Source organism: Caulobacter sp. Root655 (assembly GCF_001427665.1).
Classification (GTDB): domain Bacteria; phylum Pseudomonadota; class Alphaproteobacteria; order Caulobacterales; family Caulobacteraceae; genus Caulobacter.
Genome location: NZ_LMHC01000022.1, coordinates 170376 through 282225, shown reverse-complemented (window position 1 = coordinate 282225; position 111850 = coordinate 170376). Strand labels below are relative to the sequence as shown.

Annotated in this window: 105 protein-coding genes and 4 pseudogenes (2 of these 109 only partly in view); 71 read left to right on the top strand and 38 right to left on the bottom strand. The window is 68.4% G+C overall.

Going from position 1 to position 111850, the window contains the following annotated elements:
* The 3 genes from ASD79_RS15090 to ASD79_RS15080 all read left to right on the top strand — a co-directional run.
* Positions 1 to 295 carry the end of a hypothetical protein gene (locus ASD79_RS15090; protein WP_056723006.1) on the top strand. 572 nt of this gene lie to the left of the window's left edge, so only the last 295 of its 867 coding nucleotides appear in the window; the start codon falls outside the window, past its left edge; it ends in the stop codon at positions 293 to 295.
* Between the two features lie 187 nt (positions 296 to 482).
* Positions 483 to 944, top strand: coding sequence for a hypothetical protein (locus tag ASD79_RS25180; protein WP_235524465.1), 462 nt, complete (start codon positions 483 to 485; stop codon positions 942 to 944).
* A complete protein-coding gene (locus tag ASD79_RS15080) occupies positions 883 to 2079 on the top strand; it encodes a DNA-packaging protein (RefSeq protein WP_235524464.1) in 1197 nt (398 codons plus the stop codon). Before ASD79_RS25180 ends, ASD79_RS15080 begins: the two co-directional genes overlap by 62 nt.
* A gap of 4 nt (positions 2080 to 2083) precedes the next feature.
* Here the strand turns inward: ASD79_RS15080 and ASD79_RS15075 are convergent, their stop codons facing one another.
* The gene (locus ASD79_RS15075; RefSeq protein ID WP_056723003.1) at positions 2084 to 2548 is read right to left on the bottom strand and encodes an endonuclease domain-containing protein; all 465 of its coding nucleotides are present in this window, start codon (positions 2546 to 2548) and stop codon (positions 2084 to 2086) included.
* Positions 2549 to 2669: 121 nt separating this feature from the next.
* Between ASD79_RS15075 and ASD79_RS15070 the strand changes: the two genes are divergently transcribed.
* From ASD79_RS15070 to ASD79_RS15030, 11 genes and pseudogenes are all read left to right on the top strand, one after another.
* A complete protein-coding gene (locus tag ASD79_RS15070; protein ID WP_056723002.1) occupies positions 2670 to 3812 on the top strand; it encodes a phage portal protein in 1143 nt (380 codons plus the stop codon).
* A 178-nt stretch (positions 3813 to 3990) separates the two neighbouring features.
* Positions 3991 to 4236 (top strand): hypothetical protein, encoded by a 246-nt coding sequence (locus ASD79_RS15065; RefSeq protein WP_056723001.1) that lies wholly within the window; start codon positions 3991 to 3993, stop codon positions 4234 to 4236.
* A 6-nt stretch (positions 4237 to 4242) separates the two neighbouring features.
* Positions 4243 to 4338: pseudogene (locus ASD79_RS25175) on the top strand (hypothetical protein); the annotation flags it as partial.
* 16 nt (positions 4339 to 4354) lie between these two features.
* A complete protein-coding gene (locus ASD79_RS15060; RefSeq protein WP_056723000.1) occupies positions 4355 to 4774 on the top strand; it encodes an HK97 family phage prohead protease in 420 nt (139 codons plus the stop codon).
* 139 nt (positions 4775 to 4913) lie between these two features.
* On the top strand, positions 4914 to 6140 hold the full coding sequence (locus tag ASD79_RS15055; RefSeq protein WP_056722999.1) for a phage major capsid protein: 1227 nt from the start codon (positions 4914 to 4916) through the stop codon (positions 6138 to 6140).
* Between the two features lie 152 nt (positions 6141 to 6292).
* Positions 6293 to 6577, top strand: coding sequence for a head-tail connector protein (locus ASD79_RS24705; RefSeq protein ID WP_156400525.1), 285 nt, complete (start codon positions 6293 to 6295; stop codon positions 6575 to 6577).
* Positions 6574 to 7002 (top strand): DUF3168 domain-containing protein, encoded by a 429-nt coding sequence (locus ASD79_RS24700; protein WP_156400524.1) that lies wholly within the window; start codon positions 6574 to 6576, stop codon positions 7000 to 7002. Before ASD79_RS24705 ends, ASD79_RS24700 begins: the two co-directional genes overlap by 4 nt.
* A 156-nt stretch (positions 7003 to 7158) precedes the next feature.
* Positions 7159 to 7575, top strand: coding sequence for a phage major tail protein, TP901-1 family (locus ASD79_RS15045; RefSeq protein WP_056722998.1), 417 nt, complete (start codon positions 7159 to 7161; stop codon positions 7573 to 7575).
* A 155-nt stretch (positions 7576 to 7730) separates the two neighbouring features.
* Positions 7731 to 8021 (top strand): GTA-gp10 family protein, encoded by a 291-nt coding sequence (locus tag ASD79_RS15040; RefSeq protein ID WP_056722996.1) that lies wholly within the window; start codon positions 7731 to 7733, stop codon positions 8019 to 8021.
* 13 nt (positions 8022 to 8034) lie between these two features.
* A complete protein-coding gene (locus tag ASD79_RS15035) occupies positions 8035 to 8217 on the top strand; it encodes a phage tail assembly chaperone (protein WP_056723062.1) in 183 nt (60 codons plus the stop codon).
* The gene (locus tag ASD79_RS15030) at positions 8214 to 8744 is read left to right on the top strand and encodes a hypothetical protein (protein ID WP_056722995.1); all 531 of its coding nucleotides are present in this window, start codon (positions 8214 to 8216) and stop codon (positions 8742 to 8744) included. The genes ASD79_RS15035 and ASD79_RS15030 overlap by 4 nt, the downstream gene beginning before the upstream one ends.
* Before the next feature lie 153 nt (positions 8745 to 8897).
* On the opposite strand, the gene ASD79_RS15025 is transcribed toward ASD79_RS15030, so the two are convergent.
* Together ASD79_RS15025 and ASD79_RS15020 are read right to left on the bottom strand one after the other, a co-directional pair.
* Positions 8898 to 9191 carry a GIY-YIG nuclease family protein gene (locus ASD79_RS15025; RefSeq protein ID WP_056722994.1) on the bottom strand — a complete coding sequence of 98 codons (294 nt, stop codon included), beginning with the start codon at positions 9189 to 9191 and terminating at the stop codon, positions 8898 to 8900.
* Positions 9192 to 9254: 63 nt separating this feature from the next.
* Positions 9255 to 9710, bottom strand: a complete 456-nt coding sequence (locus ASD79_RS15020; protein ID WP_056722992.1) for a DUF805 domain-containing protein — start codon at positions 9708 to 9710, stop codon at positions 9255 to 9257.
* A gap of 286 nt (positions 9711 to 9996) precedes the next feature.
* Here ASD79_RS15020 and ASD79_RS15015 point away from each other — a divergent pair, with 286 nt between their 5' ends.
* The 9 genes from ASD79_RS15015 (at position 9997) to ASD79_RS14975 (ending at position 21173) form a co-directional block, all read left to right on the top strand.
* A complete protein-coding gene (locus ASD79_RS15015) occupies positions 9997 to 10629 on the top strand; it encodes a DUF2460 domain-containing protein (RefSeq protein WP_056722990.1) in 633 nt (210 codons plus the stop codon).
* Positions 10629 to 11279, top strand: coding sequence for a DUF2163 domain-containing protein (locus ASD79_RS15010; protein WP_056722988.1), 651 nt, complete (start codon positions 10629 to 10631; stop codon positions 11277 to 11279). The genes ASD79_RS15015 and ASD79_RS15010 overlap by 1 nt, the downstream gene beginning before the upstream one ends.
* Positions 11162 to 11839, top strand: coding sequence for an NlpC/P60 family protein (locus ASD79_RS25350; RefSeq protein ID WP_368664866.1), 678 nt, complete (start codon positions 11162 to 11164; stop codon positions 11837 to 11839). The genes ASD79_RS15010 and ASD79_RS25350 overlap by 118 nt, the downstream gene beginning before the upstream one ends.
* Before the next feature lie 185 nt (positions 11840 to 12024).
* Positions 12025 to 15852, top strand: a complete 3828-nt coding sequence (locus ASD79_RS15000; RefSeq protein WP_056722986.1) for a glycoside hydrolase/phage tail family protein — start codon at positions 12025 to 12027, stop codon at positions 15850 to 15852.
* Between the two features lie 79 nt (positions 15853 to 15931).
* Positions 15932 to 16858: a DnaJ C-terminal domain-containing protein gene (locus ASD79_RS14995; protein ID WP_056722984.1), complete on the top strand. Its 927-nt coding sequence runs from the start codon at positions 15932 to 15934 to the stop codon at positions 16856 to 16858.
* A 100-nt stretch (positions 16859 to 16958) separates the two neighbouring features.
* The gene (locus ASD79_RS14990) at positions 16959 to 17276 is read left to right on the top strand and encodes a PepSY domain-containing protein (RefSeq protein ID WP_056722982.1); all 318 of its coding nucleotides are present in this window, start codon (positions 16959 to 16961) and stop codon (positions 17274 to 17276) included.
* Between the two features lie 19 nt (positions 17277 to 17295).
* Positions 17296 to 17976 carry a response regulator transcription factor gene (locus ASD79_RS14985; protein WP_056722980.1) on the top strand — a complete coding sequence of 227 codons (681 nt, stop codon included), beginning with the start codon at positions 17296 to 17298 and terminating at the stop codon, positions 17974 to 17976.
* 148 nt (positions 17977 to 18124) lie between these two features.
* Positions 18125 to 19510, top strand: a complete 1386-nt coding sequence (locus tag ASD79_RS14980; RefSeq protein WP_156400523.1) for an ATP-binding protein — start codon at positions 18125 to 18127, stop codon at positions 19508 to 19510.
* A 322-nt stretch (positions 19511 to 19832) separates the two neighbouring features.
* Complete coding sequence (locus ASD79_RS14975) at positions 19833 to 21173, top strand: hypothetical protein (protein WP_056722976.1); 1341 nt, start codon at positions 19833 to 19835, stop codon at positions 21171 to 21173.
* A 58-nt stretch (positions 21174 to 21231) separates the two neighbouring features.
* Here ASD79_RS14975 and ASD79_RS25165 read toward each other — a convergent pair.
* Positions 21232 to 21332, bottom strand: a pseudogene (locus ASD79_RS25165) (hypothetical protein); the annotation flags it as partial.
* A 140-nt stretch (positions 21333 to 21472) separates the two neighbouring features.
* Between ASD79_RS25165 and ccmI the strand changes: the two are divergent.
* The 9 genes from ccmI (at position 21473) to ASD79_RS14930 (ending at position 30102) form a co-directional block, all read left to right on the top strand.
* On the top strand, positions 21473 to 22645 hold the full coding sequence (gene ccmI, locus ASD79_RS14970) for a c-type cytochrome biogenesis protein CcmI (RefSeq protein WP_056722973.1): 1173 nt from the start codon (positions 21473 to 21475) through the stop codon (positions 22643 to 22645).
* Entirely contained in the window at positions 22642 to 23142 is a 501-nt protein-coding gene (gene ccmE, locus ASD79_RS14965; RefSeq protein ID WP_056722972.1) for a cytochrome c maturation protein CcmE, read from the top strand. The genes ccmI and ccmE overlap by 4 nt, the downstream gene beginning before the upstream one ends.
* Positions 23139 to 25115 (top strand): heme lyase CcmF/NrfE family subunit, encoded by a 1977-nt coding sequence (locus ASD79_RS14960; RefSeq protein ID WP_056722971.1) that lies wholly within the window; start codon positions 23139 to 23141, stop codon positions 25113 to 25115. The genes ccmE and ASD79_RS14960 overlap by 4 nt, the downstream gene beginning before the upstream one ends.
* A complete protein-coding gene (locus tag ASD79_RS14955; RefSeq protein WP_056722969.1) occupies positions 25112 to 25576 on the top strand; it encodes a cytochrome c-type biogenesis protein in 465 nt (154 codons plus the stop codon). The genes ASD79_RS14960 and ASD79_RS14955 overlap by 4 nt, the downstream gene beginning before the upstream one ends.
* Before the next feature lie 144 nt (positions 25577 to 25720).
* A complete protein-coding gene (locus tag ASD79_RS14950; RefSeq protein WP_056722967.1) occupies positions 25721 to 27298 on the top strand; it encodes a trypsin-like peptidase domain-containing protein in 1578 nt (525 codons plus the stop codon).
* Between the two features lie 154 nt (positions 27299 to 27452).
* A complete protein-coding gene (locus ASD79_RS14945; protein ID WP_056722965.1) occupies positions 27453 to 28124 on the top strand; it encodes a response regulator transcription factor in 672 nt (223 codons plus the stop codon).
* 42 nt (positions 28125 to 28166) lie between these two features.
* Positions 28167 to 28379, top strand: a complete 213-nt coding sequence (locus ASD79_RS14940) for a hypothetical protein (RefSeq protein WP_056722963.1) — start codon at positions 28167 to 28169, stop codon at positions 28377 to 28379.
* A gap of 7 nt (positions 28380 to 28386) precedes the next feature.
* On the top strand, positions 28387 to 28692 hold the full coding sequence (locus tag ASD79_RS14935) for a type II toxin-antitoxin system RelE/ParE family toxin (RefSeq protein ID WP_056722962.1): 306 nt from the start codon (positions 28387 to 28389) through the stop codon (positions 28690 to 28692).
* A 3-nt stretch (positions 28693 to 28695) separates the two neighbouring features.
* On the top strand, positions 28696 to 30102 hold the full coding sequence (locus ASD79_RS14930) for a HAMP domain-containing sensor histidine kinase (protein ID WP_056722961.1): 1407 nt from the start codon (positions 28696 to 28698) through the stop codon (positions 30100 to 30102).
* Between the two features lies 1 nt (position 30103).
* On the opposite strand, the gene ASD79_RS14925 is transcribed toward ASD79_RS14930, so the two are convergent.
* From ASD79_RS14925 to ASD79_RS14915, 3 genes are all read right to left on the bottom strand, one after another.
* Positions 30104 to 30661: a hypothetical protein gene (locus tag ASD79_RS14925; protein WP_056722960.1), complete on the bottom strand. Its 558-nt coding sequence runs from the start codon at positions 30659 to 30661 to the stop codon at positions 30104 to 30106.
* A gap of 116 nt (positions 30662 to 30777) precedes the next feature.
* Positions 30778 to 31677, bottom strand: coding sequence for a M56 family metallopeptidase (locus tag ASD79_RS14920; RefSeq protein WP_056722959.1), 900 nt, complete (start codon positions 31675 to 31677; stop codon positions 30778 to 30780).
* On the bottom strand, positions 31667 to 32035 hold the full coding sequence (locus tag ASD79_RS14915; RefSeq protein ID WP_056722957.1) for a BlaI/MecI/CopY family transcriptional regulator: 369 nt from the start codon (positions 32033 to 32035) through the stop codon (positions 31667 to 31669). The genes ASD79_RS14920 and ASD79_RS14915 overlap by 11 nt, the downstream gene beginning before the upstream one ends.
* A 160-nt stretch (positions 32036 to 32195) precedes the next feature.
* Here ASD79_RS14915 and ASD79_RS14910 point away from each other — a divergent pair, with 160 nt between their 5' ends.
* Together ASD79_RS14910 and ASD79_RS14905 are read left to right on the top strand one after the other, a co-directional pair.
* A complete protein-coding gene (locus tag ASD79_RS14910; protein ID WP_056722950.1) occupies positions 32196 to 33338 on the top strand; it encodes a low specificity L-threonine aldolase in 1143 nt (380 codons plus the stop codon).
* 167 nt (positions 33339 to 33505) lie between these two features.
* Positions 33506 to 36394 (top strand): bifunctional [glutamine synthetase] adenylyltransferase/[glutamine synthetase]-adenylyl-L-tyrosine phosphorylase, encoded by a 2889-nt coding sequence (locus ASD79_RS14905; protein WP_056722947.1) that lies wholly within the window; start codon positions 33506 to 33508, stop codon positions 36392 to 36394.
* A gap of 186 nt (positions 36395 to 36580) precedes the next feature.
* On the opposite strand, the gene ASD79_RS14900 is transcribed toward ASD79_RS14905, so the two are convergent.
* On the bottom strand, positions 36581 to 36952 hold the full coding sequence (locus tag ASD79_RS14900) for a hypothetical protein (RefSeq protein WP_056722945.1): 372 nt from the start codon (positions 36950 to 36952) through the stop codon (positions 36581 to 36583).
* A gap of 277 nt (positions 36953 to 37229) precedes the next feature.
* On the opposite strand from ASD79_RS14900, the gene msrP reads away from it, so the two are divergent.
* Complete coding sequence (gene msrP, locus ASD79_RS14895) at positions 37230 to 38150, top strand: protein-methionine-sulfoxide reductase catalytic subunit MsrP (protein ID WP_056722944.1); 921 nt, start codon at positions 37230 to 37232, stop codon at positions 38148 to 38150.
* Positions 38151 to 38196: 46 nt separating this feature from the next.
* On the top strand, positions 38197 to 38844 hold the full coding sequence (gene msrQ / locus ASD79_RS14890) for a protein-methionine-sulfoxide reductase heme-binding subunit MsrQ (protein WP_056722943.1): 648 nt from the start codon (positions 38197 to 38199) through the stop codon (positions 38842 to 38844).
* Positions 38845 to 38883: 39 nt separating this feature from the next.
* Here msrQ and ASD79_RS14885 read toward each other — a convergent pair whose 3' ends face one another.
* The 10 genes from ASD79_RS14885 to sfsA form a co-directional block, all read right to left on the bottom strand.
* A complete protein-coding gene (locus tag ASD79_RS14885) occupies positions 38884 to 39582 on the bottom strand; it encodes a lysozyme inhibitor LprI family protein (protein ID WP_056722942.1) in 699 nt (232 codons plus the stop codon).
* 3 nt (positions 39583 to 39585) lie between these two features.
* Complete coding sequence (locus tag ASD79_RS14880) at positions 39586 to 40248, bottom strand: lysozyme inhibitor LprI family protein (RefSeq protein ID WP_056722941.1); 663 nt, start codon at positions 40246 to 40248, stop codon at positions 39586 to 39588.
* 48 nt (positions 40249 to 40296) lie between these two features.
* Positions 40297 to 41553 (bottom strand): dipeptidase, encoded by a 1257-nt coding sequence (locus ASD79_RS14875; protein WP_056722939.1) that lies wholly within the window; start codon positions 41551 to 41553, stop codon positions 40297 to 40299.
* 152 nt (positions 41554 to 41705) lie between these two features.
* Positions 41706 to 42086 carry an RcnB family protein gene (locus tag ASD79_RS14870; protein ID WP_082584960.1) on the bottom strand — a complete coding sequence of 127 codons (381 nt, stop codon included), beginning with the start codon at positions 42084 to 42086 and terminating at the stop codon, positions 41706 to 41708.
* Between the two features lie 260 nt (positions 42087 to 42346).
* Positions 42347 to 43069 carry a DNA repair protein RadC gene (radC, locus tag ASD79_RS14865; protein WP_056722934.1) on the bottom strand — a complete coding sequence of 241 codons (723 nt, stop codon included), beginning with the start codon at positions 43067 to 43069 and terminating at the stop codon, positions 42347 to 42349.
* 251 nt (positions 43070 to 43320) lie between these two features.
* The gene (gene map / locus ASD79_RS14860; protein WP_056722932.1) at positions 43321 to 44151 is read right to left on the bottom strand and encodes a type I methionyl aminopeptidase; all 831 of its coding nucleotides are present in this window, start codon (positions 44149 to 44151) and stop codon (positions 43321 to 43323) included.
* A gap of 10 nt (positions 44152 to 44161) precedes the next feature.
* A complete protein-coding gene (locus ASD79_RS23465) occupies positions 44162 to 44344 on the bottom strand; it encodes a DNA/RNA nuclease SfsA (RefSeq protein ID WP_082584959.1) in 183 nt (60 codons plus the stop codon).
* 8 nt (positions 44345 to 44352) lie between these two features.
* Positions 44353 to 44907 (bottom strand): hypothetical protein, encoded by a 555-nt coding sequence (locus tag ASD79_RS14855; protein ID WP_056722930.1) that lies wholly within the window; start codon positions 44905 to 44907, stop codon positions 44353 to 44355.
* Positions 44908 to 44919: 12 nt separating this feature from the next.
* On the bottom strand, positions 44920 to 45426 hold the full coding sequence (locus tag ASD79_RS14850) for a hypothetical protein (protein WP_056723058.1): 507 nt from the start codon (positions 45424 to 45426) through the stop codon (positions 44920 to 44922).
* Positions 45427 to 45442: 16 nt separating this feature from the next.
* Complete coding sequence (gene sfsA / locus ASD79_RS14845) at positions 45443 to 46150, bottom strand: DNA/RNA nuclease SfsA (RefSeq protein WP_056722928.1); 708 nt, start codon at positions 46148 to 46150, stop codon at positions 45443 to 45445.
* Between the two features lie 51 nt (positions 46151 to 46201).
* On the opposite strand from sfsA, the gene ASD79_RS14840 reads away from it, so the two are divergent.
* Positions 46202 to 46981: a competence/damage-inducible protein A gene (locus tag ASD79_RS14840; RefSeq protein WP_056722926.1), complete on the top strand. Its 780-nt coding sequence runs from the start codon at positions 46202 to 46204 to the stop codon at positions 46979 to 46981.
* Positions 46982 to 47120: 139 nt separating this feature from the next.
* Here ASD79_RS14840 and ASD79_RS14835 read toward each other — a convergent pair whose 3' ends face one another.
* A complete protein-coding gene (locus ASD79_RS14835; protein WP_056722924.1) occupies positions 47121 to 47498 on the bottom strand; it encodes a helix-turn-helix domain-containing protein in 378 nt (125 codons plus the stop codon).
* A 122-nt stretch (positions 47499 to 47620) separates the two neighbouring features.
* Between ASD79_RS14835 and ASD79_RS25545 the strand changes: the two are divergent.
* The 4 genes and pseudogenes from ASD79_RS25545 to ASD79_RS14820 form a co-directional block, all read left to right on the top strand.
* Positions 47621 to 47806, top strand: a pseudogene (locus ASD79_RS25545) (LuxR C-terminal-related transcriptional regulator); the annotation flags it as partial.
* Between the two features lie 148 nt (positions 47807 to 47954).
* Positions 47955 to 48329, top strand: coding sequence for a hypothetical protein (locus ASD79_RS14830; RefSeq protein ID WP_082584958.1), 375 nt, complete (start codon positions 47955 to 47957; stop codon positions 48327 to 48329).
* A 214-nt stretch (positions 48330 to 48543) separates the two neighbouring features.
* Positions 48544 to 48897 carry a hypothetical protein gene (locus ASD79_RS14825; RefSeq protein ID WP_056722923.1) on the top strand — a complete coding sequence of 118 codons (354 nt, stop codon included), beginning with the start codon at positions 48544 to 48546 and terminating at the stop codon, positions 48895 to 48897.
* Positions 48898 to 49009: 112 nt separating this feature from the next.
* Positions 49010 to 49435, top strand: a complete 426-nt coding sequence (locus ASD79_RS14820) for a hypothetical protein (RefSeq protein ID WP_056722922.1) — start codon at positions 49010 to 49012, stop codon at positions 49433 to 49435.
* 450 nt (positions 49436 to 49885) lie between these two features.
* Here ASD79_RS14820 and ASD79_RS14815 read toward each other — a convergent pair whose 3' ends face one another.
* On the bottom strand, positions 49886 to 50092 hold the full coding sequence (locus tag ASD79_RS14815) for a hypothetical protein (protein WP_056722921.1): 207 nt from the start codon (positions 50090 to 50092) through the stop codon (positions 49886 to 49888).
* A 175-nt stretch (positions 50093 to 50267) separates the two neighbouring features.
* Complete coding sequence (locus ASD79_RS23970; protein WP_156400522.1) at positions 50268 to 50738, bottom strand: hypothetical protein; 471 nt, start codon at positions 50736 to 50738, stop codon at positions 50268 to 50270.
* Between the two features lie 373 nt (positions 50739 to 51111).
* On the opposite strand from ASD79_RS23970, the gene ASD79_RS14805 reads away from it, so the two are divergent.
* Complete coding sequence (locus tag ASD79_RS14805) at positions 51112 to 52965, top strand: HipA domain-containing protein (protein WP_056722918.1); 1854 nt, start codon at positions 51112 to 51114, stop codon at positions 52963 to 52965.
* A gap of 423 nt (positions 52966 to 53388) precedes the next feature.
* Here the strand turns inward: ASD79_RS14805 and ASD79_RS14800 are convergent, their stop codons facing one another.
* Positions 53389 to 54864 carry an alkaline phosphatase gene (locus ASD79_RS14800; protein ID WP_235524463.1) on the bottom strand — a complete coding sequence of 492 codons (1476 nt, stop codon included), beginning with the start codon at positions 54862 to 54864 and terminating at the stop codon, positions 53389 to 53391.
* 33 nt (positions 54865 to 54897) lie between these two features.
* Between ASD79_RS14800 and ASD79_RS25160 the strand changes: the two genes are divergently transcribed.
* Positions 54898 to 55038 carry a hypothetical protein gene (locus tag ASD79_RS25160; RefSeq protein ID WP_235524461.1) on the top strand — a complete coding sequence of 47 codons (141 nt, stop codon included), beginning with the start codon at positions 54898 to 54900 and terminating at the stop codon, positions 55036 to 55038.
* A gap of 69 nt (positions 55039 to 55107) precedes the next feature.
* Here ASD79_RS25160 and ASD79_RS14795 read toward each other — a convergent pair whose 3' ends face one another.
* The 3 genes from ASD79_RS14795 to ASD79_RS14785 form a co-directional block, all read right to left on the bottom strand.
* Entirely contained in the window at positions 55108 to 58296 is a 3189-nt protein-coding gene (locus tag ASD79_RS14795) for an outer membrane beta-barrel protein (RefSeq protein ID WP_235524459.1), read from the bottom strand.
* 132 nt (positions 58297 to 58428) lie between these two features.
* Complete coding sequence (locus tag ASD79_RS14790; RefSeq protein ID WP_056722911.1) at positions 58429 to 59454, bottom strand: FecR domain-containing protein; 1026 nt, start codon at positions 59452 to 59454, stop codon at positions 58429 to 58431.
* Positions 59423 to 60025: an RNA polymerase sigma factor gene (locus ASD79_RS14785; RefSeq protein WP_056722909.1), complete on the bottom strand. Its 603-nt coding sequence runs from the start codon at positions 60023 to 60025 to the stop codon at positions 59423 to 59425. Before ASD79_RS14785 ends, ASD79_RS14790 begins: the two co-directional genes overlap by 32 nt.
* A 302-nt stretch (positions 60026 to 60327) precedes the next feature.
* Here ASD79_RS14785 and ASD79_RS14780 point away from each other — a divergent pair, with 302 nt between their 5' ends.
* From ASD79_RS14780 to ASD79_RS14770, 3 genes are all read left to right on the top strand, one after another.
* Positions 60328 to 60654, top strand: coding sequence for a hypothetical protein (locus tag ASD79_RS14780; RefSeq protein ID WP_056722907.1), 327 nt, complete (start codon positions 60328 to 60330; stop codon positions 60652 to 60654).
* A gap of 355 nt (positions 60655 to 61009) precedes the next feature.
* Positions 61010 to 63307, top strand: a complete 2298-nt coding sequence (locus tag ASD79_RS14775) for a TonB-dependent siderophore receptor (RefSeq protein ID WP_156400521.1) — start codon at positions 61010 to 61012, stop codon at positions 63305 to 63307.
* The gene (locus tag ASD79_RS14770; protein ID WP_056722903.1) at positions 63307 to 64248 is read left to right on the top strand and encodes a S1/P1 nuclease; all 942 of its coding nucleotides are present in this window, start codon (positions 63307 to 63309) and stop codon (positions 64246 to 64248) included. Before ASD79_RS14775 ends, ASD79_RS14770 begins: the two co-directional genes overlap by 1 nt.
* Here the strand turns inward: ASD79_RS14770 and ASD79_RS14765 are convergent.
* The gene (locus ASD79_RS14765) at positions 64155 to 65132 is read right to left on the bottom strand and encodes a LysR family transcriptional regulator (protein WP_056722901.1); all 978 of its coding nucleotides are present in this window, start codon (positions 65130 to 65132) and stop codon (positions 64155 to 64157) included. The genes ASD79_RS14770 and ASD79_RS14765 overlap by 94 nt on opposite strands.
* A 519-nt stretch (positions 65133 to 65651) precedes the next feature.
* Here ASD79_RS14765 and ASD79_RS14760 point away from each other — a divergent pair.
* The 5 genes from ASD79_RS14760 (at position 65652) to ASD79_RS14740 (ending at position 75349) form a co-directional block, all read left to right on the top strand.
* Entirely contained in the window at positions 65652 to 68501 is a 2850-nt protein-coding gene (locus ASD79_RS14760; protein WP_156400520.1) for a TonB-dependent receptor plug domain-containing protein, read from the top strand.
* 94 nt (positions 68502 to 68595) lie between these two features.
* Positions 68596 to 70944, top strand: a complete 2349-nt coding sequence (locus tag ASD79_RS14755; protein ID WP_056722898.1) for a hypothetical protein — start codon at positions 68596 to 68598, stop codon at positions 70942 to 70944.
* A 19-nt stretch (positions 70945 to 70963) separates the two neighbouring features.
* On the top strand, positions 70964 to 71626 hold the full coding sequence (locus tag ASD79_RS14750; protein ID WP_056722896.1) for a putative 2OG-Fe(II) oxygenase: 663 nt from the start codon (positions 70964 to 70966) through the stop codon (positions 71624 to 71626).
* A gap of 101 nt (positions 71627 to 71727) precedes the next feature.
* On the top strand, positions 71728 to 74034 hold the full coding sequence (locus ASD79_RS14745; RefSeq protein ID WP_235524469.1) for a heparinase II/III family protein: 2307 nt from the start codon (positions 71728 to 71730) through the stop codon (positions 74032 to 74034).
* A 205-nt stretch (positions 74035 to 74239) separates the two neighbouring features.
* Positions 74240 to 75349 carry a LacI family DNA-binding transcriptional regulator gene (locus ASD79_RS14740; RefSeq protein ID WP_235524458.1) on the top strand — a complete coding sequence of 370 codons (1110 nt, stop codon included), beginning with the start codon at positions 74240 to 74242 and terminating at the stop codon, positions 75347 to 75349.
* A 136-nt stretch (positions 75350 to 75485) separates the two neighbouring features.
* Here ASD79_RS14740 and ASD79_RS14735 read toward each other — a convergent pair whose 3' ends face one another.
* From ASD79_RS14735 to ASD79_RS14725, 3 genes are read right to left on the bottom strand one after another with little or no spacing between them, the layout of a single operon-like run.
* A complete protein-coding gene (locus ASD79_RS14735; protein ID WP_056722893.1) occupies positions 75486 to 76442 on the bottom strand; it encodes an ROK family protein in 957 nt (318 codons plus the stop codon).
* Positions 76439 to 77650, bottom strand: coding sequence for a glycoside hydrolase family 88 protein (locus tag ASD79_RS14730; RefSeq protein WP_082584955.1), 1212 nt, complete (start codon positions 77648 to 77650; stop codon positions 76439 to 76441). Before ASD79_RS14730 ends, ASD79_RS14735 begins: the two co-directional genes overlap by 4 nt.
* A 3-nt stretch (positions 77651 to 77653) precedes the next feature.
* A complete protein-coding gene (locus tag ASD79_RS14725) occupies positions 77654 to 78913 on the bottom strand; it encodes an oligosaccharide MFS transporter (protein WP_056722891.1) in 1260 nt (419 codons plus the stop codon).
* A 357-nt stretch (positions 78914 to 79270) separates the two neighbouring features.
* Here ASD79_RS14725 and ASD79_RS14720 point away from each other — a divergent pair, with 357 nt between their 5' ends.
* The 6 genes from ASD79_RS14720 (at position 79271) to ASD79_RS14695 (ending at position 89455) form a co-directional block, all read left to right on the top strand.
* Positions 79271 to 80728 carry a glycosyl hydrolase family 28 protein gene (locus ASD79_RS14720; protein WP_056722889.1) on the top strand — a complete coding sequence of 486 codons (1458 nt, stop codon included), beginning with the start codon at positions 79271 to 79273 and terminating at the stop codon, positions 80726 to 80728.
* Between the two features lie 8 nt (positions 80729 to 80736).
* On the top strand, positions 80737 to 81150 hold the full coding sequence (locus tag ASD79_RS14715; RefSeq protein ID WP_056722887.1) for a GntR family transcriptional regulator: 414 nt from the start codon (positions 80737 to 80739) through the stop codon (positions 81148 to 81150).
* A 92-nt stretch (positions 81151 to 81242) separates the two neighbouring features.
* Positions 81243 to 82250, top strand: coding sequence for a LacI family DNA-binding transcriptional regulator (locus ASD79_RS14710; RefSeq protein ID WP_156400517.1), 1008 nt, complete (start codon positions 81243 to 81245; stop codon positions 82248 to 82250).
* A gap of 209 nt (positions 82251 to 82459) precedes the next feature.
* Positions 82460 to 84430 (top strand): glycoside hydrolase family 97 protein, encoded by a 1971-nt coding sequence (locus tag ASD79_RS14705; RefSeq protein ID WP_056722885.1) that lies wholly within the window; start codon positions 82460 to 82462, stop codon positions 84428 to 84430.
* Positions 84431 to 84441: 11 nt separating this feature from the next.
* Entirely contained in the window at positions 84442 to 86160 is a 1719-nt protein-coding gene (locus ASD79_RS14700; protein ID WP_056722884.1) for a glycoside hydrolase 43 family protein, read from the top strand.
* 337 nt (positions 86161 to 86497) lie between these two features.
* Complete coding sequence (locus ASD79_RS14695) at positions 86498 to 89455, top strand: TonB-dependent receptor (protein WP_082584951.1); 2958 nt, start codon at positions 86498 to 86500, stop codon at positions 89453 to 89455.
* A 70-nt stretch (positions 89456 to 89525) separates the two neighbouring features.
* On the opposite strand, the gene ASD79_RS14690 is transcribed toward ASD79_RS14695, so the two are convergent.
* On the bottom strand, positions 89526 to 89795 hold the full coding sequence (locus tag ASD79_RS14690) for a hypothetical protein (RefSeq protein WP_156400516.1): 270 nt from the start codon (positions 89793 to 89795) through the stop codon (positions 89526 to 89528).
* Positions 89796 to 90124: 329 nt separating this feature from the next.
* On the opposite strand from ASD79_RS14690, the gene ASD79_RS14685 reads away from it, so the two are divergent.
* Complete coding sequence (locus ASD79_RS14685; RefSeq protein ID WP_056722880.1) at positions 90125 to 90451, top strand: hypothetical protein; 327 nt, start codon at positions 90125 to 90127, stop codon at positions 90449 to 90451.
* A 581-nt stretch (positions 90452 to 91032) separates the two neighbouring features.
* Here ASD79_RS14685 and ASD79_RS14680 read toward each other — a convergent pair.
* Positions 91033 to 91785, bottom strand: coding sequence for an SDR family oxidoreductase (locus tag ASD79_RS14680; protein WP_056722879.1), 753 nt, complete (start codon positions 91783 to 91785; stop codon positions 91033 to 91035).
* 128 nt (positions 91786 to 91913) lie between these two features.
* On the opposite strand from ASD79_RS14680, the gene ASD79_RS14675 reads away from it, so the two are divergent.
* Complete coding sequence (locus ASD79_RS14675) at positions 91914 to 92837, top strand: LysR family transcriptional regulator (protein WP_056722878.1); 924 nt, start codon at positions 91914 to 91916, stop codon at positions 92835 to 92837.
* Positions 92838 to 93113: 276 nt separating this feature from the next.
* On the opposite strand, the gene ASD79_RS14670 is transcribed toward ASD79_RS14675, so the two are convergent.
* A complete protein-coding gene (locus ASD79_RS14670) occupies positions 93114 to 94001 on the bottom strand; it encodes an AraC family transcriptional regulator (protein WP_056723045.1) in 888 nt (295 codons plus the stop codon).
* A gap of 78 nt (positions 94002 to 94079) precedes the next feature.
* On the opposite strand from ASD79_RS14670, the gene ASD79_RS14665 reads away from it, so the two are divergent.
* Positions 94080 to 94547 (top strand): limonene-1,2-epoxide hydrolase, encoded by a 468-nt coding sequence (locus tag ASD79_RS14665; RefSeq protein WP_200952310.1) that lies wholly within the window; start codon positions 94080 to 94082, stop codon positions 94545 to 94547.
* 213 nt (positions 94548 to 94760) lie between these two features.
* Positions 94761 to 95087, top strand: a complete 327-nt coding sequence (locus tag ASD79_RS14660) for a limonene-1,2-epoxide hydrolase family protein (protein WP_056722876.1) — start codon at positions 94761 to 94763, stop codon at positions 95085 to 95087.
* 750 nt (positions 95088 to 95837) lie between these two features.
* Here the strand turns inward: ASD79_RS14660 and ASD79_RS14655 are convergent.
* Positions 95838 to 97037 (bottom strand): site-specific integrase, encoded by a 1200-nt coding sequence (locus tag ASD79_RS14655; protein ID WP_235524456.1) that lies wholly within the window; start codon positions 97035 to 97037, stop codon positions 95838 to 95840.
* A gap of 283 nt (positions 97038 to 97320) precedes the next feature.
* The gene (locus tag ASD79_RS25155) at positions 97321 to 98541 is read right to left on the bottom strand and encodes a site-specific integrase (RefSeq protein ID WP_056722875.1); all 1221 of its coding nucleotides are present in this window, start codon (positions 98539 to 98541) and stop codon (positions 97321 to 97323) included.
* Positions 98542 to 98863: 322 nt separating this feature from the next.
* Between ASD79_RS25155 and ASD79_RS14645 the strand changes: the two genes are divergently transcribed.
* From ASD79_RS14645 to ASD79_RS14630, 4 genes are all read left to right on the top strand, one after another.
* The gene (locus tag ASD79_RS14645; protein ID WP_056723043.1) at positions 98864 to 100153 is read left to right on the top strand and encodes an amidohydrolase family protein; all 1290 of its coding nucleotides are present in this window, start codon (positions 98864 to 98866) and stop codon (positions 100151 to 100153) included.
* A gap of 102 nt (positions 100154 to 100255) precedes the next feature.
* A complete protein-coding gene (locus ASD79_RS14640) occupies positions 100256 to 102382 on the top strand; it encodes an ATP-binding protein (protein ID WP_056722874.1) in 2127 nt (708 codons plus the stop codon).
* A 226-nt stretch (positions 102383 to 102608) separates the two neighbouring features.
* The gene (locus tag ASD79_RS14635) at positions 102609 to 103604 is read left to right on the top strand and encodes a methionine ABC transporter ATP-binding protein (protein WP_056723041.1); all 996 of its coding nucleotides are present in this window, start codon (positions 102609 to 102611) and stop codon (positions 103602 to 103604) included.
* Positions 103601 to 104266, top strand: a complete 666-nt coding sequence (locus ASD79_RS14630; RefSeq protein WP_056722873.1) for a methionine ABC transporter permease — start codon at positions 103601 to 103603, stop codon at positions 104264 to 104266. Before ASD79_RS14635 ends, ASD79_RS14630 begins: the two co-directional genes overlap by 4 nt.
* Here ASD79_RS14630 and ASD79_RS23965 read toward each other — a convergent pair.
* Positions 104261 to 104385, bottom strand: a pseudogene (locus ASD79_RS23965) (hypothetical protein); the annotation flags it as partial. The gene ASD79_RS14630 and the pseudogene ASD79_RS23965 overlap by 6 nt on opposite strands.
* 29 nt (positions 104386 to 104414) lie before the next feature.
* On the opposite strand from ASD79_RS23965, the gene ASD79_RS14625 reads away from it, so the two are divergent.
* Positions 104415 to 104780, top strand: coding sequence for a hypothetical protein (locus tag ASD79_RS14625; protein WP_056722872.1), 366 nt, complete (start codon positions 104415 to 104417; stop codon positions 104778 to 104780).
* Positions 104781 to 104955: 175 nt separating this feature from the next.
* On the opposite strand, the gene ASD79_RS14620 is transcribed toward ASD79_RS14625, so the two are convergent.
* Positions 104956 to 105204, bottom strand: coding sequence for a hypothetical protein (locus ASD79_RS14620; RefSeq protein WP_056722871.1), 249 nt, complete (start codon positions 105202 to 105204; stop codon positions 104956 to 104958).
* Between the two features lie 172 nt (positions 105205 to 105376).
* Between ASD79_RS14620 and ASD79_RS14615 the strand changes: the two genes are divergently transcribed.
* The gene (locus tag ASD79_RS14615; RefSeq protein WP_056722870.1) at positions 105377 to 106177 is read left to right on the top strand and encodes a MetQ/NlpA family ABC transporter substrate-binding protein; all 801 of its coding nucleotides are present in this window, start codon (positions 105377 to 105379) and stop codon (positions 106175 to 106177) included.
* Positions 106178 to 106190: 13 nt separating this feature from the next.
* On the opposite strand, the gene ASD79_RS14610 is transcribed toward ASD79_RS14615, so the two are convergent.
* Positions 106191 to 106676, bottom strand: a complete 486-nt coding sequence (locus ASD79_RS14610; RefSeq protein WP_056722869.1) for a pyridoxamine 5'-phosphate oxidase family protein — start codon at positions 106674 to 106676, stop codon at positions 106191 to 106193.
* Positions 106677 to 106840: 164 nt separating this feature from the next.
* On the opposite strand from ASD79_RS14610, the gene ASD79_RS14605 reads away from it, so the two are divergent.
* From ASD79_RS14605 to ASD79_RS14595, 4 genes are all read left to right on the top strand, one after another.
* On the top strand, positions 106841 to 107572 hold the full coding sequence (locus tag ASD79_RS14605; RefSeq protein ID WP_056722864.1) for a GntR family transcriptional regulator: 732 nt from the start codon (positions 106841 to 106843) through the stop codon (positions 107570 to 107572).
* A gap of 5 nt (positions 107573 to 107577) precedes the next feature.
* On the top strand, positions 107578 to 107751 hold the full coding sequence (locus tag ASD79_RS23960) for a hypothetical protein (protein ID WP_156400514.1): 174 nt from the start codon (positions 107578 to 107580) through the stop codon (positions 107749 to 107751).
* 136 nt (positions 107752 to 107887) lie between these two features.
* The gene (locus ASD79_RS14600; RefSeq protein ID WP_056722862.1) at positions 107888 to 110287 is read left to right on the top strand and encodes a TonB-dependent siderophore receptor; all 2400 of its coding nucleotides are present in this window, start codon (positions 107888 to 107890) and stop codon (positions 110285 to 110287) included.
* A 189-nt stretch (positions 110288 to 110476) separates the two neighbouring features.
* On the top strand, positions 110477 to 111733 hold the full coding sequence (locus ASD79_RS14595) for a CynX/NimT family MFS transporter (RefSeq protein ID WP_056722860.1): 1257 nt from the start codon (positions 110477 to 110479) through the stop codon (positions 111731 to 111733).
* 97 nt (positions 111734 to 111830) lie between these two features.
* Here ASD79_RS14595 and ASD79_RS14590 read toward each other — a convergent pair whose 3' ends face one another.
* Positions 111831 to 111850, bottom strand: the end of a protein-coding gene (locus ASD79_RS14590; RefSeq protein ID WP_056722858.1) for a TorF family putative porin. Its footprint extends 697 nt past the window's final position; 20 of the gene's 717 nt are visible here — the last part of the coding sequence; its start codon lies off the right edge, out of view; it ends in the stop codon at positions 111831 to 111833.

Sequence of the window (111850 nt, the reverse complement as noted above, 5' to 3'; positions counted from 1 at the left end):
GATCGGGGCAGTGGCGGATCGCGCCGTGGCCCTGAAGGCGGACCAGCGGTTCATGACTACCCTCTATGCCTTCACGAAGCTGGACAACGGCATGGCGGCCCTCAACCTGACCTGGATCAACGAGCCGGCCTCCGGCGCCGACCGCTACGCGATCATCGACGCGGCAAGGGTGAGCTATCAATCCAATGAAGGGCCGCGCGCCACGGCGGCCTGGTGCGGCGGGCCGGACGGCAAGCGCACGCCCGGCTTTTGCGCCACGGCCGCCAAGGAGACGGCGTTCTGGCTCAAAGACTGAGCCGCCGAGCCAAAATGATTGGTCCATTCGATGCCTGGCGGACCCCTTCACGGGGATAGAGCGCCGTCCGTCCTCGGCGGCTGGCGTGCGAACGCCAGCAAAATCAACGCCCTAAACTTTCTCGACCCAAACTTATCAGCGGCGCCCGCTGCTCCCGTATCTTTGTGTCATGGCCGGGAGAAGCGAGATGAGCCCCGAAGAGCGGATGCGAGCCAGCGACGTCGAGCTGGTCCAGGTGCATGTCGACAACGTGCGGCGGATCAAGACCGTCGCCGCCCAGCGCTCCGAGACCGAGGTCAACACGCTGGTCGCCGGCGCCGGCCTGGCCAGCCGTCGCCTCAGCGGCGCCCTAGCGATGAGCCGCAAGGGCGTGGCCGACCAGGTCAAGGTCGCCGACGCTTCGGCGTCGAAGGCTCCGGCCGCCAACGAGAACGACATCGACGCAAACCCGGAGATGGAAATGGATGACGACTCTGGTCGAACCCCCGAGCGGGTGGAAGAAGTTCGCGCCGAAATCCGCCGCCGACTGGCGCTGGTTGGCGACGCCCGAGAATCTAAATCTCTGGACCACGGAAGCGCCGTGGTCGGTGGTGGAGCGCTGCCTGGCGGCGTGGCGACCGCCGCAGACGCACCAGAAACCCCCGCCTGACCCCTGGACCACCTGGCTGTTCCTGGGCGGTCGCGGCGCGGGCAAGACCTTCGCCGGGGCGTCGTGGATCGCCGGGCTGGCGACGGGCCCTTGCAACCTGGCCCTGGTCGGTCCCACCTTCCACGACGTGCGCGAGGTGATGGTCGAGGGGCCTTCCGGCATCAAATCGCTGTTCCCGGCCGGCGAGCGGCCGCGCTGGGAAGCCACCCGCAAGCGTCTGGTCTGGAAGAGCGGCGCCGTCGCCCAGGCCTTCTCGGCCGAGGATCCCGACAGCCTGCGCGGTCCGCAGTTCCACGCCGCCTGGGCCGACGAGTTCTGCGCCTGGCCCAAACCCGCCGAGACCCTGGCCATGCTGCGGTTCGGCCTGCGCCTGGGCCAGGACCCTCGCCTGGTGGTCACCACCACGCCCCGGCCGATCCGCGCCCTGCGGGCCCTGATCGCCGAGCCGGGCACAGCCCAGACCCGCGCCCCGACCTCGGCCAACGCCGACCATCTGGCGCCGGCCTTCCTGAGCACCCTGCAGGGCTTGTACGGCGGCACGCGGCTGGCCGCCCAGGAGCTGGACGGCCTGATCGTCGAGGGCGAAGGCGGGCTGTTCCGGGCCGAGGACCTGGCCCGCTGCCGGGGCGCGCCGCCGGCCGCCTTTGACCGGGTGGTCGTGGCGGTCGACCCGCCGGCCACCGCCACGGGCGACGCCTGCGGCATCGTGGTCTGCGGCCGGTTCGACGGCCGGGCCTTCGTCCTGGCCGACCGCACGGCGCGCGGCCTGTCGCCCCACGGCTGGGCCCGGCGGGCGGTGGAGGCCGCCGTGGCCTGGAACGCCGACGCGCTGGTCGCCGAGGCCAACCAGGGCGGCGACATGGTCCGCGCCGTCCTGGCCCAGGCCGCGCCGCCCTGCGCGGTCAAGCTGGTCAAGGCCTCGATCGGCAAGCGGGCCAGGGCCGAACCGGTGGCGGCCTTGTACGAACAGGGCCGTGTCGTCCACTGCGGCGCGTTCCCGGCCCTGGAGGAGGAACTGATGGCGCTGGGGTCTGGGGACCTGGGCCACAGCCCGGACCGGGCGGACGCCCTGGTCTGGGCGCTGAGCGAGCTGATGCTGGGGGTGGGGAGGCGGCCGCGGTTGAGCGTGCTTTGAACGTTCACGACACTCCCCCCTCCGTCGGCTTCGCCGACACCTCCCCCACAGGGGGAGGCATGCCAGTACCGAACGCCTCCCCCTGTGGGGGAGGTGGCCCGAAGGGCCGGTGGGGGGAGTGTTCGGCAAGGTCCGACCGTATGGCGGCGACCGCGATGTCTACCGACTCCAATACCCACCCTGCCGGGATCCGAAGCGTGCGGATCCCACGGTCCGCCATCCAGGCGTCCCGCACCGCGTCGCGCTCCGGCTGATCGCCCATGTCGTGGGCGCAGTCGTCCACCTCGACCGCCAGGCGCGCCGCGCCGCAGAAGAAATCGAAGACGTAGGGACCCATCGGATGCTGTCGGCGGAATCTCAAACCGTCGAGCTGCGAGCTTCTGAGGGCTGACCACAGCAAGCGTTCGGGCAGAGACATATCTTTTCGAAGTTCGCGGGCCTTGGTGATGAAGGCCTTGGGTTCTCGCATCTTGTTTCACTCCCCCCACCGGCGCTTCGCGCCACCTCCCCCACAGGGGGAGGCGTTGGTTATGCCATTGCGCACCCATAGCATGTTCTCTATTTGTTCTCAACTTCCGCGAGGCCCTCCCATGCCCCTGTTTCGACCCCGCCGCCCGCCGGAGACCAAGGACTCCCGCGCCGCGCGGCTGATCGCCATCACCACCGCCGGCCGGCCGCGCTGGACGCCGCGCGACTATGCGGCCCTGGCGTCCGAGGGCTTCGCCAAGAACCCGATCGCCTATCGCTGCGTGCGGATGATCGCCGAGGCCGCGGCGGCCGTGCCGCTGGCCGTGTTCGTTGGCGGCAAGCGCGCCGACGACCATCCGCTGCGCCAACTGCTCCAGGCCCCCAACCCCGAACAGGGCGGGGCCGACCTGATGGAGGCGTTCTTCGGCCACTTGCAGGTGGCAGGGAACGGCTATCTGGAAGCCTCTGGCGACGCCGTCCCCACCGAGCTCTACGCCCTGCGGCCCGACCGGATGACCGTGGTGCCCGGCCCGCGCGGCTGGCCGCTGGCCTATGACTACCAGGCCGCCGGCCGCACGGCGCGGATCGGCCGCGACGCCGCCGGCTGGCTGCCGGTGCTGCACCTGAAACTGTTCAACCCCACCGACGACCACTATGGCTTTTCGCCGCTGGAGGCCGCGGCCTTCGCCATCGACGTCCACAACGCCTCGGGGGCCTGGAACAAGGCTCTGCTCGACAATTCGGCCCGACCGTCCGGGGCCCTGGTCTACGCCAACCGCGAGGCTGGCGACCGGCTCTCCGCCGAGCAGTTCGAGCGGCTGAAGGCCGAGCTGAGCGACGCCCACGCCGGCACGGCCAACGCCGGCCGGCCGCTGCTGCTGGAGGGCGGGCTGGACTGGCGGCCGATGTCGCTGACCCCGGCCGACATGGACTTCATCGCCGGCAAGCACGCCGCCGCCCGCGAGATCGCCCTGGCGTTCGGCGTGCCGCCGCAGCTCCTCGGTATCCCCGGCGACGCGACCTACGCCAACTATCGCGAGGCCAACGGGGCGTTCTGGCGGCACACCGTGGTCCCCCTGGCCGAGCGGGCGGCGCGGGCGCTGTCGGCGTGGCTGGCGCCGAAGTTCCCGGACGCGCGGGTGGGCTGTGATCTCGACGCTGTGCCGGCCTTGTCGGCCGAGCGGGATGCGCTGTGGGCGCGGCTGGAGGGGGCCAGTTTCCTGACCGACGACGAGCGGCGGCGGCTGGCGGGGCTGGAGGGGTAGCACGATCCAGATCCTCCCCCTGTGGGGGAGGTGTCGGCGAAGCCGACGGAGGGGGGCGTGATCGGCCGATGGCCGAATCCACGATCGACCTTCCGAAAACGCCCCCCACCGGCCTTCGGCCGCCTCCCCCACGGGGGGAGGACCTTGTCTCATCGGCCGACGGCCCAGGAGATCCCCCATGACGACAACCACCAACCGCTGGCGCTTCGACCGCCAGATCTCCGTCGCCCTGCTGGTGACCGTGGCCTTGCAGGCCGCCGCCGCCCTGATGTGGGCCGGGCGGGCCTCGGCGCGGATCGACGACCTGCGCCAGCGCCTCGACGCCCAGGCCCCGGTCGCCGAACGCCTGGCGCGGCTGGAGACCCAGGCCGACGCCACGCGGGCCTCGCTGGCCCGGATCGAGACCAAGCTGGACCGGCCGTAGAGCGAAATCCTCGTCCTTCGACAAGCTCAGGATGAGGACTTCGAATGCAATCGCCGCGCTGGAATTAGCCCTCATCCTGAGCTTGTCGAAGGACGAGGGCGGACCACGGAGCCCTTACATGTCCGAAGACCTCCCCATCGAAGGCCACGCCTCGCTGTTCTGGACGCGCGACCTCAACGACGACGTCACCGCCGCCGGCGCCTTTCAGGCCAGCCTGGCCCGCACCAGCCCGGCCGGCGTCAAGATGCTGCACCAGCACGACGACGCCGAGCCGGTCGGGGTCTGGGACGCGATCGTCGAGGACACCAAGGGCCTGTTCGTCCGTGGGCGGATCCTGCGCACGACCCCGAGAGGCCGCCTGGTCGCCGCCCTGGTCGAGGCCGGGGCGCTGGACGGCCTGTCGATCGGCTTCCGGGCCGTGAAGGCGAGACCCGACGACACCGGCCGCCTGCGGGTACTGCGCGAGGTCGAGCTGTGGGAGGTGTCGATCGTCACCTTCCCGATGCTGCCGGGCGCGCGGCTGAAGCGCGTCGGCTGATCCCATTCCTCCCCCTGTGGGGGAGGTGTCGGCGGAGCCGACGGAGGGGGGAGTGATCCCAGCCCTCCAAAACTCCCCCCACCGATCGCTTCGCGATCGCCTCCCCCACAGGGGGAGGACCTTTCAAACGGAGATTCCCATGAAGGAAACCAAACAGGCCGCGGCCTCGCCGGAGGCCCGCGCGGCCTTGCACGAGGTGCTGGCGGCGTTCGAGGGCTTCAAGGCCGCCAACGACCAGCGCCTGGCCGCGCTGGAGACCAAGCGGGCCGACGTCTTGCTGGAGGAGAAGGTCGCCCGCATCGACGTGGCCGTTTCCGAAGCGCAGGGCCGGCTGGACCGCGTGCTGGCCGACGCCCGGCGGCCTCTGGTTGGCGGTGACGCGCCGCTGGCGCGTGTCGACGAGCGCAAGGCCGCCTTCGACCGCTACATGAAGACCGGCGAGACCCCGTCCCTGCTGCTCGAGGCCAAGGGCCTGTCGGAAGGCGTGGCCAGCGCCGGCGGCTATGTCGCCCCGGCCGAGCTGGAACGGCAGATCCTGCGCCGCCTGCAGGCCACCTCGCCGATGCGCGACATCTGCCAGGTGCGCACCATCGGCTCGGGCACGTTCCGCAAGCCGGTGTCGACCGCCGGCCTGGCCGCCAGCTGGGTGGCCGAGACCGCCGTCCGGCCGGAGACCGCGGCGCCGACCCTGGACGTCATCGACTTCCCGGCCGGCGAGCTCTACGCCAGCCCGGCCGCCACCCAGGCCCTGCTCGACGACGCCTATGTCAATATCGACGAGTGGCTGGCCGAGGAGGTGCAGGACGCCTTCGCCGCCCAGGAGACCGCCGCCTTCGTCGCCGGCGATGGGGTCAACAAGCCCAAGGGCCTGCTGGCCTACACCGCCGCGGCCGACGCCGCCGCGACCTGGGGCCAGGTCGGCTACCTGGCCACCGGCGTGGCGGGCGCCTGGCCGGCGTCCAACCCGACCGACAAGCTGATCGACCTGATCTACGCGGCCAAGACCCAGTACCGCCAGAACGGCCGCTTCGTGATGAACCGCCGCACGGTCAGCGCCGTGCGCAAGTTCAAGGACGCCCAGGGCAACTACATCTGGAACGCGGCGCTGCAGCCGGGGCAGTCGGCGTCGCTGCTGGGCTATCCGGTCACCGAGATCGAGGCCATGCCCGACGTGGCCGCCAACGGCCTGGCCATCGCGTTCGGCGACTTCGAGAAGGGCTACCTGATCGTCGACCGGGCCGGGGTGCGGGTGCTGCGCGACCCCTATTCGGCCAAGCCGCACGTGCTGTTCTACACCACCAAGCGGGTCGGCGGCGGGGTGCAGAACTTCGACGCCATCAAGCTGCTGAAGTTCGCGGTTTCGTAGACGTGGCCTGACGCCTCAAACCTCCCCCCTCCGTCGGCTTCGCCGACACCTCCCCCACAGGGGGAGGACTTCGCGATCAAATCCTCCCCCTGTGGGGGAGGTGGTCCGAAGGACCAGAGGGGGGAGTCCCTTCCTTCCAGGAATCCCCCAACATGCCCCTCTCCACCACCCTGGCCGAGGCCAAGGGTTTCCTGCGCGTGGCCGACGCCGCCGAGGACGCCCTGGTCGGCCTGCTGATCGACGCCGCCGAGGCGCGGGTCGCCGCGGCCGTCGGCCTGGCCCTGAGCCCCGCCAGCCCCGCGCCCCTGCGCCTGGCGGTCCTGACCCTGGTCGCCCACGCCTACGAGCATCGCGGCCAGTCTTCCGAGCCGAGCGCCGAGCCGCCGCCGGGCCTGGTCGAGCCGTGGCTGGCCCCCTACCGGACGGCGCGGCTGTGAGCGGCCCCGGGAATTTGGGTCCCGAGGCGGCCCTGACCGCCGCCCTGGTCGAGGCCCTGAAAGGCGCCCCGGCCGTCGCCGTCCTGGTCGCCCAGCGGGTCCACGTCGATCCACCGCGCAAGCCCACCTATCCCTGCGTGATCGTCAGCCGCCAGGAGAGCCGGCCGTTCGGCCCGGACGACGCCCAGGCGAGCGGGGGTCTGGAGCACCTGGTCACCCTGACCTGCGCCTCGAAGTTCGGCGGGCCGGAGGAGGCGCGGGCCATCACCGCCGCCGTCCGCGCCGCCCTGCACAACGCCGCGCCTCCGGTCGAGGGCCGGCGGCTGGTTACGCTGAGAGTGACCTATGCCGACGTCTTCCGCGCCGCCGACCGCGAACTGTCGCTGGGCGTGCTGCGAGTGCGGGCGGTGACGGAAGCGATCTGACGATTGTCGTTCCCTCCCCCTGGAGGGGGGAGGGGCAGGGGTGGGGGTGGCGTCGGCGGCGGGCTTGAGCTCGGCCGAGCCACTTCCTGAACCTCTTCCACCCCCATCCCCAGCCCTTCCCCCCTCCAGGGGGAAGGGAGCAGACGGAGCACCCCCATGGCCGCCCAAGCCGGCAAAGACATCCTCCTGAAGATCGGCGACGGCGGGTCGCCCCAGGCCTTCGTCACCGTGGCCGGCCTGCGGGCCCGCGCCATCAGCCTCAACGCCGCGACCATCGACGCCACCGACGGCGACAGCGCCGGCCGCTGGCGCGAGCTGCTGGCCGGATCGGGCGTGCGCTCGGTCGCCGTCTCCGGCTCGGGAGTGTTTCGCGACGCGGCCTCCGACGCCGCCGTCCGCGACAGCTTCTTCGCCCAGACCGCCCGCACCTGGCGGCTGGTGATCCCCGACTTCGCGCAGCTGGAGGGGCCGTTCCTGGTGGCGGCCCTGGAATATGCCGGCGAGCACGACGGCGAGGCGGCGTTCGCCCTGTCGCTGGCCTCGGCCGGGGCGGTGACGTTCACGGCGATCTGAGTTTTCTCCTCCCCCGCGAAACGGGGGAGGGGGACCACGAAGTGGTGGAGAGGGCGTCCGCGCGCTCCGAGTCCTGTCCCTCGCCCCCTCCGTCACGATGCGTATTCGCATCGCGCCACCTCCTCCGTTTCACGGGGAGGAGAAGGATGACACCCATGCCCACACCCAACCCCGCCCGCGGCGAGGTCACCGTCCCTCTGGCCGGAACCCCGCGCCGCCTGTGCCTGACCCTGGGCGCCCTGGCCCGCATCGAGGCGGCGCTGCGGCTGGACGACTGGAGCCAGCTGCCGCAACGCTTCGGCCGCCTGTCGGCCACGGAGCTGACCGCCGTGCTGGCCGCCCTGCTCGAGGGCGGCGGCGAGGATCCGGCCGTGCTCTCCCAGCGTCCGGTCTCGGTTCCCGAGGCGGTGGCGGCGGTGGCGGCCGCCCTCTCCGCCTGTGCGTGAAGGCGGCCTGCGCGTGAACGCCGACTGGCGCGCGGCCCTGCGGCTGGCGCTGCGGCTGTCGATCCCGCCCGAGGCCTTCTGGCGGCTGTCCCTGGCCGAGTGGCGAGCCCTGACCGAGGCCCAGGCCGCGCCGGTCCTGAGCCGCGACGCCTTGGCGGCCCTGGTCGCCCGCTTTCCCGACGAGGAGGTTCCATGAGCGATTTCGATGAAGGCGGCCTCGACGCCGTCCCGGCCCGCGCCACCGAGGCCGCCGCCACCCTGTCGGCCCTCAAGGCCCCGGCCGAGCAGGCGGCGCGCGCCATCGACGAGGCGTTCGCCAAGGCCGGGACGGGCCTGGCCCGCTCGCTGGCCCACGCCGCCGCCGACGGCAAGATCAGCCTGGCCGAGCTGGCGCGAGCGGTGCTGGAGGCGGTCTCGGCGGGGGCGGGCGGAGCCGGAGGCGGCGGCCTGGTCCAGGCCCTGGCCGGCGCGGTCGGTTCGGCGTTTTCCGGAGCGAGGGCCGACGGCGGCGCGGTGACGGCGGGCGGCGCCTATCTGGTCGGCGAGCGCGGGCCTGAACTGTTCCGCCCGGCGACCGGCGGGGCGATCGAGCCGGTCGGAACCGGCGGGGTCAACGTCACCGTCAACGTCCAGGGTGGCGACACCGCCAGCCTGGCCCGCTCCGACGCCCAGCTGGCCCAGGCCCTGGCCCGGGCGGTGAGTTTGGGGGCGCGACGGCTGTAGGGTTCCCTTTTTTGCCCGCTCATCCCGGCGAATGCCGGGACCCAGATGGAATGGCGGCGGGGCTGACGCCATAGACTCAGAGCTTCTCCAAATCACCACACCGCTAAGGGATCTGGGTCCCGGCATTCGCCGGGATGAGCGGAGTTTTGGGAATTAGGCGTTTAGGTTCAGTTCGGCGAACAGATCCCGCCAAGTCGGGTTTTCGGCCTCGATCAGCATCAGCTTCCAGGACCGTCGCCATTCCTTGATCCGTCGTTCGCGTCGAAATGCTTCATCGCGCGACTCGAACACTTCATACCAGACGAGGATGGTGCAGCCGTATTTCGCCGTGAAGCCGTCATGGAGCCTGTCGCGATGCTCCTCGATCCGCCGTGGCAGATCATCGGTGGAGCCGACGTAGAGCGTGCCGTTCTGTCCACTGACGACAATGTAGGTGTAGAAAGCCATGCGGCATTTCCCCACCGCCGGAGCGGTGGGGAAAGTCTAAAAACCAGCGTTTCGGTTTTGCGGTTAAGCCAGCACGGTCGTCAGCGGCGGTTCGCCGTAGCGGTTCTCGCCCGGCTGGCCTTCGGCGGTCCCCACCCACAGGGTGAAGCCGATCATCACCACGAAGGCGATGGCCAGGCTGACGAACAGGCCGCCGACCCCGGCCAGGGCCCAGCCGTCGCCGATATTGGTCAGTTCGCCGAGCAACGCGCCGAAGCCGATCGTCATGGCCGAGCCGAGGATCAGCACCGGGCCCAGCACGATCGGCAGCACCTGCCACCAGCCGGTGCGGCCCATGTCGTGCAGGCGCTTGGTGTAGAGGCAGACCGAGGCGAACAGCGCCGCCAGCCCCAGGGCCCAGCCGATCAGCGGGACCCAACCGGCCACCACGTGAACGCCCAGCAGCATCAACCAGCCGATCCAGAACGCCTGGCGGCCGATGCGGCCGTCGGCGGTGAAGAACAGCGATTTCCAGTCCATGAGAAGTCTCCAATCTTGAGAAGAGACTAGGGCCGGCGAACTCGCGGTTTAAGTGAATTGCGGGTCATGACGCAGGTTTAACCCGGCGCCCAAAACCCTCTCCCAGCGGGAGAGGGAGGGGCCCGCCGCGTAGCGGTGGGAGGGTGAGGGATCACGCTCTCTCCGTTTTCCCTTAGCGCCCTGCCGGCACGCCGTCGGACGCCTTACCCCCTCACCCTCCCATGCTTCGCATGGGCCCCTCCCTCTCCCCATGGGAGAGGGTTTTTACAGGCAAGGAGACGTCGCCATGAGCGCGTTCCACGAGGCGCGCCTGCCCGCGCGCCTGGCTTTCGGCTGCACCGGCGGGGTCGAGCGGCGGACCCAGGTGGTGACCCTCGGCTCGGGCTTCGAGCGGCGGTCCAGCCCCTGGGCCCAGGGCCGCCGGCGCTACCTGATCGGCACGGCGACGCGGCCGCTGGACGACGCCGCCGCCCTGGTGGCCTTCTTCGAGGAACGGAGCGGGCGATTGTTCGGCTTCCGGTTCCGCGACCCGGCCGACTGCCGCTCGTGCGCGCCGTCGATGACCCCGGCCGCCGGCGACCAGGCGATCGGGACCGGCGACGGGAGCCGCAAGACCTTCGCCCTGGCCAAGACCTATGGCGACGGCGCGACGGCGGTGGTCCGGCCGATCGCCAAGCCGGTGGCCGGGACCGTCAAGGTCGCCGTGGCCGGGGTGGTCCTGGGCCCGGCGGCGTTCGGCGTCGATACGGCCACGGGCCTGGTGACGTTCAACATCGCCCCGGCGGCCGGCGCGGCGGTGACCGCCGGTTTCGAGTTCGACACCCCGGTGCGCTTCGACAGCGACCGCATCGACGTCACCCTGGAAAGCTTCAACGCCGCCCGGGTCGGCGCCGTGGCCCTGGTCGAGGTGCGGGTCTGATGCGCGCGGTGCCGCAGGCCCTGGCCGCGCGGATCGAGAGCGGCGCGGCCAGCCTGTGCCACGTCTGGATCCTGACCCGGAGGGACGGCGTCCGCCTGGGGTTCACCGATCACGACCGGGATCTGGCGGTCGATGGCGCGACCTGCCGGGCGGCCAGCGGCTGGACCGCCGGCGCGGCCGAGACCGCGGCCGGTTTCGCGCCGGGGACGGCCACGGCGATCGGCGGCTTCGATGACGCTGGGCTGTCCGAGGTCGATCTGGCGGCCGGCCTCTATGACGGCGCGACCGTGGCTTGCCGGCTCGTGGATTGGTCGGCGCCGGGCCTGGGCGTGGACCTGTGGCGCGCCACGGTCGCCGGCGCCAAGGCCGAGGGCGGGGGTTTCACCCTGGCGCTGGAAGGACCGCTGGCGGCCCTGGACCGCGTGGCGGGGCGCACGTTCGGCCGGTCGTGCGACGCGGCGTTCGGGGACGGGCGGTGCGGCGTGGACGTCGCGGCGTTCCCCGGCGCGACCTGCGACAAGCGCTGGGCGACGTGCCGGGAGGTGTTCGGCAACGGCGTCAACTTCCGTGGCTTCCCCAGTGCGCCGGGCGAGGATTTCCTGACGCTGTACCCGTCGGAGGGCGAGCGGAACGATGGGGGGCGGCGGTGAGGCGTTCACCTCCTTTTCTTCCGTTGTCATCCCGGACGAGCGCGCAGCGCGAAGATCCGGGACCGACGCGTGAACTCGGCGCTTCCGGCGGTCCCGGATCTTCGCTTCGCTTCGCCCGGGATGATGACCGTTTTGAAAACGCCGCCCTCCACGAAGCCCGCCTCTGGCTGGGCACCCCCTACCAGCATCAGGCCAGCCTGCGCGGCGTCGGCTGCGATTGCCTGGGGCTGGTGCGTGGGGTCTGGCGGGGGCTGCACGGGGCCGAGCCGGAAGCGCCGCCGCCCTATCGTCCGGACTGGGCCGAGCTGGGCGGGCGGGAGCTGCTGCTCGAGGCCCTGGGCCGCGCCCTGGCGCCGCTCGACCTCGCCACCGCCCAGCCCGGCGACGTGCTGGTGTTCCGCATGGCCCCGGACGCGCCGGCCAAGCACTGCGCGATCCTTTCGGGCCCCGACCGGATGATCCACGCCTACTGGGGCCGGGCCTGCGTCGAAAGCTGGCTGGGCCGCTGGTGGCGCGGGCGGTGCGTGGCGGCGTTCCGGTTTCCGGAAGTCGGCACGTGAAAACCCTCTCCCAGCGGGAGAGGGAGGGACCCGCCGCGCAGCGGTGGGAGGGTGAGGGATCACGCCCTCACCGCTTTCGCGATGCGCCCTGCCGGCACGCCGTCGGACTCACCACCCCCTCACCCTCCCAAGCTTCGCTTGGGCCCCTCCCTCTCCCTTTGGGAGAGGGTTTCTGGAGACTTCCCATGGCTCAGGTCATCCTCTCCGCCGTCGGAACCGCCGTGGGTGGGCCGGTCGGCGGCGCCGTCGGCGCGATGCTCGGCGCGGTCGTCGACGGCGCCGTGATCGACGCCCTGACCCCGGCCCGCCGGACCGGGCCGCGCATTCCGGAGTTGCGGCTGTCGGGCGCCGCCGAGGGCGCGCCGATGGCCGTCGTGTTCGGCCGGGCCCGGGTCGCCGGCCAGGTGATCTGGGCGGCGCGGTTCAAGGAGCGCTGGGTCGAGGGCCGGACCGGCGGCGGCAAGGGGCCGCGCACCACCAGCGCCGCCTACAGCCTGTCGTTCGCCGTCGCCGTCTGCGAGGGTCCGATCGACGGGATCGGCCGGGTCTGGGCCGACGGCAAGCCGATGGACATGGCCGGCGTGGTCATGCGGGTCCACGCCGGGGCCGAGGACCAGGCGCCCGACGCCCTGATCGAGGCGGTGGAAGGGGCCGCTCCGGCCTATCGCGGCACGGCCTATGTGGTGTTCGAGGACCTGCCGCTGGCCGCCTACGGCAATCGCCCGCCGCAGCTGTCGTTTGAGGTGTTTCGCCGGCCCCGCGCCAGCGCCGCGCCGGCCGGCTTGGAGGAGCGCTTGAAGGGCGTGTGCCTGATCCCCGGGGCCGGTGAGTTCGTCTACGCCACCGACCTGGTGCTGCGCCGCGACGGCCTGACCCGGACCACGGCCGAGACCCTGAACAACAGCGAGGGCCGGGCCGACCTGGTGGTGTCGCTCGACCAGCTGCAGGCCCAGCTGCCCCATGTGGAAGAGGTGACCCTGGTGGTCGCCTGGTTCGGCGACGACCTGCGCTGCGGGTCCTGCGCCATCCGGCCCCGGGTGGAGCAGGCGGCCAAGGCGACGATCCCGTTCGACTGGCGGGCGGGGGGCCTGGACCGCCAAGACGCGGCGGTGGTCTCCGGTCATGACGGCGCCCTGGCCTATGGCGGCACGCCGGCCGACCGGGCGGTGCTGCAGGCCATCGCCGAGCTCAAGCGGCGCGGGCTGAGGGTGACGCTCTATCCGTTCGTGCTGATGGATGTGCCGGCCGGCAATAGCCTGCCCGACCCCTATGGCACGCCGGCGCAGGGGGCCTATCCCTGGCGCGGCCGGATCACCTGCCATCCCGCCGCCGGACGTCCGGGTTCGCCCGACAAGACCGGCGCGGCGGCGGCCCAGGTCGCCAGCTTCTTCGGCGCGGCCACGGCGGCGCAGTTCGGCGAGGCCGAGGGCTTGCCCACCTACAGCGGTCCGGGTGGCGACTGGGGCCTGCGGCGGATGCTGCTGCACTACGCCAAGTTGGCGCAATTGGCCGGCGGAGTGGACGGTTTCATCCTCGGTTCGGAGCTGCGCGGCCTGACCACGGTGCGCGACGGGGTCTCGTCCTATCCGGCGGTGACGGCGCTGAAGGCCCTGGCGGGTCAGGTCCGCACCCTGCTCGGCCCGGCGACGAAGCTCGGCTACGCCGCCGACTGGAGCGAGTATTTCGGCCACCAGCCGCCCGACGGCAGCGGCGACGTCCACTTCCACCTCGACCCGCTGTGGAGCGACAGCAATGTCGATTTCGTCGGCATCGACTTCTATCCGCCCCTGGCCGACTGGCGCGACGGCGACGGCCACCTCGACGCGGCGGCCGGCTTCAAGGGGCCGCACGATATCGGCTACCTGCGCCACGGCCTGACCGGCGGCGAGGGCTTCGACTGGTACTACGCCTCCGACGCCGACCGCCTGGCCCAGGTCCGCGCGCCGATCACCGACGGGGCCCATGGCGAGCCCTGGGTGTTCCGGCCCAAGGACCTGGCGTCCTGGTGGAGCCATCCGCACTTCGATCGCCCCGGCGGCGTGCGCGCGGCGACGCCCACCGCCTGGGTCCCGGGTTCCAAGCCGCTGCGCCTGGTCGAGTTCGGCTGCGGCGCGGTCGACAAGGGGGCCAACGCGCCCAATCTGTTCGTCGACGCCAAGAGCATGGAAAGCGCCCTGCCGCCGTTCTCGGACGGAACGCGCGACGAGGTCGGCCAGCGGCGGGCGCTTGAGGCGGTGCTGGCCCATCTGGCCGACCCGGCGACCAATCCGGTCTCGCCGCTGTACGGCGGGGCGATGATCGAGGCGGCCGGCGCCTGGTGCTGGGACGCCCGGCCGTTCCCGGACTTCCCGGCCCGCGCCGCCGTCTGGGCCGACGGGCCCAACTGGACCCTGGGCCACTGGCTGAACGGCCGGGCGGGGATCGCGCCGCTGCCGGAACTGGTCGCCGCCCTGGCCGACCGGGCCGGCGTGACGCTGGACCCCGGGGAGGCGGGCGGTTCGGTGGTGGGCTATGTGATCGACCGGCCGATGCGGCTGCGCGACGCCCTGGCTCCGCTGCTGGAGGCCTTCGCGCTGGACGCCGTCGAGCGGCGGGACGGCGTGACCCTGGCCGGACGGGCCGGCGCGGCGGCCCTGGCGCTGGGCGACGACGACCTGGCCTGGCCCGAGGACCGCGCGGCGCCGACCTCGTCGACCCGCGCCCTGGCCGCGCCGGTCCAGACCCTGCGCCTGCGCTTCATCGACGCCGCCCGCGACTACCAGACCGGCGCGGTGATCGTCCGCCGCGAAGACGGGCCGGAGACGGGGGAGGGCGGCGCCGACCTCGACGCGCCGCTGGTCCTGGTCGTCGCCGAGGCCCGGGCCGTGGCCCAGCGCCTGCTGGCGCCCGGGGCCGGGCGCGAGACGACCGCTCACCTGTCGCCCCTGGCCGCCCTGCGGCTGGAGCCCGGCGACCGCGTCGCCCTGGACGGCGGCGTCTGGCGGGTGACGCGGATCGACCTGGACGAACATCCCCGCGCCCAGCTGGTCCCGGTGGTCGATCCGGTGCGGATCGACGGCGACCTCGACTGGTCGCCGGCTCCGTCGCGCGAGACCTCGGGCCCGCCTGTTCTCCACCTGCTGGACCTTCCGGGCCAGGACGACGACCGGCCGCTGGTCGCGGTGGCCGCCGCGCCGTGGCGGGCCTTCGACGTCCAGGCCGGGGCCGGGCTGGAGGCGCTGCGGGTCCGGGCCACGGCCGGCGTGCCCGCCACGGTCGGCGTCACCCTGTCGGACCTGCCGGCCGGTCCGCTGCACCGCTTCGACCGCGCCAATCGCCTGACCGTGCGGCTGGAAGGCGCCGCCCCGCGTGGCCGCGACCGCTCGGCCGTCCTGGCCGGCGCCAACGCCGTCGCCGTCAAGGGCGAGGGCGGCGCGTGGGAGATCATCCAGTACCTGGAGGCCGAGCCGGTCGCCGCCGACGTCTGGACCCTGTCGGGCCTGCTGCGCGGCCAGGCCGGCAGCGATCCGGCCATGGCCGCCCTGACGACGGCCGGCGCGGCGGTGGTGGTGCTGGACGCGGCCCTGGTCCGGGCCGACCTGGCCCTGTCGGAGCGCGGCCTGCCGCTGATCTGGCGCGCCGCCCCGGCCGGCGGCCCGGCCTCGGGCCCGGCGATGAGCCAGGTCGCGGCGACCTGGCGCGGCCTGTCGGCCCGCCCGTGGTCGCCGGCCCACCTGCGAGTCCGCGTCGAAGCCGGCGACGCCGTCGTCACCTGGGTCCGCCGCGCCCGCCGGGCCGGCGACGGCTGGGACGCCGAGGTTCCGCTGGGCGAGGAGCGGGAGGTGTATCGCGTCGAGGTCCTCGACGGCGAGGCCGTGGTCCGCACCGTGGAAACCACCGTTCCGACCTGGACCTACGCCGCGACCCAGCGCGCCGCCGACTTCCCCGCTGGACCGACCGGCGTCCTGGCTGTCAGGATCGCCCAGGGCTCGGCCCTGTTCGGCTGGGGCGCGTCTCGGCGGGCGTTGCTGTGATATTAATGCAACAATAAGCTTGCACGGCGCGCCGAACCGCCTAATTGAGGCGTTCTGGTCTTTGAAGTGAGGAGCCTCCTTGGCGCGCGACCCCTATCTGGAACTTGGCGTTTCCCGCACCGCCACCGCGGCCGAGATCCGCAAGGCGTTCCACAAGCTCGCCAAGCAGCACCATCCGGACGCCAATACCGGCGACAAGAAGTCCGAGGACCGCTTCAAGCAGGTCAGCGCCGCCTTCGACATCATCGGCGACGTCGACAAGCGCAAGAAGTTCGATGCCGGCGAGATCGACGCCGACGGCCGCGAGACCATGCGCGGCGGCGGGTTCGGCGGCGCGGGCTCGCCGTTCGGCGGCGGCTTCAACCGGGGCGGCGGCGGCTTCAGTCGCGGCGGCGGGGGCGGCGAGGGCCCCGAGATCGACCTCAACGACCTGTTCGGCGACATCCTGGGCCGCAATCGCGGCGCGGGCGGCGGCGGCTTCTCGCCGCGCGGCGGCGACGTGCGCGCCCGGCTGGACATCGACCTGGAAGAGGCGATCAAGGGCGGCAAGAAGCGCGTGGCCTTCTCCGACGGCCGCACCATCGACGTCACCATTCCGGTCGGCGCCCAGGAAGGCCAGACCCTGCGCCTCAAGGGCCAGGGCAGCCCCGGCCGGGGCGGGGCCGGCGACGCCCTGATCGAGCTGGCCATCAAGCCGCATCCGACCTTCAAGCGCGAGAACGACACCCTGGTCATGGACCTGCCGATCAGCGTCCCCGACGCGGTGCTGGGCGGCAAGGTCGAGGCCCCCACCCCCGACGGCCCGGTGACCCTGTCGATCCCCAAGGGCTCCAATTCCGGCGCCAAGCTGCGGCTCAAGGGCCGGGGCCTGTCGGACGGCAAGGGCAAGCGCGGCGACCTGTTCGCCCGGCTGGTGGTGACCTTGCCGGAGGGGCCGGACGCCGAGCTGGAGAAGTTCGCGGAGGCGTGGCGGGCGCAGCGGCCCTACGCGCCCCGGCGGCGGTAGGCTGTATCGATCGCCGACCCTCCCGTGACAGAACTTTGTTCACCGTCCATAACGGTTGCGTTCAGCCTCTATTCAGCCGGGAGGCTTTAAAACCCAACCCATGAAGCCGATCCACATCCTCTTCGCCGCCGTGCTGGCCGCCTCCGCCCTGCCCGGCGTGGCGTCCGCGCAACGCGGGCCGGACTCGCTGGGCGCCGATTGGCGGGCCCGGCAGGACCAGGCGCGTGGCGGCGTGCAGTCGGGCCAGCTGGTGCCACTGAGCCGGGTGATCGAGCAGATCAGCCGCCGCACCCCGGGCCGCGTGCTGGACGCCGGCCTCGAAGGCCCCAACTATCGCGTACGCTGGGCCACCACCGATGGTCGCCGCATCGACTTCATCGTCGACGCCCGGACCGGCCAGATCCTCAGCGCCGACTAACGACAACCAAAGGTTCCCCATGCGCATCCTGCTTGTCGAAGACGATCCCGACCTGTCGCGCCAGCTGAAGCTGGCCCTGGGGGACGCGGGCTACGCCATCGACCACGCGGCCGACGGCGAGGAAGCCCAGTTCCTGGGTGAGACCGAGCCCTATGACGCGGTGATCCTCGACCTGGGCCTGCCCAAGGTGGACGGGGTGTCGGTGCTGGAGCGCTGGCGGCGCGGCAATGTCGCCACGCCGGTGCTGATCCTCACCGCCCGCGGCTCGTGGAACGAGAAGGTCGCCGGCTTCGACGCCGGGGCCGACGACTACCTGACCAAGCCCTTCCACACCGAGGAACTGCTGGCCCGCCTGCGCGCCCTGCTGCGCCGCTCGGCCGGCCACGCCTCGCCCAGCCTGACCTGCGGCGGCCTGCGCCTGGACCCGCGCGCCGCCCGGGCCAGCGTCAACGGCGAGCCCCTGCGCCTGACCTCGCTGGAATACCGCCTGCTGCACTACATGATGATGCACCAGGGCCGGGTGATCGGTCGCACCGAGCTGGTCGAGCACCTGTACGACCAGGATTTCGACCGCGACAGCAACACCATCGAGGTGTTCATCGGCCGGCTGCGCAAGAAGCTGGGCAGCGAACGGATCGAGACCGTGCGCGGCCTGGGCTACCGCCTGACGCCGCTGGAAGGCGAGACGACCGAAGGTTAGGCTCTACGAACTTATCTCCCGTTTTCCCGGCGAAGGCCGGGACCCAGATTCATCCGGAGCGGCTCGTGGGTTTCACCTGGGCCCCGGCCTTCGCCGGGGAGACGGAATTGGGGATGAACCCGCCGATCGCCGCTAGCTCGGGCGAGGCCTGATCATGTGGGACCTCGGCAAGCGATCGCTGGTCCGCCGGCTGGTGCTGCTGGCCGGGATCTGGAACGTCGTCGTGCTGCTGGTGGCCGGGGTGTTCCTGACCGCCCAGTTCCGCGATTCGGCGATCCGCCGCTTCGACGCGGCCCTGACGGTGCTGACCGACGACCTCTACGCCAGTTCCAGCGTCGAGGAGGGGGTGGTCAAGGCGCCGTTCCTGACCGACATCCGCGCCACCCGGGTCTATTCGGGTCGCTACTGGCAGATCCTCGAGATGCGCCCCGAGGGGGGCTTGAAGATGATCGACCAGTCGCGGTCGCTGTTCGACAGCTCCCTGGTCATTCCGCCGACCCAGGCCCAGCGCCTGGCCGCCGATCCGGGCAAGACCCAGTTCTTCGACCTGATGGGGCCGCAGAACGCGCGGCTGCGCGCCGCCGCCATCCTGACCCGCCTGCCGGGCTATCCGCGTCCCGTGGTGTTCATCGCCGCCGAGGACCGCGCGCCGATCGACCGCGACGCCGACATCTTCGCCCGCAACACCGCCATCGCCCTGATCCTGCTGGGCGCCGGCCTGGTTTCGGCGGTGGTGATCCAGGTGCGGGTGGGGCTCTTGCCCCTTTTTCGCCTGCGACGGGAGCTGGGCTCGGTGCGCCGGGGCAAGGCCGAGCGGCTGCAAGGGCTCTATCCCGAAGAGCTGGAGCCCCTGGCCGTCGAGCTCAACGCCCTGCTGGCCCACAACCAGGAGGTCGTCGAGCGCCAGCGCACCCACGTCGGCAACCTGGCCCACGCCCTGAAGACCCCGCTGTCGGTGATGCTGACCGAGGCCAACCAGCAGCCGGGGACCCTGGCCGAGGTGGTCGAGCGCCAGGCGGCGACCATGCGCGAGCAGGTCGACCACCACCTGCGCCGGGCCCGGGCCGCCGCCCGCTCCCAGACCTCGGGCGAGCGCACGCCGGTCGAGCCGATCCTCGACGAACTGGCCGTGACCCTGGAGCGGATCTTCCAGGACAAGGGCGTCGAGATCGACTGGCGCTGCCCCGAGACCCTGTGCTTCCAGGGCGAGCGCCAGGACTTCATGGAGCTGGCCGGCAATGTCATGGAAAACGCCGGCAAATGGTGCAAGGGCAAGGTGCGGGCCGAGGCGGTGGCCAGTTCGCCCGAGCAGATGACCCTGACGGTGGACGACGACGGCCCCGGCCTGCCGCCCGACCGCTGGGCCGACGCCCTCAAGCGCGGCCAGCGGATGGACGAGCACACCCCGGGCTCCGGGCTGGGCCTGTCGATCGTCGACGAGCTGGCCCGGGCCTATGGGGGTTCGGTGACGCTGTCGGCGTCGCCGCTGGGCGGGCTGCGGGTGACGCTGGTGCTGCCGCGGTCGGAGGGGTAGGGCGTTCCGAGACCCTCTCCCAAGGGGAGAGGGAGGGGCCCACCGCGCAGCGGTGGGAGGGTGAGGGGTTTAGACGTCAACCGCCCATCCCCAGCGCTCTGCCCGAATCTGAAACAGCGTAACGCCTCACCCTCCCACGCCTACGGCGCGGGCCCCTCCCTCTCCTTATAGGAGAGGGTTCATTTCCGCCTCTCAACCTGACATCCCCAGCGACCTTTCGACGCTCCCTCCCCAACCGCAAAAACTCATGGTTTCGGAAAGTCTTAACCTCGTTGGCAACATGGTTGACGCGGCCCGTCTTGGGCTGGTCCAGCGGGGGGTTATGGCCGGGATCGCCGCCGACAAGTTGCTGATGGTCCGGAAGCTGGTGGAAACCTCTCCCGACGCCGCGCTGCGCAGCCTGGAGCTCGCCCTGTCCGGCCCGGCCGGCGGGCAGGGCGCCCTGGCGGCGGTGCGTCGGCTGGTCGAGGACGAGACCGCCGCCCGCTACGTCCGCAACAGCGTCCTGGCCCCGATCGCGCCGCTGTGCGCCGTCCGCGACACCGAACAGACCTCTTTCCCGCCCCGCGTCCTGTCCCTGTTGTGGGAGGCCCTGCGGACCGTGGCTCCGCGCCAGGTCGAGGAGGCCGCGGCGCGCTGCAATCCATGGGACCTGGAACAGGGGCCGCCCGACGTCTTCAATGCGCTATGCAAGGTCGCCGCCCAGGGCGTGCGCGCCCAGGCGGTCCCCGCCTTCGTGGCCCTGGACCAGATCTGCGACATCGACGAGCTGGCCTCGTGCCTGGAACTGTCGGCCATCGTCCGTTCGGCCCTGCCCAAGCTGTCGGAATGGGTCAGCCGGATGAGCGAGGAGCGGGCCTCGTCGGCCCGCCTGGCCTATAACGACGCCTGCGACATCCGCTCCGACGCCGGGCCTCTGCTGTTCGAGATGCTGGCCGCGCACCTGCCCGACGACTGGCGTATCCTGCGGGTGATCTCGGCGGTCATGGACCGGCCGGGGGACCGCTTCTGGGCCTCGTCCGAGGTCAGCGTGTTCGGCGAGCGGGTGCTGGCCGACATCGAGAAGAACATCGACCGGGTGCGCGGCTTCGACGCCGACAAGGGCGAGGCCGAGGGGCGCAGGGCGGCCCTGGCCGCCCAGAAGATGTCGCTGCAGATCACCGAGTTCGAGCAATCGGTGGCCCTGCATCGGGACGGTCCGTGGGGCCGGAGGATCGCCAAGTACAAGCTGGCCATCGCCCAGGCCGTCGAGAGCCGGATGAACCTGGCCGAGAAGGAGCTGCTGGCCACCCTGCCGCTGCGGCCGATCTCGATCCTCGGCGGCAAGAACGGCAAGGGCGTGCCGCTACTGACGTCGGAGCCGGACGCGCGGCTGGCCCGCCGAGTGACCGCCATCCTGGCCTTCGTGGCCGACGTCCGCTCTTGCGCCGCCCACAGCGGCTACGGCGCCAGCCGGGCCAAGGTGCTGGAAAAGCTCAACGGCCGCCTGGACCAGTATATCGAGGACATCCTCTACGTGGTTCGCACCGGCGAGGGCGGCGACCAGGGGATCGCCCAGCGCTATCTCGACCTGGCCGCCGGCTTCATCGCCTACAGCCGCGACGAGAAGACCGCCGAGATCGTCCGCCGCCGCGCCGCCGCGGCGATGGCGGCGGCGGCTTAGGGGCGCGTACACAGTTCCGCGCCCTGAAGCTCTGAGCGGCGTTAAGTTCCCTCCGGTTGTCATCCCGGAAGCCTCGCAGAGGCTGTCCGGGACCCAGGGGCCGGCGCAACGCGGTGGCCCTGGGTCCCGGGTCTTCGCTTCGCTACGCCCGGGATGACAACGGTAGGAGCGCGGACCTTGAGCTTCATCGGTTGGCCAGCGCGTTCAACACGCCGCTCATCCGACCCGGGCCCGGACCCGCCCGCCCTTACGCGCTTTTTTTGCTAACGGCCGTCGCCATTCCCCGGTAACACGCGCGCATGATCGCTTTCTGGATCGCCGCGGCGGGATTGTCGGCCGTCGTCGCCGCCCTGGTGCTGCGCGGCGCCGCGCGCGCGTCCCTTGGCGTGGGCGACGACGCCAGCCTGGCCGTGCACCGGCGACAGCTTTCCGAGATCGACGACCTGGCCGAGCGCGGTCTGCTGGCCGACGCCGAGCTGAAGGCCGCCCGGGCCGAGGCCGGCCGCCGGCTGATCGCCGCCGCCGACCATCAGCAGGCCTGGCCGGTCTCGGGTCCCAAGGCCCGGCCCTTCGTGCTGTTCGCGGCGTTCCTGGCCCCGGTGTGCGCCCTGGCCGCCTATCTGTTCATCGGCGTTCCCGGCCTGGCCGACCAGCCCTACCTCAAGCGCGTGGCCCAGTGGCGCCAGACCCCCCTGTCGCAACTGCGGCCCGAGCAGATCGCGGCCGTGCTGCAGGAGACGGCGCGCGCCAAGCCGAACGACCCGCAACTGTTCCGGCTTCTGGCCCTGACCCGCTTCCAGGCGGGCGACGCGACCGGCGCCGCCCAGGCCTTGCGCCACGCCGTCAGGCTGGCCCCCGATCGGGTCGACCTGTGGGTCGGGCTCGGCGAGGTGCTGGTCGCCGAAGGCCAGGGCGAGGTCGGGACCGACGCCCGCCGCGCCTTCGCCGAGGCCCTGCGCCGCGACCCCGCCAATGTCAGCGCCCGCTACCACCTGGCCAAGGGCCGGATCGCCGACGGCGACCTGGCGGGCGGCCTGGCCGACTGGCGCGCCCTGCTGGCCGCCTTGCCGGCCGACGACCCGCGCCGCGCCGGTTTCGGCGACGAGATCGCCCAGACGGAGGCGCGCGGAAGCCTCGCCCCGACCGGCGCCCCGACTGGCGCCTCATCCGAACAGGCCGCCGCGCCGGCGACGGGCGACCAGCCAGAGGTCGAGACCTTCATCCAGGGCATGGTCGCCAGCCTGGCCGCCAAGCTCGAGGCCAATCCCGACGACGCCGACGGCTGGGTGAAGCTGGTGCGGGCCTACGCCGTGCTCGGCGACTCAGGCCAGCGTGACGCCGCCCTGGCCAAGGCCCAGGCCCGCTTCCACGACCAGCCCAAGGTGCTGGCCGCCCTGCGTCAGGCCGCCCAGACGCCGCGTTCGGCGCAGGTCGCCCCGCCCAGGAGCGCCCCGCCCAGGAGCGCCCCATGAGTTTCCTGCCCAAATCCCGCAAGGCGCGCCGCCGCCTGACCGTGCTGGCGGTCGCCGCCCCGGTCGTCGTCCTGGCCGTGGGCCTGGCCCTGTGGGGCATGCGCGACGCCATCTCGCTGTTCTACACCCCGTCCCAGGCCGCCGCCGCCCACGTGCCGGCCGGGCGCAAGGTGCAGCTGGGCGGCCTGGTCCAGGCGGGCAGCGTGGTCAAGCATCCGGACGGCAAGGTCGAGTTCGTGGTCGCCGACCAGCGCTCCACCAGTCTGGTGCGCTTCCAGGGCGACCTGCCCGACCTGTTCCGCGAGGGCCAGGGCATCGTCGCCGCCGGGGCCTTCGACGAGTCCGGCGCCTTCGTCGCCAAGCAGGTGCTGGCCAAGCACGACGAGCGCTACATGCCGCGCGAAGTGTCCAAGGCGCTGAAGGCGCAGGGCGAATGGCGCGGGGACGGGCAGGCGCCGAGCTACGCCACGCCGTCGACGGGCAAGGCCAAGTCATGATCACCGAATTCGGGGCCTATGCCCTTGTCGTGGCCCTGGTGCTGTCGGTCCTGCAGATGACCCTGTCGGCGGTCGGCGGGGCGCGGCGGATGGCGATCCTGGCCGGGGCCGGGCAGGGCGCGGCCCTGGGGGCGTTCCTGTGCGTGGCCCTGACCTTCCTGGCTCTGGTCCACGCCTTCGTGGTCTCCGACTTCTCGGTGGCCAATGTCGCGGCCAACTCCCACACCGCCAAGCCGATGCTTTACAAGGTGGCCGGGGCCTGGGGCAGCCACGAGGGCTCGATGCTGCTGTGGTGCCTGGTGCTGACCGGCTACGGCGCGGCCATGGCGGTCTACGGCAAGGCCCTGCCGCCGCGCCTGCGGGCCTACGCGGTGGCCACCCAGGGCGCGCTGGGCGTGCTGTTCCTGGCCTATACCGTCTTCGCCTCCAACCCGATGGCCCGGCTGCTGGACGCGCCGGTCGAGGGGGCGTCGCTCAATCCGCTGCTGCAGGACCCGGCGTTGGCCTTCCATCCGCCGTTCCTCTACTGCGGCTATGTCGGCTTTTCGGTGGTGTTCTCGTTCGCCATGGCGGCCCTGATCGAGGGCCGGGTCGACGCGGCCTGGGCCCGCTGGGTGCGACCCTGGACCCTGGCGGCCTGGAGCTTCCTGACCGTCGGCATCACCCTGGGCGCCTTCTGGGCCTACTACGAATTGGGCTGGGGCGGCTGGTGGTTCTGGGACCCGGTCGAGAACGCCAGCTTCATGCCGTGGCTGATCGGCACGGCCCTGCTGCATTCGGCCGTGGTGCTGGAAAAGCGCGGGGCCTTGCCGGGCTGGACGGTGTTCCTGGGCCTGGCGGCCTTCACCTTCTCGATGCTGGGGGCTTTCCTGGTGCGCTCGGGCGTGCTGACCAGCGTCCACGCCTTCGCGGTCGATCCGGCCCGCGGCGTGCTGCTGCTGACCATCATGGGCATCGCCGCCGGGTCGGGCTTCGCTCTGTTCGCCCTGCGCGCCCCCAGCCTGAACGCCGGCGGCCTGTTCGCGCCGGTCAGCCGCGAGAGCGCCATCGTCCTCAACAACATCATCCTGTCGACCGCCACGGCCGTGGTGCTGGTCGGCACCCTGTTCCCGCTGATCCGCGAGGCCGTGGACGGCGAGGCGGTGTCGGTGGGGCCTCCGTTCTTCAACATGACCTTTGTGCCGCTGATGGTGCTGGCCATGGCCGTGTTGCCTGCCGGGCCGCTGCTGGCCTGGAAGCGCGGTGACGCGCGGCTGGTGACGCGACGCCTGTGGCTGGCCCTGGCCTGCGCCGCGATCCTGGGCCTGGTGGCCTTCGCCGTCGTCGCTCCGCGCAGCGCCCTGGCCAGCGCTGGTCTGGCCCTGGGCGTCTGGCTGATGGGCGGCGCGCTGCTGGAACTGGCCGAGCGGGTGAAGGCCTTCCGCGCCCCCTGGGCCGAGGTGCGCCGCCGGACCGTCGGCCTGCCGCGCGGCGCCTGGGGCACGACCCTGGCCCATGCGGGCCTGGGCCTGTTCGTGCTGGGCGCGTCGTTCGAAACCACCTGGCGGGTCGAGGCCGCCCAGGCGCTGGGCGTCGGCGGCCAGCTGAAGCTGGGCGCCTATGAACTGGCCCTGACCGACGTCGGGACGGTCGAGGGCGCCAACTACATCGCCGAGCGCGGCATCGTGAAGATCACCAAGGGCGGCGCCGAGATCTGCACCGCCACGCCCGAGCGCCGCTTCTACCCCACCGGCCGCCAGACCACTTCGGAGGTGGCGATCTGCCCGCGGGTGCTGGACGATCTCTACGTGGTGCTGGGCGAGCGCCGGGCGGGCGCCGACGGCCAGCCGGCCTGGCTGGTGCGGGCCTTCGTCAATCCGTGGGTGCGGCTGATCTTCCTGGGCCCGCTGGTCATGGCCCTGGGCGGGCTGATCTCGCTGTCGGACCGCCGGCTGCGGTTCGGCGTGGCCAAGCGCGCGGAGACGGCGGCGTGAGGCGGCTCCTCGCCATCCTGGCCGCTGTCGCCTGCCTCGCCGGAGCCGCCGCCGACCCGGCCGATCGTCTGCCCGACCCCGCCCAGGAGGCCCGGGCCCGGGCGATCTTCCGCGAGGTCCGCTGTCTGGTCTGCCAGAACGAGTCGATCGACGATTCCGAAGCCGCCCTGGCCGGCGATTTGCGCTCCATCGTGCGCGACCAAGTGAAGCAGGGTCGCGGCGACGCTGAGATCCGCGCCTTCCTGGTCGAGCGCTATGGCGAGTTCGTGCTGCTCAAGCCGCCGTTCTCGCCGGGCAACGCCCTGCTCTGGGCCACGCCTGTTGTCGCCTTGGTTTTAGGCGCCGGACTGATGATCATGCTACTGCGTCGCCGGGCGGCGCCATCGCCCCTGGGCGAGGACCCCGAAGCGTTGTCCCAGGCCGAAGAGGCCCGGCTCCAGGTGCTGTTGAAGGACGAATGACACGATTGCGCCGCGAAGACGCCCCAAGACTATCTTGGGCGTGGCGGAAAGATCAGTCGAAGACCATTGCGCGTTTCGTCAACGCAACTAGGTTCTCAAGCCAAGGACCCGGCGCCGCGCGCCGTGGGTGAGGAAAGACGTAAGATGGCTGCTAGGAAGTCTGGTTTCTTTGTCGGTGCGGTGGCCGGCGCGGGCGTGGCCTGCGCGGCCCTGGCCGGGGTTGGCATGCGTATGGCTCCGGCGGGCGCCGCCGAACCGGCCCAGGTGGTCCGCACCTCGGGCGTTGCGGGCAATCCGGCCCCGATGTTCGCGCCGCCGCCCGGCGCGCCCCTGTCGTTCGCCGACATCTTCGAACAGGTCTCGCCCGCCGTGGTGCAGATCGACGTGACGTCCAAGGCCGCCGCCGCGCCGAAGCTGCGCATCCCGGGCCTGGAAGGCTTCGACATCGTGCCGCGCGGCCAGAAGCCGGGCGACGACGGCGAGGAAGCTCCCGGTCCCAAGCAGCAGTCCTCCGGTTCGGGCTTCTTCATCTCGGCCGACGGCTACCTGGTCACCAACAACCACGTGGTCGCCGACGCCGACGCCGACGGCATCAACGTGGTGCTGAAGGACGGCCGCGAACTGAAGGCCACCATCGTCGGCCGCGACGAGGGCACCGATCTGGCCGTGCTCAAGGTGGTCGATCCCAAGGCCAAGGGCGCTGCGTTCCCGTATGTGAACTTCGAGAACCAGGCCAAGCCGCGGGTCGGCGACTGGGTGATCACCATCGGCAACCCGTTCGGCCTGGGCGGCACCGCCACGGCCGGCATCATCTCGGCCTATAACCGCGACCTGGGCGACAGCTCGTCGACCTTCGTCGACTACATCCAGATCGACGCGCCGATCAACCGGGGCAATTCGGGCGGTCCGTCGTTCGACATTTACGGCCGGGTGATCGGGGTCAACACCGCGATCTTCTCGCCGACCGGCGGCTCGGTGGGCATCGGCTTCGCCATTCCCGCCGACGTGGCCGAGGCCACCGCCAAGGCGCTGATCAGCGGCGGCAAGGTGGTGCGCGGCTATATCGGCGCCCAGATCCAGCCCTTCACCAAGGAAATGGCCGAAGCCCAGGGCCTGGGTGAGGTCAAGGGCGCGATCGTCGCCGACCTGGTGACCGGCGGCCCCGCCCAGAAGGGCGGCCTGATGGCCGAGGACGTGATCACCGCCGTCAACGGCGTCAACATCAAGAGCGGCTCGGAACTGACCCGCGAAGTGGCCAAGGGCCGTCCGGGCGACACCCTGAAGCTGTCGGTCCTGCGCGGCGGCAAGCCCCGCACGGTCGACATCAAGTCGGGTGTCCGTCCGACCGAGAAGGAGCTGGCGGTCGACGGAGACGACACCGACGAGAACGGCGCCGAGGCTCCGGCCAAGCCGCAGGTCCAGAAGTCGGACGCCCTGGGCCTGACCCTGGCCCCGATCGACGACACGGCCCGCCGCACCTACAGCATCGATCCCGCGGTGCGCGGCCTGCTGATCGACGGCGTCAAGGCCAGCTCCGACGCAGGCGAGAAGGGCCTGCGCAAGGGCGACGTCCTGACCAGCATCAACGGCGAGCCCGTCGCCAACGCGGCCCAGGTCGCCTCGGCGGTGGACGCGGCCAAGAAGCTGCAGCGTCCCAGCGTCAACCTGCGGATCATCCGCGCCGGTCGTCCGACGATCGTGCCGCTGAAGATCGCGCCGTAGGGACGGCGTAGGGGAACGACGATACGCGGGGGCTTTCGCCAAGAGGGCTTTCGCGGGGGCGCGGATCACGTCACCATCCGTGCCGTGACGACGAACACGAGGGGGGCGTCATCGATTCGGTGACGCCCCCTTTTCGTGCATCTAGGGGCCTGGAATGCGTATCCTGATCATCGAGGACGACCTGGAAGCCGCCGCGGCCATGAGCCACGGCCTGACCGAGGCGGGCTATGCGTGCGTGCACGCCCCCGACGGCGAGGCCGGCCTGGCCGAAGCCGGCAAGGGCGACTTCGACGTGCTGATCGTCGACCGCATGATGCCCAAGAAGAACGGCGTCGAAGTGGTCGAGACCCTGCGCCGCGAGGGCGACAACACCCCGGTGCTGTTCCTCTCGGCCCTGGGCGAGATCAATGACCGCGTGGTCGGGCTGAAGGCCGGGGCCGACGACTATCTGGTCAAGCCCTACGCCTTCGCCGAGCTGATCGCCCGGGTCGAGGCCCTGTCGCGCCGCCGCGAGACGGGCTCGGTGGCCACGACCCTGAAGGTCGGCGAGCTGGAGATGAACCTGATCAACCGCACGGTCCATCGCCAGGGCAAGGAGATCGATCTCCAGCCCCGCGAGTTCCAGCTGCTGGAGTTCATGATGCGCCACGCCGGCCAGTCGGTGACCCGCACCATGCTGCTGGAGAAGGTGTGGGAGTACCACTTCGACCCGCAGACCAACGTCATCGACGTGCACATCTCGCGGCTGCGTTCGAAGATCGACAAGGGCTTCGAACGGGCCATGCTGCAGACCGTGCGCGGGGCGGGCTACCGGCTCGATCCGTAGCGCTTGGTTTGGTCCTTCGCCGACCCGTGTTAGGCTCTCGGCATGAACAAGCTGACCCAGCCCGTTCCTGAACATGAGGACTTCGGTGCGGAGCCTTCCGAGGCCGAGCTCGAAGCTTGGTTCGAACGCAATCGGGACGCCTTGAAGGGGTCGCTGGATATCGCCCGTCGCCAGCTCGCCGAAGGCCGATCGGACAAGCGCACCATCGCCGAGATCATCGCCGAAGGAACGCGTCGGCATCTCGCCAAGCGATAAGGCTGGGATGACGGGGGCGTTCAATCGGTCTGAGCCAGCCGGCCACGACCTTGACGATATCTTCGCGCGGATCGCGGAAGATAACGGGCTTGGCGTCGCGGTCGCTCAGCTCGAGCGTCTCGAAAAAGCCCTGGACCGGCTCGCGGCGTTTCCTCAATTAGGTCGTGCGCGGCGTGATCTGGGTGAAAATACATTCACTTTGCCGGTTCGGCCGTGGGTGATCATCTACGACTTCGCGGAGGGAGATGTCGAAGTGTTGCGTATCGTCGATGGCCGTCGCGACCTGTCCGCTCTTCTTGACGAGCTTCGCTAGCCCATGCGCCTGCCGCGCCTGATCCGATCGACGCCGTTCCGGCTGACCCTGCTGTTCCTGGCCCTGTTCGCGGCGGCCGCCAGCGCGTTCCTCGGCTACATCTACATCGCCACCGCCGGCGAGGTGAACCGCCGCGCCGACGCCGACATCACCCGTGAGATGGAGAGCCTGGAAGCCGCCTATCGGGTGGGCGGGATCAACGCCCTCAACCAGACCATCGTCGAGCGCGCCACCGGCGAGCGGCCGTTCCTCTATCTGCTGCTCGACAAGGACGGCAAGCGGATCTCCGGCTCGATCGAGGAGTCGCCGATCGACGACTTCCAGGGTCCTGGCCCGACCTGGGAGACCTTCAAGCTCACCGAGACCGACATCGACGGCGCCGAGGTCAAGCGCTCGGCGCGCGGCGTGCAGGAGCGGCTGACCGGCGGCGAGGCGCTGTTCGTCGGGGCCGATGTCCAGGAGTCCGAGGGCTATGTAATGAAGATCGTCCGCGCCCTGCAGGGCGCGGCGGTGCTGGTCATCATCCTGGGCCTGGCCGGCGGGGTGATCGTCAGCCGCAACGTCAGCCGCAGCATGCAGGGCCTGGTCGACCTGGTGAACGCCGTGCGGGCCGGCGACCTGCACGCCCGGGCCAGGCTGCGGGGCACGCGCGACGAATATGACGAGCTCTCCGAGGGGCTCAACGACATGCTCGACCGCATCGAGCGGCTGATGGGTGGCCTGCGTCACGCCGGCGACGCCATCGCCCACGACCTGCGCTCGCCATTGACCCGCCTGCGGGCCCGCATGGAGGTCGCCCTGATCGACGCCGAGAACGGCAAGGGCGATCCGATGGCGGCCCTGGAGACGGCGCTGGTCGACGCCGACGGCGTGCTCAAGACCTTCAACGCCGTGCTGGCCATCGCCCGGCTGCAGGCGGCCGGCGAGGCCCCGGACCAGAGCATCTTCGACTCCAGCGAACTGGCCTCGGACATGGCTGAACTCTATGAGGCCAGCTGCGAGGACAAGGGCCTGGACTTCAAGGCCGAGATCGTCCCGGCCCTGGGCGTGAAGGGCAATCGCGAGTTCATCGCCCAGGCCCTGGCCAACATCCTCGACAACGCCATCAAGTACACCCCGACCGGCGGGGCGATCATGCTGCGCGCCCGGCGCAACTCGGCCGGCGAGCTGGAGTTCTCGGTCACCGACACCGGGCCCGGCGTGCCCGAGGAGGACCGCGGCCGCGTCGTCCAGCGCTTCGTGCGGCTGGAGAACAGCCGCAGCGAGCCGGGGGCGGGGCTGGGCCTGTCCCTGGTCCAGGCCGTGGCCGCCTCGCACGGCGGCCGGCTGGAGCTGGCCGAGGGGCCGGGCGTCTATGACGGCTTCGGCCCCGGACTGCGGGTGGCCCTGGTGTTGCCGCGGGTGGAATAGCTCAGGGCCGCTCCGGCGGCCGGCCATAGACCACGTCGTAGCAGCGCGTCTGACCCAGCTTGGTGGGACAAAATCCGGTCTCCTCGGACCCTTCTCGGATGACCACGTAGCGGTCGCGCTTGCATTGCCACCACTCGTATTCGAAGTCCTCGCCGCCATCCTGCTTGAACACCGGCGCGTCGCCCTGGGCGTAGAACCGGGTCATGCCGGTCAGGCCACCGAAACTGCCCCAGCCGTTGACCAGACCGCAGACCCGGCCGTCGCGCCGCGCCCACACCCGGCCCAGTTCCAAGGCGTGGGGCTGGGCCAGCCGGGCGATCAGCCGCGGCTTGACGCTGGCCCAGCGCACCCGCGCCATCGACCGGGCGGCGACCAGCCGGGCGCCGGAAGCCGGCCGCTTGGGCTCGACCTTCAGTTCGTACTGGATGACATAGACGAGCATCAGCCCGACCCCGAGGACGATCAGGGCCATGACCGCCAGGTCGAAGGTCCGCACCGCCAGCGCCCGTCGTCGGGCCTTGGGGCCGCGCGTCGCGGGCATCCTGAGGACGAAGGTCATGGTCGGGGCCCCGCTCAGCTCCACGCGGAGCGCGGATTACATCTGTAGACCATAAAAGTTACAGATGTAATCCGGTCCGTCAAGGCGCGGACGAGACGTCGCCCCGACGCCTGGTCCTAGCGGTGGATGGTAGGCAGGTTGATGCCGTCGACGGGGGCCTCGGCGCGGAGACGGCCGGGCCAGGTGACCTCGTGGTCCGGCAGGGGGCCACGCGGCGTCACGGTCCAGACGCCGGCGGCGGTGACCAGGGCCAGCAGGGTGATCGCCGCCGCGCCGGCGGTCTGGCGGCGATGGCTGGGCTCGGGCCGGGCCAGCAGCCTGACCCGCAGCAGCAGCGGGTGGGCGGCCCAGAAGCAGGCGAGGGGCGAGCCGTTGCGCACGGTGTGGGCCTGGACCAGCGCCTGGGCGTAGGTGCGGCGCAGTTCGGGACGCAGGCCCAGCACGGTGGCGTCGCAGGCCATCTCCTGGTCGAGCCGGGCGCACAGGGCGCCGACATGGATCAGCGGGTTGCACCAGCCCAGCACCTGGACGCCGGCGATGGCCAGGTTGGCGATCGGGTCGCCGCGCTTGATGTGGGTGCGCTCGTGCAGGTCGATCATCCGCCGCGCCTCGGCGTCGAAGCGGGCGGCGAAGTCGGCGGGCAGCACGATCCGGGGCCAGAAGACGCCCATCACCGCCGGACCCGCGCGGCCGGCCTGGGCCCGCGCCCGGAAGGCGCGTTCCTGCAGCAGGATGGCGGTGGCCAGGGCGACGGCGCCGACCAGCCAGGCGGCCAGCAGGGCGAAGGCGTGCTCCTCGCCCATCAGGGTGGGCGGCAGGCCCGAACCCAGGGTCTCCGACAGGCTCGGGAACACGCAGGCGATCGCCGCCACCGGCACCAGGGCCCACAGCCGGTAGGCCAGGCGGGCGCCGATCAGCCGGCGCACCGGTCCGCGCAGCAACAGCACCAGGACCACGGCCGCCATGGCGGCCAGCTGGGCCCGCAACAGGGTCATCGCCAGGAGTTCAGCCACCATCGTCGAGATCCGCGATCAGCGTCTTCAGTTGCTTGATTTCGTCGGCCGACAGCGCGCGATGCTGGGCGAAATGCGCCACCAGCGGCGTCAGCTGGCCGTCGAATAGCCGGTTGAGCAGGCTCTGGCTCTCGGCCTGCACATAGTCGGCGCGCTGGATGACCGGGGCGTAGCGGGCCCGGCCCTCGATGCGGTCCGAACGGATCGCCTTGCGCTTCAACAGGCGGTTGATCAGCGTCTTGACCGTGGCCTCGCCCCAGCCCTGCGGCTCGGCGACCTGCGCCATGATCTCGTCCACCGTCAGCGGCTGACGGGACCAGAGCGCGTCCATGATGCGGCTCTCGGCCTGGGTGATGTTCATGGCGCCTCGCATCTTCGAACCGCAAGGATTACGCCTGTAACCTGGGCTGTCAAGCGGCGGTTGGACCGCTCGCCGCCGCCGCGATCATGAGCAAGGTTTAACGCGGCGATCCCGCCGACCGATGCTACCCCGTTCGGGCTTTCAGGTCGGGGGATGGGTGATGGATCGTCGGCGCTTTCTGGAGATGTCCGTGGTCGGCGCGGCGTTCGCGCCCCTGGCGGTTCAAGCGCAGACGCAGCCGCCCGCCGCCCCGCCGCCGTTTCCGCCGGCCGACGCGCGCAGCGTCTGGCTGGTCGGCGACTCGGCCCCGCCCAATCCCGTCGCCAACACCCAGCGCCTGCTGGAGCTGCTGCAGGCGCGGCCCAAGATCCGCGAGGCCTATCTGTCCGGCGGCGCGACCGCCGAGCTGGAGGACCGCTTCGCCAAGCGGCTGGGCAAGGAGGACTGCGCCTTCCTGCCGACCGGCACCCTGGCCAACCACCTGGCGGTCCGCGTGCTGGCCGGCGACGCTTCGCGGGTGATCGTCCAGCACGAAAGCCACCTCTATCGCGACGAGAGCGACGCCACCCAGCTGCTGTCGGGCCTCAACCTCGTGCCGCTGGCCGAAGGGCGCGCCGCCCCGACCCTGGCCGAGATCAAGGCGGCGGTCGACGAGGCCGAGAACGGCCCCTATCCGCTGCGGGTCGGGGCGATCTCGCTGGAGAGCCCGGTGCGCCGCGTGAAGGGCGAGATGGTCGACCTGGCCCTGGCCCACGAAATCTCGGCCTACGCCAGAAGCAAGAATGTGAAGATGCACCTGGACGGCGCGCGCCTGCTGATGGCCCCGCCCGGCTACGACGTGGCGGGGACCGCGGCGCTGTTCGATACGGTCTATGTCTCGCTCTACAAATATCTCGACGCGCCGTTCGGGGCGGTGCTGGCCGGCTCGAAGGCCGATATCGCCAAGGTCCGCGACCTGCGCCACCGGTTCGGCGGCACGATCTATCAGGGTTGGGAATGCGCCGTGCCGGCCCTGGCGGCGCTGGACGATTTCGACGCCCGCCATCGCGCCGCCTTCGCCGCCGCCGACCAGCTGTTCGCGGCGCTGAAGGCCCAGGGCCTGGCGACGGTCAAGCCGGCCCCCAACGCCTCCAACATCCGCGAGCTGGTGCTGAGGCCCAAGGTCGCCGAGGGGCTGTTCGACCGCATGCGCGTGGCGGGGGTGCGGATGTTGAAGCCGGAGGCCGGGGTGGTCGAGGTCTATGTCAACGACACGATCACCCGGCGGCCGGTGGAGGAGTATGTGAAGCTGTTCGCGGGGTAGGGGGCAGCGCCGAAGACCCCCTCAGTCGCTCCGCGACAGCTCCCCCAGAGGGGGAGCATCCAGCGCGACCAGCATCCTCCCCCTCTGGGGGAGGTGGCCCGGAGGGCCGGAGGGGCTTTCTTGGCGCGCCCTCGACCTCGCCTCTCCCCCGCGCCACAGTGCCGCCCATGACTCGCCTGCTCGAACGCCTTTCGCCCTGCGGCCCCATCGTCGATCCCAAGGCCGCCGAACGGGCGCACGAGGCGGTCGGCAAGAAGGTCGGCGAGGCCATGCCGGTGGTCGAGGCCGTCTGGCCGGCCCTGGCCCCGGTGTTTTCCGCCTCGCCCTACCTGGCCGGCCTGGCGCGGCGCGACGGGCGGCGGCTGCCGTTGATCCTCGAAAGCGATCCCGACGCCCGCCTCGCCGAGATCCTGGTCGCCGCCGAGGCCGTCGCAGCCGAGCCCGACTTCGAGACCGCCCGCCGGGTCCTGCGCGACCTGAAGGCCGACCTGCACCTGCTGACCGCCCTGTGCGACCTGGGCGGGGCCTGGGACCTGGACGCGGTGACCGGGGCCCTGACCCGCTTCGCCGATGCCGCCCTACAGGCCAGCTTGGCCCAGGCCGCGCGGTTGGAGGTGACACGGGGCGCCCTGACCCATGTCGGCGGAGGCCTCGACGGCCCGATCCCCGGCCTGTTCTGCATCGCCATGGGCAAGCACGGGGCCTTCGAGCTCAACTACTCCAGCGACATCGATTTCTCGATCTTCTACGCGCCCGAAGCGCTGCCCGTCGCCGAAGGCGTCGAGCCGCAGGGCGTGGCCGTGCGCCTGACCCAGCACCTGGGGCGGATGCTGGCCGAGCGCACCGCCGACGGTTACGTGTTCCGCATCGACCTGCGCCTGCGCCCCGACCCGTCCTCGACCCCGCCGGCCATGCCGATCGACGCGGCGCTCGAATATTACGAGAGCGTCGGTCAGAACTGGGAGCGGGCGGCCCACATCAAGGCGCGGATCGCGGCCGGCGACATGGCGCGCGGCGACGCGTTCCTGGCCGAGCTGCAGCCGTTCATCTGGCGCAAGAACCTCGATTTCGCGGCCATCGCCGACATCCACTCGATCAAGCGCCAGATCCACGCCTACAAGGTCGACGACCGCCTGACCGCCAAGGGCGCGGACCTCAAGCTGGGGCGCGGCGGCATCCGCGAGATCGAGTTCTTCGTCCAGACCCAGCAGCTGATCCTCGGCGGCCGCCACCCAGACCTGCGAAGCCCGCGCACCCTCGACGCCCTGGCCGCCCTGTCCGACGCCGGTCATGTGACGCCCGACGACCGCGACTACCTGATCAAGGCCTATCGCGACCTGCGGGCCCTGGAGCACCGGGCCCAGATGATCGCCGACGACCAGACCCACAAGCTCCCGGAGGCCGACACCGACCGCAAGCGGGTGGCGGCGCTGTGGGGGCACGGCGCCCTGCGCGGTTTCGACGCCCTGGTCGGCCACCTGCTGAAGGGCGTCAACCGCCGCTACGGCGCGCTGTTCAAGGGCGAGGAGGCGCTGTCGTCACGGTTCGGCAGCCTGGTGTTCACCGGGGTCGAGGACGATCCGGAGACCTTGGCCACCCTGCGGCGCATGGGTTTCTCGAACGCGGAGCGGGTGGCCGGCACCATCCGCGGCTGGCACCACGGCCACATCGCCGCCACCCGCACCGCGCGGGGCCGCGAGCTGTTCACCCGCCTGGCTCCGCGCCTGTTGGACGCCGCCAACGCCACCGGCGCGCCGGACGACGCCTTCAACCGGTTCGGCGACTTCTTCGCGGGGCTGAGTTCGGGCGTGCAGATCCAGTCGCTGTTCCTGGCCCAGCCTCGCCTGTTCGAGCTGATCGTCGAGGTCATGGCCTTCGCCCCGCGCCTGGCCAGCACCCTGGCCCGTCGACCGACGGCGCTGGACGCGCTGCTGGACCCGGCCTTCTTCGGGCCGATGACCGTGCCCGAGACCGCGCCCTGGGACCCGACCGATTTCGAGGGGGCGATGGACGCCGCCCGGCGGCTGTTCCGCGACCAGACCTTCCGGATCGGCGTGCGGGTGATCAGCGGCACGGCCGGCGCGCGCGACGCCGGCGCGGCCTTCGCCGATCTCGCCGACCTGATCGTCGGCGGCCTGGCCCCCGCCGCCCTGGCCGAGGTCGAGCGGCTGGGCGGGGCCTTCCCGGGGCAGGTGGCGGTGGTCGCCCTGGGCAAGGCCGGCTCGCGCGAGATGACCGCCAAGTCCGACCTCGACCTGATGACCCTCTACGCCGCCGACGATCCGCCAAGTACGAGCGAAGCGACGTCCGCCATCAAGGGCTGGAGCGCCGACAGCTTCTACGCCCGCTTCACCCAGCGCCTGACCTCGGCCCTGTCGGCGCCGACCGGCGAGGGCACGCTCTACGATGTGGACCTCAAGCTGCGGCCCTCGGGCACCAAGGGTCCGGTGGCGGTCAGTTTCGCGGCCTTCGAGGACTATTACGACCGCGAGGCCGAGACCTGGGAACTGTTGGCCCTGACCCGGGCCCGGGTGATCTGGGCTTCGTCGCCGGCCTTCCAGGCCCGGGCCGAGGCCGCGATCGCCGCCGCCCTGCGCCGGGCCCGTGATCCCAAACGCACCGCCGTCGACGTGCTGGAGATGCGCCAGCTGATGGAGGACGAGCGGCCGGGCAAGGGCGACTGGGACCTCAAGCTGACCCCCGGCGGCCTGGTCGACATCGAGTTCGCCGCCCAGTTCCTGCAACTGGTCCATGCCGCGTCCGGCGGGCCCTTGGCGCAGAACACCGGCGAGACCCTGGTGGCGCTGCGAGCGGCCGGCCTGGGCGACAAGGCGGCGATGGTCGCGCTGGAGGCGGCGTGGCGGCTGGAGCAGGACCTGTCGCAACTGCTAAAGGTGGCGCTGGAGGACGGGCACGACCCGGACACCGAACCCAAGGCCTTCCGGGCGCTGCTGGCGCGAGCGGGCGGCGCGCGGACGTTCGGGGCGCTGAAGAGCAGGCTGGCCAAGGCCAAGGCCGAGGCGCGGGCGGCGTTCGAGTCGGTGGTGAGGCGGTAGGGTCGAGCGCGGTTGGGGACACGCACATGTGCGTGTCTCCCTGTCGCGGGCGGGCCGGCGAGCCCTAGGCTCTGTGGACAGTTGAGCGGTTTTTCAGCAACAATGCTCCTCATCCTGAGGTGCGTAGCGTAGCGAAGCCTCGAAGGACGCACCGCATCACCCTTCAGCGCTTACTGTCCACAGCTCCTAGGCCGGCTCAAGCCGCCGCGCGGCCGTCACGTGCTTCACATAGGCCTCGTCGGTCGTGAAGGGGATCTCCTTCACGTCGATCAGCAGGCGCTTGTTCTGCCCGACGATGAGGATCTTGGGCAGGTAGAGACCGTTGAACGAGCCATGCACCGCATAGGGCGTCGTCCCCTTCGCCAGGGGGCCGGTCCAACCCATCACGTCGATCGCCAGGCCGCCGACGAAGTGGGGGTCGCGGACCAGCTGGATGCCGCTGGTGAAGTTCGGCGCTTGCCCCTTCACGTTGACGCTGAAGAAACCCGGCGTGCCCAGGCCGGTCCAGACGTAAGTCGCCTCGGCCGTGTCGAAAGGCTCAGGACCATAGAAACCCATGATGTTCTCCCTTGCTCGGATTGGGTCGCCCGTCGGCCCTCAGGGCTGACAGGGGCGAGGGCGTCGCCGACGGTCAGTGGCGCCTGGACGTGATATAGGCGCGCCCTGAAGCGGAATTGCCAGTTAAAATTGTGCTTAAGCTAAGTTGACCTCTTTTGGCGAGTTGACGTCGCGTCCACGGCCTTCTCCGAACGGAGAAAGCCGCCTTTCCGCGTCTTCACCTGTAACCAATCGCCTCTCCGCGACGTATCCTCCAAGGTAGCCTTGGAGCCCCGCCATGCTGATCCGCCGCGCGCCCGACCTGACCGACAACGACGTCACCGACCCCGGCCTCTACCTGCGCCGACGGGAGTTCATCGGCGCGACGGCCGGGCTGGGCCTGTTGGCGGCGGCGGGGACGGCCAGCGCCCGGGGGCTGACCTATGGCCCGGGTTTCTCGACCACCGAGAAGCCGACGCCGAAGAAGGACATCACCAGCTACAACAACTTCTACGAATTCGGGGTCAACAAGGAGGACCCGGGCGAGAACGCCGGGTCCCTGAAGACCCGGCCGTGGACCGTGCGGGTCGACGGCGCCTGCGAGAAACCCGCCACCTTCGCCATCGACGACCTGATCAAGGGGCAGAAGCTTGAAGAGCGCATCTACCGGATGCGCTGCGTCGAGGGCTGGTCGATGGTCATTCCGTGGGTGGGCTTTCCGCTCAAGGACCTGATCGCGGCGGTCGGGCCGACGTCGAAGGCCAAGTTCGTCGCCTTCGAGACCCTGATGCGACCCTCGGAAATGCCCGGCCAGAAGTGGGACGTGCTGCAATGGCCCTATCGCGAGGGCCTGCGGATCGACGAGGCCACCCACCCGCTGGCGATCCTGGCGGTCGGCCTCTATGGCGACGTCCTGCCCAATCAGAACGGCGCGCCGCTGCGGCTGGTCGTGCCGTGGAAGTACGGCTTCAAGGGCATCAAGTCGATCGTCAGGATCAGCCTGGTCGAGACCATGCCGGCCACCGCCTGGAACCTGTCGGCGCCGCGCGAATACGGCTTCTATTCCAACGTCAATCCGGCCGTCGACCACCCCCGCTGGTCGCAGGCCACCGAGCGCCGGATCGGCGAATTCCGGCGGCGCGAGACCCTGCCGTTCAACGGCTATGGGCAGTACGTGGCCGACCTGTACCGGGGCATGGACCTGCGGGCGAACTTCTGATGGCGGCTAGGGTTTTTTCCCGGACAGCCTCTGCGAGGCTTCCGGGATGACAACGGTAAGTGTGCGTGAGCGGGTTGCTGCAAAAAAGCGCTCCAGCAAAACCCAGGACAACATCGTCTACGCCGCCGTTTGGCTGGCCTGCCTCACACCGCTGGTCTGGCTGACCTGGCGGGTTTTCAGCGACGATCTCGGCGCCAATCCGATCGAGGCCCTGATCCGCCAGATCGGCGTCTGGGGCCTGCGGCTGCTGCTGGTCGGCCTGGCGATCACTCCGGCCGCGCGGATCCTCAAGCAACCCCGCCTGCTCCGCTTCCGGCGCACCGTCGGCCTGTTCGCCTTCAGTTACATCTGCCTGCACCTGCTGACCTATATCGGCGTCGACCTGTTCTTCGACTGGCGACAGCTGGTGAAGGACATCCTCAAGCGGCCGTTCATCACCCTGGGCATGCTGGGCTTCACCCTGCTGATCCCGCTGGCCGTGACCTCGACCAACGGCATGGTCCGCCGGCTGGGGCGGGCGACCTGGCAGAGGCTCCACTGGCTGATCTACCTGATCGTGCCGCTGGGCGTGGCCCACTACTACCTGCTGGTGAAGGCCGACCACCGTCCGCCGCTGGTCTATGCGGGCATCGTGGCTGTGCTGATGGGCTGGCGGGTGTGGGACGCTTGGGGGCGGGCTCGCACTAAGCCCTAGGTCCAATTTTGATCCGCTCATCCCGCGGATTTTGGGAGACTAGAACAGCTCCGCCTCTGGATCCCGCGTCTGATCACGCATCCACCACCCGCCCAGCTTCGCGCCGCCGCAGGGCCCCTTCTGGGTCAGCACCACCTGGTCGGCGGTGAACGCCGCGTCCAGCCGGCAGGCGTCGGGACCCGTTCCGGTCAGTGGAAAGCTCATGACTTCCTGGCCGGTGGCGACCTTCACGGGATGGGCGTCGTCGGTAAAGCCCTGGGACGTGTTCGCGTCGGCCAGCTGGTAGGCCAAGTCCAGGCCGGTCGGCGTCGGCTTGACGCGCAGGAAATCCTGGCCACGCGTATAGACCCCGCCCAGCCGGAAGCCCGGGCTTCTCAGAACCGCGATGCGGTCGGCGTGGATGTCGCGCAGGCAGGCCAGGGCGGTCTGATCGTCGGTGCACAGGATTCCACCCTGGCCCATGTCGGGCGGCAGCAGGGCGCGCGAACCCACCCAACCGCGCTGGGTCATCTTCACATAGGCGGCGATCTTGCCGTCCCAGACCTTCAGCGCCTCGCCATAGGCCTTGGCCAGGTCCTCGTCCTGGCGCGACAACCGCGGGTCGTTGCAGATCAGCTTCTCGACCTTGGTGCGGGCCTTGGCGCAATCGAAGCTGGCGGCGGTGGCCGGCGTGGCCCCCAGCGGTGAAATGAGGGCGATCAGAAGCAGGGCCGCGAGCGCGGCGACGAGGCGGGTCATGACCTACTCCGAAAGATAGGGTGACTTGGCCGGATCGCGCCGGAAGACGTGCAAGTCCGTCCCCATCGCGCAGCGCTCCGTCTTCGGCGCGGACAGAGTCGCGACGTCCTGGGTGAAGGTCAGGACGCGTGGGCAGCCAGCGTCCTCGAAGCTCAGCTTGCCTGACGCATCGACGTCGCCTCGCGCCTGCAGCAGCATGTTTCCCTTGGGGTCGGGGCAGATATAGAGCTCCACCCCGATGCCGGCGTCGGGATAGTTCTGCGTGACGTCCATATAGACCCCGTCGTGAGGGCAGCGCCCGGCGACGTAGCGGCCCATCCATTTCAGGCTGGGATGGGTCAGGAAGCTCAGGCGGCGCTGGTAGTCCTGCTTCAGGCAGGCGACATCAGCCTTGCAGATGCCGTTGCGGTCCCTGAGCCACTCCCGCTGTTCGGTGCGGATGTAGGTCGACCAGTTCCCCGCCGGCCAGAGGCCCTGGGCGGTCTTGAACGCCGCGGCCACCTGCTCGTCCAGCTTCGAGACCGCCGGGTCCTTGCAGATGGCCTTCTCGGTCGGCGTGCCGGCCTTGGCGCAGTCGAAACTGGCCGCGTGGGCCGCCGACGTCGACGCCGTCGATCCAAGACTGATCAGGGCCGCCAGGCCGACCCAAGGCACGACACGGACCATGCGGAGCTCTCCCAAGGCGACGCTGGCGCAACCTAGCCGATAACGGCGTTATCCGGAAGGCTTGGCCTTGGCCGCTTCCTTGGCCGCGTAGTCCTGCACCTGACGCACCACCCGCAGCACGTTGCCGCCCCAGATCGCCGCCACGTCGGCGTCGGTGTAGCCGGCCGCCTTCAGCCGGGCCGTGACCTTGGGCAGGTCGGCGACGTCCTCGAAGCCGACCACCCCGCCGCCGCCGTCCCAGTCGGCGCCGATGCCGACGTGCTGGGGACCGACCACCTTCAGGGTGTGCAGCAGGCTGGCCATGAACTCCTCGAAGGTCGCGCGGACCGGCGGGAACCTGGCGTCGACCTCGGCGCGCTTCTTGTTGAAGGCGACGATCTGCGCCTCGGTCGCGGTCTCGCTGTCGGGGAACGGCGCCAGCGCCTTCATCGCCGCCAGGCGCTCGGGGCTGGCGGCGGTGTTCTTTAGATAGACCGAGTTGATGCAGATCACCCCGCCGGCGTCGGCGATCTTCTTCAAGCGACCGTCGTCGAGGTTTCGCGGGTGGTCGTAGATCGCCTTGGCGCCGGTGTGCGAGGCGATGACCGGGACCTTCGACAGGGCAACGGCCTGGTCGACCACGTCGTCGGAGGCGTGGCTGACGTCGATGACGATCCCCAGCCGATTGGCCTCGGCCAGCCAGCGCAGGCCCAGCGGCGAGAAGCCGTGCCAGATCTTGCCCTTGGGGTCGGTCGAGCTGTCGGCGAACTGGTTGTTGAGGAAGTGCACGGGCCCGGCCAGGCGCACGCCGGTGGCGTAGAAGGTCTGCATCAGGGTGAGGTCCTCACCCATCGGCCAGCTGTTCTCGATGCTCTGGAAGACGAACTTCTTGCCGGTCTTGTTGATCCGCTCGGCGTCGTCGGCGGTGTAGGCCAGCTCGAACTTGTCGGGGTGGGCGGCGACCATTTCGCGGATCTCGGCGGCGCGGTTCAGCGCGAAGTCGCGGGCCCCGCGATAGCCCTCGGCGGTCAGCGCGCCCTGGCCGGTGTAGATCACGAAGAACCCGCCATCGAGGCCGCCCTCGTTCATGCGCGGCAGGTCGACCTGGGTGCCGTCCTGGGTGACCACATGGCGGTCAGTGATGCTCCAGCCCTCGCGGGCGAAGTGCTCGGGGGTGTCGAGGTGGGTGTCCAGGGTCAGGACCCGCTCGTGCAGGACCCTGTCCTGCTTGGAGACCGGGGCGTCGGCGGCCCATGCCAGCGAGGAGGGCGCGGCGGTGGCCAGCAGGGCGGCGGAGCCGAGCAGCAGGGTCAGTAGGCGAGCCATGGAAACTCCCGAGGCGAACTGTGAGGCCGCACGCTCAAGGATCGGCGCGCAGCGGTCAAGGTCCGCCGTGAGCCCGCGAACGGTTCGGCGTTCGGCTCCCGGGGATTGAGCGTCGGCGGCGTGCGATCGCACGCCGCCGCGCGGTTGGAAGCCTAGTAGAAGGCCCCGTAGATGACGTCGTCGATACGGCCCGTGCGGGTGTCGACCAGCAACAGGTCGGGTCCGTAGCGAACCCAGCGATAGCCCCACGGCGGGCCGTCCAGTCCCATCCGCCAATAGTCGTCGTAGAAGTAGGCGGAGCTCAGGAACAGGGCCGGCAGCAGCAGGCCGACGGACCAGCGGCGATAGCGGTAGCCCGACGGATAGCGCCAGCGCGGCCCGCGGATCGGGCGGAAGCCGGGCGGGCGGCCACCGCCTGGACGATGCGGGCCCAGGGGCGGCGGCGGGCGCGGGCGAGGCGGCGGCCGGGGCCGGGGCGGCGGTTTGGGCACGGGGCGCGGCGGCGGCTTGGGTTTGGGACCGGGTCCAGGCATGGGCCTCGGAGGCGGACCGGAGCCGCCTGGTGGTCGACCGCCGCCATGGCCGGGCGGGCGCCCGCCGCCACCGCCAGGTCTGTCGCCAGAGGGTGGTCCGCCCGACTGGGCCAACGCCGCGCCGGGGATCAGAAGGCCCAGGACCGAGGCCAGGAGAAGACGCCGATTCATCGCAATCCTCCAAAAGCCCCCCGGCTATGATCGACTATAGCGCGCGGTCCGAAATGCAAAAGCAGGTTGTGCGACCGCCGTTCCGTCACTCAGAACAGCCCCAATGCCTTGAAGCTGGCCACGCCTTCTCTTCCGACCACCAGGTGGTCGTGGACATTGACCTTCAGCGCCTTGCCGGCCTCGACGATCTGCCTCGTCATCTCGATGTCTGGACGCGACGGGGTGGGATCCCCGGACGGATGGTTGTGCAGCAAAATAATGTTGGAGCTGGAAAGCTCCAGCGCCCGGCGCATCACCTCGCGCGGATAGACCGGGGCGTGGTCGACGGTGCCGTGGTTCATCACCTCGTCGGCGATCAGCTGGTTCTTCTTGTCGAGGAACAGCACCCGGAACTGTTCGCGCGGCTCGTTGGCCAGGGCGACGCGGACATAGCCCAGCAGCGCCGTCCACGACGAGATCACCGGCCGCCTGGCGATCTTGTCACGCCCGGCCCGCAGGGTGGCCTCGTGCAGCAGGGTCAGGTCGATGGCGGCGCTCTCGCCGACTCCCGGCACGGTCTTCAGCGCCTCGATCCCGGCCCCGATCACCGCCCCGAACGACCCGAACCGGGCCAGCAGCGCCTTGGCCATCGGCTTGACGTCGCCGCGCGCGAAGGTGCGGAACAGATAGAGCTCCAGCAGTTCATAGTCGGGCAGGGCGGCCAGGCCGCCGGCCTTGGCGCGGTCGCGCAGGCGCTCACGGTGACCCAGCGCGTGGCTGGGCGCGGCGGCGTCGGCGACGCCCGTAGCCTTGAGTGACCTTCCGCTGACCATCGCGTCCCGCCATGCGAGAGCGAATTAGCTCAGATCAATGGAAGGTTGTCCATATTGTAACCCTCTCCCAGAGGGAGAGGGAGGGGCCCATGCGTAGCATGGGAGGGTGAGGGGTTTAGACGCCCGACGGCGTGCCGGCAGGGCGCTTGCGAGAAAACGGTGAGGGCGTAATCCCTCACCCTCCCACCGCTGCGCGGCGGGCCCCTCCCTCTCCCGCCGGGAGAGGGTCTCCTGAATCGTGAGCTAAATCCTCACCCGCCCAGGATCGGCGGCTGGAACAGCCCGGTAGGCGAGCCGGTGAAGATCTCGTAGCCGTCTTCCGTGACGCCGATCGAGTGCTCGCACTGGGCCGACAGCGACTTGTCGCGGGTCACGGCGGTCCAGCCGTCGCCCAGCACCTTCACGGCGCTCTTGCCCAGATTGACCATCGGCTCGACGGTGAAGAACATGCCCGGCTTCAGCACCGCGCCCTGGCCGGGGCGGCCGAAGTGCAGGATGTTGGGGGCGTCGTGGAACACCTTGCCCAGGCCGTGGCCGCAGAAGTCGCGGACCACGCTGCAGCGCTGGGCCTCGACATAGCTTTGGATGGCGTGGCCGATGTCGCCCAGCGTCGCGCCTGGCTTCACGGCGGCCAGGCCGCGAGCCATGCCCTCATAGGTGATCTCGACCAGGCGGCGGGCGCGCGGGCCCACCTCGCCGACGCCGTACATCCGCGAGGTGTCGCCGTGCCAGCCGTCGACGATCACCGTGACGTCGATATTGACGATGTCGCCCTCGCGCAGCGCCCACTCGCCGGGGATGCCGTGGCAGACCACGTGGTTGCGCGAGATGCAGACCGTCTTGGGATAGCCGCGATAGAACAGGCAGGCGGGCAGGGCGCCGCAGTCGAGGATGAACTCGCGGGCCAGGGTGTCCAGATAGTCCGACGACACGCCCGGCACGACGTAGGGGATCAGCATGTCCAGGCACTCGGCCGCCAGCTTGCCGGCGCGGCGCATGCCCTCGAAGTCGGCGGGCTTGTGGATCTTGATCGCGCCGGTGCGGGTCTCGGCTTCGATCTCGGTCACGTCTTCAAGGGTCATGGCGGTCTGCTCAGGCTGTAACGGTCGGCGCGTCTCGCCATGCAATGCGGCGCGACAGGCGGATCTCTTCGGGGCTTATGTCGCAACGATAGCACAGAACTTCAACGCCCGCCGCAGCCGCGTCGCGCAAACCCTTGGCGTAGACCGGATCCAGGTCGGCGCAGGCGGCGAAGCCTTCGGGGAATGCGGCCAAGTCCCCGGTTAAGTCATGGTCTCAGCAGGCCCCTCGCTGTCCGAGGCCAGGTCGGGCAAGATTAAATCTACCAAGGCGTCGTAGAACGCGGTGTTAGCATGTAGGGATCGCGCCTCTGCGTTCAGTTCTTCGGTGATCTCGTTCAGGCGCTCGGTGGGAAAATCGCTCCTGCGCTCCCGGTTGGACAGCAGCGTATATTCACCTCCAAACGGGTCTTGCTCAAAATGCCCATGCGCGACGACATTGCGGAGGTTGTTGAGTCGCCGCAGGTTCGCAATGTCCATTCCATTGAGGTTCAGTTGAACCGGAAGGGCCTGGAGGATTTCGAGATTCTCCAGCCGCTTAGCGAACATACCATGAGCAAGACGCTCCAGAGCAGGCGGATTGCCTAGCCGCCTCAAGCAGCAGGCAATCAACTCCGTCAAATGCACATCCACATCGTTGTGTGCCAGGATGAGTCGCCCAAGAGCAGCCTCGTAGTCCTGCCTGATTGCAGGATCGGCCCACTGCATGGGCCAATCGTCGTCATCATCATCGTCGTCATAGTCATCGGGTGCGGACAAGGGCTTGCTCCCTCAGGCCTTATCGGGGGCATGACAGGCTAGATCGTCATAGCGAAACAGAGGCAATCGGTCTGCGTCGCTGACAACTGCGTTAGCTCGACGGATGCCCCCCAGCGTCACAGAGCGTTGGTTGGTCCAGGTTTCGGGGAGCATCGCGATAGCGATTTTCTCGGGTCCGTTGAAGGTCACCGTTCCTTTGCAGGTTTCGAAATCGAAGCTGAAGAACAGCAGATGATCGGCGCGGGTCTCGATGAAGCGGAAGGCTGGGCCGAGGTTGGAACCACTAGCTTTGACCTGAACCGTGCGCCCATCCGGCGCGTGTCCATCAACGCCGACGCCGCACCGTCGAGTCAGCTTGATCCCGAACAGTTCCGCAGCGACCGCCTCGCCAATATCGCCGACGAGATTGCCGTCCAAAGTGAACGTCAAACCGAGAGCCAGGTAGCGTTCCCGGAGCTTGTTTCGCGCGGTTAGTAGGTCCGTGATGGCATCTGGCAGTTCGAACTCGTTCGCGTCCACATCGCCCCCCAATAGGTCACGTCGCGCGCAGCCACGGAATACGAGTGGTGATGCGAATTGCATCTGCGCCCATTTTGCATTTGTAGATCAATACTTCCACGCCGACGTTGGCGACCTTTTCCAACGCCTTGGCGAAAGCCGGGTCGAGGTCGGCGCAGGCGCTGAACCTGTCGCAATCCTCACGTTGCACGACGAACAGGGCCACGGCCCGATCGCCCCGCGCCACCATGGCCGCCAGATCCCCCAGATGCCGCGTCGAGCGCGCCGCCACGCAGTCGGGGAACTCGGCCAGGGGTGGGGTTCGCGAGAGATGCACATTCTTGACCTCCAGCCAGCAGGACGGGCGGTCCGGATGGGTCAGCAGGAAGTCGACCCGGCTGGCCTCGGCGTACTTCACCTCCGGCCGCACGGTGGCGTAACCGGCCAGTTCGGGGATCGCGCCGGCCGCCAGGGCCTCGGCCACCAGCTTGTTGGGCAGCATGGTGTTGACGCCGACCAGGCCGTTGTTCGCCTCGACCAGTTGCAGCGTCCACGGCAGCTTCCGCTTGGGATCGCCCGACCACGACACCCAAGCCCCCTGGCCCGGCAGGTTGACGCCCAGCATCGCGCCGGGATTCGGACAATGGGCGGTGATCGCCCGCCCGTCGTCCAGCACCATATCGACGAAGAAGCGCTTGTAGCGCTGGACGATGACGCCGCGCACCATCGGTTGCGGGAGGAGCATGGGGGCCTTAAGTCGGACGGAGACCAGATGCGGATGTAGGGGATCAGAACGATGACGGCTACCCAAGCCAGCGGGGGCGAGCGCGTGACGGCGGCGGTTCTGATCATCGGCGACGAGATCCTCTCGGGCCGGACCCAGGACGTGAACCTCAACGCCATCGCCAAGTACCTGGCGGCCTACGGCGTCGACGTCTGCGAGGTGCGGATCGTGCCCGACGTCGAGCAGGAGATCGTCGACGCGGTCAACGCCCTGCGCCACCGCTACGACTACGTGATCACCACCGGCGGCATCGGCCCCACCCACGACGACATCACCGCCGACTCGGTGGCCAAGGCGTTCGGCGTCACCGCGCCCGAGCATCCCGAGATCATGGCCCTGCTGCGCGAGCGCTGGGGCGAGCCCAACGCCGCCCGCCGGCGCATGGCCCACGTGCCCGAGGGCGGGACGCTGGTGAAGAACCCGGTCCAGGGGCCGCCCGGCTTCCAGATCGGCAACGTCTTCGTGCTGGCCGGGGTGCCGGCCATCATGCGCGGCATGCTGGGCGACGTCGGCCCGCGCCTGCGCACCGGAGCGGTGGTGATCAGCCGGACCGTCCGGGTCACCGGCACCGGCGAGGGCACGATCGCCGCGCCGCTGGAGGCCGTGGCCAAGGCTCATCCGGACCTGTCGATCGGCAGCTACCCGTTCTTCGCCCCGCCCGACCTCTATGGCGCCAGCCTGGTGATCCGCGGCCGCGATCCGGCCCAGGTCGACGCGGCGGTGGAGGAACTGGTCGCGGCGTTGACCGAGGTTGGCGTCAAGGGAATCGAGCGGATGCCGGAGGGGACTTAACAATCCCCCTGCTCACCACAAACGGTCGTCATCCCCCGCTTTATGCGGGGGACCCAAGCGGATTGGATCGAAGGATATCGGTCAGCTCGGCTTGGGTCCCCCGAACGAGTCGGGGGATGACGAGCGTGGGTGCGGGACCTTAGTCCCCCTCCGGCTCGACCAGCGCCTTGGCCATCCCCAGCATGGCCTTGCGCGCCCTGGGCGTCGCCTGGCCATAGGCCTGCAGAAGTTCGATCGCGCCGGGCGTCGACAGCGCCGTCAGCATCGCCATGTCGTGCTCGGCGACCATGTCTTCGCCCACCAGGCTGCCGACCGTGGTCTGCAGCTTGGCGGCGATGCGCACCAGCATCGAGGCCGAGACCCGATTGGTCCCGCGCTCGTACTTCTGCACCTGCTGGAAGGTCAGGCCCAGGACCTGGGCCAGCTCGTCCTGGCTGATTTTCAGGTGGCGGCGCTGGACCCGGATGCGGGTGCCGACGGCGACGTCGATGGGGTCGGGACCGGTGGGCGTGGTCAAGGCCTGGATCCGATACTGAAGCAGCGATTCTGAAGTATCGGCTTGGCCTTCGTCAGCCGCAATGCATTCTTGCGGGGTGCGCGGCGCGTGGGGCGTTCGCGACCAGCTAGCTTTCGGGCGTCATGGACAGGCCTCCCTCCGTTCCCAGCGTCGAACTGCTGACAAAACGCGAACGCGAGGCCCTGCGGCTGGTCAGCCAGCACCGGCTGTCCAAGGAGATCGGGCCGCTGATGGGGGTCTCCAAATCGCGGGCCGACGCCCTGGTCGAGAGCGCCTGCCGCAAGCTGGGCGTCAACGGTCGGCGCGCCGCGGCGCGGATGCTGGCGGCGCACGACCAGGATCATGGGGGCGGCTTTGGGCCCCGCTATGGGATCGAATCCCACAGCGACTCAATGGGACTGTCACGCTTGGCGCCGTCACCCTCTCCTGCCGTCTCCTACAGCGAGGCGGACACCCGTGAGCAAGCCCAGCCTACCGACGGACGACGGCGTGACCAGCCTGGCGGCCCACCGCATGGCCCTGGTGGTCCAGAAGGCGCGCCAGATCCGGGACGCGTCCGACGCCTTCATCCGAGACTGGCCGACGCTGGAGGTCCGCCCGCCGATGCCGGCCTTCGCCTGGCCGGAACTGGAGCGGCAACTGCTGGACCTGGCGCCGAAGGAACTTGGGCCGATCGTTCGCGACCTGGTCTCGGCGGTCCGCAAGGAGGCCTTGCCGAAACCGCCGGAGATGGTGCTGCGCGAGATCCTGGTCATCGCGGCCACGGTGCTGGACGAGGACTTCCGTCTGAGCCTGGCGCAAACCCCGGGGGAGGGCTCGCCCATGCCCTGAACCCCGCGCTCCGGCTGCTGCTGGTCCTGGTCATCGCCGTCGCCTGCGCCTTGCTGGTCGGCGGCCTGCTCAGCGCCCGCCAGGTGGCCCACCTGATCCAGACCCTGCGCTACGGCTGACCGCCCATCGGAAAAGGGGCGCCGCCGGGCGCTCCATCCCATTCCATTTCACGCTGCAATCACGCGCCTTCCACGGCGCGGGGGGAGAAACTCGCATGGACCGTCGCATCGCCGCCCAGACCCTTGCCACCCAGCTGTTCACCACCGAGGAGGCCGTCGACAACACCCTGGTGCTGATGGGGGAGCTGATCTCCGCCATGCCGCGCGCCCGGCTGCAGGCCCGGGTCGCCGCCACCGTCGGCCAGGCGGCCGTCGATCACGTGCTGGAGGCCGCCTCGGCCCTGGCCGGCGTGCGCCGCTCGCTGGTCGCCGCCCACGGCGCCCTCAACGACGCCAAGGACCAGATCGGCCTGCGCCGCGTGACCATGGTCGGGAACGGCGACAAGTCCGATGTCGACGGGCCGCGCGGCCAGGCCGCCCACCTGCGCGAGGTGACCAAGAGCGCCTAGGCCACAAGCGCCTAGGCAATGGGCGGTCGGGGCTTTTCGCGCCAGGACGCGGGAGGCCCCTTTCCCGCGCCGGGTTTTTGCGAAACATGTCGGTCTCCAAACCGGGGCCGACATGATCAACATCCTGCCTACCCAGCTGGCCACTCTGGCCATGTTCGCGGTCTGCGCCCTGGCCCTGTTGCTGGGCCGCCGCTTCGAACGCCTGGTGGCGGTGGCCACCATCGCCGCCTGGATGCTGTCGGCGGTGGTCCACGGACCCGACAACGACGCGGTGCAGTGGGGCATCTTCACCGTCGATCTCGTCTACCTGCTGGTGCTGATAGGCTTCGCCGTCTTCGACCGTCCGCTGTGGATCCTGTTCATGGCGGCGTTCCAGCTGCTGGTGGTGCTGACCCACGTGGTCTTCATGACCGACATGACCCTGAAACAGTGGGCCTTCTTCTCCGCCTACTACCTGTGGAGCGACGCCCAGCTGGTCGCCCTGGCGGTGGGGGTGGCGCAGGCCTGGTGGGGAAAGCGGCGCGCGGGCCGGTCCTAGACTGGTGCGGGCGGCCGGGGTCGAACCGGCAAGGCCTTGCGGCCGACGGATTTTAAGTCCGTGTTTGATGTTGATTTTGAAAGATAATTCTAATTTGTTCTTAGGTTATGTGCTTATTAGCGGATCGTATTCCAACATTAGGGTAAATTCCTCCTTAAGCAAGATCTTTTGGGAGAGGCTCGGCGGGATTTCGGACGCTGACTCCACAGGAATTACACGCCCTCCCAGGGTGTAGTCCGCGCCGATGGAGAAGGTGGTTGAGATCGAGCCCAGGCCCGTCGTGGGCGTAGCCACAAGCGAATAGCCGATGCCGCGCCGCCGCCGACGTCGCGGACAGACTATTCTCCGCAGCGCCCACGCGAGCGCTGCATTTTCGGACGTGCGTGCATTGGCATGCCGTGAGGAGATTGCACGTCGACAACCTCCTCACGAACACGGCGGGAACCCTGACTACGGAAGCAGGGATGTCGGCAGGCTGGTTCTGACCGGCGCGAGCCTGCGCGTGAGCCCGTAGTCGCCGGGATCCTTGCCGGTGGCTTGCATCAGCGCGCGGACCAGCACGATCCGCATCGCGCGCGCCTGCTCGTAGGGCATGCCAGCATCGATCAGGATCTCTTCGTATTCGGCGGTGTCGAAATAGGTGGGATCGGGTTTCATGATGTCCTCGATGGAACTGAAAGGGAGCGACCGAGGGAGCCAGCAAAGAGGGGGGGCTCAGCGAGGTGCAGCTCGCCGCCTCGTCGCGCCTAGCGCAAAGCCAACCGTCGGTCTGAAGTGGAAAACGATGGAAGCGCCCGAGCGTGTCGAACTGGGCCCAAGGCCGAACGAGCGCTCAGCAGCGGCCAGTCTTGGCGAATTCGCCGATACGATTGGGATCGGCCCTCACGACATGGATCTTGCGCAGCTCCGAGTCCGGCGCCGGCGTCGGAACCATGGCCTTGCCGTAGTAAATCGAAACCGGCTGGTGGGTTGCCGACATGTGGATCAGCTTCTTGAGAGACTTCTTCCGCCACCAGCTGTCGATCTCGAACGCGATCGAACGTCCGCCCGGTGGCGCGTTCCAGATGACGTCCACCCGCCCGGACCGATTTTGGTCTAGGTAGGGCGTCGGGAACTCGAGGTGAGCTTCGTAGGCGAGCGAAATTCCCAGTGCTTGGATCCTTCGCTGCAGGACATTGTGGAAGAACTTCCCGCGATGTTCCGCGGTGATGGGGCGGAAGATTTCGGCATAGATCAGCTCAACAAGTTCAGCAGGCAGGCGCCAGTCGCTCGACGGCGGAGACCAGAAAGAGGCAATTTTCATGAGTGAAACCCTTTAGATGCGCGATTGCGCCCCACTCATCCTTCCTCTCTCCTTTTGATGATGTTGAATGGGCAGCCGTTGACTCTTAAGCGACCTTCAGAAGGGGCATGCTTTCATGCGACTATCCTAGGACCGCTCCGGAGCAACCCGTTGACTCGCGTGGGGTCAGGGGCGGCGAACCTGCTAGGCCAGTCGTCATGGGGTGGCTGCGTTCCGTTCGCGCGGATGAAGGTTCTGGAGCGCGCCGATATGGTCCATCGGCGCGCTCTAATCGCAATGCGTCAGGATTATCTCGCATCTCAGATGCGCGATAATTCTTGAGAGTTGGGCCGAGATGTGGAATTAACGCGCATCTGAGATGCGAGATAATCCTATGGCGATCCATCTTGTCGGAGAGACGATCGACGCCCGGCGCGCCCACCAGCGCGCACAGGCCGGCGAACTGATCCAGCTCGTGCGCGGCGTGTATGTCGACCAGGGCGGTGATGTCGAGGCCGACATCCTGGGCCATGCCGTGCGCATCGCGCACTATCTTTACCCCAACGCCTATCTGTCGTCGGCGAGCGCGGTTCTGCTCGCGCCAACGCCTGATGGCCGGCTGTTTATCAGCGGACGCCGCAACCAGCGCACGAGGCTGCGCACGCTGGAGATCGTCCAGAATGAGGCGCCTGAGCATCCCTCGACCGCGATCGCCGTAATCGGCGACGATCTGGGAGAGCTGCGTGTTGACGCCTCTTCACCACGCCAGCGCTTTCTGGAAGCCTTCCGCCTGCGCAGCGAACACGCCAGCGCAGTCACCGCTGAGATGCGCGCGCAAATGGCGGCGCGTCTCGTCGAGGAGCATGGCAACGCCCAGGCGGCGGCCGACGCGGTATGGGTGCTGGCGCGCGAGAATGGATGGTATCGCGAAGGGGAAGGTGCCGAACGCTTCCTGCTGGCCCAACCCGGCGTCGCCAAGGCGCCGGTCAACAGGGCCGCCCTCGATCTCCTGGTTGCGTGGCATGGTGAGCCACTCGGCCGCCTGACCCATGATGGTTTCGAATGGCGCTGGAAACCACGGAAGCGCACCGGACCCGCCCCCGTCCGCGAGACCACGCCGGGCAAGCTGCCGGCTTTCATCGAATCGTTGCTGCCCGAGGGCTGGCTGGCCCAGGTTCTCCATGAGCGCGACGAGCGCGAGGCGCTGCGGCGTGGCCGGCGCTATATGTCCAATATCGTCATCGTCGAGACCCGCGATGAGCTGGCGGCGTTACCCGCCGACATTCTCACCAAGACGCTGGCCGGCTTCGTCGAAGCCGGCCGCTTCACCGGCCGCTACGTCGGCCCGGCGCGGGGCGAGATCGAGGGGACCTTCGAGCAGAACCTGGCGCGCATGTTCGCGCGCGCCGAAACCCCGCGCCTGTCGGGCGTTCAGATCAAGGCGCCGATGAGCTTGATGCTCGATGGCGCTCTCGTCCCGGCCATCGAGCAGCCATTCACCCATATCCTCAAGCCCGCCGGCACGTCGGGCTTCGAGATGCTGCCGATCGTCGAATGGCTCTGCCTGGAGCTTGGCCGCTCTGCCGGCTTCGAGGCGCCGGACACCGCGCTACTGGCGATGCCCGACGGCATGTCGCCCGCGTTGGTGGTCGAACGCTTCGACATCCGGCGCGGGGCTGAGGATCAACGGCGGCTGGCGCTTGAGGACTTTTGCTCGATTTTGGACCTACCAACGTCAGCAAAATATGACGGCACGATCGAGCGGATGGCACGGGGGCTGCGTCCGCTGTCGACCGATCCGACGGCGGATCTCGACATCCTGTTCCGCCGCGCGGTCTTCGCCTGGCTGATTGCCGATGGCGATATGCACCTCAAGAACCTCGCCATGCTCAAGATCGCCGAGGCTGGGGCGAAGGGTTTCACGTCGGTCCGTTTCGCGCCGCTGTACGATGCCGTCACCACGCGCGTCTTTCCGGGTCTGGCCGGCGATCGCATGGCCCTCAAGCTGAACGGCAAGGATGACCGCTTGACGCGGCAGGACTTCCTGGCGCTGGCCCGCACGATCGGCCTGTCAGCGGACGATGCCGAGCGTGCGATCGTCGATCTGACCGGGCGGGTCGCCGAACGCGCCAAGACCCTGAGCCTGCCGGCATTCGCCGTCGAGTCCAAGGCGGCGCGAACCACGCAGGACAAAGTGATCGCCATCATCGTCGAGCGATGCATCGCTCTTGGCGGAGCGAGCACATGAGACGCCGACAAGGCGTTGAGCCATCGCTCTGGCGCCGTGTCCGGCGCGAAGCGTGCGGGCCTGGCCGCGCATGGCCGGCAGGGGAGCCGAAATTGTCGCCATCGCGGCCTCCTGTTCTTCGTGCGAAATCCCCAGGGGCGACAGGTCGAGCGTGAAATCCACATAGAGCGAGCGCTCTAGCGCGCCCCAAACCGCGACGCGGGTGGCCGCGGGAGAAGGCGATCGTCAACCTCGGCGGATCGACCCACGGGCTTGTCAAAAGCTACGCAACCGATGGTGGGAGCCTTTGGCCATCGCTTGGCTCCTGAACTTGGACCGAACCTGACTCATCGCCGACGTTGGGAACGTCCGCTTTCTGGCGGTCGCCAAGGCGGCCCGGTTCTGCGAGCGGGGAGACCTGGCGCTCCACGCTCCTCCCAGACGTCAACTCATCAGGACCCTCCGCCCGCGTTCCACGTGCATGCGGTGCGAGCCCGCGAGCGCGGTGTCACGGGTCTTGATCGTCCGAAGGAACAGCCACTCGCTGGTCACGCGTTTCGGCGTGACTTCGACCATCATATAGCCGCGCTGGCTGGTGTCGGCCCATTTCAGTTCGGGATTGGCGGCCATGAAGCCTTGGGCGACGATCTTGGGGTCGGCCGAGAAGTCACCCTCCGCGCCGCCGGAGGTGACGCTCTGGCCGGCGAACTCGACGCCGGCGGGCTGGCCGCCTTCGTTCAGCGAATAGGCCCAGGCGTTGTGGCTGTCGCCGGCCAGCATGACGAGATCCGCGTCCGCCGCTTGCGCGGCCTTCAGCAGCCGTGAACGCGCGGCGGGATAGCCGTCCCAGCGGTCCATCCACATCGGCAAGCCCAGCTTGGCGGCGCGGATGTTGTTCCTGTAGCCGTTGGCCTTGCGCTCGGTGGTTTCCGGACGCAGCCAGCCGACGGCGTCCTGTGGCATCACGGTGCGGCCGATGATCGTGCCCATGCCGACCAGTTGCCAGGCCGTCGAGCGCGCATTGCTCTTCAGCGCATGCGCCAGCCAGCTCTCCTGGGTCGAGCCCAGCATGGTCGCCGAGGGATCCTGCCACACGCCGTCCCGGAACGCCTTCAGCGCGGCGTCGGCGTCGTCCGCCCGGAAGGCGGCTCCGATGTCGGCCGGTCGGGTGCGCGCCAGCAGCCGCGATTCCGTGCGGTACAGCGTCGCCAGCGTTCCGATCGGATAGGCTTTCCAGGGTTCGTCCGAGACCGGCATCCACTCGCGATAGACCTGCATCGCCGCGGCCCGGCGCACGTTCCAGTCACCTTCGGTCGCCGACTGGTGATTTTGCGCGCCGCCTTCCCAGCTGTCGTTGGCCGACTCGTGGTCGTCCCACAGGGCCACCATCGCCGCCATCTGGTGCAGCCGCTGAAGATCGGGATCGGCGCGATAGCTGGCGTAGCGCAGGCGATAGTCGGCGATCGCCAGGATTTCGGTCGACGGCTCGGGGAGGCGTCCGCCGGCCAGGGCGCCGTCCTTGATGGAGGCCGCGCCATATTCGTAGATGTAGTCGCCGACATGCAGCCACAAATCCAGATCGGGGCGAGCGGCCGCGTGGCCATAGGCGTTGAACACTCCATAGGGCAGGTTGGAGCAGGAGAAGACGCCCAGCCCGAACTTGGCGACGGGACCCACGGGCAGGGTCTTCGTGCGGCCCACGGGAGACTTGGTCCCGTCCGGCGACACAAACCGGTACCAATAGGCGGTCCCTGGCTTCAACCCGTCGACCGTGATCTTCGCGGTCCAGTCGCGATAGGCTCCGGTGCGCACGCTGCCACCCGAAACCACCTTCGTGAAGTCCGGATCCAGCGCCACCTCGGCTTCGAGCCGAAGGATGTTGTCGCCGGTCGCCGGGACATAGCGGGTCCACAAGAGCATGGAGTCGGGGCCGGGTTCACCGCTGGCCACGTTGTGCGTGAACCCCGTGGCGCCGAGAAGCTCGGCGGCGAGCGCTTGGCCGGCCGGGAGCATCACGGCGCCCAGGCCAAGTCCTGCGCCAAGGATGAGACGGCGGCGATCGATGTTCAGAACCACGATGAGGTCCTCGACTGAGATGTAGGGGAAGGGAAGGTGTGGCCGCGCCGAGGGGGGCGGCGCCGCCACGCGCGGGATCAAGGGCGCCTAGAAGGCGCCCTTGATCCCGACGTTCCACATCGAGCCGTAGATGCTGTACTGCTGAACTCGCTCGCGGACGTTGGAGTAGATGACGTCCGGCGCGTTGAAGATGTTGCGGCCCGCCAGCATCATCTCGAAGTTCTTGTTGAGCTTATAGCTGGCGCTGACGTTCCAGAGCTCTCGGGCGGCATGGTAGAGAATACCGTTCTTGGGGTCCGTCGTCGCGGCGGTGGTGCGATACTTGGACTGCGCGTTGCCGGTCAGCTGGACGTCGAACTTGCCGTAGCTGTAGCGCACGCCCCAATTGCCCACCGTGCCCGGCATGTTCGCGCGCACGCCGTCAGGATCGATCTTGGTGATCGAACCGCGCAGACCCAGGCCCCGCAGCGCGCCGGGCAGGAAGGTCAGTTGCTGGTCGTATTCGAGGGTCACGCCCTTGTTGATGCTGACGCCCGGCTTGTTGCGGGTGCTGCGGAACTTGTAGCCGTTGTAGTCGCCAGGGTTGTAGCCGACATCCTCGGGATCGACCAAGATGCCGGTCTCCTGCATGTCCTTCACCTCCAGTTGGTAGACGGACACGCCGACGACGCCTGACGGCTCCAGGAAGTATTGCAAGCCGGCGAAGTACTTCGTCGAATGCTCGGGCTTCAGCAACGGGTTCGGCACGGTGACGGTCTGGGCGTTGTCGTCCACCGCGACGACGCCGCCGAGATTGCCGTAGTCGGGACGCAGGATCGACTGGCTGAAGGCCAGTTGGCCGACCAGCTTCTTGCTGAAGTCGTACTTGGCCCCGCCGCTGAGGAACCAGTCGTCATACTCGCCATGGCGCGTCGTGTAGGTCCCGTTTCGGTATTGGTAGGTAAGGCTGGCGACGGTCGGCTGCGCCTTGGGCTCGAAGCCAGCGGCCTTCATTTCGTCGGTCGAACGGACGTCGGCGACGCGGGCGTCGGTCTTGGTGCTCTCGTAGCGCAGACCGAGGTCGAACTGGGCGCGGCCGACACGAGGCTGGACCTCGAAATAGGCGGCGCTGACCTCCTCCCCGACCTTCTTGTTGTTGTCGAGCCGACGCTTCAGGTTGCCCGCGACGTCGGCCGCGAAATATTCCGGGTGCGCCTGGTAGATATCGTAGACGGCGTAGTTGCTGTCCGCGCGCCAGTTCTGGTCGTTCATGTTGCCGGCGTCGAAGCCATGGATCTGGAACTGGTAGTTCTTGGTCCAGGGAATGACCGCCTCGGGAGCCGTCTGGACGCCCGTTGGGCCGACGTACTTAAACTGCTGGAAGGACCCCTCATTGGTCTTCCAGACATTGGTGCGGATACCCGCGCCGGCCAGGACTTTGACCTGGACCGCGCCGACCTCGAGCTTCTTCTTCAGGTCAGCATAGGCGCCGTACATCTGGTTGTTGGCGTTGGACTCGGCGGTGCGGATGTTGTTGCCGATGGCGTCGTCGCGATTGAAGCTGGTGGGGTCGCTCCAGGAGCGACCGGCGGTCTGCTTCAGCGTCCAGGCGTTCGAATCCTCCGACGCGCGATCCAGCGTGAAGCCGATGCCCGTCAGATAGCTGTCCGTGCGCTGGAAGAAGCCCTTCTCGTTGTCATGGAAGTTGAATTCGGAAGTGGAATAGCTGCCGCGCAGCACGGCCTCCCAGGTGTCGCCCCGGTACTCCAGCTTGGGGGCGAAGAGTGCGGACGGGGTGCCGGCGTAGCGGTGCGAATACTGCGTGTGCAGACGGGTGTTCGTGGTGCTGGGATTGACCACGATGTGGGTGGACGTGGAGTCCGCGGTGGCCCGTGACGCCGCCGTCGTTCCGAAGATCAGGTAGGTGTACTGGTTGAAATATTCGACGTCGTAGAACGAGTAGGTGCCGCGCAGGGACAGGGCCAGCTCGTCCGTGATCTTGTAGTCCACGCTGAGGTTGGCGGCCTTGCGGGACGTCAGCTTCGGACCGGGGCGCCACATGACCTGGTACGGAATGACCCGGCCGTTGGCGAGATAGGACCAGTCGGTCTGGGTGCGATCCTGCTGGACGTAGTTGGCGTTGTAGCTGGCGTTGAACGCGATCCCCAAGCGGCCGTCCAGGAAGACGTCGGCATAGCCGATCTGGGCAGAGGGGAAGATCCGCGCGTGCTTCTTGTCGTCCGGGAGGTAGATCTTCGAGAGGCCGGAGTCGGAGGTGCCGACGCCGCCGAGTTGGAACCGCAGCAGGCGGCCGTTGCGCTGGAAGGCGTACTTGCTGCGCAGGTTGATGGCCCCGCCCGGGGCGTCGGCGTCCATGTTGGCCTGCAGCGTATTGTTCAGCTCGATCGAGTCGACGCCGGTGATCGACATCTGCTCGAAGGAGTTCTGGCGGCCGTTGTTGTTGTTCGACGTCGCCGTGGCCATGCGGGCGCCGTCGGTGGTGAAGGTGGAATATTTCGGATCCAGGCCGCCGATGCGCACCGCCGTGGCGTCCACCTCGGTGTAGTCGATCGAAATGCCGGGCATGTTCTTCATGAACTCGCCGACGTCGCCCATGGTGAGGGCGCCGAAGTTGTCGGCGGCGACTACGTTCTTGGCGTTCGTCGAGGCGCGGCGCTCCATGATCGCGGCTGCCTGGCCTTCGCGCTTGGCGACGATGGTCACCGCTTCGACTTCGTCCCCCACCGCGTAGGAGCGTGGGCTGAGCGCGAAATCCCGCGTCGCCATCTGGCCCGCCGAGACGCTGACGACGGCCCGCGACTCCTGCAGGCCGGTATATTTGACCACGACCGTCGCGTCGCCGGACGGCACGCCCGTGAGGCGGAAGTCGCCGCCATCCTCGGAGTAGGCCACGATGGTCGTGCCCTCGACGCGGATCTCGGCGTTGCGCACATATTCGCCGGTGGCGGTGTTGAGGACGCGGCCGCGCACGATGCCCGCGCCGACCGCCTGGGTCGCGTTCGACGCGCCCTGGGCGGACGATCGCAGGGTGATGATCTGACCGTCGTCGGAGTCGATCTGCAGCGGCGTGCCGACGATCAGGCGGCGGAGCGCCGTGTGAACGTCCATCCGGCCCTTCACGGCGGGCGTCATGACGCCTTCGAGATTGCGCGCCGGAGCTACGATCTGCACCTGGCCCTGGCGGGCCAGTTCGGGAATAGCGCGCACCGCGGGCTGGGCCGGAATGTCGAAGATGCGGTCTTGCGCATAGGCCGGTGCCGCGGTCGCGAGCGCCATGACGGCCGCCCCACAGGAGAGGACGGAATAACGAGAACGCATTGGCTGTAGCCCCCAATCGTCGCGTTGGTCGCGACGTTCACGGTTGAGAGCCGTCAGCCGAGAGCTTCCGCTATCGGTTACAAAAACTTCTTATTGCGCTGCAGCGCCGGAGGGCCTGCTTCGGGTCAGGACAACGTCGCCGCCGTCCTGTTCAAGCTTGGCGTCGAACACGCGTGCGATGGCGCGGCTGAAGCCTACGGGGTCGTTGGCGATGAAGAGGCCGGTCACCGGCTCGCGCGCCAGATCGGGGTCGCGGATCTGGATCCGGGTGTCGCTGTAGCGCGCGAAAGTGTCCACCGCCTGCTTCAGCGTCTCTCCTTCGAACGCCAGCTTGCCATCGCGCCAAGCCAGTTCCCGCGTGACCGCTTCGGGCGCGATCGGCTGTGGATGTTCGGCGACGGGGCGGCCGTCGGCGGGACGGGACAGGGTCACGCGCGTATTGGGTCCAATCGCCAAGATGGGCGCGGAGGCCGTGTGGTTCGAGGGCGCGATGTCGACCTGACCCTGGTTGACTAGCACGTCGATCGGATCCCCGTCGAGCTTGCGGACCCGAAACCCCGCCTGCGCCGTGCGCAAGCGGCGGTCGTTGACCTCGACGATGAAGGGACGGGCCTCATCGCGCGTCACGGAGAAATAGGCCTCGCCCTTGAGCAGCGTGACCCGCCGCTCGCCCTGGCTGTACTTGATCCTGATCCGGCTCTCGGTGTTCAGCAGCACGGTCGAGCCGTCCTTCAGGGGCGTCAGGCGGATTTCGCCGCGCTCGGTGCTGATGACGGATCCGGCCGCGGGCATGGCGACGCCAAGGGCCGCCAGCGAGGCTGCCGCCGCTCCGGCGCCCGACCAGGCCAGAGCCTGGCGGCGTGACACGCCCGCGAACCGCGATCGCCTCGGCGCTTCAAAAGCGGTGGGGTCAAAGCCTGATCCCAGCGCCTGGGCGGCCTCGCTCTTCATCGACAGCGCCTGCGCGCGCAGCAACGCGCCCTTGCGGCGCGGATCGCCGCTCAGCCAAGCCTGGAGCGCTTGGTTGGCCTCGGACGGCAACGGCCCACGATCTAGGCGCGCCGCCCAATCGGACGCCGCCTGATCAATGTCTCGACTGGTGTCTGGCTGGGCCATCTAGCGAGGCAATCTCCGATTCCACTGTCTTAGAGGTTTGGGACCGGTTGTTTCCGCTACTGCCGAACCAATCAATCAAGAATAGAATGCCGCGAGAAATATGTGTCTCGACTGTATTTTCCGAAATGCGCATCCGGAGGGCGATTTCGCGCTGAGGCAGACCATCGACGCGGCGAAGAACGAAGGCCTGGCGGGTCTTGGGCGGCATGGCCGCGATCGCGCGGGCCAGCTGGCGCAATTCGTCACGGTCGACCGCGTGCTGTTCGGGCGACGCCGCGCCGTCCGGCAGTTCAAGGCGCTCCAGATCATCGACGGTATGGATCGGGACGATGCGCGCGCGCCGGACGTGCCGCATGATCACCGACCGCGCGACCTGGAACAGATAGGCGCGCGGATGACGGATGGCCTCGACGCTCTCGAGCTCGGCCAGGATCGTATAGGCCTCCTGGATGACGTCGCCGGGATCGACGCTCGGCGGGGCGCTCCGCGAGAGCCAGCCCCTCAGCGCGGGTTCGTGCGGCAGGATATTCCGCAGAAACCACCGTGTTCTTTCCCTGTCGGCGCCGCTCATCCCTCGTCCGCTGGCTGAAGTGTTGCGCTAACGCGAAGCGGTCCGTCGTCGGAAGGCCAAGACGGCCCGCTTCAGTTCAGACCCTGCCTAGACGGCAATTGTGACAGCTGCGCCCGTCCCCGAGCTTGATGGTCTTTGGCGATGCAGCGGAACGTCCGCTTTCTGACACGATCCCAGGTTCCGCTTCTGGCAGAGAGGATGGCCGTCTCACCCCTGGCCACCAGGACGGCTTTTCGCGGAATGTCGCCCTGTTCTTGAACGAACGGGTCTAGGTGGGCGCTTCAGACCTCCGAGAGACGCCTATGCCCGCCTTCACCATCGTTACCACCAGCGCGACTCACGGCAGCGATGCGGTGGAGGTGAGCACACTGAGCGACGATTTCACCAACGACAGCGAAGCCCTGGGCTATTCGCGCCGCATGGCCGAAGAAATGGTGGGCATGGCCCACCAGTTGTCGCTCGACTTCGACTTTAGCACCGTCGGCCTCTACGATGGCGACCTGATCGACGAGGATATCGATCCGTCCCACACCGCTTTTCTGGGGGCCTGGGTCTTGGACGAAGAGGGCGCATCCTTCGTCGGAGCCGATGAATTGCGCGAGGGCGAAACCGGGCCCGAAGCCACCTGACGCCAGGCAACTGAGTGTCGACCTCGCGGGGCGGCAGTTCAATAAGGCGTGCGCCGGCGCTGCCTAAACCCTTCAACGTCTACCGGCCCCGCGCCAGCTCTCGCGTACCTCCTGGCCGCGCGTACGGCCATTCCACTGCCGGCTGCGCGGCATCTACGCGCCCGGTATCTGGAGGTGTGCGAGAGTCCGCTGTTCATGGCGTTAGGCGGCTGCAGTGGAGGCAGGTTCAAGAAGGGCCATGACTAGGTCGGGAACCTTTGGGATTGCGCGCCGCGCAACGCGGTTGTGGCCTTTGCGTTCGCGCCGCGACCAGGCCCCGGACTAAACGCCTCGTCACGAGACGGGGAGTACGATCATGACGGTGTTCAAGGGTTTGGCGGCCGGTGCGGCGCTGACGATGTCATTGGGCGCGACGGGCGCGTTGGCGCAGTCGTCGGCGCCCGCGCCGGCGGAGTCGACCATCGACGAAGTGCTGGTGGTCGGATCGCGCGTGCCCGGGCGCCTAGCGACCGAGACCGCCGCGCCGGTCGACGTGTTCACCGGCGAGGTGCTGGCCGAACGGGGCTTCACCGATCTTGGCAAGATCCTGGGCTTCCTGGCCCCGTCGTTCAACTATCCGCGCTCGCAAACCTCGCCGTCGTCCAGCAGCACGCGAGGCTTCTCGCTGCGCGGGCTGGGTCCGGATCAGGTGCTGATCCTGGTCAACGGCCATCGTCGCCACGCCTCGTCGGTGCTGAACTTCAACAACGGCGTCGGCCGGGGCACGGTGCCGGTCGACATCAACACCATTCCGGTGACGGCCATCGCCCGCATCGAGGTGCTGCGGGACGGCGCCGCCGCCCAGTACGGCTCGGACGCGATCGCCGGCGTGATCAACATCGTGCTGCGCTCCGACGCCCGAGGCGGTGAAGCAACCGCCACGGCCGGCGTCACCGAGGACGGCGACGGCCAGTCGGGGGTCATCACCGGGCGGATCGGGCTGCCGCTGGGCCACGACGGCTTCCTCACCGTGACCGGTGAGGCCAGGACGCGAAAGCCCACCAATTCGGCCGAGATCGATCCGCGCGTTGGCCGCATCAGCCAACGCACGGGCGATCCAGACGCGCAGAACCTGTTGCTCACGGCCAATGCCGAGGCGGCCCTGCCTGGCGGCGCGCGAGCCTATGGCTTCGGTACGCTGGCCTTGCGCGACTCGACCAGCACGCCGCTGTTTCGTCTGCCCAGCGTCGCGCCGGCGCTCTATCCGAACGGCTTCCTGCCCAACATCAATCTGGACATGCTGGATCTTGGCGGCGCGTTGGGCGTGCGGGGCGAGATGGCGGGCTGGCGCTATGACCTGAGCGATACGGCGGGTTACGACCGGGGCGACTTCGAGGTCTTCAACAGCGTCAACACCTCGCTCGGCGCGACCAGCCCCACGCGGTTCAATTCCGGCGGTGTCACCTACGGCCAGAACCTCGCCAATCTGACGGTCAGCCGCGGCTTCGACCAGGTGATGGCGGGCGCCAACCTGGCGCTCGGCCTGGAGTATCGCAACGAGACCTTCAAGATCCGCTCGGGCGAGCCGGCCTCTTTCACCGGCGCCGGGGCGCAGGGCTTTCCCGGCTTCAATCCGCCGACGCCGATCGACGTGGATCGCAACGCCTTCAGCGCCTTCGTCGACGCCGAGATCAGCCCCGTCAAGGGATTGGACATCGGGGTCGCCGCGCGCGCCGAGGACTATAGCGACTTCGGCCGCAAGGCGACGGGCAAAGCCTCGGTGTTCTGGCGCGCCACGCCTTGGCTGGCGGCGCGGACGACGGTCAGCAGCGGCTTCCGGGCGCCGTCGCTGCAGCAGCAGTATTTCTCGACGGTCACCAGCCAGTTGAGCGCTGGCGCGTTGGTCAATATCGGCACCTTCGCGGTCACCGATCCGGTCGCGCGCGCCTTGGGGGCCAGCGACCTGCGTCCGGAAACCTCCAAACACTATTCAGGCGGTGTCGTGCTGATGCCACGTGACGGTCTGACCTTCAGCCTGGACGCCTTCAGGATCGAGATCGAGGATCGCATCGCGCTCAGCGAATCCCTATCTGGCCCAGCCGTGACGGCCATCCTGCAGCGCGCCGGCATCACCAACGCCAGCCAGGCGCGGTTCTTCACCAACGCCATCGACACCAAGACCCAGGGCTTCGAGGCGACCGGAAACTGGCGCACCCGGATCGGCGATGACGGGCGGTTGAACCTGACCGTCGGCTACGCCGCGTTCGACACCGATCCGCGCAACCCGCGCAGCAATCCGACGGTCCCGACCCTGCCGCTCCTGGCGGCCTCGTCGCTCAACACGCTGACCGACGCCGAACCTCGCAACAAGCTGACGCTTTCGGCGGATCTGCGGGTCGGCCGTTGGAGCCTGACAGCCGACGCGGCGCGGTTCGGACGCTACAAGGCCGCCCCGGTCGGCCCGATCCAGGTGTTTGGTTCCGACGCCACGCTGGATCTGACCTTGGCCTATCGGGTGACCGAGCGGATGCGCGTGCAGATCGGCGCGCTGAACGTCACCGACGCCTATCCCGATCGCGTGCGGGGGCAGACCGATGGCCGACCCTATACCGAGGCGGGCGGCGTTGGCGTCGATGGCCGGGAATATTTCATCCGTCTCGGGGCCAGCTTCTGATGCGCGCCTCCAGACGCTTCAGCGGAGCGGGGCTGGCGCTGTTGGCGGCCTGGTCGCTCGGCGCGGCTCCGGCGGCGGCCTGGACCCGACCCGGGCACATGGTCATCGCCGCGATCGCCTTCGACGATCTGGAAGCGAGCGATCCGGCGATCGTGGACCGTGTGGTCGCGTTGCTGGACAGCCATCCGGACCGAGGGCCGTTCGAGGTCGCCGAGGATCGTAGCGAGGGGCGAGAGCGGGCGCTCAGGCTGATGATGGAGTGCGCGCGCTGGCCCGACGACGCGCGCCTGACCGGCTATGACCAACCCAGTTGGCATCTTGAGATGAAGCCCGTCGTCTGGGCGGGCGACCCGCCCGCGGTCTTGCCCGACGATCGCGTCGCCATGGACGGCGTCGAGGCCTTCGCCCTGAACGCGCGGATCGTGGCCAATCTCGCCGCCACGCCCGCCCAGCGCGCCGTCGCCCTGTGTTGGGTCATGCATCTGGCGGGAGACGTTCACCAGCCGCTGCACACGGCGCAGCTGTTTTCCGCGCGATATCCGGAAGGGGACAAGGCCGGCAGCCTGCAGTTCGTCATCGACCCGCTGACGGGGCGCTCCGAAACCCTGCACTGGTTCTGGGATGACAGCATCCACCGCTCGGGCGATGTCGCCTCGGTGCGGGCGCGCGCGACAGAGCTAGAGCGACGACGTCCCCGACCTACGGCCTCGCCCGGCGGCCGCCGGGCCGTGGCGGCCGACTATTCCGCCTGGGCCGAGGAAAGCCGGGCCCTCGCCGCATCCGTCGTCTATGCCTCTGGGCCGGTCGGCGGTCTGTCGGCGAACCAGGCCAAGGCGCTGCCGCCGGCCTATGCCGAAGGGGCGGCGACCCTGGCGGAGGACCGGGCCGCGATCGCGGGGTACAGGTTATCGGACCTGCTGCGCGAGGCCTTGCCGAAATAGGCGGTCGGCGTGTTCGCCGCCTGGGTTTCCAGCCAAGACCAGACCGTGGCGACGGACCGACGACGGCGTCCGGCGCTGGTGGCGGCCAGGCGGTATTCCCCCGGATATTTCAACCAGGGAAGACCTAGTTCGACCAGCCTGCCGTCGTCGAGATAGGGCTGTACGGTGGGCAGGGCGCCAAGCACGACGCCCATTCCCTGCGCCGCCGCTTCGTAGGCGGCCTGCATGACGTCGAAGCGCGTCGTCGCGGCCAAGCGGGTCAAGCCGGCCTGATCCGTCCACCAGTCCCAGATATTGAGTGGAACGCTGACGGCGAGGCGCGGAAAGGCCGACAGGTCGGGATTGGCGCGAAAGCGCGCCGCGACCTGAGGCGAGGCGACCGGCGTGCCCGAGACGGTGATCAGCGCCCGCGACGTTAGGCCTGAGAAGTCGGTGTCGCTGAAGCAGACCGCGAGATCGACCGCGCCGCGCCGCAGGGCCGAGTCATCGCGAATGGTGTCGAACGACAGCCGGATGTCCGGCGCGACGGCGCCAAGATCGCCCAGGCGCGGGATCAGCCAGCCCACGGCCAGCGAGTGCGACAACGACAGGCGGACTTCGGTTTGCTCGACATCGTCGCCCACGGCGGCACGGGCGGCCCGGCGCAGCTCCAGATAGGCCGGCTCAAGCTCGCGCAGGCAACGCGCGCCCGCCTCGGTCAGCCGCAACCCGTCGGAGGTGCGTTCGAACAGGACCCGATCGAACTGTGACGCCAGAGCCTGAAGGCGTCGCGAGAAGGCGGCGGGGCTGATGGCGCAGCGCTCGGCGGCGGCGCGAAAGTTTGGCCCCCGCGCCGCCTCGATGAACGCCTGGATGTTTTCAAGGGGCGGAAGCCGGCGTTGCATTGATCACTCAGACCTTTGGCGATCGGTAGGATAGCAACGGACTGTGACAACCGTCGCAGGCGACACGCCACCAGCGTCAGCACCTGAATGTCATGTTTCCGGAGCGGTCCCAGAGTCCGCTGTTGGCGCGACTCGGCCAGCCCTTCGGACCTCCGGATCAGCAGGGCGGGGTGGTCAGCCGCCGCGAATGCTCAGAGTCGACCGACGGCTCCGGGCAGCCGTTGGCGCTTGGCCGAAAACTCCGGGTGTCACTGAGATCGATATCAAATGGCGAGGTCTGGATTCCGCGCCCTGTTCGGACTCGCCCGATCCGCCGGCATGCTTGGAGCTTTCCCGGTCGCCCGAAACACCGTTGACAGCTAAAGAATGACGCTGTTATCGATAACAATTGAGCGGGTTCGTGACGATGCCTTCGGCTCGACAATCAACAAGTAGGACGGTCAAGCGTCCTGAGGGAGGGATAAAATGGGTCGTCATAGCCCCGCGTGCGCTGGTCGCCGCGCTCTGCGAGTTTCTCACATGGCGCTGGTTGTCGCGGCCGGCGCCTGCGCGCTCTCCGCAAGCCCGGCGCACGCACAGTCAGCGCCCGCGGCCGGTCGGCCCGCCGCGCAGACCCCGACGTCGGCCAAGACGGAGGTCAACGCCGTCGACACCATCATCGTCACGGGGGTCATGGCCGGGACGCAAGCCAAGAAGGCGAACGTCTCGTTCTCTATCCTGTCCGAAGACGACATGTCCAAGTTCACGCCGATCAGCGCCGACGACATGCTGCGTGACATGCCCGGCGTGGTCGTCGAGTCCAATGACGGCGTGGCGCGCAACGAGGTCTTCACCCGCGGCATGACCATCGGCACGGGGTCCAACACCTCGGGCTATTTCTGGACGACGATCCTGGAAGACGGCCTGCCGGTCGTGCCGTTCAAGTTCAGCGGCTTCCAGGACGGCTATTTCTACCGCGCCGACATTTCCACCAGCCGGGTGGAGTCGGTGCGCGGCGGCTCGTCGGCGACCGGCGTGACAACCTCGGTGGGCGCCACCTTCAACTACATCACGGGCGCGGTGAAACCGGGTGGGGTCATCCAGACCCGCCTTGGCTTCGAGGGCGAAGACCTTCACCTGTCGTGGAAGCAGGTCGATGGGGCCTATGGCTGGGTCAACAAGGCCGGCGACGCCGGCATCGGGCTCAGCGGGTTCTATCGCCGCTCCAACGGCCAGGTGAACCCCGGCTACGACCTGAACCACGGCGGCCAGTTCAAGGTGAACGCGTACAAGGAGTACACGGGCGCCGGCGGCTCGGGCTCCTTCAATGTGATCCTCAAGCACCTGGACGACACCAACGCCGAACTGACGACCTTCCAGCAGCCGACCTACGGCTACCAGAACCCCGAAGAGATCCCGGGCTTTGGCCGCGACGTGAACCTGTTCATGAACGGCGGACAGCAGACCGTTCCCAACTACTTCAAGCCGGGCAGCCACTCGCTCGATCCGTCCGACGGCTACCGCTACAAGCAGGACGCCATCTCGCTCAGCTGGCGTCACGACACCGATGATCCGTGGAGCTTCACCGGCGCGGTCCGCGCGCAGAAGTCCACCTATCGCGGGCAGTCCTACAAGCCTCAGAGCCTGGCGTCGCTCGGCTCGGCGGCCGCGACGCGCGAGCGCTTCGGGCTGAACATCAACAACCTGGACCGCACGCCGGGCTATTACGAGTTCACCAATGCGGCCGGGCAGCTGGTCGCCCGCGTCGCCAACAACGTGAACGGCTCGCAGCTTGGAACCAACTACCGCACCGGCGTGGCCTGTCCGCGAGTCACGGCCGCCACGTTCCAGACCAACAGCCTGTGCATCGTGGCCAACACCTTGCCCAACCGCGACATCGACATGCGTGGCGGCCTGGTGACCGCCACCATCCCCAGCACGGGTGGCGGCTTCAATTCCGGTGTCGTGCCGACCGGATCAAGCTCGCAGGACCTGGTGCTGCTGACGCGGGCCGAGGACAACGCCCGGGAGTCGAAGGACTTCATGGGCAACTTCACGACCAGCTATCACGGCGACAACTACAGCCTGAACGTCGGCCTCTATGTCGCCCGGTCCGAGCAGGCCAACGACAACTGGGCCAACGGCTTGGGCGTGTCAGCCTGGGCCGATGGTCAGGTGCAGAACCTCAACGCCCGATACGTCACCAACACGGGCACGGCCTACCAACTGACCGACGCCGGCGGCTGGGGCGCCTATGGCAGCGGCCTGTTCACCACGGTGTCGCAGCGCGCGACGATCCTGGAGACCTCGCCCTATGCCGGCTTCAGCTGGTCGCCGGGCAAGTTCGACTTCAACGGCAGCATCAAGTACCAGCACTTCAACGCCAAGACCTATTCCGAGACCTGGGATACGCGCAACGCCGGCGCCGCGTCCCTGACCAACGGCGGGCTCGATGGCGATCCGCTGACCGTCTACGACAACATCTACATGACCCAGACGGCGTCGAAGATCATCCGCGCCGACAAGGACTTGGGCCTCGTCGATTACAGCGTCGCGATCGGCTACAATTTCAACGACAAGCACAAGATCTACTACCGCTATACTGACGCCAAGCAGCCCTCGTCGGGGGTCGTCAACCGCTACTCGACGGCGGCGACGCTGGTGCGACCGCTGGGCCCGACGGCCTTCATCAAGGGCCATGAGGTCGCCTACACGTTCGGCGACCGCAAGTTCAATGGTCAGATCACCTACTTCTATCAGAACTTCGCCGTGAACGATTATCCGACGGCGGTCGATACCGACAATGTCTCGACCTACCTGCTGCCGGAGAACTTCAACAAGTACTTCACGCGCGGCCTCGAGGGCTGGGCCAAGTGGCGTATCACGCGGAACCTGGAGTGGTCGCCGTCGGTCACCTACCTGAACGGCAAGACGACCGAGGCCTATAACTGGCTCAATACCGGGGCCAACGGCCTGGGCGTATCGGACGATGTCCTGCGCGTGGACGCGGGGCTTCTGGCGCGCTCGCCGAAATGGACGATCAGCAACACCGTCTCGTACCGCTGGAAGGACTTCCGTTTCAACGTCCGCCACCGCTGGATGGACGAGCGCAAGCTCAATACCAACTCGCTGGATCAGCGTTTCCTGCCCAAGCAGGACAATGTCGATGTGTCGGTGCAGTACGAAGGTCTGGCCAAGACCAAGATGACGCTCGACGTCCGCAACTTCTTCGACAAACAGTATATCTCGGCCTACGACCCGATGATCAGCACCAACCTGCCGAGCAACGTCCAGATCTATGACGTGGTCGCGCAACTGCCGGAGTCGGGCTTCCTGCTCAAGCGCAACGCGCCGCGGTCGGTCTGGCTGACCGTCCGGCGGGAATTCTAGGACCCGGCGTCCAGGACGTCGGCTGGAGAGGCGAGGGGCGATCGATCCCTCGCCTCCCCAGTTCGCCACCAACACCCACCAACGGGCGGCCGGCATGACCAAGTATGGGTTGATCCTCGCGGCCAGCGCGCTGGTGGTCGCTTCGCAGGGCCACGCGGCCACGCCGCTGATCGACAAGATCGTGTTCGGGGATCTGTCGTCCGAAGCCCGGCACGGCGTGGACGCCAAGGCCTCCGAGCGGGTGACCGGCGGTCTGGGCGCGGCGGCGCGACGGTTGCCGCCGGCCTCGCCCGGCGCGCGTTTCAGCGGCGACCTGACGTTCAGGCTCACGGTCGATCCGGCGGTCCAGAACTATGCTTCGGTGCGGCTCTGGGGCGGGGACGCCAACGACAACAAACTGACCCTGTTCTGCGACGGCAAACAGGTCGGCTATCGCCACCTGGGCGACGTCGAGATTCTCGACATCGGAACCCAGGCGCCGCCCTTCGCCGGCCGCTTTACCTACCGCACGTTCCCGCTGCCGCTGACCCTGACCAAGGGGCGCGGTCAGCTGGATTGCGCCATCCGCGCCAGCGGTCCGTACGCGGTCTACACCAACCGGTTCGAGGCGTTCCAGAAGCCGATGGTCCAGCCGTCGCGGCCGGTCTACGCACTCTATGTCCACGTCGAGCCCTTCCTTGAGACCCATGACGCCACGGGTCAGGCGCCGCCCCTCGCCAAGGCGGGACCGTCGGCGGGACCCGAGGTCCTGGAGGGCCTGAAGGCGCGGGTGAACCTGGAGATCGAGCGCAAGCTGGCCCAGCCGGGACCGCTGGAGGTGCTGGAAGCTCAGTTCATGGCCCGCGCCCACGGCCTGTCCTGGACGAAGGCCTACAAGAACCCGAAGGTCACCGAAAAGCTCGTCCAGAGCGGCGACGCCTATTTCGCTCGGTTCCTGGCCGATCCGAAGACGGTCTATGTCGACGCCTCGCGGACCAATCCCGACTGGGAGGTCCTGGGGCCGTTCGGCAAGGCGCTGAAGCTGACGGCGGCCGACATCGCGCCCTATCTCGACGCGAAGATCGCGGCGGGGCCGGGGGCGTCGATCCCCCGCCGAGAGGCCTATGCTCGGATGCTGGATTACGGGCTCGTCTACGCCCTGTCCCATCGGCGACTCTACACCAACCAGTCGATGATCGTCGATCTGCAGGGCGTCTACTGGAGCAATGAGGGCCTTCGGGCGCTTGGCAGCGACAAGGCCCGGCCGGAGCCGGCGATGCGCGGCTTTCTCCGCGAGTCGATGGGTCTTCAGCCCTGGACCGGCAGCCTCGACGACAAGGGCGCGGCGACCTATTCAAGCTCGGCGGCCGACACCGGAAGCTTCCGGTCCGCTGACGACTATAAGCTCTTCACGAAGATGGGGCTGTCCAAGGAGCTGGGCTTCGTCGGCAGCTATGGCGAGATCCTCGACTGGGCGACCGGCATCTACCTGGCCACCGCGCCAAGGCCCGGCGCCGAGGGGGATCCGCAATTGCGCGCGCAGCTTCTGAAGATGGCGCGGGCGCGGACCTATTTCCGCTATTCGGGGATCGACGCCGAGGGCGCGGCCACCATGCTGCTGGAAGCGCCGATCGGTTGGCGCGACCCGGTCTATCCGGGCGTCACGACCTATGTGCAGAAGTCCGGTTGGGACAACACGCCGTTCTACACCGCCGTGGCGACGCGCGACCCGGCGCTGATGGCGATCGCGCGCCAGATGCTGGATGACGGCCAGTACTTCGCGGTGCTGCGCGACAGGCTGAAGGACAAGGGCCAGCGCACGACGATCGGCCTGCTGGAGGCCTATGACGAGTGGCTGGTCGTCAAGGACTGGCCGCGCTCGAACGTCCGGTTGCCGATGACGCCGGGCCAGCCCGATGTCGTGTTCGCCGATCCCGAGGACGGGGTCGTGGCGATCAAGAACGGCGACGAGATCCTTTATGCCGAGCTCTATTGGCGCGCCAACTGCGGGGTCAACCGCCTGGCCCGCTTCCACTACCAGACCCCGACGACGGACCGGATCGCCACGATCGCCTCGCGGGTCGACTTCACGCCCAGCGGCAAGTCGTGCGTCCGCCCGACCAGCCCGCACTTCTCGGCCGGTGCAATCCCGCTCATCGCCTATCCGGACGAAGCGCCGGCCGCCCTGGCGGGCGAGGTCCTGCCGGTGGCCAAGACGCCGCCCGAGGCGCGCTATCGCGACCAGGACAATCCCTATGCCGGGCGCGGCGACTACTACGAGGCGCGCTATGGTCCCTATCTGATCGCCATCAACGCCGGCGCCGAAAAGTCCGTGACGGTCGACCTGCCCTCGGGCGAGGGAGTGCGGATGGAACTGGTCTCCAAGCGCGCGATCGCGGCGGGTGAGAAAGCCCTGACCCTGGCGCCAGGGCAGACGGCCGTGATCTACTCGCGCGGGCGGTAGGATGCGACGGGAGCCGGCGATGGCCAATGACTATGACCTGCGGCTCGTCGCGCCGTTCAGTCCAACCATCATCAAGGCCACGATGCCGCCCGCCGTCGTCGAGCGCCTCAACGCGCGCGTGGACGACATCGTCGCGCGGCGCGACGAGGTGGCCGCTCGCGACTGGTCCAAGCACTTGGCCGGGGCCGTCACGACGGAAATCCGGCTCACGGACGTGATCGGCGAGATGAGCGACCTGTCGGACTTCCTCTACGACGTGGCCCGCACCTACAGCTATCGCTGTGAAAACGCGCTCATGCACTATGGCGACTATGAGCGCACCGAGGAGCTGGCCGACAAGAAGCTGCAGATCCAGATCAAGGAAGGCTGGGTCAACGACATGGTGGCCGGCGACTACAATCCCGCTCACTTCCACCAGGGATGCCTGTTCAGCAGTGTCGGGTTTCTGCGCGTCCCGCCGGACTACGAGACGGAGTTCCTGGCCGACAAGGCGCGGCAGAACACCGCCGGCTGCCTGCAGTTCATCGACAGCCGCAGCGCCGTCGGAGTGCGAAACCTGTTCACCGTCAAGCCGGTGGTCGGCGAGTTCTATCTATGGCCGTCGTGGATGTTGCACTGTGTCTATCCGTTCAAGAGCGCCGGGGTGCGCCGAAGCCTGGCGGTCAATCTGTCGCTCGCCTGAGGGCGTCCGAGGCGGATGAGGGCGCGGGCGCTTGCGGTCCGAACTGATATCGATATCATAGCGACTGAAGCCTAAAAGAAACGACAGGGAGAAGGCGCTTGGTGCTTGGTTTGATGCGGCGGGTTTCCTGCCTGGCCCTGGCGGCGTGCTTGATCGGCGGAGCGGCCCAGGCCCAGACGCTGCGTTCGGGGCATCCCTACCTTTCGTTCAGCGACACGCACGTGGCGCAATTCAAGTCGCGCGTGGCGGAGGACGCCGACGCCAAGGCCGCCTGGACCCGCGCCCACGCCCAGGCCGACGAGGCCCTGACGCGCAAACCCGCCAATGACCGCGAGCTCAACGCCGCCCTGCTGGACCTGTCCCTGGCCTATCGCATGACCGGCGAGCGCCGCTACGCCGACCGCGCCAAGGGCCTGCTCGATGTCTATGCCGCGCGGCCCAATTGGGTGACTGACAAACCCCTCCTGGCCCGCAAGCCGGTCTGGAACTCCGACCTGGGGATGGGGACCAGCGCCTATGTCTATGGCCAGACCTTCGACGCGATCCACGACGCGCTCAGCCCGGCCGAGCGCGACCGGCTGGCCAAGGCCCTGGTCAAGGGGGCCATCAAGCCCACGCTGGCCGACTGGATCGATGGCGCCGAGCGGATCCACAGTCTCGACACCATGGGGCACAACTGGTTCAGCCACATCGTGTTCGGCGCGGGCGTCGCGGCCATCGCGGTCAAGACCGAGGAGCCCCAGGCCGATGCCTGGATCCGGCGCATCGACGAGGCTTCCGAGGAATGGGCCAACTACGACGGCAGCGCGATCGAGACCAAGCCCCAGCACTTCGGATCGAACGGCGCCTTCGTCGAAAGCATCAACTACGCCGACTTCGCCGTCGAAGGTTATCTGAAGTTCCGCCGCGCCTGGCTGGACGCCTTCACCGAAAAGACCGCGCCGACGCCGCGCCTGGCGGGCGTCGCGGACCTGTTCATCCAGAACCTCTACCCGACCAGCGTGGGGGCGCTGTCGACCAACTTCGGCGACGGCAATCCCACGGCCAGCGGGGCGCACGCCGTCGTCAACCTCTGGGCCAGCGGCGACCAGCAGTCGCGCTATCTCTGGTACCTCGATACGGTGAAAGCCAATCCGGGCCAGGACGTCTGGGACGAGCCCGAGAACATGGTGCAATGGCCCGCCGCCAAGGCGCGGGCGGGCGCGGCGCGCGGGCCGGGTCTGGCGACCAGCTGGATCGATCGCGACCTGGGCTCGGCGACGATGCGGTCGTCCTGGGCCCCGGACGCGACGTTCCTGGCGGTGCGCTCGGGCTTCACCTGGAACCACAACCACGCCGACGCCGGCAGCTTCATCCTCTGGCACAAGGGCAAGCAGCTGCTGATCGACTCCGGCAACGCCAACTACGCCCGGCCCGAATACGACGGCTTCTACCGCCAGAGCATCGCCCACAATGTCGTGACGCTGGACGGCAAGGCTGAGCCGGCGAGCAACACCTATGACGGCTCGCACTTCCCCGGGCGGGTCGACCATCTGGTCGACGCGGGGGACCTGCGCTTCGTCTGGGCCGACGCCACGGGTCCCAACGCCAGCACCTTCGAGCGCAAGTACCGCAGCTTCCTGTGGGTCGGCGATACGATCTTGGTGATCGACGACCTCAAGGGCTGGCAGCCGGGCCAGTTCGAATGGCTGCTGCACTACGAGGGCGAGGCCAAGCGCCAGGGCCAGGTCATCACCGTCAAGAACGGCGAAGCCGAGGTGGCCGTGCGGCCGCTGTTCCCGGAAACCCTGCCCGACGCGGGCCTGCCCACCGACTATCCCGAGCTGCTGCGCATGGCCGAGGGCAAGGGCCTGAAGGATCACGCCCCCGACGAGGCCCAGCCCTACCTGCGTCTGCAGGCGCCGGGCGTGACCGACCGCACCAAGTTCGTGGTCGCCCTGACGCCGAACGGCGGCGCCGCGCCCCGGATCGAGCGGGTCGAAACCAAGGACTACCTGCTGGTCAGGATCCACCAGAAGGGCGAGGTCACCGAGGTCTATTTCAACCTCCTGGCCGACGGTCGCATCCGGCACCGCAACGCCAACGCCGATCTCGGCGGCTGGGAGACCGACGCCTACATCCTGGCCCTGACCTATCCCGAGGGCGGGGATGTGCGAAAGCCCAAGCGCTGGTTCGTCGCCGACGGCAGCTATCTGCGGCGTGACGGCCGGGTCGAGCTGGATTCCTTGTCCAAGGCCTTCGTCGTCAAGACGACGGCCGCGCGGGGCGTCGAGGTCAGCATCGAGGGTCAGCCGACCTACGCGATCCGCCTGGCCTGCGACGGCGCGCGATCGATCACGGTGGACGGGGCGGCCAAGGCCTGCGAGCGCGACGTCGCCCTGGCGCGCCGATCGACCGCGCCGCGTTGAGCTGCCCAGGGACCCGGCGCAACGGCCTTGCCAATCCCTTCCCAGGCTGAGAAGTTATCGATAACCGACGAGGGGATTTCGAATCGGTCGGCGGCCTCGCGCCGCCGATCCTTCGACGCGCGGACTACGCCAAATCGTCACGACAGCGCGATGCGGCCGGACCTCCGCCGCGAGCCCGTTGTCCACAACGCTCAGGGAGCCCGGCTTGGCGAAGGGCAAAGACACCATCGAACCGCCCCCGGCGCCGGACACTGGACGGGCGGTGACCATTCACGACGTGGCGCGCTACGCCGGCGTCGCCTCGATGACGGTGTCCCGCGTCGTCAACGGCAACAGCTATGTCAGCGACGCCATGCGCGAGCGCGTGCAGGCGGCGATCAAGGCCCTGAACTATTCGCCCAACCTGTCGGCGCGCAACACGCGGGCCGGCAGCACCGGGCCGCGGATCGGCGTGCTCTACAGCAATCCCAGCGCCTCCTATCTCAGCGAAGTCATGCTGGGCGGCATCGAGCAGAGCTCCAAGCTGGGCACCCAACTGGTGCTGGAGCGATCGACGGGCCTGGCCAGCCAGAAGGCGGCGGTTCGCCGCCTGCTCGACCAGGGCGTGGACGGCGTCATCCTGCCGCCGCCGCTGTGCGACTCCCGCCCGACCATCAACATGCTGCACGCCGCCGGCGTGAAGGTCCTGGCCCTGGCCACGGCCCGCCCGATGCACGACGTCTCCTCGGTGCGCATCGACGACTACCAGGGCGCCATGGCCATGACGCGGCACCTGATCGAGCTGGGGCATTCCAAGATCGGCTTCATCAAGGGCGATCCTCAGCACACGCCGACCCAGCTTCGCTACGAGGGCTTCGTCGACGCCATGACGGCCGCGTCGCTGCCGATCGATCCGGACTGGGTGGTGCAGGGCCAGTTCACCTACCGCTCGGGCCTGGCCGCCGCCGAGCTGCTGCTCAGCCCCGAGGAGCGGCCAACCGCGATCTTCGCCAGCAACGACGACATGGCCGCCGCGGCCCTGGCGGTGGCGCACGGGCTGCGGATCGCCGTGCCGGAGGCGCTGACCGTGGTCGGCTTCGACGATACGCCGATCGCCAGCACCGTCTGGCCCGAACTGACGACCATCCACCAGCCGATCAGCGCCATGGGCCGGGCCGCCGTGTCGCTGATCGTCGACGAAATCAAGGCCGAACGCGCTGGGAACTCGCCGTCGCCGACCCATCAGCTGATGAAGTTCACCCTGGTCAAGCGTGGCTCCTCGGGCGTGGCGCCGGCCAAGGTCGCGCCCCGCCGTCGGTCCACGAAAGCGACCTAGAACCCGCTAGGGCGGATCGACATTCAAGCTCGGTGCGTGGTCCTCGTCCTTCGACAGGCTCAGGATGAGGACCATGTTCGAGTCCGAGCCGTAGAAAAACCTCATCCTGAGCTTGTCGAAGGACGAGGTTTTCGTCTCAAACGCTGTATGTCGATACGCCCTCGGCCAGCGCCCGGGCGGCGGCCGGCGTGTCGGCAAGGTCGTTCCACAGGCGGGCGGCGCCGCGCACGCCCGAGGCGTCGCCCCACCGGGCCGGGGCGATCCTGGCCGACCAGCGATCGGAAAACACCCGAGGCGCGATCAGGCCGGGCAGCCGGTCATAGAGTTCCGCGACATTGGACAGGCCCCCGCCCAGCACCAGCACGTCGGGATCGACGATGTTGGCCAGGACGGCGATGGCGCGGCTCAGCCGGTCGACATAGCGCTCGAACGCGGCCACGGCGGCCGGCTCGCCCAGGCGGAACTGGTCGATGATCGCCTCGCCCGAGGCATGGACCCCCGTGGCGGCGGTGAAGTCATGCCGCAGGCCCGTGCCCGAGACCCACATCTCTAGACACCCCCGCTGGCCGCACCAGCATTGGGGACCGGGGCTCTCCTCCGGCTTGGGCCAGGGCAGGGGGATGTGACCCCATTCTCCCGCGATGCCGTTGGGACCCTCGACCAGGCGGCCGTCGACCGCCAGGCCGCCGCCGCAGCCGGTGCCCAGGATGATGGCGAACGCCACGCGGGCGCCGGCGGCGGCGCCGTCGACGGCCTCGGACAGGGCCAGGCAGTTGGCGTCATTGGCCAGGCGCACGTCGCGCCCCAGGGCGGCGGTGAGGTCCTCGCGAAAGGTGCGGCCGTTGAGATAGACCGAGTTGGAATTGCGCATCACGCCCGTGGTCGGCGAGATCGAGCCGGGAGCGCCGACGCCGATCGTGCCGCGCCCGCCGGCCTGCTGTTCGACCTGGGCGATCAGGTCGCGGACCGTCTCGATCGCGGCGTCATAGGCGCCCGGATTGGGGGCCCGGACGCGCGCCAGATAGTTGCCCTGGGCGTCCAGGGCGGCGGCCTCGACCTTGGTTCCGCCGAAATCGATCCCGACCTGAATCACCAGTAGGGCTCCCAAACGCGGGTCAGCCGCACCAAAGCTTCGAGGAAGAAGTAGTCGCCCCAGATGCAGGCCTCGTCGACGCCGACGCGGTTGGGCATGTGGTAGACCGCGTGGTCCAGGACGCCCGTCCCAGGCGCGCCCGGTGGCAGCATGTAGCGCGCGCCCAAGGTCTCGACGGTGGCCAAGGCCGCGCCCTCGTAGGCGGCGCGGTCGGGGTCGCTCAGCGGCAGGCCGCGGGCCAGTTCTAGCAGGCCGCAGGCGGCGATCGCGGCGGCCGAGCTGTCGCGTTCGTGCGGCAGTCCGGTGAACACCAGGTCCCAGCAGCAGATCAGGTCTGAGGGCAGGCGGTTCAGATAATAGTTGGCCAGGCGCGCGCTCAGGTCCAGCAGCGACGGATCGGCCTTGTAGCGATGGACCAGCGGAAAGCCGCTGATGCCCCAGGCCTGGCCACGCGCCCAGCAGGAGCTGTCGCTGAAGCCCTGGTGGGTCTTGCCCACCCGCGGCGCGCCGCTGACCGGATCCATGAAGAAGGTGTGGAAGGTCGAGCTGTCGGGCCGCACGATGTAGCGCGCCGCCTGCGCGATATGGCGGTCGGCGGCGTCAGCGAAATCGCGGTCGCCGGTCACCTGGCTGGCCCAGTAGAGCAGGGGCAGGTTGAGGTTGCAGTCGATGATCATCCGGCCGGCCTGGTCGGGATCGCTCAGATCGCCCCAGGCCTGGATGATGCCGGCTTGCGGCAAGTAGCGCGCCAGCAGCAGGCGGGCGGCCGCGAGCGCGGCGTCGCGCGCCTCAAGATCGCCGGTCAGCTTGTAGGCCGCCACGCACGACAGCGAATAGAGAAAGCCCAGGTCGTGATGGTCGACATTGATCCGGCGGTCGACGCGGTCCTTGAAGCTTCGCACCTGCCGCTCGGCGGCCTGGCGATAACGTTCCTGGCCGCTGACCTCGTAGGCCAGCCACAGCATGCCGGTCCAGAAGCCGTTGGTCCATTCGATGTTGTCGATGGCGGGATAGACTCCGTCGACGCTGGACGGCGCGGGGAAGGCGTCGGTGAACACCGCCAGATTGGCGTCGATGCGCGCCAGCACGGCCGCCAGGATGGCGTCCAGGGCCGCGCGGTCGGATCTGCGGCCTTGCAGGGCGTCGCGCCGGGTCAGCGGCTCGCGAGCCGGATCGCCGGCGGTGGAAACGGAGGAAGCTTGGGACATGAACTAGTCGACCTTGGCTAGATCGGCGTTGGGGAGGGCGGTCTTGAGCGCGGGATCGGCCTTGCTCGCCGCGCCATCGGGCGTCGGCGACAGGGTGAACAGCGAAGCGGTCCAGAACAGCGCGGCGCCCAGGGCGATCAACAGATAGGTGTGGGGGAAACCGATCAGGTCATAGGACTTGCCCACGATCGGCGAGAGGATCGCCAGGCCCAGGGAGTGACCAAAGCTGACGCCGACCAGATAGAGGGTCGAGGCCAGCCGGGTCTCGAAATGGGCGGCGATGTAGCGGAAGATCGAGACCGCCAGGATCGGCAGCTCCAGCGAGTGCAGCATCTTCATCGCCGAGATCGCGACGGGGCCCTCGACCAGGCCCGATCCGGCGATGCGGAAGATCATGACGCCGGCCGCGATCAGCAGGCCGTTCTTGGCCCCGGTGCGGTTGACGATGAAGGGGGCGACGAACAGCATCCCGGCCTCGACGAAGATCTGGGCCGAGTTGAGATAGCCGAACATCGCCGCGCCGTGCTTGGGGTCGGCGAACTGCGAGGCGTAGTAGGCGGGGAACTGCTGGTCGAAGACCAGGTAGAGGTTTGTGACGCCCAGGATCAGGACCATGAAGCCCCAGAACTTGGGGAGCTTCAGGATCGCCAGGGCGTCCAGCGGCTTGAGGCTTTCCGAGCGCGTCTGTTCCTCGGCGCCGGCCTCGACCCGGGTCATGGCCAGGATCGGCAGCAGCAGCAGGCCGGCCAGCGAGGCCAGGGAGAAGTTGATCAGCGGATCGATGTTGTAGAGCCGGCCCGAGAAGAAGGCCGCGAACGCGAAGCCCAGCGAGCCCCACAGTCGCGCGCGGCTATATTCGAACCCGTCCTTGCGACCGACGCGGTCGACATAGGACTCCAGCGCGTAGCTGCCGGCGATGAACGTGACGCCCAGATAGACCCCGCCCAGGGCCGCGCCCAGCAGGAGGTTGGTCTTCAGCAACGGGCCGTAGACGAAGGCGAAGAAGACGCCCGACAGCGTCACCATGCCGGCGATGACCCACAGGATGGTCTTCTTGAAGCCGACCTTGTCCGACAGGAAGCCGTAGATCGGCTGGGAGGCCATGGCGAAGATGAAGTTGGCCGAGAACACCACGCCGGTCTGGGCGCCGGTCAGGCCCAGGGTCCGCTTGAGCCACAGGGCCAGCAGGGAAATGCTCATCGCCTGGGCGAAGAAGTAGAGGAACAGGAAGGCGCTCAGCAGCGCGTAGTTCTTCTTTTTCATGGCGTAAGCGACTCCTCCCCCCGATTGACGCCAACCGGCGGCGCGGCTCTGAGCCGCTCGGGTCGCTCTGTGATAATCGAAACAGATATCGATACCAACCGAAATTCGCGGTCGGCGCTCCATCCCTAAAAGGCTTGCGTGTTGGTGATGATATCGATATCAATTTTGAGGAGCCCGCGTGGCTCCTTCCTGCGAATTCTCGGATCCAGTTCCCCCCTTTCCGAGGCGGGGCGCCTGGCACGGCCGGCGCCCCGATCTTTTCCGATCGGCGGACCGATCCTGTTGAATGCGCTTACGGGAAGCGGACACAACAATATCAAGATGACGGCGTCCCAGCCGTCACGGAGGGAGCGACGCATGCGCGAACACAAGGTTTCCCGGTCCGCGGCCAGGGCGCTCGCCGCGGTCCTGATCTTGGGTCCGCCGAGCGTCGCCGCCGCGCAAAGCGACACCGACAAGAGCGCGGCCGCCCAGGCCGATCCCGACCTTCAAATCTATCCCACGCCGCCGGCCAAGTTGGTCTACGCCCTGCACAATGACGACTTCACCGTGCGCGTCAGGCGTCCCGGCGGGCCGTGGCGCGATCTCTATGAGTACAACGTCAAGCTCGACCAGGATCGTCCGCGCGACGCCTCGGTGGTCCAGTTCGACTTCCGCGGAACCGTCGAGGTGGCCGTGCAGAAGAACAACGGCGATTTCAAACGGGTCGAGGTCCGGCCCAAGCAACCCGCGATCAAGACCACGGTGAAGGGCGGCGTCGTCTTCTTCACGCTTGATAAGCCGCGGAACCTCTCGGTGGAATTCGACGGCGACACCCTGAGCAATCTGCACATCCTGGCCGGCGAGCCGATCGCGCCGCCGCCGCCCGGTCCGGGCGTCGTGATCTATGGCCCTGGTCTGCACGTTCCGCCGGAGGGCGCGGCCTTCTTTCCGACCGCGTCGAACCAGACGATCTACCTCGCCGGCGGCGCGGTGCTGCAGGGCACGTTCGCGCCCACCAAGGTCGAGAACCTCAAGATCATCGGCCACGGCGTCATCAACGAGCAGGCCGATCAGCTCGTCGTCCACGACTCCACGAACGTCACGATCCAGGGGCCGATCTTCCTCAATCCCGCGCATGGCACGATCGCGTGCAGTTCCTCCAGCCACGTGCGGTTCAGCGACATCAAGACGTTCAGCAAGGGCGCGTGGTCCGACGGGATCAACATCTTCGCCTGCCAGGACGTCGACATCGATCGCGCGTTCATCCGCACCTCGGACGACAGCGTCGCGGTCTACGCCACGCGCAAGAACGGGGTGGGCGATACGCGCCGCGTCCGGGTCAGCCATTCGATCTTCTGGCCCGACGTCGCGCACGCCATGTTCGTGGGGCTGCATGGCGACAGCGCCAAGTCCAACACCCTGCAGGACATCGTCTTCGACGACATCGACGTGCTTAATCTGGACGAGGACGATCCCGAATATCAGGGCGTGATGGCCATCAGCGCGGGCGACACCAACACCGTTCGCGATGTCACCTTCAGCAACATCCGGGTCGACCACGTCGAGGAAGGCAAGCTGATCAATCTGCGCGTGGTCTATAACGCCAAGTACGGCACGAGCCCTGGCCTGCTGATCGACGGGGTCCATTTCAAGAACGTCAGCTTCACGGGTTCAGGGTGGGCCGGGCCGTCGATCATCGCCGGCTACGCGCCGGATCGGCCCGTGCGTAACGTGACGTTCGACAATGTCACGATCGCGGGCCGCAAGCTGACGGGACCCGCGCCCGAAGTGCTGGAGATCGGGCCCCATGTGAGCGGGCTGTCCTTCAAATAAGGACGGTCATGACCATCGGCTCGCCGGACGGATCCGCGCCCCTCTACGTGCAATTGGCCACTTTATTGGAGGCGGCCGTCCTGGACGTGCCGGGGCACGGCGATCGGCGTCTGCGGCTTCCGACCGAGCGTCAGTTGGCCGCGATATTCGGCGTGTCCCGCGTCACCGTTCGGGCCGCCCTGGACGTCCTTGCGCTGAGGCTGCCGGTGCGCAAGCGGGTCGGCGCGGGCGTCTTCATCGAACCCGCCGCTGGGGGCGCCGCGTCCTGGTCGATGGTGCGCGTGACGCCTCGGGTCATGGTTCGTCCATCGCGACAGGCGGGCCGCTCCGGGCGCGTTCCAATGTCGATATCGGATGAGCTCACCTCGAGACCGACTGGCGACGCCGAGAGGACTGGGCCGGTGATTTACCCTAGCCGTTGACGGCCAAATCTTGGCTAGAATGGTCGTCGAGAACCGCGCGGGCGCAGCGCGGTCCATGGGAGACCCTCTTGAGCGGACAACGACGACCCAGCGTGACCCTTTACGACGTGGCCAAGCACGCTGGCGTCTCCTCGATGACGGTCTCGCGCGTGATCAACGACTATGCGTTCATCAGCGAGACAGCGCGCGCCAAGGTGCTCAAATCGATCGCCGAGCTGGGCTATCGCCCCAACGCGGTGGCGCGCGCGACGCGGACGGGCGTGGTCCAGGTCGGCGTGCTCTACTCCAACCCCAACTCGTCCAATCTCAGCGCCTATCTGATGGGCGCGTTTCGCAAGGCGGGCGAGATCGGCTGCCAGCTGCTGATCGAACCCACGGCCGCCCACCCCACATCGGCCCGGGCGGTAGCCAAGCTGATCGAGGCCGGCGTGGGGGCCGTGGTCCTGCCGCCGCCGCTCTGTGACGACGCCAAGATCCTGAAACTGTTGGCGGCGGCCGGTGTGGAGGCCGTCAGCTTCGCGACCGCCAAGCCGCTGTCGGGCGTGACCTCGGTGGCGATCGACGATTTCGCGGGCGCGGCGATGATGACCCGCCACCTGATCGAACTGGGCCATGTCGACATCGCCTTCGTGCGCGGCGATCCGCTGCACTCGACCTCCGCGCGGCGCGAGGAAGGGTTCCGGGCGACGATGGCCGAGGCCGGTCTGGCCGTGCCCGAGGCCTATGTGGTCGACGGCGCCTTCACTTACCGTTCGGGCCTGACGGCGGCCAGCCAGTTGCTGGGCCAGCGTCGCCGACCCTCGGCGATCTTCGCCAGCAACGACGACATGGCCGCGGCGGTCAGCGCCGTCGCCCATGGCATGGGAATCGCCGTGCCGAGCGAGCTGAGCATCGGCGGCTTCGACGACACGCCCGTGGCGTCCACGATCTGGCCGCAGCTGACGACCATTCATCAGCCGATCGCCGACATGGCCGCCACCGCGGTCGACCTGGCGGCCGGACTGGCGCGGCGCGATGTCGAGGGTGACCCGGCGCGCAAGCAGGTGCTGGCCGAACTGACGCTGGTCGTTCGCCAATCGACCGCGCCGCCCGCCAGCTAGCGCGTCTTCTCCAGTCCATGGGCGCGCGCGATTGACGATGCGCGAATTGGAGTGATATCGATAACAGGCGCTCGACGGTCTCCGTCCGGCGCGAGAAAAAGGGTCGCGGCCGAGGCGCCGAAGGCCAACAAGGTCCGGGAGGCGTCGATGATCAACTCGTTCCTCATGTCCGTTCGCGCGTGCGTCGCGCGTCGGCTGGGCGCGCGCCGGTGAGCCGTTCGCCCATCGACCGCCGCCTTTTCGTGCTGCTGGCCACTGCGGCCCTCGCCCCCCTGGGCGCGGCAGGCCCGAGCCTGGCCAAGCCCAAAACGAACGCCGCGCCTCTGCGCGTGGTCTCGCCCGACGGACGGGTCCAGCTGGATCTGGACCTTCGGGGCGGGGGTCTGTCGTGGCGCGTCACCCGCGACCGCCGCCAGGTTCTCGCGCCAAGCCGGCTGGGGCTGGTGCTCGGCGGCGGCGGCCTGCTGGGGCCGGGATCCACGCTGGTCGCCGTCTCGCGCAAGCGCTTGGCCGGAACCTGGACGCCGACCTTCGGCATTCGTTCGGCCTACGACCAGGCCTGCGAGGAGATCACCGTCGAGCTGCGCGACCCGAAGACGGGGGTGGCCTTCGCCGTGGCGGCCAGGGCCTATGACGCGGGCTGCGCGATCCGCTACGTCCTTCGCCAGACCCCTGATCACGCCAGCCTCACCCTGGGCGGGGAGGCCACGCACTTCAATCTGCCCGCCGGCGTCGAGGTCTGGTCCAGCCGGGACGAGGGCGAGTACCAGCGCTCGACGCCCGCCAAGCTGGCGCCGATCGTCCATCCGGATTTGACGGGAAGCTCCGATGTCGGTCCGCTGGCGGACCTGCCGGTCACCGTCGTGTCGATGGACGGAAGAGCGGCCCTGATCGCCGAATCCGACCGCCTGCACTACCCGCGCGCCATGCTGCGACCCGCGGTCGACCCGGCCGACGGCCTGGCCGTCTACCTGATGCGCTACCCGGGCCGCGCCACCGGCTATTCGGGTCCTGGCGACACCCCGGCCGCGCCGACCTTCGTGCTCGACGTCGGCCAGACCACGCCTTGGCGCGTCCTGATCCTCGCCGACGATGTGGCCGGCCTGATCGCGCGCGCCGACCTGATCCCGACCCTGGCCACGCCCAACCTGCTGGATGATGTCAGCTGGGTGAAGCCGGGCAGGGCGGTGCGGATCCGCAAGCCCTACAGCACCGAAGCCGCCCTGAAGGTCGTGGAATTCGCGGCCGCGCGGAAGCTGGACTATGTGGAGTTCGACGCCCACTGGTACGGCGACGGCACCGATCCCAGCGACGCCACGGTCCCGATCCCGGGCCTGGACCTGCAACGCATCATCGACGCGGCGCGCGCCAAGGGGATCGGCATGATCCTCTATGTCGACCGCGTGCCGGCCATGCGCCAGCGCGACGCCATCCTGGACACCTACCGGCGCTGGGGCGTGGCGGGGATCAAGTTCGGCTTCGTCTGGGAAGGCCGCCAGGCCGACAACGATTTCATCTTCGACCTGGTCAAGGCCTGCGGCGAGCACAGGCTGCTGGTCAATCTGCACGACAACCTGCGCCCGGCCGGGATGGAGCGCACCTTGCCCAACTACGTGGCCCTGGAGGGCGTGCGCGGCAACGAGCAGTTCCCGACCGCGCGCCACAACGTCACCTTGCCGTTCACACGGGCCGTGGCCGGGCCGATCGACTACACGATCTGCTACGCCAACCCGAAGAACCAGACGACCAACGCTCACCAGCTGGCGATGGCGGCGGTCTATTATAATCCGCTGACTTTCCTCTACTGGTACGACGCGCCCGACAAATATGCCGGCCGGCCCTGGCCCGACCTTCAGTGGTTCGACGCGTGCCCGACGACCTGGGGCGAAACCCGCGCGTTGTCGGGGGCTGTCGGCGAGCATGTGATGGTCGCGCGGCGGCACGGCCAGAGCTGGTTCCTGGGCGCGATGACCAACGAGACGGCCCGCGTCCTCAAGGCGCCCCTGGACTTCCTGGGGAAGGGCCGATGGACGGCCACGGTCTTCGCCGACGGAGCGCCCGCGCGCGCCGCGTTCGAAACGCCGGTGGTCATCCGCAAGGTGGAGGTCACCGCCGCCACGGTGCTGCCGGTTTCGCTCGCGCCCAGCGGCGGTCAGGCCATCCTGTTCGAACCCCTGTAGCGGAAACGTCCATGGCCGTGGCCAAATCGATACTCGCCGTGCTGCTGGCCCTGGCCGCGAGCACGGCGGCCCTGGCTCAGCCGGGACCCGCGTCCTTCAGCGCCGACCAGGGCGACGGGACCTATCGCAATCCGGTGCTGGCCGGCGACTATTCCGACCCGGACGTCGTTCGGGTCGGCGACGCCTACTACCTGACCGCCTCGTCGTTCACCAACGTGCCCGGCCTGCCGATCCTGAAGTCCGCCGATCTCGTCAACTGGACCCTGATCGGCCACGCCTTGCCGAGGATCACGCCCGTGGCTCATCACGCCACGCCCCGGCGCGGCGGCGGTGTCTGGGCGCCGGCCATCCGTCACCGCGACGGCAAGTTCCTGATCTACTATCCCGACCCGGACTTCGGGATCTTCCTGGTCACGGCCAGCGATCCGGCCGGGCCCTGGAGCGATCCGGTGCTGGTCGACGACAGCAAGGGCGCGATTGATCCCGCGCCGTTCTGGGACGACGATGGCCAGGGCTGGCTGGCGCACGGCTGGGCCGGCAGCCGGGCGGGGTTCAGCAACGTCATCACCGCGCGTCGCCTGAACGCGGCGGGCGACAAGACCCTCGGCGCGCCGGTGACCCTGATCGACGGCGCCAAGCTGCCGGACGTGGCCACGACGTTCGGGCCTTCACCCTGGTTCACCACCGAGGGACCCAAGCTCTACAAGCGTGACGGCTGGTACTACATCTTCGCCCCAGCCGGCAGCGTGAAGGGCGGCTGGCAGGGCGTCTTCCGGTCCCGGGCGCTGCAAGGGCCGTATGAGGGCCGCAACGTCCTCGACCAGGGCAAGACCCAGATCAACGGGCCTCATCAGGGCGCGTGGGTGACGACCCCCAGGGGCGAGGACTGGTTCCTGCACTTTCAGGACACCGACTCCTATGGCCGCCGGGTCTGGCTGGAGCCCATGGCTTGGAAGAACGGCTGGCCGGTGATCGGCCAGGACCGCGACGGCGACGGCCGGGGCGAGCCGGTCTTGCGTTGGCGCAAGCCGAAGGTCGACAAGCCGGGCGCGCCGATGGCGGTCCAGGCCAGCGATACGTTCGACGGCGCCTTGTCGCTGGCCTGGCAGTGGAACGCCAATCCGGGCGACGACTGGAGCAGCCTGACCGCCCAGCCCGGGGTCCTGCGCCTGAAGTCCGTGTCTTCGCCGGAGAACCTCTGGGAGACGGGCGCGCTGCTGACCCAGAAACTGCCCGCCGAGACGTTCAGCGCCTCGACGAAGATCAGCTTCGCGCCCAAGGCGGTGGGCGAGCGCGCGGGCCTGGTGATGTTCGGCGCCGACTATGCCTGGATCGGCCTGGAGAAGACGGCCGAGGGCGTGCGCCTGGTCCGGGCGGACCGCATTGGCGCCGACGCCTTCCAGCCTGAGCAGGTCACGGTGGGGCTGACGGACGCGCCGCCGAGCCTCTACCTGAAGCTCAGCGCTTCGCCGGTCACGGCCGCCGATCCGCCGCCGAACTTCGCGCACTACGCGCCCTCGATGCTGCGCTCGACCCACGCCAGGGTCGTGTTCAGCTACAGCCTCGACGGGGTGACCTACACGCCGCTGGGCGCGCCGTTCGTCAGCAAGCCGGGGCGCTGGGTCGGCGCGCAGATGGGTGTGTTCAGCCAGGCGGCGGCGGGCCGACCGGCCTACACAGCCACGCGGATCGGCTGGACCGATGTCGAGGGCTTCTGGGTGACGCCCTGACGCGAGCGCGTCTGAAAGGGAACACATCCGTTGTATGATATCGATAACTACTTTCGCGTGTGACGGCGACGGCGGGGTCGCTTCACGCGGCGCATTGCCGATTGATAGGACAATTGGCCTGTTGCAAAACGCTTCTGATAACGATAACAAGATTTCAGCGGCCCGCACGGCCGCCAAGACCAAACGAAATGACGCCGGCCCGGCCGAGCGTCATTCAGGAGTGAAACGAAGAGGCTAACCGCAGCACGCGCTGGGAACGTCACGGCAAAAGCCGGGCGAGCCATGCGCCGCCGCCCGATCGGGTGGCGCAACGAGAACAATCCGGAGGGGACCCCTAATGTCGAAGCCCATCAAGAATTCGCGTCAACGCGCCCACGGCCGGCTGCTGGCCACCGCGTCGATGGCCGCCCTGCTGACGGCCGGCTGGACCGTCGCCAGCGCCCAGACCGCGCCGGCGCCGGCCAACGACAGCGCCGTCGAGGAAATTGTCGTCACCGGCATCCGCCAGAGCCTGCAGTCGTCGGTGACGATGAAGAAGAACACCATGGAAGTGGTGGACTCCATCCGCGCGGAGGACATCGGCAAGCTGCCCGATCCCAACGTCGCCGAGACGCTGACGCGGATCCCCGGCGTGCAAGGCTATCGCTACGGCGGGGAGGGCGCCTCGCCGGTCGGTTCGGGCAGCGGCCTGACCATTCGCGGCCTGTCCGGCCAGACCGCCTCTCAGGTCGACGGGCGCAACTACTTCACGGCCGGCGGCAGTGAGTTCAACATCGAGGCGGCCATCCCTGGGATGATCTCGGGCCTGGACGTCTACAAGAACCCCTCGGCCGAGCACATCGAAGGCGGCATCGGCGGCCTGGTCGATATCCGCACCCGCAAGCCGCTGGACCTGAAGGGCTTCACCGCCAGCGCCGCCCTGTCGGGCAAGTACAACGACATGGTCAAGAGCTGGCAGCCCGAATATTTCGGCCTGGTCTCGAACCGCTGGGACGTCGGCGACGGCGAGATGGGCCTGCTGCTGGCCGCCAATTTCCAGAAGAGCTGGAACCGCTCCGACAACGCGCCCGGTGTCGGCGGTTCGCAACTGCGTCGCGCGGTCCGCGCCGATAGCGCCGAGTACCTGACCGTCGTCGATCCCATCACCGGCGCCAGACCCAGTGCGGCCTACGCAGGCCGTAACGACGTGACCTATCTGCTGAGCGTTCTGGACCCGCTGACCCTCACCCCGGCGGAACGCGCCAACCTGGTCAACATGACCGGCGTCCAGCTCAACGTCGCCGAGGAAGACATCCAGCGCACGCGCAAGGGCTTCAGCGGCGCCTTCCAGTACAAGCCGACCTCGAACCTCGAGTTCTATGTCGACGGCAACTACAACTCGTATCTGTATCACCAGGGCTATCGCTTCCTGAACATGGTGGACAGCCGCTACGCCCAGAACCTGGTCACCACCCCGTTCAGCACCACCGAGGGCCTGACCAACCGCAACAGCAACGGCGGCGACGACGTTCTGCTGGCCAGCCAGCGGTTCTCCAAGGGCACGCTGCTGAGCTCGGGCCTCAACAGCACCGGCGGCGACGAGCACCGGATCTACCGGACCTGGATCCTGGCCGGCGGCGCCAAGTGGAGCCCGACCGACGTCCTGGACCTCAAGCTCGACGTTTCCTACGTCGACGCCTACCAGCACCAGGACAACCGCTCGATCGGCCTGGTGACGCGTAGCGGCCTGGCCTGGGACGTCACCCGCTCCATCGGCGCGCCCCAGCAGTTGGCGATCTCGGGTCCGGACCTTTCCAGCCCGGCGACCTGGGCGTTCAACAACTACGCCAACGGCACCAACAACATCTATGACGACAAGGGCGTGGCTGCTCAGTTCGACGGCAAGTACAAGTTCATCGACAGCGTGATCGAGGACATCAAGTTCGGCGCCCGCTATTACCGGAAGAAGTCGCGGTTCTATAACTACAGCTTCAGCGGCAAGAACCTGACGACCGACGGCCTTCTCCTGGCGGCCAATCAGTCCAACGCCATCTTCGTGACCAGCCAACCCGACCTGGTGGCCGGTTCGCACACCAACTGGTTCGACGGCGACGCTGGCTATAGCGGCGGCTACCTGACGGCCAATCCGGACTCGCTGCTGGGCGACAACATCCGCAACCGCTTCCCGCTGGCCGGCATCCCGTCCGAGGACTCGCTGCCCGAGGTCGTCACCTCGCGCCGCCTGGCGATCGAAGAGACCTTCGCCGGCTACGGCGTGGCCGACTTCGCGTTCCTGAACGACCGGATCCGCGGCAATGTCGGCGTTCGGGTGGTGCGCACCAATCTCGACGCCGAGGCCCAGATCGCCGCCACCGTCGGCGGCGTGGCGGTCGTCGCGCCCAACAAGTCGAGCAACAGCTATACCGACGTCCTGCCGACCTTCAACGTCACCGGCTACATCACGCCCGACACGCTGGTGCGCTTCGGTTACGGCCAAGGCATGACACGCCCGGGCGTCGCCGACATCAACCCGACGATCACCACCAACCCGACCACGGGTCTGGGCTCGCAGGGCAACCCCAACCTCCAGCCCTTGCATGCCGACAGCTACGACCTGTCGTTCGAGAAGTACTTCAACGGCACGAGCTACGTGTCGGCGGCCGTGTTCTACAAGGACGTGAAGGGCTTCGTACTGGGCGTGGACCAGTGCCAGACGGTGGCGACCTCGCTGCCCTATTCGGGCACCACGTCCAACAGCTGCCCCACCGGCCAGTACCGGATCACCCAGTCGGTCAACGCCGATCCGGGCTATGCCAAGGGCGTCGAGCTGGCCGCCCAGACCTTCTTCGACTACGATTTCCTGCCTGAGTTCGCCAAGAACTTCGGGGTCCAGGCGTCCTACACCTACGTCAAGACCGAGCTGCCGGCGAAGTTGGCGGGTCCGGGCAAGCCGACGACCATCGTCCGCCAGCCCTTCCAGTCGGACAACAACTACAGCATCGCCGGTCTCTACGAGAGCGACTTCATGTCGGCGCGGATCGTCTACACCTACCGTTCCGACTACGTGCTGTTCGGCGTCTCGGCCAATCCGATCGATGGCCGCTACCTGAAGGGCTACGGCATCCTCGACGCCTCGGTGAACTTCAACCTCCGCCCGGACCTGTCGCTGTCGCTGACCGCGTCGAACCTGACCAACAAGGCCCCGCAGCGCTATGTCGGCGAGCCCGGCGGCGACTACGACACCGACATCCTGCGCCAGTACTTCATGAACGGCCGCATCTACGGTGTTTCGCTGCGCTACAAATTTGGCGGCTAGGCAGGCCGCCCGTCCTTCCCCCGCAGCGCCGCCCTTCGGGGCGGCGTTTTTTTACCGGGAAGGCCGCGTGTCAGTCCGCGCCGCCCGGGTCTCTCGCGTGCGCCTCGTCCAGGTTCGATGGCGAGAGCGTGAAGCTGAAGGTTCGGGGAGCAAGGGGATGCGATACTTGGCGTGCGCGCGCGGTCAGGCTCCAGGTGTCGTCGCCGTCCAGGCCGACCTGAACGGCGTTAACCAGCAGGGTGACATGATGGCGTGGCTGGATGTCGGACTGCGCCACTTGCCCGGAGCCCGGCGCTGGATCCTCGTAGGGCAAGGCCAGCACGTTCATCGACAGCGGCACCGCGCCGATTATCCTGACGCCACCTTCATCAATCGCTGGCGGCGGACGGTGGACAGTCTTACCTAGGCCATCACGGCCAAGAGCGGCTCGGCGTCCGAAGCGGCGTTCGCCCACTACTATCTCAAGCGGAGTTCGTGGTCCGCAAAATAGAGTGGGACCTCTCAATCTCAGCGTTGGAACGTCTGGAGTTAGAAACGATCCCAAGATCCGCATCTGGCGCAGAGAGGTACGGCGGTCTCACCCCTGGCCGCCAGGACGGCTTTTGCAGAATGTAGCCCCGTTCTTGAACGAACGGGTCTAGGTGGGTGCCCCACCTGCGAGAGACTCCCATGCCCGCCTTCACCATCGTCACCACCAGCGCGACCCACGGCAGCGATGCGGTGGAGGTGAGCACACTGAGCGACGATTTCACCAACGACAGCGAAGCCCTAGGCTATTCGCGCCGCATGGCCGAAGAAATGGTGGGCATGGCCCACCAGCTGTCACTCGACTTCGACTTTAGCACCGTCGGCCTCTACAATGGCGACCTGATCGACGAGGACATTGATCCGTCCCACACCGCTTTCCTGGGCGCCTGGGTCTTGGACGAAGAGGGCGCATCCTTCGTCGGAGCCGATGAATTGCGCGAGGGCGAAACCGGGCCCGAAGCCACCTGACGCCAGGCAACTGACGGTCGACCTCGCGGGGCAGCGCCTCAATAAAGCGTGCGCCGGTGCCGCCCAAACCCTTCAACCGTCGACCGGCCCTGCGCCAGCTTTCGAGTACCTCCTGGCCAGGCGTGCGGCCATTCCACTGCCGGCTGCGCGGCGTCTAGACGTCCGGTATCTGGAGGGGTGTGAGAGTCCGTTCCTGGCGCATCGCCGAACCCGGCCAAGTCAGAAAGCTGGGCACGACAAGGCCGACCCCTTGCCCAAGCGCGTGGGCGCAAAGCACGGTACAGCCAAGGGGCCATCCTGGCGCAGATAGGCTTTTGTCGAGCAGCCCCCAGGATGACCCCGTGCGGCCGAGCAAGTCCACGGCGCGGACCTCATGTGGGATACCCACCGCGCTGCGCCAAAGGCGCTGAACCGTCGGTCTCTCGAGCGCGCCATCGCCATGGCGATGGCCACGACGATCGACAACAGACTGACGAGACGGCGATCGCCGCACCCTTCAGGACGATTCAGAGCGCATGGGCGTCCTCGCGTCCGGCTCAGTGTTCAAGTTCGTCATGGTCATTCTCCTGCTGTTTAAGCGCTCAGCCGTTCAGGGTGCGTCCGCCGTCGACGATGATTTCAGCGCCTACGGTCCAGGCGGATTCATCGGAGGCGAGATACAGCACCGCCTTGGCCACTTCCTCGGGCGAGCCAAAGCGGCCGAGCGGAATGCTGGCGGCGATCGCCTGGGTCGCCTGGTCGCGATAGGCGTCCGGGATGCCGAGCTTGTCGTACAGCGGTGTTTCGACCGGTCCGGGGCTGACGGCGTTGAAGCGAACGCCGCGCCCGATCAGCTCGCTCGAGAGCGTCCTCGACAGGCTCAGGAACGCCGCCTTGGTCGCGGCGTAGACCGAGGAGTTCGTCATGCCGACATGGGCGTTGATCGACGTGTTCAGGACCACGGACGCCGGATTGGCGAAGACCGGCAAGAGTGATTGGATCAGGAAGTAGGGGCCCTTGACGTTGATCGCGAAGGACCGGTCATAGGCCTCCTCGGTCCACGCCTCGATGGGCTGCCACACGGACACGCCGGCGTTGATGAAAGCGACGTCGAGTTGGCCATACTCAGTAGCCACGGCCGCGGCCAGGTCTCGTTGCGCTTCGATGCTTGCGGAATCGGCGGCGAGCACGGTGACGTCCGAGCCCAATTCCGCCCGGGCGCTGGCCAGGCTGTCGGGGTTCACGCCCGTGATGATGACGCGGGCGCCCTCGGCGAGGAAGCTCTTGGCGGTGGCGAGTCCGATCCCACTCGTGCCGCCGGTGATGAGGGTGCGTTTGCCGGAGAGGCGAGACATGGGGCGATCCTTGAAAACTTCAGGCGACTGCGGTCGACCTCGATGTTTCCAAGATGCACTCATGCCCTAAACAAGATAAGTTCGGCAAATTGCATATGTTTCATACGCCATTCGCATGATTGGATAGGATGGACCGTCTACTCTCCATGGAGTGCTTCGTCAGGACGGTGGAGACGGGCGGCTTCTCGTCCGCCGCGCGGGACTTGGGCCTCAGCCAACCCAACGTGAGCCGCTATGTGGCGGCCCTAGAGGCCCACCTTCAGCAGCGGCTCTTGCAGCGATCCACCCGGAAGCTGCACCTGACGCCCGAAGGCGAGCGCTATTACGTCGAAGCCCGACGCATTCTCGACGCCGTGAGCGAGGCCGAGTCGGCGCTGAAAAGCGACGTCAGTCCGTCCGGGTTGCTGCGCGTCGCCTGTCCCACGGCCTTCGCGCATGAGTTTCTGATGCCGCAGGTCCCCGAGTTTCTGAAGACGTACCCGGACCTCGATCTCGATCTGCAGATTTCCGATCGCTTCGTGAATCTCATCGACGACGGCGTGGAACTGGCGCTGCGGATCGGACACCTCAGCGACAGCGCCTTGCGCGCGCGGCGTGTCGGTCTCTTCACGCGCATCTGCGTCGCGGAGACGGGTTATCTGAACGCGCGCGGGACGCCGCAAACCCCGCAAGATCTGAAACACCATGACTGCATCGTCTATTCGCTGCTTTCGACAGGGGCGACCTGGCGCTTCGCCGATGTCGAGGTCGCGGTGTCCGGCCGCATTCGTGTGAGCGCTCCGCAAGCGGCGCGGGAAGCCGCCCTTGCCGGTTTGGGAGTCGCCCTTGGCCCGCATTGGTTGTTTGAAGACGGACTGAAGACCGGTCGCCTGAAGCGGATCCTCACGGGATACGAAGCAGCCCCCGTCCCGATCCACATCCTCTATGTGGCCAGCCGCCTTCTTCCACGTCGAGCAGCCGTGTTCATGGACTTCATGGCCGCGGCGTTTTCCAAGGTCGAGACCCTTAATGTGCGCCCTTCGCCTTCCGTCAGAAGTGACGACGGGAGCTGAACGCCCACGCTGCAATCGCCGGACGGGCAGAGAGGGCGGCGTCGCCCACTCACCGTCTCATTCTACTTCCGGAGACACGGCGCTTGCCGGCCCGCCGCCAAGACCGGTCTTCAGCCATGTTGTGTCCCGGCCCGGCGGCGCTCCGAATAGACGCTTGTGCGCGGGCGGCACGACGCCTGTTTGGCCCGGAAACGGCGTTGGCCCTGGCGAGGCGCCTCAGCGCGGCCGCTGGGACCAAGTGCAGATTCTTCTCGTTGAGGCGAGGCTGTCGCCCGACTAGCGCGGCTTGACGCGCGTCAAGCCAGCCCTGGCTCTCTCGGCGTCCCGTCCCGGCGGAGCGCCGAACAGACGCTTGTACTCGCGACTGAACTGAGAAGCGCTCTCATAGCCGACCGCGAACCCCGCCTCGGCCGCGCCTGCTTGGCCGGCGATCATGCGCCGGCGGGCCTCGTGGAGCCGGATATACTTCTGGTATTGAAGCGGGCTCACGGCGGCGACGGCTTTGAAGCGATCGTAGAAGACCGACACGCTCATGCCCGTCAGCGCGGCGACCGCCCTAAAATTGAGGCGCTCGGTGTGGTGGTCTCGGATCCAGGTCATGGCCTTTCGGATGTGCGAAAGGCGCGAGTCGGCTCCGGCGATCTGACGCAGCAGCGCGCCATGCGGCCCCATCAGCAGCCGAAATATGAGCTCGTGCTCCAGGGGCGGGGCCAGCACCGCGATCTCGGCTGGTCGATCAAGCAACTCCAGGAGTCTTCGCCAGGCGCCCAAGAGAGATGGGCTCGCTGTGCTGACGCCATATCCCGACTCGATCGGCAGTTCAGGGATCGCAGCCACTTCGAGCACGAGGTTCGAGAGCAAAGTCGGGTCCAGGAACAGGCCGATCGCCAGGAACGGTCGCCCCTCCGACGCCTCGCAGATCTGCCCCAGCGCAGCGATTTCGGCCGCGACGATCATGCTCTGTCCCGGACCGTATTCGAACATCTGGTCGCCGATGAACATGCGCTGGACCCCCTGGATCACCAGGGAGGCCGCAGGCTCGTAGATCAGCGGGTCGATCTCCGTCGTGTGATCGAGCGTGTAGGCGAACAGTCTTGGCAGTTGCGGGTTCTGTCGCCCGGCGTGACGCAGCGCCATGGCGCGGATTTCGTCGAGTTCGCTCATCATGACATCTGGCTTCGCTTGCCCATTATTATCGGTCATTCCGGAAAATCAGGCAATCGTTGCGGAAGATCTGGCATCGTGGCGACGCGGGCCGAGGCTCACAGTCCGGCTCAGGACAGAGGCCATTCAGGCCTCCACATTTTTCTGAGAGCGATCGCCATGCCCACGCCCCTCGAGACCGTATCGGCCTTTTGCGCCGCGTTCGTCGAAGATGGCGGACGACCGGCCGTTCGGCGCTGGTTCACGCCCAAGACGCGTTGGATCAACGAAGGCGTTTCAGTCACCACCGGCGCCGAAGAAGCCATCGCCATGATCGATGAACTGGAGACCTCGATGGGCATCTCCACGGTCCATATCGACATGCTCGCGATCGCCGCTGACGGACCTCGCATTCTCACCGAAAGGCTCGATCGGTTCGAGCGCGCCGACGGCAGCGAAATCGGACGCGTGATGATCATGGGCATCTACGAGATCGAAGGCGACAAGATCGTCGAGTGGCGGGACTATTTCGACGTCAACGCCATCCAGAAGTTCGCCGCCGGCTAGGACGCCGTCTCGCAGGCGCCGCGCCAGGCGCTGAAATCCTTGTCCGCCCCGGCGCGGCGCGCGCCTGCGGGCGTCAAATCTTCCGCATCGAGAAAAGGAGGCTCTTCAGATGAAGCACCTGCTCATGACCCTAGCCGCCATGATGTTTTCCACGGTCGCCTGGTCTCGACCGCTCGACCGCTCGACCTAACGATCAAGGCAGGGGACGGTAAAATGCCAACGCCAATCGAGACCGTCACCGCATTCTCCGCGGCTTTCCCTGAGGACGATGGCAAGGTCGCCATTCGCCGCTGGTTCACACCCAAGACAGTTTGGGTCAACGAGGGCGTTTCGAGCGCCACGGGAATCGAAGAAGCGATCGCGTTCCTGGAGCGGCCTAACCGATCTCAAGCCATCGCGGCGGTCCATTTCGACATTCTCGCCATTGCGGCGGACGGCAATCGCGTGCTGACCGAGCGACTGGACCGCTTCGTCCGCGCCGATGGCAGCGAGATCGCCGCAGCCCGCGTGATGGTCAGACGCAGGCGGCTCTCCTCATGAAGCGTGATGTTCAAAGGGAAGCGTTTGCGCTCGGCCATGTTGAGTCTCCAGCTGTTGTGCGCACATCCTGCGCACGTCATTATTGGCGAAACATCAACGGCTTAGCCGAAAATCTCGAAATGTGCGCATAACACGCGCATACGATGGCAAATCGAATTCATAAGTTATTTCAATGGTTTATATCAAAACCGCAGGTGTGCGTAATGTGTGCCACCCCAAAGGGGTGTTTTTCCATGGCGCCCTTCGGGCCTTTGATCGCCAGTTTTTGGGTTGTTGCGGGCACCGCTGGCGGCTGTGATTGCTGCATCGTCGAGGGGCCGTCACGGCCAGGAGTGACGGACAATATGGCGCCAATGTCGGAGCCTCGTCGTGCCAAAGGGGGCTCTGCAGGCGCCTACGCCACGTCTGTGGGTGAGGTGGTGCGGGCGGCCGGAATCGAACCGGCATAGCCTTGCGGCTGACGGATTTTCGTACCACTTCGGCTTTCGCCGCCGTCCCGATGCTCGGGTCGTTCGTGGTCTGGACTATCCCTTCACCGTGCTCCGAAGGTCGGAGGTTAGGTGCTGCCCGTCTAGTCTCTACACCTTCCCCCAGAGGGGGCTTGGCTCGGGATCGCCATCTGACAGGGTTCCCCGAATTTGAGCAGTTCTACGTCCCGGATTTCCCCGAGCGCACTCAATCCTGTGGCTTAAGTCCGTTGCGTCTACCAGTTCCGCCACGCCCGCCTAAACCGAGCCGAGCTATAGTCGGCTAGGTCTTGGCCGTCGAGACTTTCGAACGAGCCCGTGACAGGCCCGGGCGCACCGCGGCGTTGGCCGAGCGGTCGGGCGAGGCGCGGGTCTTGCGGACATTGATCGCCGAGGCGTCGATCCGGTTCTTGATGTGCGAGGCGTAATAGGTCTCGATCATCTCGACGCTGGTGCGGCAGTTCTTGGCGACCTGGTAGATGTCGGCGCCTTCCATCAGGCGCATGCAGATGTAGGTGTGGCGCAGGCTGTAGGTCGTGCGCCTCTGCCCCTCGCGGTCCACCTTCAGGTCCAGCTCTTCGAGGATGGTGTTGAACAACTGTCGGGGGAGGGCCGGGAACAGCCGGTCCCTCGGGCCTCCGTTAGCGCGTGCCTGGAGGCGGCCAAACGGCATGACCGCGCCGGGCATGCTCTTGCACCAGCCGACCCCGCGCTTGCCGCGTACGGCGATCTCAAGGATGCGCTGGCCGGTGGCCTCGTCGGTCGCCACGGTGACGTCGCGATATTCCAGGCCCAGAGCCTCGTCTGGCCGCAGGCCGGTGTTGACCATGAAGAGCACGAAGTCGTGGAGCGTTTCGCTGGCGTCGCGCCAGCGCTCCGCCGTGGGGTGCTTGGCGCGCTCGCGGGTCGCGGCGTAGAGCTGCTTGTACTCGTCGGGCGAGAACCAGGCCCGGTGCGAGATTTTGCTCGCCGCCCTGAAGGGCGGCGAGAGGTCGGGCAGTTGCTCCAGCCAGCGATGACGATGGGCGGTCTTCAGGACCTGACGCAGGCAGACGATCTCTTGGTGCAGGGTGCTGCGGGCCGGCGGCTTGCCGTTACGGCCGGTCTTCATCCGGTGGATGCGGTAGTCCTGGACCATGCCGGCGGTGATCTCACTCACCACGGCCCTTCCGAAGAACGGGTTGAGGTGGTTGTTGATGCGCTGGCGATGGCCTTCGACATAGATCGGGCTGCGCTCGCCCTGGGTGATGATCGCGAACTCGTCGATGAAGCGGTCGGCGGCCTGGGCGAAAGTCTTGCCGGGCTTGAGTTCGCCAGAGCGCAGTTTGCCCAGCAGGCCCAGATACCAGTCGCTGGCCACGTCCTTGGCCCGCGCCAGGCTCTCCTCGCGGGTGGTGGCGCGCCTTTGCTGGCCGGCGACCGTGCAGGCGCACTGCCAATGAGGACTGCCAGGCCGTTTATAGACCTGCACCTTGCCGTCCATGAGTCCGTGTCGCGCCGTCACCGCCCCGCCTTCCGCTCGCCAGGGCGCGAAATCTGCCAGCCAAAGATTAGCGGCTGACTTCCGGTTGCGGTTAGCCATCCGTTGACTGGCGATCCTCCGCGGCGCCGCTAGCGCGGCGCGGAAACCGGGGCTGGCGGCAAGCACCGTGGAGAGGCGATGGCTGCGCTCCGTGCGGAGCGCGGACGCCACCGGGCTGGACCGTTCGGTCCATCCCTTCGCCAATGGTCGCGTCGGCCGGTTCCGGCCTTTGGCGACCATTCGGTCAAACGGGCGGCGCGCTGGCCTTTTGACGGGAGGGCGGGGTCTTGCGGACGTTGATCGCCGAAGCGTCGATCACGTTCTTGATGTGCGAGGCGTAGTAGGTCTCGATCATCTCGACGCTCGTTCGGCAGTTCTTGGCGACCTGGTAGATGTCGGCGCCGTTCATAAGACGGGTGCTGATGTAGGTGTGGCGCAGGCTGTAGGCGGTTCGGCGCTGCCCCTCGCGATCGACCTTCATGTTCAGTTCGTCCAGGACTGTGTTGAACAACTCGTTCTGAAGCGAGGGGAACAGCCTGTCCAAGGGGGCGCCGGCGTTGCGGCTCTTCAGCCGCCTGAACGGCGCCACGGCCTCGGGCATGCTTTTGCACCAGCCGACGCCGCGCTTTCCCCGCACGGCGATCTCAAGCAAGCGCTCGCCGGTGGCCTCATCGACGACGATGGCCACGTCGCGATACTCCAGGCGGAGGGCCTCGTCGGGACGGAGCCCGGTGTTGACCATGAACAGCACGCAGTCGCGGAGATTCTCGGTGGCGGTTCGCCACTGTTCCTTGAGCGGGTTCCTGGCTCGCTCGCGCAGGGCCGCGTCGAACGTCCTCCATTCCTCAGGCGAGAACCAGGCCCGGTGCGAGACCTTGCCCGACCGCCCATAGGGTGCGGAAAGGTCGGGCAGATGGTCGAGCCACTTGTGGCGGATGGCGGTCTTGAGCACCTGGCGCAGGCAGACGATCTCTTGGTGCATCGTGCTGCGGGCCGGAGGCTTGCCGCGACGTCCGTTGCTCATGCGGTGGATGCGGTAGTCGGCGATCATCCCGGCGCCGATGTCGTCCACCGCCGTGGCCCCGAAGAACGGCACCAGGTGGTTGGCCAGGCGCCGCCGGTGACCGTGAACATAGATCGCGTTGCGCTGGCCCTGGGTGATGGCCTCGAACTCGATCATGAAGCGTCGCGCAGCTTCCCGGAACGTCCTGACGGGCGGGCCAGATACTGCGATGGCCCTGGGGGCCGAGGTCGGCTTTGCCGGCTTTGACGCCTTGTCGGATCTGACATTCGGCGCGGGGCGATCGGCGCTGATCAGCGCCAGATACCATTCTCGGGCGAAGACGGCGGCGCGGCTGAGGCTGTCCTCGCGAGTATTTGCGCGCTGTTGGCGGCCGTTGATCGAGCAGGCGCACTGCCAGTTGGGGCTGCCCGTTCGCTGATAGAGCTGCACCTTGCCGTCCATCAGCTGATGGCGAATTTCCCTTTCATTTTGTAGGGTCTTCGCCGTTTTTTGGGCGTTTGTGCTAACAGTGTGCTTGCTGGAAGCAGATGCGTCGGACTTGTTTTTGTTGATATTATTGAAGGTTTTGGTGGCTGATTTGGAGCGCATAGGATTTTAAGTCCGTTGCGTCTACCAGTTTCGCCACGCCCGCACAGACCTTGCCCGTATAGGGCGGGGGGCGGGCTCGCCAAGGGGACGATCGTGGAGCTTGGCCGCTCGACGCCCGCCGGGCGCGTGCTAGCGTCGGCATGCGGAATCATCGGTGGGGTTGGGGATCGTGACCATGCGGCGTGAATTGACGGCTCTGACCTTCGTGGCGGCGGCTCTGGCCGGGTCTCTCGCGCCCGGTACGGTTTGGGCGGCCGAGGTCGAGGTGGTGCGGGCGGCGCGGCTGCTCGACGTGGCCGCCGGCCGCTATGTCGACAATCCGCAGGTGATCGTCACCGACGGTCGGATCACCGCGGTGGGCAAGGCGGGCGATCCGACGCCGGCCGGGGCCAAACTGGTCGAGCTGCCGGGCGCGACCCTGCTGCCGGGCCTGATCGACATGCACGTGCACCTCGACAGCTCGCCGCTGTTCGGCGGCTATGACGGCCTGCAGTACAGCGACGCGTTCTGGACGGTGCTGCAGACCAAGCATGCCGCCGACACCCTGAACGCCGGCTTCACCACCGTGCGCAACGTCGGCTCGGACCGGTTCAACGACGTGGGCCTGCGCGAGGCGATCGACCAGGGTTTCGTGCCGGGGCCGCGCGTCGTGACGGCGGGCTACGCCATCGGCGCCACCGGCGGCCATTGCGACTCGACCTACTTCCCGCCGTCCATGGCCCAGAAGGGCCCCTATGTGGCCGACGGCCCCGAGGAGGGTCGCAAGCAGGTGCGGGCGGTGCGCAAGTACGGCGCCCAGGTGATCAAGATCTGCGCCACGGGCGGGGTGTTCTCGCGCAACACCGAGCCGGGCCAGCAGCAGCTGTCGCTGGCCGAGATGACCGCCATCGTCGAGGAGGCCCACATGTGGGGCCTGAAGGTCGCCGCCCACGCCCACGGGGCGGCCGGGATCCGCGACGCGGTGCGGGCCGGGGTCGACACCATCGAGCACGCCAGCCTGGTCGACGACGAAGGGATCAAGCTGGCCGCCCAGAAGGGCGCCTATTTCTCGATGGACATCTACAACACCGACTACACCCAGGCCGAGGGCAAGAAGAACGGCGTGCTGGAGGACAACCTGCGCAAGGACCGCGAGATCGGCGACATCCAGCGCGAGAACTTCCGCAAGGCGCTCAAGGCCGGGGTGAAGATGGTCTACGGCACCGACGCCGGCATCTATCCGCACGGCGACAACGCCCGGCAGTTCGCGGTGATGGTGCGCTATGGCGCCACCCCGCTGCAGGCCATCCAGGCGGCGACGATCACCGCCGCCCAGGCCCTGGGCCGGGAGAAGGACGTGGGCCAGGTGGCCGTGGGCCGCTACGGCGACCTGATCGCGGTGGCGGGCGACCCGCTGGCCGACGTGACGACGCTGGAAAAGCCGGTCTTCGTGATGAAGGGCGGCGCGGTTGTGAAGCGGCCCTGACATGTCCGGCCTGCTTCAGAATGACGCGCCGGGATTAACGCCGCCATCGCGCGGAGGTGGTAGGTCGGGAGGGAAGGTTTTCTTCCGGAGACGCCGTCGCCCATGAGCCGGAGTTCAGCTCACCACGCCTTTCGACGGACCATGACCCTGATCGCCGGCGGCAACCCGCTGCCGCTGGTGCTCGAGGCGATCGTCCAGGCGGTCGAGGCCGAGGACCCGCGCATCCTGTGCAGCATCCTGCTGCTGGACGACACCGGCCGGCATCTGATGCTGGGCGCGGCGCCCAGCCTGCCCGACGACTACAACCAGGCCATCCACGGTGTCGCCATCAGCCCCACCGCCGGCTCCTGCGGCACGGCGGCGGCGCTCGACCAGCGGATCATCGTCGAGGACATCCAGACCGACCCGCTGTGGGTCGACTACAAGCACCTGGCCGCCGCCGCCGACCTCGCCGCCTGCTGGTCGCAGCCGATCCGCGCGGCGAGCGGCGAGGTGCTGGGCACCTTCGCCATCTATCACCGCACGATCGCCGCCCCGAACGACGACGACATCGCCTTCATCGAGGCGGCCGCCGACCTGGCGGCGATCGCCATCGACCGCCGTCGGGCCGAGGACAGCCTGGCCTGCAGCGAGGCCCGGGCCCGCCAGGCCGCCGAGGCGGCGGGGGAGACGGCGCGCAACCTGACGACCTTCTTCGACGTCTCGCTGGACATGCTGTGCATCCGCGACCTGGAGGGCCGGTTCGTCAAGCTGAGCCGGGCCTGGGAAAGCGCCCTGGGCTACCCGATCGAGACGCTGGAGGGCGCGCCCCTGCTGCCCCTGATCCATCCCGACGACGTGGCCGAAACCCGGGAACACATGACGCGGGCCAGCGGGGCCGGCGAGGTGTTCGGCTTCATCAACCGCTATCGCCATCGCGACGGCCACTATCGCCAGCTGGAATGGCGGGCGCGGCGCTCCGGCGACCTGGTGTTCGCCGTGGCCCGCGACGTCACCGAGCGGCTGCGCGAAGAGGCCGAGATGGAAGCGGCCAAGGTGGCCGCCGAGGCCGCCAACCGCGCCAAGAGCGACTTCCTGGCCAATATGAGCCACGAGATCCGCACCCCGCTGAACGGGGTGATCGGCGTCGTCGCCGCGCTCGGCCAGACCGAGCTGACCGCCGCCCAGCGCGAGATGGTCGATCTGATCCAGAGCTCCGGCGCGACCCTGGAGCGGCTGGTGTCCGACATCCTCGACGTCTCGAAGATCGAGGCGGGTCACCTGACCATCGAGGAGCGGGCCTTTGATCTCGACGCTGAGTTGGGCGGCCTGCTGGACATCACCCGGATGCGGGCCGAGGAGAAGGGGCTGGCGTTCCGCGTCGAACACGGCGCCCACGCCCGGGGCCTGTTCCGAGGCGACGGCATCCGTATCAGGCAGGTGTTGGGCAACCTGCTGTCCAACGCCTTGAAGTTCACCGCCCAGGGCCAGATCGTCGCGCGGATCGAGGTCGCCGACCCGGCGGAAGCCGGTGAGGCCACGTGGCTGACGCTGGAGGTCGCCGACACCGGCGTGGGCTTCGATCCCGACTTCGCGGCCGTGCTGTTCCAGCGCTTCAGCCAGGCCGACACCACCATCACCCGGCGGTTCGGCGGCACGGGGCTGGGGCTGTCGATCAGCAAGACCCTGGTCGAGATGATGGGCGGCCAGATCGTCGCCGAATCCGAGCCCGGGCGCGGCAGCCTGTTCCGGGTGACCATCCCGCTGACGCGGACCCCGAGCCTGGCCGGCCTCGACGCGCCCGCCGCGGCGGCTCCGATCGCGCCCGGCGCGTTCCTGGACGGCGGGCGCGGCGCGCTGCGCGTGCTGCTGGCCGAGGACCATCCGATCAACCAGAAGGTCGTGCAATTGATCCTCGGCCCCTACGGCGCCGAGGTCACCGTGGTGGAGAACGGCGTCCTGGCCGTCGAGGCCTTCAAGGCGTCGTCGTTCGACCTGGTGCTGATGGACATGCAGATGCCGGTGATGGACGGCCTGGCCGCCACCCGCGCCATCCGTGTCCACGAACGCGACCTGGCGGTCGCCGAGCGCACCCCGATCGTCATGCTCAGCGCCAACGCCATGGACCATCACCGGCACGACGCCCTGGCCGCTGGGGCCGACCTGCACGTCGCCAAGCCGGTCACCGCCGTCGCCTTGCTGGCGGGCATCGGCCAGGCCCTGGACGCGGAGCGGCGGCGGGCGGGGTGAGGGGACCTCAAGGTCCTGTCATCCCGGACAAGCGCGCAGCGCGCCGATCCGGGACCGCCAGAAGCGCGGCGCTCAGGCGTCGGTCCCGGGTCTTCGCTTCGCTACGCCCGGGATGACAGCGGTGGTTTGGTGGGCCCATCAACCGGTTTGGCTTCACCTTTCGCGCCACAACGCCTAAATCGTGCGGCTCCCGGCCTTCGTGCCGATCCGCTTCAGGCCGCGACCCGTGATCACCTTCCAAGACGTCTCCAAGACCTATGCCGGCGGCGGCCGCGCCGCCCTGACGGGCGTCAGCCTGTCGGTCGCGCCCGGCGAGGTGTTCGGGGTGATCGGGGCCTCGGGGGCGGGCAAGTCGACGCTGATCCGGCTGATCAACGGCCTGGAGAAGCCCTCGGGCGGCCAGGTGGTGGTCGACGGCGACGACGTGGCGACCTTGGGCGTCGAGGGCCTGCGGGCCCTGCGCCGCCGGGTCGGGATGATCTTCCAGCACTTCAACCTGCTGTCGTCCAAGACCGTGGCCGGCAATGTCGCCTTTCCGCTGCGACTGGCCGGTGTTCCCGACGCCGAGGTCAGGACGCGCACCGCCGAGTTGCTGGCCCGCGTCGGCCTGTCGGACTTCGCCGCCAAGTATCCGGCCCAGCTGTCGGGCGGCCAGAAGCAGCGGGTGGGCGTCGCCCGGGCCCTGGCCACCGGGCCCAAGGTGCTGCTGTGCGACGAGGCGACCAGCGCGCTGGACCCCGAGACCACCGAACAGATCCTGGAACTGGTCTCAAACCTCAACCGCGAACTGGGCCTGACCATCGTGCTGATCACCCACGAGATGGACGTCGTGCGCCGGGTCTGCGACCGGGTGGCGGTGCTCGAGGGCGGGGCGGTGGTCGAGAGCGGTCCGGTCGAGGAGGTGTTCCTGCACCCGGCCAGCGCCACGGCCCGCCGGTTCGTGATGGAGGCTGACGGCGTCCCGGCCGACGGCGCCATGGTCGGCGGCCGCGTGGTGCGGCTGACCTTCCGCGGCGAAGCGACCTACAAGCCGATCCTGGGCCTGGTGGCCCGCGAGACCGGCGTCGACTATTCGATCCTCGGCGGCCGCATCCACCGGCTGCGCGAAACCCCCTACGGCCAGCTGACCCTGGCCCTGACCGGCGGCGACGTCGAGGCGGCGATCAAGCGGTTCCAGGCCGACGGTGTCCGGGTGGACATGGTCACGGAGACGGGCCGATGAGCGCCTTCATGGAAAACATAGACTTGGCCGAGATCGGCCAGGCGACCGTCGACACCCTGGCGATGCTGGGCGGCTCGATGGTGTTGACGGTGATCCTGGGCCTGCCGCTGGGGGTGATCCTGTTCCTGACCGGCAAGGGCCAGATGCTGCAGAGTCGCGCGGCCAACGGCGTGCTGTCGCTGGTCATCAACATCCTGCGCTCGGTGCCGTTCGTCATCCTGCTGATCGTCATGATCCCGCTGACCGTCGCCCTGGTCGGCACCTCGCTGGGCGTGGCCGGAGCGATCCCGCCGCTGGTGGCCGGGGCCGCGCCGTTCTTCGCCCGCCTGGTCGAGACCGCCCTGCGCGAAGTGGACAAGGGCGTCATCGAGGCCAGCTTCGCCATGGGCGCCAAGCGTCGGCAGGTGGTGCTGGGCGCGCTGCTGCCCGAGGCCATGCCGGGGCTGATCGCCGCGGCGACGGTCACCGCCATCGCCCTGGTGTCCTACACCGCCATGGCCGGGGTGGTCGGGGCAGGGGGGCTGGGAGATCTGGCCATCCGCTTCGGCTACCAGCGCTTCCAGACCGACGTGATGGTGGTCACCGTGGTGTTGCTGCTGGTGCTGGTCCAGGCGCTGCAGATGGTTGGGGATACGGTGGTGAGACGGGTTTCGCATCGGTAGGCGCGGTGCGTCCTTCGAGGCCCGCTTCGCGGGCGCCTCAGGATGAGGAGCTTTGTTGCTGAACTCCTCATCCTGAGGTGCGAGGCGAGCCGAGCCTCGAAGGACGCACGGCGTTCCAATCCGGCCGTTCGGCCGCTAGAACGCCCCCATGACCGACGACACCCCCATCCTCTCCGCCCCGCCGCCCGAACACTGGGACGAGGCCTTCGCCCAGACCCTGGTCGGCAAGATCATGCTGGTGAACCTGACCTTCCTCTCGGCCGAGGGCGAACTGGAGGGGCGCGAGGCGTTCTATGGCGTGGTGATCACCGCCGACGCCGACGAGGGTATCTTGCTCGACCTGCTGGGCCCGCAGGACGGCGACACCACCACCCTGCCGCCCCAGACCTCGAACATCGCGCCGGCCGCGCCGGGCCTCTATCCGCTGACCGGCGGCGAGACCGTGGAGAACCCGGACTTCCTGTCGAGCTGGACGATCGCCGGGCCGGAAGAACCGGCGAACGATCCCGAATAACCCTCTCCCATGGGGAGAGGGAGGGGCCCAAGCGAAGCTTGGGAGGGTGAGGGGTTTAGACGTCAGACGGCGTGCCGGCGGGGCGCTCAGAGAAGACGGTGAGGGCGTCACCCCTCACCCTCCCACCGCTTCGCGGCGGGCCCCTCCCTCTCCCCTCCGGGAGAGGGTTATTTGCTCAAGCCTGGTCGAACGGGAACGGCAGCCGTCCGGCCTTGAAGATGATCTCCGGGTTCTCGTCATAGTCGCCCAGCTCGACGTCGGCCGAGGCGGCGAAGGCCACGACGCCTTCGCGGATCGGCGCCAGCCGCTCGGCCTTGCGGCGGGCCTCCTCGGCGTCCTTGCAGCCGACCTGCTGTTCGGCCTTCAGGCCCTTGCCGCGGCCGGCCTTGTAGGCTTGGACGATGTAGACGGTTTCTCTGGCCATCCCTCTCCAGGCGCCCTGTTTGGCGGCGAGGTCAAGGCGCGCGGAACGATGATCCCGAGATGATCCCGACGATGATCCAAGACTCTGGGCTCCGGATCAGGAAAACTGATTTCGCCAACCGCCGGGAACCGGGCAATACCCTACCCGATTAATCGCCTTAACGGAGCCGTTCATGGTCGCCCGCCGCGCCGCCCTCATCAGCCTCGCCGTCCTCGCCCTGGCCGCCTGCTCCAAGACGCCCGCGCCGAGCGCCGGCGACACCCTGACGGTGGCCGCCACGGCCGTGCCCCACGCCGAGGTGCTGGAGTTCATCAAGCCCAAGCTGGCGGCGCAAGGCCTGAAGATCGACATCAAGGTCTTCAACGACTACGTCCAGCCCAACATCCAGGTCGCCGAGAAGCGGCTAGACGTGAACTACTTCCAGACCCTGCCCTATCTGGAGACCTTCAACGCCGACAAGGGCACCAGCCTGGTCCCGATCGTTGGCGTGCATATCGAGCCGCTGGGCGCCTATTCGCGCAAGATCAAGGCGATCGGCGACCTGCCCAGTGGCGCGGTCGTGGCCATCCCCAACGAGGGCAGCAACGAGGGCCGGGCTCTGCTGCTGCTGGCCCGCAATGGGGTGATCACCCTGGGCGACCCGAACAAGGCGCTGTCGACCCTGAAGGACATCACCGCCAATCCGAAGAACCTGAAGTTCAAGGAACTGGAAGGCGCGACCCTGCCGCGCGTGCTCGATCAGGTCGACCTGGCGGTGATCAACACCAACTACGCCCTCGACGCCAAGCTGGACCCGGCCAAGGATGCTCTGCTGATCGAGGACAAGAACAGCCCCTACGTGAACTACCTGGTCGGCCGTCCGGACAATAAGGACGACCCGCGCGTCCAGAAACTGGCCAAGGCCCTGACCTCGCCGGAGGTCAAGGCGTTCATGGAGCAGAAGTACGCAGGCGCGGTGGTGCCGGCGTTCTGACGGCCGCTGTCCTTTAGGCGTCTTCGCGCCACAGGATTCCCGTCTGGGGCTCGACCCTCAGCAGCAGCGGCTGGTCCTCCGGGCTGTCGGCGTCGATCAGCGAAATGAGCTGGGGCGTCGCCTTGACTACCGCGATCGAGCGGCCGGGCGGGGTGAAGACTTCCTGCTCGGGATAGCGCGTCAGGATCAGGGCGTTCAGCCGGCGAACCTCGTCGGGGTCGATGACCTCGGCGGCGATCGCGGCCATCGACAGGCCGTGAACGTGCGCGCCGCGCGGGCCCTGTCGGCCGACGGCGATCGAGATTCGCGGATCGCGGGCGATGTTGGCGAGCTTCTGGCTATCGCGGGCGACGGCGAAGTACAGGGTCAGGCCATCGGACAGGTATCCGACCATGGTCGCCTGCGGCCAGCCGTCGGGACGCAGCGTGGCCACGCACAGCACTCGGCTCTCGGCGAGAATCTCGAGGATTCTGTCCTTGGCGGCGTCGCTTCCGGTCATGGCCGTTTCCTCGGGGCGTCGGCCGCGTGGCGGCTCGATCGTCTTCCCTGCACAACGCGCCGGCCGGCGATCGGTCGCCTGGGGACGACGGGCTGGTCTGGGGTGAAATTTCACCGTACATATCAGGGCTCACCCAGCGACGGAGCCACCCCTTGCGACAGCTTATGGCCCAGGACGACGCCCTCGCCGGGGGCGGGCGCGACCGGATGCTGGTGCTGGACGTCTGTTCGTCCTCGGGGCTGGAGGATTGGTCGCCCGATCTGCAGAAGGCCAAGGTCTATGAACGCATCCTGCTCGACCTGATCCTGGGACGGCTAGCGCCCGGCGCGCGGCTGGACGAGCAGTCGCTGGCGGCGCGCTACGACGCCGGCCTGGCCGGGGTGCGCGACGCCCTGGGGCGGCTGGCCCTGGAGGGGCTGGTGATCCGCCGGGCCCGTTCGGGCACCACGGTGGCGCCGCTCGACCTGGTGGAGCTGCGCCAGGGCTACGAGGCCCGGGCCCTGATCGAACCCCATTGCGCGGGCCTGGCCGCCAGGCACGCCAGCAAGGCCGAGGCCGACGGCATCCGCGCCGCCTTCGACGGCGGGGAAGAGGCCGCCCGGACGCGCGACCTGCCGGCCCTGGTGGCGATGGACCAGCGCTTCCACGCCGCCGTGGCCCGGGCCGGCGGCAACCTGGCCCTGGCCCGCATCCTCATCCCCCTGCAGCACAAGGCCGCCCGCTACTGGGTGTTCTCGTTCGGCGCGGCCACCGAGGCCGAACTGATCGCCGACGTCGAGCAGCACCGCGAAGTGGCCAACGTCATCGCCCGTGGCGACGTCGAGGGCGCCCGGCTGGCGATGATGCGGGTGCTCAACATCATGCCCGAAGCCACCCGGCCGATGGTCGAGGCTTAGGGTCGATGAGCAGTACTCGCACGGCGATATTCTGGGCATCCGCCGTTGCGGCGGGCCTGATCCTGAATGTTGGCGTTGATCTCCTGTTTCCTGAGGTTCGCTGGGCGGGTCCGGCCATCGGCGGTGGGATCGCGCTGGTCGGCTTTGGAATGCTGATCTCCGCCAAGCTGAAGCGATAGTTCATGGGCAGTTCTGCCTGGTGTCGCCTGCTTGCAACATAGTCTGAAATGTTACAAAACGTTTTGACGAACGTTGCGTAAGTGACCATTTGCTAGCTTCGCCGCCGTCTCCCCGGCGGGCCTGGAGCTTTTCTAGATGTCGATCCGCGCGCGCCTGCTGACCTCGGTCTTGACCGTCGGCGTCTTCGTGTCGGGCCAGGCCCTAGCCCAAGACACCGCCTCCGCGGACAGCGTCGACGAGGTCCTGGTCCTGGCCCGCGACAAGGCCGGCCTGCTGGAGAAGCAGCCCAGCACCACGGTGTTCGGCCTGGAGAAGCCGCTGCTGGAGACTCCGCGCTCGGCCAGCTTCGTCAGCGACACCACCCTGCAGCGGTTCGGCATCGAGACCATCGACGGCCTGACCGCCGTCTCGCCCGGAACCTACACCGCCAGTTTCTACGGCGTGCCGGGAGCGCTCAACATCCGCGGCACCCTGGCCGAGAACTATTTCCGCGGCTTCAAGCGGGTCGAGAACCGCGGCACCTATTCCACCCCGATCGGCGGCGCGGCCCAGATCGAGATCGTGCGCGGCCCGCCGACCCCGATCTACGGGGCCGGCAAGGTCGGCGGCATGCTGAACTTCATCCCCAAGTCGGCGCGCGACGAGGGCCGGTTCCTGACCGACCCCAAGGGCGAGCTGACCGCCACCTTCGGGGCCTATGACAAGAAGAACCTGACCGGCCAGGTCGCCCTGCCGGTCAAGCTGGGGAAGGCCGACGGCGGGGTCTATGCCTATGGCGAGCTCGATGATTCAAAGAGCTTCTACCGGGGCCTCCACCCCAAGCGGCAACTGGCCGAGGTGTCGGCGGACTTCGACCTGAACAACGGCTGGAGCACGGCGTTCGGCGGCATGGTCTACCACTCGACCGGCGACGTGCAGACGCCGGGCTGGAACCGCCTGACCCAGGACCTGATCGATCATGGGACCTATGTCACCGGCCGCGACACCACTCTGGTCGACACCGACGGCAACGGCCGGCTGACCCCGGGCGAGGTGGGCTTCTACCCGTTCGGCAGCGCCCTCTACATTCCGTACTACGGTTTCCCCGCCTCCGATCCCAACCACACGCTGGACACCGGGATCGGCACGACGAAGCTGGATCCGCGCACCGTCTATATCAGCGCCGCTGACTTCTCGAAGACCCGGACCAACACCCTCTATTTCGACCTGGCCAAGCGCTTCGACGACGACAGCGTCCTGAAGCTGCAGCTGTTCTACGACGACCAGGAGAACAAGCGCTTCGTCTCCTACGGCTACCCCGCCTGGTTCGACAGCTCGGTGTGGGAGGCGCGGGCCTCCTACGCCTTCGGTCGCGATTTCGGGGTCGTGACCACCAAGTCGATCGTCGGCGCCAGCTATCGCCGGTTCGAGGGCCGCCGGCGCGAGAGCTTCAACAGCGGCATGATCGCCCTGGACCGCCGCGACATCGCCCATGGCGCCACGCCCACCGACATCGTCGACAGTCCGTTCAGCACCGAGCCGGCCGGCGTCCAGGGTCTGGAATGGGAGAACGACAACAAGGGGACCTGGAGCCAGACGGGCCTGTTCTTCACCAGCGACGTCAAGTTGGGTCAGCGTCTGACCCTGACCCTGGGTGGCCGCTACGACGGGTACGATGTGGCGGCCAACGACACCGGCGCCCTGCCTTTCACCGTGTCCGGCCGCCAGACCGACGACCGGGGCAAGGGGACCTATTCGGCCAGCCTGACCTACCAGACCTCGGTCGGGCTGATGCCCTATATCAGCTACGCCAAGGCCTCGGCCCTCGAGGTCAGCCAGGCGGGCGAACTGGCGCCGGGCCTGATCGCCGACGGCTCGTGGCTGTCGGCCAGCGACCTGGCCGAGGCGGGGGTGAAGTTCCAGCTGCTGCACGGAACCCTGGTCGGCTCGCTGGCCGGTTACCGCCAGAACCGCACCCAGCTGTCGGGCCTGACCCCGGTGGTGCAGGGCACGCGCGCCAAGGGCGTCGAGCTGGAGGTCCGCTGGCTGGCCTCCGAGCACTTCAGCTTCACGGCCACCGGCAACACCCAGCACACCACGGTCAAGGGGCCGGACGCCTCGTTCCAGTACATCCCGACCTATACGGCCGGCGTGCCGGGGGCGCAGGGCTATGGCGGCAGCTACGTGGTCTGGACGTTCAACAGCCTGCCGGGGCGGGCCGGGGACTACGACTACACCCTGATCCCCAAGTCGGTGGTCAGCCTGTACGGCGCCTATACCAGCGACCAGCACGACTGGGGCTCGGTGGGGGCGACCCTGGGCGTCACCCACGTGACCAAGACCGCCGGCACGGTGCAGAACGCGGTGACCTATCCGGCCTACGCCGTGGTCAACGCCTCTGCCTATTTCGCCCATGGTCCGTACACGGCGGAACTCAATGTCGATAACCTGTTCGACAAGCTCTATTTCACCCCCGACGCCGACACCTACGCCAACCTGGGCGCCTTGCCGGGCCGAGGGCGCGAGTGGCGGGTGACGCTGAAGCGGAGCTTCTAGTGTTCTGGAACCCTCTCCCAGAGGGAGAGGGAGGGGCCCAAGCGAAGCTTGGGAGGGTGAGGGGTTACGCCCTTTCCGTTTTGCCCCGATGATCCTTTCAAGACGTCGAACGCCTTCACCCCTCACCCTCCCATCGCTTCGCGACGGGCCCCTCCCTCTCCCCTCCGGGCGAGGGTTTCAGAGGTACCAATGACCGCTATCCGCCCCTGGCTCCTCGTCGCCGCCTTCAGCCTGCTGCTGTTCCTGATCACCGCGGCGACCTATTCGTCGCTGGGCGTGGTGATCCCGGCCATGGTTCCGGAACTGGGCTGGAGCTGGGAGCACGCCTTCCTGGGCTTCTCGATCCTTGGGGTGTTCACCGGCCTGTCCTCGTGGCTGCCGGCGTTGCTGATCCGCCGGATCGGGGTGCGCGGAACGGTGCTGGTCGGGGTGGCGGTGATGGCGGGTGGCCTGGCTTGCCTGTCGCGGGTCCACGCCCTGCCGATCTATTTCCTGGGCACCGCTCTGTGCGGGGTCGGCTTCCAGATGGCCGCGCTGATCCCCGGCACCCATGTGCTGTCGGCGATCTTCAAGCAGCGGGCCCTGCCGTTCGGCATCTATTTCACCTTCGGCGCCCTGGGCGGGGTGGCGGGGCCGTGGATGGTGGTGAGCATCCTGGGGGCCACCCACGACGACTGGCGGTTGTACTGGGCGCTGCAGGCGGTGCTGGTGGGCTTGGTCGGCCTGGTCTGCGCCGTGGCCGTGGGCGGCCCCCGCTGGCTGGAGCAGGCCGGGGCGGCGCTGGACAAGGTGCTGGACGACGAGGCCAGGGCCCAGCACGCCTCGGGCGTGGTCCCCGGCAAGGTCTATCACACCGACCACGAATGGAGCGTCCGCGACGCCGTGCGCACGCCGCAGTTCTACGTGCTGCTGGCCGCCTATTTCAGCCACCTGCTGGCCGGGATCAGCGCCGCCAGCCTGACCCAGGCCCACCTGACCCAACTGGGCGTGGCCGGCGCGGTGGCGGCCGGCATGCTCAGCCTGGAAGGCCTGATGCAGGTGGTCGCCCGGCTGGGCGGCGGGGCGATCGGTGACCGCGTCGATCCGCGCTGGCTGCTGGTCTTCGCCCAGGGCCTGCTGGTGATCGGCCTGCTGGCCCTGGCCCGGGCCGATAGCACGCCGCTGCTGGTGCTGTACGCGGTCGGCGTCGGCGTCGGTTTCGGCCTGACCGTGCTGGCCGTCAGCCTGTTGCTGCTGAACTATTTCGGCCGCCGCAACAATGTCGAACTGTTCTCCCTGACCTGCCTGATCGGGGCGGTGTCGGCGGCCGGGCCGTTCATCGGCGGCTTCATGCGCGACCGCCTGGGGACCTTCACCCCGACCTTCCAGCTGTTCGCGGCGGTGACGGCGGTGGTGTTCGTGGCGGCGCTGTTCATGCGACCGCCCACGGCGCGCGCCCAGGCCTGACGCCAGAGACGGGCCTGACGCCAGGGACACGCCCAAAAGAAAGGGCCGCCCCGACGGTGTCGAGACGGCCCTTCCAGCTTGTCGTGACGTCTGACGCTTAGAACGCGGCCTTCAGCG

Bases quoted from the DNA above. Each gene is read 5' to 3' on its own strand.
- ASD79_RS14675 (WP_056722878.1), top strand. From the start codon at position 91,914: ATGGACCGTCTACTCTCCATGGAGTGCTTCGTCAGGACGGTGGAGACG.
- ASD79_RS15045 (WP_056722998.1), top strand. From the start codon at position 7,159: ATGGCCGCCCAAGCCGGCAAAGACATCCTCCTGAAGATCGGCGACGGC.
- ASD79_RS14600 (WP_056722862.1), top strand. From the start codon at position 107,888: ATGTCGATCCGCGCGCGCCTGCTGACCTCGGTCTTGACCGTCGGCGTC.
- msrP (WP_056722944.1), top strand. From the start codon at position 37,230: ATGCTGATCCGCCGCGCGCCCGACCTGACCGACAACGACGTCACCGAC.
- ASD79_RS15055 (WP_056722999.1), top strand. From the start codon at position 4,914: ATGAAGGAAACCAAACAGGCCGCGGCCTCGCCGGAGGCCCGCGCGGCC.
- ASD79_RS14840 (WP_056722926.1), top strand. From the start codon at position 46,202: ATGACGGCTACCCAAGCCAGCGGGGGCGAGCGCGTGACGGCGGCGGTT.
- ASD79_RS14695 (WP_082584951.1), top strand. From the start codon at position 86,498: ATGTCGAAGCCCATCAAGAATTCGCGTCAACGCGCCCACGGCCGGCTG.
- ASD79_RS14610 (WP_056722869.1), bottom strand. From the start codon at position 106,676: ATGACCGGAAGCGACGCCGCCAAGGACAGAATCCTCGAGATTCTCGCC.
- ASD79_RS14725 (WP_056722891.1), bottom strand. From the start codon at position 78,913: ATGAAAAAGAAGAACTACGCGCTGCTGAGCGCCTTCCTGTTCCTCTAC.
- ASD79_RS15000 (WP_056722986.1), top strand. From the start codon at position 12,025: ATGGCTCAGGTCATCCTCTCCGCCGTCGGAACCGCCGTGGGTGGGCCG.
- ASD79_RS14790 (WP_056722911.1), bottom strand. From the start codon at position 59,454: ATGGCCCAGCCAGACACCAGTCGAGACATTGATCAGGCGGCGTCCGAT.
- ASD79_RS14660 (WP_056722876.1), top strand. From the start codon at position 94,761: ATGCCAACGCCAATCGAGACCGTCACCGCATTCTCCGCGGCTTTCCCT.
- ASD79_RS14670 (WP_056723045.1), bottom strand. From the start codon at position 94,001: ATGAGCGAACTCGACGAAATCCGCGCCATGGCGCTGCGTCACGCCGGG.
- ASD79_RS23960 (WP_156400514.1), top strand. From the start codon at position 107,578: ATGAGCAGTACTCGCACGGCGATATTCTGGGCATCCGCCGTTGCGGCG.
- radC (WP_056722934.1), bottom strand. From the start codon at position 43,069: ATGGTCAGCGGAAGGTCACTCAAGGCTACGGGCGTCGCCGACGCCGCC.
- ASD79_RS15065 (WP_056723001.1), top strand. From the start codon at position 3,991: ATGACGACAACCACCAACCGCTGGCGCTTCGACCGCCAGATCTCCGTC.
- ASD79_RS14985 (WP_056722980.1), top strand. From the start codon at position 17,296: ATGCGCATCCTGCTTGTCGAAGACGATCCCGACCTGTCGCGCCAGCTG.
- ASD79_RS15040 (WP_056722996.1), top strand. From the start codon at position 7,731: ATGCCCACACCCAACCCCGCCCGCGGCGAGGTCACCGTCCCTCTGGCC.
- ASD79_RS14825 (WP_056722923.1), top strand. From the start codon at position 48,544: ATGGACCGTCGCATCGCCGCCCAGACCCTTGCCACCCAGCTGTTCACC.
- ASD79_RS14875 (WP_056722939.1), bottom strand. From the start codon at position 41,553: ATGGCTCGCCTACTGACCCTGCTGCTCGGCTCCGCCGCCCTGCTGGCC.
- ASD79_RS14595 (WP_056722860.1), top strand. From the start codon at position 110,477: ATGACCGCTATCCGCCCCTGGCTCCTCGTCGCCGCCTTCAGCCTGCTG.
- ASD79_RS15070 (WP_056723002.1), top strand. From the start codon at position 2,670: ATGCCCCTGTTTCGACCCCGCCGCCCGCCGGAGACCAAGGACTCCCGC.
- ASD79_RS14885 (WP_056722942.1), bottom strand. From the start codon at position 39,582: ATGACCCGCCTCGTCGCCGCGCTCGCGGCCCTGCTTCTGATCGCCCTC.
- ASD79_RS14795 (WP_235524459.1), bottom strand. From the start codon at position 58,296: ATGGCGCTCGCGACCGCGGCACCGGCCTATGCGCAAGACCGCATCTTC.
- ASD79_RS23970 (WP_156400522.1), bottom strand. From the start codon at position 50,738: ATGAAAATTGCCTCTTTCTGGTCTCCGCCGTCGAGCGACTGGCGCCTG.
- ASD79_RS14700 (WP_056722884.1), top strand. From the start codon at position 84,442: ATGGCCGTGGCCAAATCGATACTCGCCGTGCTGCTGGCCCTGGCCGCG.
- ASD79_RS14815 (WP_056722921.1), bottom strand. From the start codon at position 50,092: ATGAAACCCGATCCCACCTATTTCGACACCGCCGAATACGAAGAGATC.
- ASD79_RS15020 (WP_056722992.1), bottom strand. From the start codon at position 9,710: ATGGACTGGAAATCGCTGTTCTTCACCGCCGACGGCCGCATCGGCCGC.
- ASD79_RS14925 (WP_056722960.1), bottom strand. From the start codon at position 30,661: ATGACCTTCGTCCTCAGGATGCCCGCGACGCGCGGCCCCAAGGCCCGA.
- ASD79_RS14775 (WP_156400521.1), top strand. From the start codon at position 61,010: ATGACGGTGTTCAAGGGTTTGGCGGCCGGTGCGGCGCTGACGATGTCA.
- ASD79_RS14680 (WP_056722879.1), bottom strand. From the start codon at position 91,785: ATGTCTCGCCTCTCCGGCAAACGCACCCTCATCACCGGCGGCACGAGT.
- ASD79_RS14820 (WP_056722922.1), top strand. From the start codon at position 49,010: ATGATCAACATCCTGCCTACCCAGCTGGCCACTCTGGCCATGTTCGCG.
- ASD79_RS14755 (WP_056722898.1), top strand. From the start codon at position 68,596: ATGACCAAGTATGGGTTGATCCTCGCGGCCAGCGCGCTGGTGGTCGCT.
- ASD79_RS14750 (WP_056722896.1), top strand. From the start codon at position 70,964: ATGGCCAATGACTATGACCTGCGGCTCGTCGCGCCGTTCAGTCCAACC.
- ASD79_RS14630 (WP_056722873.1), top strand. From the start codon at position 103,601: ATGAGCGCCTTCATGGAAAACATAGACTTGGCCGAGATCGGCCAGGCG.
- ccmI (WP_056722973.1), top strand. From the start codon at position 21,473: ATGATCGCTTTCTGGATCGCCGCGGCGGGATTGTCGGCCGTCGTCGCC.
- ASD79_RS14685 (WP_056722880.1), top strand. From the start codon at position 90,125: ATGCCCGCCTTCACCATCGTCACCACCAGCGCGACCCACGGCAGCGAT.
- ASD79_RS14935 (WP_056722962.1), top strand. From the start codon at position 28,387: ATGACGGGGGCGTTCAATCGGTCTGAGCCAGCCGGCCACGACCTTGAC.
- ASD79_RS14765 (WP_056722901.1), bottom strand. From the start codon at position 65,132: ATGCAACGCCGGCTTCCGCCCCTTGAAAACATCCAGGCGTTCATCGAG.
- ASD79_RS14910 (WP_056722950.1), top strand. From the start codon at position 32,196: ATGGATCGTCGGCGCTTTCTGGAGATGTCCGTGGTCGGCGCGGCGTTC.
- ASD79_RS14645 (WP_056723043.1), top strand. From the start codon at position 98,864: ATGCGGCGTGAATTGACGGCTCTGACCTTCGTGGCGGCGGCTCTGGCC.
- ASD79_RS14945 (WP_056722965.1), top strand. From the start codon at position 27,453: ATGCGTATCCTGATCATCGAGGACGACCTGGAAGCCGCCGCGGCCATG.
- ASD79_RS14940 (WP_056722963.1), top strand. From the start codon at position 28,167: ATGAACAAGCTGACCCAGCCCGTTCCTGAACATGAGGACTTCGGTGCG.
- ASD79_RS14770 (WP_056722903.1), top strand. From the start codon at position 63,307: ATGCGCGCCTCCAGACGCTTCAGCGGAGCGGGGCTGGCGCTGTTGGCG.
- ASD79_RS15010 (WP_056722988.1), top strand. From the start codon at position 10,629: ATGCGCGCGGTGCCGCAGGCCCTGGCCGCGCGGATCGAGAGCGGCGCG.
- ASD79_RS14620 (WP_056722871.1), bottom strand. From the start codon at position 105,204: ATGGCCAGAGAAACCGTCTACATCGTCCAAGCCTACAAGGCCGGCCGC.
- ASD79_RS14990 (WP_056722982.1), top strand. From the start codon at position 16,959: ATGAAGCCGATCCACATCCTCTTCGCCGCCGTGCTGGCCGCCTCCGCC.
- ASD79_RS14915 (WP_056722957.1), bottom strand. From the start codon at position 32,035: ATGAACATCACCCAGGCCGAGAGCCGCATCATGGACGCGCTCTGGTCC.
- ASD79_RS15030 (WP_056722995.1), top strand. From the start codon at position 8,214: ATGAGCGATTTCGATGAAGGCGGCCTCGACGCCGTCCCGGCCCGCGCC.
- ASD79_RS25155 (WP_056722875.1), bottom strand. From the start codon at position 98,541: ATGGACGGCAAGGTGCAGCTCTATCAGCGAACGGGCAGCCCCAACTGG.
- ASD79_RS14760 (WP_156400520.1), top strand. From the start codon at position 65,652: ATGGCGCTGGTTGTCGCGGCCGGCGCCTGCGCGCTCTCCGCAAGCCCG.
- ASD79_RS14800 (WP_235524463.1), bottom strand. From the start codon at position 54,864: ATGCTCTTGTGGACCCGCTATGTCCCGGCGACCGGCGACAACATCCTT.
- ASD79_RS14950 (WP_056722967.1), top strand. From the start codon at position 25,721: ATGGCTGCTAGGAAGTCTGGTTTCTTTGTCGGTGCGGTGGCCGGCGCG.
- ASD79_RS14605 (WP_056722864.1), top strand. From the start codon at position 106,841: ATGGCCCAGGACGACGCCCTCGCCGGGGGCGGGCGCGACCGGATGCTG.
- ASD79_RS14785 (WP_056722909.1), bottom strand. From the start codon at position 60,025: ATGAGCGGCGCCGACAGGGAAAGAACACGGTGGTTTCTGCGGAATATC.
- ASD79_RS14720 (WP_056722889.1), top strand. From the start codon at position 79,271: ATGCGCGAACACAAGGTTTCCCGGTCCGCGGCCAGGGCGCTCGCCGCG.
- ASD79_RS14880 (WP_056722941.1), bottom strand. From the start codon at position 40,248: ATGGTCCGTGTCGTGCCTTGGGTCGGCCTGGCGGCCCTGATCAGTCTT.
- ASD79_RS14975 (WP_056722976.1), top strand. From the start codon at position 19,833: ATGGCCGGGATCGCCGCCGACAAGTTGCTGATGGTCCGGAAGCTGGTG.
- sfsA (WP_056722928.1), bottom strand. From the start codon at position 46,150: ATGCTCCTCCCGCAACCGATGGTGCGCGGCGTCATCGTCCAGCGCTAC.
- ASD79_RS14715 (WP_056722887.1), top strand. From the start codon at position 80,737: ATGACCATCGGCTCGCCGGACGGATCCGCGCCCCTCTACGTGCAATTG.
- ASD79_RS14780 (WP_056722907.1), top strand. From the start codon at position 60,328: ATGCCCGCCTTCACCATCGTTACCACCAGCGCGACTCACGGCAGCGAT.
- ASD79_RS14960 (WP_056722971.1), top strand. From the start codon at position 23,139: ATGATCACCGAATTCGGGGCCTATGCCCTTGTCGTGGCCCTGGTGCTG.
- ASD79_RS14920 (WP_056722959.1), bottom strand. From the start codon at position 31,677: ATGGTGGCTGAACTCCTGGCGATGACCCTGTTGCGGGCCCAGCTGGCC.
- ASD79_RS14900 (WP_056722945.1), bottom strand. From the start codon at position 36,952: ATGGGTTTCTATGGTCCTGAGCCTTTCGACACGGCCGAGGCGACTTAC.
- ASD79_RS14870 (WP_082584960.1), bottom strand. From the start codon at position 42,086: ATGCCTGGACCCGGTCCCAAACCCAAGCCGCCGCCGCGCCCCGTGCCC.
- ASD79_RS14930 (WP_056722961.1), top strand. From the start codon at position 28,696: ATGCGCCTGCCGCGCCTGATCCGATCGACGCCGTTCCGGCTGACCCTG.
- ASD79_RS14655 (WP_235524456.1), bottom strand. From the start codon at position 97,037: ATGGACGGCAAGGTGCAGGTCTATAAACGGCCTGGCAGTCCTCATTGG.
- map (WP_056722932.1), bottom strand. From the start codon at position 44,151: ATGACCCTTGAAGACGTGACCGAGATCGAAGCCGAGACCCGCACCGGC.
- ASD79_RS15075 (WP_056723003.1), bottom strand. From the start codon at position 2,548: ATGCGAGAACCCAAGGCCTTCATCACCAAGGCCCGCGAACTTCGAAAA.
- ASD79_RS15025 (WP_056722994.1), bottom strand. From the start codon at position 9,191: ATGGCTTTCTACACCTACATTGTCGTCAGTGGACAGAACGGCACGCTC.
- ASD79_RS15015 (WP_056722990.1), top strand. From the start codon at position 9,997: ATGAGCGCGTTCCACGAGGCGCGCCTGCCCGCGCGCCTGGCTTTCGGC.
- ASD79_RS15060 (WP_056723000.1), top strand. From the start codon at position 4,355: ATGTCCGAAGACCTCCCCATCGAAGGCCACGCCTCGCTGTTCTGGACG.
- ASD79_RS14615 (WP_056722870.1), top strand. From the start codon at position 105,377: ATGGTCGCCCGCCGCGCCGCCCTCATCAGCCTCGCCGTCCTCGCCCTG.
- ASD79_RS24705 (WP_156400525.1), top strand. From the start codon at position 6,293: ATGCCCCTCTCCACCACCCTGGCCGAGGCCAAGGGTTTCCTGCGCGTG.
- ASD79_RS14625 (WP_056722872.1), top strand. From the start codon at position 104,415: ATGACCGACGACACCCCCATCCTCTCCGCCCCGCCGCCCGAACACTGG.
- msrQ (WP_056722943.1), top strand. From the start codon at position 38,197: ATGACAACGGTAAGTGTGCGTGAGCGGGTTGCTGCAAAAAAGCGCTCC.
- ccmE (WP_056722972.1), top strand. From the start codon at position 22,642: ATGAGTTTCCTGCCCAAATCCCGCAAGGCGCGCCGCCGCCTGACCGTG.
- ASD79_RS14640 (WP_056722874.1), top strand. From the start codon at position 100,256: ATGAGCCGGAGTTCAGCTCACCACGCCTTTCGACGGACCATGACCCTG.
- ASD79_RS14905 (WP_056722947.1), top strand. From the start codon at position 33,506: ATGACTCGCCTGCTCGAACGCCTTTCGCCCTGCGGCCCCATCGTCGAT.
- ASD79_RS25180 (WP_235524465.1), top strand. From the start codon at position 483: ATGAGCCCCGAAGAGCGGATGCGAGCCAGCGACGTCGAGCTGGTCCAG.
- ASD79_RS14730 (WP_082584955.1), bottom strand. From the start codon at position 77,650: ATGTCCCAAGCTTCCTCCGTTTCCACCGCCGGCGATCCGGCTCGCGAG.
- ASD79_RS14805 (WP_056722918.1), top strand. From the start codon at position 51,112: ATGGCGATCCATCTTGTCGGAGAGACGATCGACGCCCGGCGCGCCCAC.